The sequence below is a fragment of the Polynucleobacter sp. AM-7D1 genome (assembly GCF_018688455.1).
In the GTDB taxonomy this organism is placed as follows: Bacteria; Pseudomonadota; Gammaproteobacteria; order Burkholderiales; family Burkholderiaceae; genus Polynucleobacter.
Genome location: NZ_CP061319.1, coordinates 283,150 through 398,492 on the forward strand (window position 1 = coordinate 283,150; position 115,343 = coordinate 398,492).

Here is a 115,343-nt window from a genome sequence, read left to right on the forward strand (position 1 = left end):
ATTTCTGAGACGCTCGAGGCCGCGAGGAGTGGTGGTTGTAATAATTTGCTGTTATTTCATTGTGTTAGTAGTTATCCCGCACCAATAGAGCAGGCAAATATTAAGCAAATCTTAAATTTGAAAAAAATATTTGGCGTTTCCGTCGGCTTATCCGATCATACAATAGGAAATGCGGCGGCAATTTCAGCTGTCGCCTTAGGTGCTTGTGCAATAGAAAAACACTTTACTCTAAGTAGGAGTCACAAGGGACCTGATAGTGATTTTTCAATGGAGCCTGATGATTTAAGGGCATTGGTGCGCGATACTCGTGATGCATGGGCCTCTCTGGGGTGCGAGGGATTTGAAAGGCCAAGCTCTGAGGTTGGGAGCAAGGTATTTAAAAGATCAATATATTTTGTATCAGATCTTAAGGCTGGCGATAGGATTGGGGTAGGTGATATAAGGCGAATTCGTCCCGGATTTGGTCTTCCCCCTAAATATTTTGAGGAGCTAGTCGGAAAGACTTTGGTTAAAAATGTAAATCGCGGTCAGCCAGTTACTTGGGACTTGTTGAGTGAGCTTTAATTTGTGATTTATTTTCTAAATTTAATACTGAATGTTACAAAAGATTTTTTATATTGATCTGTTCTGCCGATGTACTAAAGACTTTAATAATTGCGGGGTTGGATTAGATTGGTCCCTAGAGAGGATATTTGCACAGTAAAAAATCGTGTCTGAATTCCATTCGTTTGCAATGGTGTTGGCACCAGAAGTTGTTTGTCAAGTTTATTCATCCTTGCCACATTGGGGCAACAAGTCGATCCCATACGATTTCAGTGGATCAACTATATCTTATGAATTATAAAATTATAATGATTATGAAGTGTGGAGGCATTATAATGCCACATTACAGGGTAATATTAAACTTAACTTATTTCAAAGAGAGGGTCGATTATTAATACATCCTTTTTGGAAATATTCTGCTTTAGGGCTTCTGATCTATTTACCAATTCAATAGGGGTACCTTTAAGTAAAAAATACTTTCTAAAACCTAGATTATAGATCGGCTGTATGCATATACAAAAAATCTTCATGAATATTAAATTTATAAAATCTAAATTAATAATTCGTTGGCTTATTGGGTATATTAAAGAAATATTTTTTTTTATTGCATTACTGAAAATTAAAAAAATTTTAAAAATAAAACCAATTTTAGAAAGCTATACAGTTAAAGTATTTTTACCGCTCATTGAATGCAATCACTACCAATTTAAGCATCTACTTTATTTAATGAAGGCCTTGGAGCTAAGGGGAGCGCAAATAAAAGTATTAATATGTGATGGCATGCTGACAGGTTGCGAAATAAAATCCATAAGAAACGTAGAAAATAAAAACCCTTGCCATACATGTAAGTTTAATAGAAAACATTTTTTACCAATGTTTAAATATGATTATATAAATTTGAGCGAGTTGATTGATGATAAGGATTTAAGTGAGATTGATGCGGAGACAAATGAAATAATGTCTCACTGGGATGGCAATCTTAATATAGATGATATGGGCATCAAAAGAGACGTTGAAGATTCGGTTTTAAGATACTACTATGGAGCCATACCCGAGAAAAATTCTGCGGTTAAGCAGGTGTGGTTCGCACACACAAGAACTGCTTTAGTTGCAAAAAAAGCTGCCCAAAAAATTGATGCAACATGGTGTCCCGATCAAGTTATATCAAACATGGCTGTTTATAGTGCTTGGGGACCTTTTTTTCGACACTTCAAGAGTTCAAACAGATTTAAGCTAATATCACTAACCCAATTTGATTTTAATTCTATTGTGATCAACATTTTTGAACTATTTCCAGCAAAAAAAAGATTTTTGGAATATTTAACAGAGAGAAGGGGTGTGCCGCTATCTGGGAAAGAGTGTGAATTGCTATACCAGTTTATTAATAACCGTAAAGATGGGGCATCTGAAATATTTAAAAAGGATAATTATTTTCTAAATAATGATTATCAAACTAACCTAATTAAAAAACTAAAAATAAATAAAATAAATAGAAATTTATTTATCTTTTCTAATGTTCATTGGGATGTGGGATTATCCAGTCGTGGAAATTTATTTAATGGAGTTATTGACTGGGTGTTGTCCACTATAGAAATTGTAAAAAATGAAACTAATACCCATATATATATTAAGCCACACCCAGCAGAGGCGTACGGTGGTACAGCTTCGGCTTTTGGGGTTGCCGATGCAATTAAGAAAAAATATCCTGAAGGTTTAAAAAACATCACATTGATAGATCCATCAATGAAAATTAATACCTATGAATTATTTCCTTATATCGACCTTGGGATTATTTTTAATGGTACATTGGGTCTGGAGATGGCATTGGATGATATTGAGGTTGTATCGGCTGGACTAACTTCTCACCAAGATCTTGGCTTTTGTCATGAGCCGAATACTCTAAAAGAGTATTCGGAGATACTTAAAGGCAATGGCGAACCATTGCATATTAATCGAGAGCAGTTAAAGCTATTTTCTTTCTTCTATTTTTTACGATGTTTATATCCATGGACTCTTACAAAAACTGTGTACGGTGATATCAACGGAGCTATACAATTTAAAACTTTGGATGAAATTGAACCTGGTCGTGATCGAAAATTGGACTATTTATGTGATTATTTGCTTGGGAAGAGTGCGGCCAATCTAGAGTCTTGGCCTGCTTAATTTTTTAATAAAGTACTGACAATCGAATTGCGAAAAATAAATTATGATTCTAAAAAAAATTCTCAGGAGATGCTCTCTTTTTTTTAATAAGGGGCTATCTATAGCTATCAAAAATTACCAGTATTTGGATGAAGATAGTAAATATCTTCATATTTTGGAGGCAATAAATTATGTGCGTGTGGCAGGTAATAACGGACAAATTATACCCGCTGTTTATTTTGAGTTTGGCTGCCACTCCGGTAGAACTTTTTCTTCCGCCATAAATGCTTTTAATTGTTTGGGCATGGTTCAGGCTGAAGCGTATGCATTTGACTCATTTGAGGGTTTGCCGCCAACAAGCAGCATTAATGATGGGATTTTTGAAAAGGGCAGCTTCTCTACTGATGTTAAAAATTTTAAAAATATTGTGAGAAAAAATACCGGTAAAATTCTTAATAACTCAAATATTATTAAAGGCTTTTATTCTGAAAGTCTAACTCAAAGCTTGCAATCTAAATTGCCCAAGGCCGGCATTGTTCATATTGATGTAGATTTATATACTTCCACTAAGGAAGTGTTATCTTTTGTGTACCCATTGTTGGTTAGTGGTACTGTCATCCTATTCGACGATTGGTACTGCTTTCCGCCAGATCAGAGCAAAGGTGAGATGGGTGCCTTTAACGAATTTTGCCTTGAAAATCCAAGATTCAAAGTAATTCCATGGAAGGCTTATTCTTCATTCGGCCAATCATTTTTTGTTGTGGCCATTTAACTTCCGCTTTTTTCTAATTAAAATAACTAAACCCCAACAAATCTAAATGCTAGATCAGTCAAGATCGACAATACCCGTATATTCGCCAATGATTGGTGATAATGAGTCTAAATATGTAAATGAGTGCCTTAGAACGGGGTGGATATCATCTAAGGGTAGCTTTGTTGCTCAGTTTGAGGAAGATTTTTCTAGCTTCCTAGGGGTAAAAAAATCTACTTCTGTTTCAAATGGAACGGTAGCATTGCATTTAGCGCTAAAAGTTTTGGGAATAGGCCCGGGAGACGAGGTGATAGTTCCAACTTTGACATATATAGCATCAATCAATGCAATCTCTTACGTTGGCGCTACCCCTATTTTTGTAGATTCGGAAAATGACACCTGGAACATTGATCCAAGCTTAATTTCTGAGAAAATTTCTAATAAAACCAAGGCGATATTATTAGTACATTTATATGGCGCTCCATGCAACATGAAGCCTATTATTAAAATCTGTCAAGATAAAAATTTATACCTCATTGAAGATGCGGCGGAGGCATTTGGTACCAGGCAGGATGGTAAATATGTTGGCTCATTTGGAGATATTGCAACTTTCAGTTTTTTTGGCAACAAAACTATAACGACAGGTGAGGGCGGCATGGTCGTCTCTAATCACATCCCCTTAATAGATCGCGCCGCTTTTTTAAAGAACCAAGCTGTTTCCCTCGATAGGGAGTATTGGCACGAAGAGATTGGCTTTAACTACAGAATGACAAATATTTGTGCTGCAATCGGGGTTGCTCAATTGGAGATGGCAAATAAAATAATAGAGAAAAAAATTGAGATTGCATCTTGGTATAGAGCTGAATTAAAGGGCTATCCAATTGAATTTCAAAAAGAAAGAAATGGAGATCAGCACTCATATTGGATGGTGTCAATTTTGGCAAGGAGTCAATCTGAGTGCAATGTCATTAGATCGTATCTTAAGGAGAGTGGCGTTGAAACGCGCCCTGTGTTTAATCTTGCAACATCAATGCCGGTGTTTAGGTCTGATGAATTATTTCCAGTGGCAAAAAAAATTAGCAGTTGCGGTATCAATCTTCCAAGTTTTCCCGCATTAACTAGCGAGCAAGTTAAATATATTTGCACCAAAGTTAAAGCAGCTATAGATTCTCAAGTCTCAGACCCCGCATGACTGGTAAAGAATTAAGCCCAAGAATTTTTGCTTGCCGAGAGGAGATTGTTAGCCGCCTCAAGTCAATTGCGAGTCAAATTGAGATTGATTACTGCGGAACGTCAATAGAAATGGTTTATTCGTCGACGGGCGCTTCGCAATTTGTTGTTGATTTGGCTAGGATGATTAATTTGCCGGTTAATTTACATCAAATACTCTATAGACCATATGTTCCCCCATCTGGCAATGGTGAAGTTCAACTTCTTTTGGATGTCACTCAACCGCTTGAAGGTAAGCATGTAATTTTAGTTGATGGAGTAATTATCAGTGGCAAAACCCCATTTTACGTGATGAGTCTTTTTAAGCAGCGTCAGCCCGCAAGCTTAGAGTTTTGTGTAGTTGGCTCAAAATTAAGTGAGCTCACAGTTGACCTAAATATTAAGTATCAATTGTTCGCATTTGGCGGTGAGTGGATTGAAGGCTATGGAATAGGTTCTGGGCCCAATAAATTAGCAGATTGCTTGCTAGATCTAAATTAGGGCCGAGAGATTATGGTTGAAGAAAGCACTTTCTTTGGGTGTCAGAATCTTAAGGGTATTAGATTGCTATTTTTGGGTCCTTATCCCCCGCCTTATGGAGGTATTGCATCTCACTTAAGGCTTTTAGCGCCATACTTGATGAAGTGCGGCGTCTCAGACTTGGAAGTGATCACATTTGGAAATCAAAATTCTAAAGAGATAATTGATGGTATTTCAATATATAGATACCGATTAAAAGGACAGTTTTGGAGGTTATTCCTACCGACGAACTTTAAATTACTTTTTCATGTTTATAAATCCCTCATTTTTAAAGGATTATCCAGATCACAATTAGTTCAGGAAATGATTAAGGCTGTACTAATTAACAAGGTTGTCAATACAAGGAAAATTAATGTCATTAGTGCTTATTTGGCTAATGCCAATTTGCAACTAATTCCATTGAATTCCTATTGGAATGGGCGCTTAGGAATCATGCTTTCAATATTTGGCGAAATATATGAAGCGCCGGAATTTTTTGATAAACACAAAGAGCTCATTAATGAGCTAATTCAAATTCCAGACTCATTAATGTCGTCTAGTCAATATTGTGCGCAAAGTTTGAGAAAGATTGGGATTACAAGAAATATTGAGCCAGTTTTTTATGGGGTGGAATTAAACTTTAAAGATTCCCCAGAAAAAAGAAAATTACTTAGGAATAAATACTCCCTAACGAGCGATGAGGTAGTAATATTTTTTATGGGGAGGATGCTTGAGGACATGGGGCTTGACGTTGTCGTTAGCACTGCGCCTGAATTGTTATTACACAGTCCAAATAGCCGATTTATTATTGCTGGTGCAACCGGAGATTTAACCGAAAGTGCTTATGCACTCGAGCAGAAGTTTCCAGACAGGGTTGAGGTTATGGAAAATATCTCATACTCTGATCAGCGTGAAATTTATGAATTGGCAGATGTGTTAGTGGCCCCCACCTATAATCAACGCGCTTGTATGGGCGTATCTATAAAGGAGGCCATGGCTGCTTCTCTCCCTGTAATCGCTGGGGCTGGCGGGGGAATTGCAGAAGCGGTTGTTGATGGCGAAACTGGTTATTTAATACCAATTGACAGTGATGGCAAAGTAAATAAACATATTTATATTGAGATGCTAAAAAAATTAATTGACGATGCCAATTTAAGGATTACCCTGGGAAGGTCTGGGAATAGAAGGGCTGTAGAGGTATTTTCAGTTGATCGAACAAATAAAAGAGTTGCGCAGATAATCTACGATGTTAGCTCTAGATTATGAAGAGACACATTGCACTGTACTATGCCTCAATTAATTTTGGGGTAATGCTAAGAGCTATAGTGAGCTTATTAAAAAAAATCACTACAAAAAAGAATGATTTGTACGCGCGATTAATTGACCTACTAGGGGGGCAATTTAAGCGCTACGATTGGTATTGTTTTGGAAATGCTAGAGGGGCCTTGGCTTTTATGCTCAGAACTGCGGGTATTGGCATTGGTGATGAGGTGATTATTTCTGCATATACTTGTTTAGCTGTGCCGACTGCAATTTTATCGACTGGTGCAACCCCAGTATATGTTGATATCAATATCGATAGTCTTAGTATTAATGTGGAAAAAATAAAGGATTCGGTCACGCCAAGCACTAGGGCTATTGTTGTGCAGCACACCCTGGGCAACATCTTTCCAGTCGCAGACTTAAAAAGCCAAAGCTGGTCCAAGGGAATTTTGATCATTGAAGATTGTGCATTATCTATTGGCAGTAGGATAAATGGCAGCTTGATTGGTCTTGAGGGGGATGCTGCAATTTTTTCTATGGAGTTATCAAAAACTCTTTCAACCGGTTGGGGTGGCTTACTTTTAATTTCAAATGCTGCATACGTTGATGTGGCCAAAAATTTGTATTCTCGACTACCATCGCAAAATACCTGGCACTCCTTGTTAGATTTTTTTCAAACAGCTGTATCCGGCATTTCATATCATCCTGCTTTCTTTCAGGCTTTTGGAAAATACGTCATTGGGTTCTTTTATAAGATTGGATTTTTTAGAAATTCAACGTCAATTGAAGAGTTGGCTGGGTTAATTCCAAATGGCTTTGTTTCACGGCTTGGTATAGCGCAGGTGGCATTGGCAGAGATTCAATGGCTTAAATTTAGTCTGATTACCAATGCGTGCGCTAAAAATTTTATAGAAATTGCGAGAGAGGCAAGGAGATTGGGATACAGGACGCATATCTACGAGAGCGATAATCAGTTCTGTGTATCTAACAGGGTATCTCTGATGGTGCAAAATCCAACTCAAATGCTGGAATACTTTAAGCGCCAAAGTATTGATTTGGGGAGATGGTTTGACGGACCGTTATCGCCATTACCAGTAGGATGGCCATTTAATTATGAGCCAGATAAATTCCCTTTTTCTCAAAAAGTTGCAAGGCACATCATTAATATTCCATCGCACTCCCGCTTGAGTATTGTGGACAGAAAAAAAATCATTAAAGTACTCAGGTCTTATACTTCAGAAAATCCTGATTCTATTTCGGTGTACTAACTTGTAAGTCCCCTCCCAGGAAAATTTATGTGTGGAATTGCTGGCGCATTATCTTTTAGCCAATCTGATTTTAGGTTGACCGAAGACTATTTGTTGAGGATGCGAGATTCAATGGCCCATCGTGGACCGGATGGATCGGGGGTGTGGTTAGCAAAAGATAAAAAAATTGGTCTGGCTCATCGAAGATTAGCGATTATAGATTTATCTGAGGCCGCCAATCAGCCAATGAGCAATAGCAATAATACTATTTGGATTGTTTTTAATGGCGAAATCTACAATCATTCTGATATTCGAGCAGAGCTTAATGAGCTAGGTAAATACAAGTGCAAGACGAAATATTCAGATACTGAGGTGATTATTCATGCCTATGAAGAGTGGGGAATTGATTGCGTATCAAAATTTCAAGGAATGTTTTCCATTGCATTGTGGGATTCTTTAAAAAAGGAATTATTTTTAATTAGAGATAGAGTGGGGGTAAAGCCGCTCTATTACAGCATTCATAACCAGAGAGTTGTTTTTGCTTCAGAAATAAAGGCATTGCTTGAGGACTCGCAACAAAAAAGAGAGGTTAATGAGGAGTCATTTTTTCACTACCTCTCCTTTCTGACTGTTCCAGCACCAAACACGCTATTCTCCGGCATCTCTAAATTGCCAGCTGGTAGTTGGATAAAGTTTAATGAGATTGGCGAGTTTGTAGAGCATAGGTATTGGGACGCATTGGATAATGTCTATGACACAAGCGGTTTATCTGAAGATCAAGTGGCTGAAATGCTTTTAGGTGAGCTCAAAAGATCTATAAAGCTCAGGATGGTTGGCGATGTTCCTGTGGGTGTATTTTTGTCGGGTGGGGTTGATTCGAGTGCCAATGCGGTTTTAAATTCTGAGTGCACCCTAGGCCCAATAGATACATTTTCAATTGGATACGAGGGTTCATACAAAAGCTATCAAAATGAGCTGCTATATGCAAAAAAAGTCGCCGTGCAAATTAATGCTCGTTATCATGAGAAATTATTAAGCGCCCAAGACTTGATTGAATTTCTTCCAATTATGGCAAGGCTCCAGGATGAGCCTTTGGCTGACCCTGTTTGTGTACCCGTCTACTATGTTTCTAAATTGGCTAGAGATTCTGGGGTTATAGTATGTCAAGTTGGGGAAGGAGCAGATGAGTTGTTCTGCGGATATCCGCACTGGAAATTCATGCTGTCGTTGCAAAAGTCTCTTGATCTATTACGACCGCTGCTACCTATAAACATCCTGTTAAAATTTTTTAAAGCCTTTGGCAAAGGTGATCGATGGTACTGTGAATATTTAGACAGATTCCGTCGCCAACTGCCTATTTTTTGGGGTGCTGAAGTCTTTAATGATGTTCAAAAAAAGAACCTGCTTTCTAGTCGGATGCTGAGTAAATATGGAGATTTAAATTCCTGGTCTGCCATAGAATCAATTTGGGTTAAATACATAAAGAAAACCCCAAGAGTTGATTCTCTTCAGTGGATGACTTATTTAGATTTAAATTTTCGTTTGCCTGAGCTTTTACTCATGAGAGTGGATAAGATGAGTATGGGCGCCTCAATCGAGGTTAGGGAACCCTTTCTAGATCACAAGTTAATTGAGTTAGCGCTTGGTATACCGCAGGATATTAAGATTAAAAATGGAGTGCTAAAGTCTATATTGAAGAAGTCTCTGAGAGGACTTTTACCAGATGAGATCTTGGATAGAAAAAAACAGGGTTTTGCTGCTCCAATTGATGAATGGATGGGCAATGAACTTGGTGATCTCGCGTGTCTTAAACTTAAAGATTTTTGTATTCAGAGTGACCTATTGAATTGGGAGGAAGTTGAAAAGCTTCTTAATAGCAATAAGCGAGCAAACGCATGGTCTTTACTAAATGTTGCTCAGTGGTGGGAAATTTATATTAAGCCTGGAAAAAATTATGTTAACTAAGTCAAAATCAATTAATAGCGATGTCAAAAAGTACTGGGAGATTACTCCATGTGGAACAGATAAATATATAACTGGTGATATTGACCCCCTTACGATAGATTGGTATGAGAGGGTTGAAAGCTACAGATACTCTATTGAGCCATTTATTCATTCTATAGCCCAGTTCACTAGGTATCGAGGAAAGCGCGTCCTAGAAATTGGTGTTGGTGCGGGGACTGATCATTTACAGTGGGCTAGGGCTAATACAGATCTTTATGGCGTGGATCTAACAGAGGCAGCAATTGAGGTTACAAGGAAGCGTTTGGAGCTTTATGACCTAACTTCAAATCTGCAAAAAATTGATGCTGAGACCCTCCCTTTTCCCGATGGATACTTTGATGCAGTTTATTCTTGGGGCGTTATTCACCACTCTAATGCCCCTGAATTAATAATAGGTGAAATATTTAGAGTTTTAAAAACTGATGGTGAGTTTATTGGGATGCTCTATCAACGGCCATCCCTTACCACTCTTCGAGTCTGGATTAAATTCGCTTTGCTAAAACTCAAACCTTGGAAGTCATTTAAAAACGTGTTGTATAACCATGTTGAGTCAATTGGTACAAAAGCATATACCGTAAGTGAGGTCGAAGGTTTATTTGAAAATTTTATAAATATTTCCATAACGCCACTATTGACGGCTGGAGACACTAATCGACTTCCGCAATGGTTGATATCATGTCTACCAAATTCTATTGGCTGGTTTTTAGGAATTAGAGCCACTAAAAAATCCAAATAACTACTGTGGCTAAATTTATCTTAAGGGTTCGGTTGTGAAGCAAATTTTAATTTCAAAAGGGCAGGCTATCCTGGAGGAGGTGCCAGCACCTCAAGCAGGGCCTGGAGAAATCCTTGTTAAAGTGGATACCTCTTGCTTATCAATAGGCACGGAGATGGGTAGTATTAAATCTAGCGGTATACCCATTTGGCGAAAGGCACTCAATAAACCAGAAAAAGCTGTTGCGACTCTGAAATTAGCAAGTTCTATAGGTGTTGCTAAGACATGGCAATTGATCAAGAGGACTCAAAGTGCGAGTAGCCCAACTGGGTATTCGGCGTCTGGAGTTGTAATGAGTGTGGGGAGAGGTATTTTAGATGTTACCCCTGGTGATAGAGTTGCTTGCGCAGGATCGCGATATGCGTATCATTCTGAATATATAAGAGTTCCAAGAAATCTTTGCGTAACTCTTCCAGATAAGGTGTCTCTAAGGGATGCTTCAACAGTGACACTAGGGGCTATTGCACTGCAAGGAATTAGGCGCTCCCAACCCCAACTTGGTGAAACATTCGTAGTAATTGGCTTGGGAATACTGGGTCAATTAACGGTACAGATATTGAAGGCAAATGGGTGTCGTGTAATAGCGATGGACGTAGATGCTGGAAGGGTAGAGTTAGCAAAAACTTTGGGAGCTAATGTTGGGATATGTGCCCTTGATTCCGAGGGTTTGGAAGAGGTTGCTATTCTAACTGATGGAGTTGGTGCAGATGGTGTAATTATTACGGCCGCTACAGAGTCAGATGATGTAGTTGCCAATGCATTCAAGGTCACTAGGAAAAAGGGGAGGGTTGTACTCGTAGGCGATGTTGGGTTGAATCTTAATCGAGATGATTTCTATAAAAAGGAAATCGATTTTTTAATTTCAACTTCTTATGGCCCTGGACGATACGATGCTAAATATGAGGAATTGGGGCTAGACTACCCGATAGGCTATGTTCGATGGACAGAAAATCGAAATATGGGGGAGTATATAAATCTAATTTCAGAGGGCAGAGTTAATATTACTCCGCTGATTACTAAGATTTATCCGTTTACAGATTCTGAGCATGCATATGCTAATTTGAACCTAGGTAGCCCACAAAAATTGCTGGTTTTACTGGAGTATCCAAAGGAAAGCGATTATTCCACAAGATTGGAGGAGGTTAAATCTCGGAGAAGCCAGACTGTTAGCCCAATTAATGTCGCTCTAATTGGGGCTGGATCATTTGCTAAATCTGCCCATTTGCCAAATTTAAACAAGCTCCCACAAAGGTTTACATTAAAAGCGATAGCGTCAAGGAATGGCCATATAGCTTCTAGTCTGGCAAAAGAGTTTGGCGCTAAGTATTCTTCAACTTCTTATGAGAATATCATTGCCGATGAGGAGGTAGACTCAGTAATTATCTCCACGAGACATAATTTACATGCTGAAATAGTAATTGCAGCACTTAAAAAAGGTAAAAATGTACTAGTCGAAAAACCGCTTGCAATAAATCAGGCTGAACTGGACCAGATTAAGAGTTTTTATGCTGAAGTTTCGCGAGAAGAGAAATTTCCAGTGATGATGACTGGTTACAATAGACGCCACTCAATATATGCAATAAAAATGCAAGAATTTTTGGATGGGCGAAAGAATCCATTCATAATAAATTATAGAATGAATGCGGGATACATTCCTGGGGAAAATTGGGTTCATGGAGATGAGGGCGGTGGCCGAAATCTTGGTGAGGCATGTCATGTATATGATTTATTTTTATTTCTATCAAGATCAAAGATGGTTGAGTGGAGTGCTCATTCAATATCGCCCAAGGGCAGCTTTTATCAAAGAAATGATAATTTCATTGCGACACTGAAATTCGCTGATGGTTCATTAGCTAATTTAATATATACCGCTATGGGCCACCCAGGACTACCTAAGGAGCAGGCTGAGATATATTGTGATGGCAAAGTTGCAGTTTTAAGTGACTACAGATCTTTTAATACATATGGTGGGAAAGACTTCTCATTTAAAACACCTTTGCAAGAAAAAGGGCTAAAAGAGGAGTTGATAGCCTTTGCAGATGCAATTGATGGCGGAATATCCCTATCGGATATTTGTATTCAAATAGAATCAGCGGAAATTGCATTAAATATTGAAAAGGCGATTCTTGGTGGGAATCAAAACTAAAGACACTATCAATATTTTTTTAAGTAGAAATAAACGTCGATGCAGATCCAATTTAAGTAGGTTGGGGGTAAGAATATTTGACGCAATATTTGGAAAATTTTATTTTCTAAATATTGAAAATAATTCAATAAACTTTGTACTTCAAAATCCTATTGACTTTAAGCTTTCAAAAGCGGATTGGGTAGTTGCAAATAAATACTTAAATCACTATTTTGATCTATTGGGCTCCGATTGGGTTCAAGTTTCTTATGGAATGAGTTGTGCGGGTTTTCTTGATGTACGCTACGATCCAGGTCCATTATTTAGTAAATCCTGGTTGGGCAAAGATGGGTTAAAAATTCGTAACATTCGCTCCCATATATCACCAAGATATATTCCGATTGATTGGCAGGTTGATTTTAAGTCTGGTTATCGATGGAGTGAGAACAAATGGTATAGAAATATTAGCTATGAAAAGTTGAAAGGGGTAGACATCAAAGTCCCTTGGGAGCTTTCCCGACTTCAGCATTTACCATTATTGGCCGCCACTTATGCAGATAAACGAGAGGATAAGTGGGCAATTGAAATTATTGATCAGACTTTAGATTGGATCTCAGCAAATCCGCCTAGATATGGCGTTAATTGGGCTTGCACAATGGATGTTTCAATTCGAGTGGTTAATATTCTGATTGCAATCGATATTTTAAGGTCTTCTGGATATAGACCTTCCATCGAAGTAGAAAAAATCCTCACTGCATCCATTTATTCTCATGCAAAGCATATTTCTGCAAACTTGGAGTGGTCGGAGGTAATGCGAGGCAACCACTACCTTGCAAATATAGCTGGATTACTTGTTACTTCAATATACCTTCCCAGTTCTGACGAGACAAATGCATGGATCATGTATTCAACCCAAGAAATCATGATTGAAATGGAAAGACAATTCTTACATGATGGCGGGCATTTTGAGGCGTCTACTTGTTACCATAGTTTTTGCATGGAAATGATTGCAGTGGCTATTTTATTTTCCGAATCCATACCCACTAAGAGACTGGAAATCATTTTTGATAGCGCCGAAGTTAGATTTTGGTCGGGTGCTGGATTAAGAAAAGATACATACATAAAACTCAAGTCAAATTATTATTTATCAGGAAGTATTTTTAGCAACGATTTTCATGATAAATTTTTAAGTGGAATTCATTTTATAGCTGATGTATTAAAGCCAAATGGCCATCTTCCTCAAATAGGTGATAACGATAGCGGAAGATTTATCGGGCTCTTGGGTAGCTATTTTTTGAAGGATTTTGAGGGTATATTAAGCCTTCATAAAAACTTTAATGGAGCATTGGGATGGATCGGTTTATTGTTGCCGATATTGCCAACACGGATTATTGATGCATTTACTTCATCTTATATTGATAAATCCTATGAAATTTTTGGAGCCTCCATTCTTCAAAATTGCCCCAAGAATCGTTACTCAATGGAATGGAATAATCCCCGTTTGAGTTTCATGCCTACATTTGATGGAGATAAGCCCACCTATTTTATTGATCGGTTTATAGAAAGATCGACGCATAAAGTCGCAAGTGAGCTTCTCATCGATGGAGCTGAATTCTTGAATGGGTTAGAGTTATATGCATATCAAGATTTTGGCTTGTATATATTTAAGTCGAAGCGCATATATTTATCTATACGTTGCGGTTATGCGAAGTGGGACTCTAGCGGTTGCCACGCACATGAAGATCAGCTTTCATTGGAGATAATGATAGATGGGAAAAGTATTTCAAGAGATCCCGGTACATATGTTTACACCCCTTCAAGACATCTTAGAAACTTATACCGATCCTCCGCAACTCATGTAGCACCATACACGCAGACCAAGAAAAGTCAGCTTTACTCTGGTGACTCTAATTCACCTCCTTTTTCACCACCTAGACATTATTTTGGTAAATGCATTAAGGTCTCTGAAAAATTTTTTTTTGGAATTTCTTCGGTGGATGGTGGTGAAGTAATGAGGAAAGTTGAGTTGTATGACGATCGATTGGCTGTGACTGATTACTATAGACTAGATGAATCATGGTATGCGCCTAATGAATCACTATTTTCACCGTTTGTGAATATTCCATTTAGCCCTGGTTACGGTCATCAATGAGCATATCTTTATTGATGGCTGTATACAACCCCATTGAATATGATGGTAGAGTAAAACGCTCGGCTAATGCCTTGGCTGAAATCTGTAATATCAAGGTCATATGCCCTGCACAGGATTTCTCTAGCGATTGCTTTAACCCGGATGCATTCGATGTGATGAGAGTTTTATCGCCAAAAATTAAAATTCAAGCATTAAAACAAATTTTTTTTTGGGTAAATTTTATTTTTCAGGCCATAAAATTAAGGCCAAGTATTATCTACGCGCATGATTACTATTTAATTTTTCCAGCATGGTTAGCTGCATTTATGACTAATGCGTATTTGGTGTACGATGCTCATGAATTGATCATACCAAATCAAGGTGAGAGAATATCTAAGCGAGATAACTTCTTTTATTTTCTTGAGAGTAGATTTATTAAATCAGCGGATCTAGTAATAGCAGCAAATCAAGAGCGTGCCAATATTATGGGGGAGCATTATGAATTGAAGAAAATCCCACTTGTAGTTAGAAATATTCCACCAATGCCAAAGCAAACATTAAGTGATAAATTAGTTTTTAGGCTTTATGAAAAGCTAGAACATGAGTATCAAGAAGATATTCATATTATATATATGGGGGATATCAACCTAGACCGTGGAATCGGCGATCTAATTAACTCGCTAAAATATTTGCCTATGAGATATAAGTGCATATTGATTGGTGGTGGGCCAAGTGAGAGTTTAATTAAGTTATCTCATAGTCAGGACATCATTGGTAAGCGCTTGAGATTACTTGGGCCAGTACCACATAATCATATCCCGGATTTATTAAGGCAAGGGGATATTGGATTTTTAAGCTATTCTATGGTCGGTAGGAATAATATATATTGCGCCCCAAATAAGATATATGAATATGCTCAATCTGGGCTTCCGATTATCTCAACTTCGCAGGAGCCAATAGTATCTATTCTAAGAAAATATAAGATTGGAGAGTTGTTACCTATTAAAGATAAAAATACCCCTCTAAAAATTGCTGAATATATCAAAAAAATATCATTTTCTAATGAATATAAACATGCAATTAGAAAATTCTTGCTTGATAATCCCCACAAATCTGAGATGGATAAATTAAAAGATGCAATTAACGGAGTGATAAATTGAGTATTGCAAAAAATATCTCTTTTCCAGAAAAATATTTAAGTAATGAATGGCTAATGAAATTTTTAGTATATTTTTCATTAATAGATATCACTATATTACCTTACTTTAAATATTTTATTGTTCCGTATAGTTTACCCCTTATTGTAGTCTCAAGCCTGATTATAATATTGAAATCTAAGAAAGATTATTATTATTATTTGTTTATAATAATTTTAGTTAGTGTTATTATAAGTTTATTAGCTTCACTAATTATATTTCCGTATAATCAGTATGCAACTAATAATGTTAAAAGAGCCTGCCAATTAATTACAACATTCGCCTATTTTTTCTCAGTAAAATGGATTTCAACTAAATTTAACATTAATTATAGGCTCCCACTTTATTTATATATTTTAATAATTGGAGTTTTAGCGCATCTATTTATCTTGGATCCAATTAGCACCTTGGAAATGATGAGGAATTTTTATGGCCCTCTTGTTACAGAGCAAGAAATTGTATTGGTTCACTATAGGTTTGCTTATCTTTTCTCTGACCCTAATACTTCATCATATTTTTTTCTGATAGCAGTAGCACCTGCTCTTATTGCATTAAAAGATAGACCAACTTGGTTTGTAATTTTATCCGCCCTTGGAATGATGATTATATTTATTGGCCAAAGCCGAGGAGCCATGCTAATTTTTCCAGTGATATTATTATTTACATACTTTTATAATGCTGGCAACTACAGTATTAATTACATTTTTCCAAGAATAGCCCCATTTTTTTTAATAATAGGATCAAGTATTGCTATATTCCTCCTTTATTTTTATCTTAATGCGGATAGTATAGTTTTGAAAAAAGCATATATTAGGCTATTGTCTAGCGATGGATCATACGCAAATGGAGGGCATCGTTTTAGCATATGGCTTCAAGGCATAGATTATTATCTACCTTTGCCATTTGGTCGGGGCTATTCGTTATATATGAATAATGAGTTATATTTTCCTCATTCTGATGTTATTGGTATCCTTTATCGATATGGTTTCATAGCGCTTTTTGCAATAATATTTTTTTTATTCAATAGATTTTCTGCATCTTTCACTTTATTTTTACCGGGATTCATGGCTTTCTTTATTAATTCTTTAGTGGATGAACAAAAAGTTTTTTCATTGTTTTTAATGCTACTTGCTTTTTATCTAAATGAACAAAAAAATAAGATGACTGTTAGCGCATGAAGAAGATTAAAGTCCTTGTTATTTTCGGGACTAGACCAGAGGCCGTTAAAATGGCGCCTCTTTGTATGGCGCTACGTAATGATGTTAGGTTTGAAACAAGGATATGTTTGACGGGGCAGCACCGAGAGATGCTGGATCAGGTCTTGGAAGTTTTTGAACTCAAAGGTGATTATGATTTAAAAGTAATGCGTCAAGGTCAAGATTTGTCGGAGTTAACATCGAATATACTTATTGGCTTAAAACCTATTATGGAAGGTTTTTCACCAGATATTTGCCTGGTCCATGGTGACACAACGACATCAATGGCCGCTTCATTAGCTTCATTCTATGCAAGAATACCAACTGGACACGTAGAAGCTGGCCTAAGAACCAAAGATCTCTTTTCGCCATGGCCAGAAGAGGGAAACAGGCGTGTAAACACTGCACTAAATGCGCTACACTTTGCGCCAACACTGGAGTCTTTTGATAATCTAGTGATTGAGGGTGTTAATCCAAGCTCAATTATATTGACGGGAAATACAGTAATTGATGCACTAAATATTGCTGTAATGAAGTTGCAAAGCAATCCAAGCCTTGTATTGGAGATGGCCAATAAATTTAGTTTCATTAAAAGTAGTCGGAAAATGTTACTGGTTACTGGCCATAGACGAGAAAATATTGGGGAGGGGCTGGATGGTGTGAGCAAAGCTTTATCAATAATAGCCAAAAGATATCCTTGCTTAGATATTGTTTATGCAATGCACATGAATCCTGCAGTTCAAATTTCCGTAAAAAAATATCTTGGCGAGCAGAAAAATGTTCATCTAATTGGCCCTCAAAACTATATGGCATTTATTTATTTGATGCAGAGTTCAACATTAATACTAACAGATTCTGGTGGCATACAAGAGGAGGCGCCTGCATTAGGTAAACCAGTTTTGGTATTTAGAGAGACTACCGAAAGGCCAGAGGCTGTTAGAGCTGGCTGTGCAAAATTGGTTGGACTCAGTGATCAAAATATTTTAAGAGAAGTGGAAAACCTAATTACTAATGAGCAGGAAAGAATACGAATGTCTCAGGTAAGTAATCCGTACGGAGATGGGTTTGCGTCTGCTAAAATACTCGAATCTTTAGTCAAGTATTTTGAAAAAATTCATCATAAGCAAGTCAACAGTAAATATCGAGAAGAGAATTTTTAAAAATAAATATTGAAACATCTTTGAGTGGCTTAAACCAATTTGCAAAAGTATTTAAATACTAAAGCTGTTTTAAAAGAAAATTTATGATTACAAAGAAAAAAATATGCGTAATTGGTCTTGGCTATATTGGATTACCAACAGCAGTAATGTTTGCATCAAAAGGGTGCAATGTTAGTGGTGTCGATATAAATAGTGAGGTGGTAAATCTAATTAATAGCGGAACACCACATATAGATGAGCCGGGACTAATTTTAGAATTAAATAATCAAATTAATTCAGGAAATTTAAAAGCCTTTGATCGCCCAATTGAATCAGATGTTTATATTATAGCGGTACCTACTCCCATAGGTAGTGATTTTAAGGCCGACCTTTCTTACGTAGATAAAGCAGTTGAATCAATCACGCCACTAATAAAGTTAGGAAATTTAATAATACTCGAATCAACTTCTCCAGTCGGTACGACCTTAAGAATAAGGGATGCTTTAGCTAAAAAAAGACCAGATTTAAAAATTTTAATTGAGGATAATTCCAATGCTGATATTAATATAGCGTATTGTCCTGAAAGAGTATTGCCGGGTAGGATTATGGAGGAATTATCTCTAAATGATAGGATAGTAGGCGGAATAACAAATGCATGTTCCAAAAAAGCTAAAGAACTCTATAAAATATTTGTGGACGGTGAGATTCACATAACAGACTCAAAGACAGCGGAGTTAGCAAAATTAACTGAAAATAGCTATAGAGATATAAATATTGCATTTGCAAATGAAATTTCAATGATATGTGATGACTTGAAAATTAATGTAACTGAGTTGATACGATTATCCAACAAGCATCCAAGAGTGAAAATTTTAGAACCAGGAGTAGGTGTTGGCGGGCACTGCATAGCAATTGATCCGTGGTTCATAGTTGAGTCAGACCCAACTCGTGCAAAAATAATAAAACTAGCAAGAGAAGTTAATCACAATAAAACTGAATGGGTATACAAAAAAATATTAAATGAAATAAATAATATTAAACCTAAAGTATTGAGGATAGGTATTATGGGACTAGCATTTAAGCCAAATGTAGCGGATCTAAGGGAAAGTCCAGCAATGGAAATTGCCTTAAAATTGGCCTTGAATACAGATGTAACAATTATATTGAGTGAACCCAACATAAATAAAATTCCGACTGAATTTGCTGGTTTAAATATTTATCTTGATAATAGAGAAAATGCATTTGAAGATGCCGATATCATTGTTGCACTTGTAAGGCACAAAGAATTTTTCTCAATGATAAAAAGGTATGAATATAAAAATATATTAGATTTCTGCGGGTTACTGATGTGATGGCGTATGAGAATTTAATTTTCTTCGCTCCAAATATTAATAGGGGAGGGGGTAAGTATATTTTTGACGACATAATTAATAGCGGGTCATATAAGAACTGCGTATTTATTGTGGATGCTAGAAATAAAATAAATACAGAAAAAATAAAAGAATCCAAATTAATTATTATTAAGCCCAAAATATTAAGTAGATTTTATTCAGAGTTTTTATTGTGGAAATTGTCTAAAAATTACAATCAGATTATTATCTTAGGAAACTTACCGCCATTATTAAATATAAAACGTAGGGTAGTTATATTTTTTCAAAATAGATTAATTCTGAATTCAGATTATCCACGAGAACGTAGTGCAAGAGGCGTTATAAAATCTTATGTTGAAACCAAATGGTTGCAATATTTTTCTAAGGATAATCATGAGTTCATTGTTCAAACAGAAACAATGAAAGAAGAGTTGCAAAAAAAAATTGGATGTAAAGCTCATATAGAAGTAATGGGGTTTAAAACTAATCGAATGGTAAATGGCTTTCAAAGAGAAAAAAATGATACTGGCGAGAAAACTTTCATTTACATTGCTTCAGGAGACTTGCATAAGAATCATAAAAATCTAATTGAGGCGTGGAAAATATTGGCTTCGAGGGGTATTAAATGCTGCCTAACACTGACTATTGATGAAGCTATTTACCCTGTAATTTCTAAATATATTAATGATACTAAAGAACAATATGATTTAGACATAAAAAATATGGGTAATATTAATGCAATGGAATTATCTCACCTATATAACACATCACAAGTGCTTATCTATCCCTCATTTGTGGAGTCACTAGGTTTGCCACTGCTGGAGGCCAGCGATTATGGACTAGAGATCTTAGCTCCAGAAGTTGATTATGTAAGGGACATCATAAATCCAACTCAAACGTTTGACCCGAGTTCTGCAAAGTCGATATCAAGAGCAGTAGAAAGATGTTTAGGTATACCTAATAAGCTTAATGAAATACATTCTACAAAAGAATTTTTGGATTATATAATTGAATAAACTAGAACTAATAAATATTTTATTAATTATACTATCAATATACTTAATTTATAAAAGTAATGTTATAAATTCATTGCTAGTTTTCGCTGGCTACTTTATTTTACATTATTTTTATCTATATATTCCAGTCATTCTTAGTTCTTATTCAATAGATGAAATATATCAAATGAGAATACTCGGATCTGGTATTGTATCCAAAGTACTTCAACTGATAATGATCGGAGTATTACTAGTAAAAATTGAGTTTCAGTTAGGTTGGAATAAAAAATCATCAAAATATTTTATATTAATCAATATTTTTATGCTGAGTGGTCTTATATATCAACACATTAATTTAGGAAGTTTAGATAGGTTGGCGATACAGTATTATTTAACTCTATGTCTATTTGTATGGATAGTCTTTATACCAAGTAGAATTAACAGCGGAGTAAATTTTAATTTAATTAATAAAGAGATTATTAAGAATTCAATAATATTTTTTTTGTTGATAGTAATTTGTTTAGGTATATATGAAGTTTGGATTGATAAGGCATGGGCACAGACACAAGTTGATGCCAATCATTATGTGTATAGAAGTAGTTCATTATTTTATAACCCAAACTTATTCTCATATTATTGTGTTTTAGCATACCTAGCAGTAATTTATTTTTCAGACAATAAAAGAAATATTGATAATAAAACAACTCTAATTGCTTTTGCTCTATTATTTGGTATTTTTATTTCAGGATCAAGGGGCGTATTTCTTTACTTCCTTGTTTCAATGGCTATAATTGCTATATTAAATAAAAAAATTAAATTATTATATTTTTATCCTTACGGCTTATACCTTATCACGTTATTGGCATCTATTGTCGTTGATAATAATTTTCCACTTAAGATAAATAGAAATAATATTTCTGAGAATTTTTACTATTTATCTAATAGGTTTGCCTATACCCCAATCGATATATTTACTTATCTCTTAAATACTTTACAAAATAATGAGGGGGTAAGTAATGTTACGGGGTATTTCTCCACAAACATCCTCAATAACTTGAGCACAAACTCTCCAACAACCATGAGCACAAATTCACAACTATCCATTGAGGGTAGGTTTTGCAGTGGATGTGATAACGGATGGATGATTTTATACAGAGACCTAGGATTATTTGGCCTAGTATCATTTTTAATTCTGTATTTATATATTTTTTTCAATATAATAAAATTAAAAGATATTAATAAAAATCTTAAACATATACTACTAAGCGCTATTTTATTTATTCTTATATTTGGTTCAGCAATGAGATTTCAAATATTAACTGTAGCAATGGTTACAGCAACATACATATGCTTGTTATTAATTATTAATCGAATCAAGTAGGTATTATGAAAAATGTTTTGGTATTAGGGGCTAACGGGCTAATTGGCTCAACTCTATATAGAGTGCTAAGAAAATCTAATGAGCTGAAAGCTTATGGAACCGTTAGACGAAATTCTATTTTTTTTCAAAACGATGATCATATTGAATCAGTAGATGCATTTGATATACAGTTAATTTATGATTTGCTAATTAAAAAGAATATTCACGTTATTGTTAATTGTATTGGATTAACTAAACACAAAGAATCGACGAATTCTATCTTCGAGTCTGGCTACTTAAATGCGGTATTTCCTCATAAGCTTGCATTTTGCGCACAAAAGAGTAATGCAAGACTGATCCACATTAGTTCAGATTGTGTTTTTTCTGGAAAAGATGGTAATTATGATGAGGGCTCAAAATGTGATGCGATAGACATTTATGGTATTACAAAATACCTTGGTGAGCCATCTGAAATTCAAGGCTTGACAATAAGAACCTCAACTATTGGTCACGAGTTAGCATCTAGTTATGGTTTATTAGACTGGTTTATAACTCAAAAGCGTTGTTCTGGGTACTCCAATGCATTATTTTCTGGAACCACAACTCTAGAACTAGCTAATAATATTAAAAGATTAATTCTTAAGCATCCAAATTTAAGCGGAATTTATAATATTGGTGGTGAAAAAATTTCTAAATTTGATTTACTAACTAAAATAAATACTATATATAAATTAGGTATAGATATTAAATTCGACGAAAGTCTTATTATAGATAGAAGTTATTCCTCTGATAAATATTATAAGGCTACAGGGTACACACAAGCTAATTGGGATGATTTAATTATTGATATGAAAGAAGAGTTTTTGGCTTCTAAGTTATGAAAAAACATGTATTTCCTCTATGTTTTTTGTTTAACTCTTTATCATTATCGGTATTAGTTATAACATTTGCATTTTCAGGTAACGATATATTTGCAGCTGAAATATCAGTTATGCAAGCGGCAATTTCCGGATTACTGTATGCATTTTCTTCTAACTCAAGGGTAACAATTCTATCTGGTAGCATAAATACCTTTAATAAGCTTCTTATGCTACGTATTTATATTTTAGTGCCCGTAGTTTGTGTATCGTATTTTTTAGTTGGAACTATAGGAGATTTTAGTTTCTTTCTATTTTATTTGATCTTAATTCGAAGATCTATGGAATGGATAGCTGATTTATTCTTATCTGAGATGGAGCGTGAATCTAGCTACTACAAGGGTATAATTTTTTTAGTAATCCAATCAGTATTATTAGGTATTGTAATTTTGTTAATTTATACTGGTGCAAATTATCGTTATTTAATGATAATATGGTGTATAAGCCCTGTCATAGTATTTTCTTGGATTAAATTTAAAAATTCATTTATTAATTTTTATTTACCTAAAAGTATATTTATAAATTATGATATAACCCATTTTGGATCTAGCATAGTAATTGGGCTAACACTTTTTATATTTAGGGTGTCAATTGTAACTACATTTGGCAAGGAATCTGCAGGTAATTTATTATCAGCATTTGCAATAGGTGGCTTATTGGGTGCAGTATTTGCCAGCTCCTATGCTCCATCTTTGGCTCTAAATGAGTTGGCTTCCGGCAAAAAATATTTTAATAAGAAACTACATCTAATCGTATTACCATTATTTCTATTGCTCGGCTCTTCTTTGGTTTTATTTTCTAACATTGGAACTTTTCCAATAATTAACAACTGGAAAGATAATCTATTTATAAGTGCATTGGGCTACTCATGTATAGCAAGTGTAGTAATGTATTATGCTCAAATAAATAGAAATAGGTTGCTTATAGTATCTAAAGATAATTCACTATTCGGAGCAGATGTACTTGTAAGTATATCTACAATATTCTCCATTAATCTCATGTTTTTAATCTTTGGCAATGGTGGTGGAGCAGCACTTTCATTAGTCCAATCAGTATTGATGTACGTATTTTATAAATCATCCACTTTAACAATAAATAAAAAGTATATATTCAGTTTTTATCCAATTTTATGTCTTATAGTACTTCCAATATTTTTTAAAGTTGAAATTTTAAGTCTAACAAGCACATACATTCAAAATACTAAATTTAATTATTTTCCAATATCATCCATTCTTATTATTTTCCTTCTTGCAGTGATTGGTAATTTTCAATACGCTAGAAAATCTTTTGTATGTATTGCAATTTATTTTGTAGCTATTTATCTCAGTTATTTTTTTGGAAGTTATGGGGTTAACGGTGATGGATTAAAATTATTAACTATCACTAAATATTTGCTACCGCCGTTGGCATTGGTACTTGGTGAGATTGTTGGTAATATAAGGGGGCCTAAGAATATTTCGAGTATTGATATATTTTTTTACTTTATTATAGTATTAATAATATTTTTAAATTTTATTTTTGATAATTTAACATTAATACTTTCATTGCAAGTATATTATATTTTATTATCAGCTTTTATTATTTTATTTATTGATCATTTTTTAAATTTATATAAATTTAAATTTATTATACTATTTTATGGAAGCATTAAAAAATTATATTTATATTTAGTATGGGCAATTTTTTTCTGTTTTTATTTAACTTATGTTCTATATGTTAATGAAGTTTATGATTTGAATTTTATATACCTTTTATTTGGAAGCGGTGTTATTAATACTGCTAATTATTATGCTAACTCAAATAACCTAATTCAAGATATTATCCTTAATTATGGAATTGCTCCCTCGATTCCTTTTGTTATACTTATAATATTCTCTGTAATCAACTCTATCAATAGCACAAGTAGGTACTACATATTAATAATTTTGCTATTCACAATTCATCTGTGTGTTTTTGAGAATTCTGGACCCTATAAGTTGTATGTTGGGATATTTTTATTCTATCTATGGGGTTACTATATTTCATCTTTTCCTCAATCTTCGCCTATCTCCTTAACCTTAAATTCAAATAAATAATCCACAAATGTCACTACAAGATAAACCCGATACCCTTCGAACAACACCATTCCGCGAAAAGCTTAGAGTTCGCTTTTTATCTAATCACTTGCGCCTTTTCAAGGATGTTGAAAAAACTCTCGACATAGGATGCGGCTGGGGTTTCTCATTAAAAATCAATCCTAATTTTTATTGTGTCGATGCTGATGTTAATTGCGTTGAATACCTTAAAAGCATAGGAGCAAAGGTATCTCTAGCCGATATTTCTAAACCGCTTCCGTTTCCCGATGGTAGCTTTGATAATGCTTTTACTCATGATGTTTTAGAGCATCTAGAGGAGGAGGAAATGCTGTCACTTTTTAGGGATGCTAGAAGAATTCTTAAGGCTGGCGGGGTTTTTATGAATATCGTCCCAAATCTAAAGGGCTATTTGGCTTACACAGATGTGGGTCATAAGCGATATGTAACACTAAAAGAAATTAAGAGTGCCGCTAATCAAACTGGTTTCGAGGTAATAGATCATTGGCACACCCCATTTCCAAGAATATTTTCCGAGCTTTTTAAGCACAATAAATTAGTTGTACGTTTAAGGGCTATTTGATTATGTTTGTAGGCAAAACCTTTTTAGTTACAGGTGGTACTGGATCTTTCGGGAGTACCTTTTTAAAAAAAATTCTAACTGAGGATGTGCAGGAGGTTAGAGTTTTCAGTAGGGACGAAAAAAAACAAGAGGAACTGCGTTTAAGTTTAAATACATCAAAGGTAAAGTTTTATATTGGGGATGTCAGAGATGGCGCCAGTATAGGTGACGCCATGTCTGGTGTTGATTATGTATTCCATGCTGCAGCATTAAAGCAAGTGCCCTCTTGTGAATTTTATCCAATTGAGGCAATGAAAACCAATGTTATCGGTACGGATAATGTAATTAATGCTGCTGTAAATTATGGGGTTAAGAAGGTAATAGTGTTGAGTACCGATAAAGCAGTGTATCCAATCAACGCGATGGGTATCACTAAGGCACTTGCTGAAAAAGTTATGGTTGCAAAATCATGCTTGCAACGAATGAGTAACACTATTGTTTGTGCAACACGATATGGTAATGTGATTGCATCTCGCGGTTCTGTTGTGCCTTTATTTATCTCTCAAATAAAAAGTGGACAAGAGCTCACGATTACTGATCCAAATATGACCAGATTCTTAATGACGCTTGATGAGTCTGTAGATCTGGTTTTGTATGCATTAAAGCATGGTGACCAAGGGGATATTTTTGTGCAAAAGTCACCATCAGCGAAGGTCTCCACAGTGGCTAGTGCGATCCAGGACATTTTAGGCATTCAGGTTGGAGTCCATACGATAGGAACAAGGCATGGCGAAAAATTATTTGAGACCCTAGTTTCCCGGGAAGAGATGGCCAGGGCAATTGATCTGGGTAAACATTTCAGAATACCCGCAGATAGTAGAGATCTCAACTATTCACAGTTCTATAGTGAAGGCGAAACGGCGATCTCAGAGTTGGATGACTACACGTCTCACAACACTAATATATTAGATGTCGATGGGGTAAAAGAGCTCCTATCTAAATTAGATATTGTTAGAGAGGCTATCAATGCTTAAAGTTATGACAATAGTTGGCACGAGACCAGAAATAATTAAGATGTCACGAGTAATTTCTGAGTTTGATAAATACACAGACCATGTGTTGGTGCATACGGGTCAGAATTATGATTATGAACTGAATGCTATTTTTTTTGAAGACTTAGGCATAAGAAGGCCAGACTTCTTTCTAGAAGCAAAGGGCGATTCTGCGGCCAAAGTAATTTCCCAAATCATAGAAAGATCCGATAATTTATTTGCTGAAATAAATCCAGATGCTGTAATGCTATATGGGGATACAAATTCTTGCCTGTCGGTAATTTCTGCAAAAAGAAGAAAAATTCCCGTATTTCACATGGAAGCTGGTAACCGATGCTTTGATGAAAGAGTCCCGGAGGAATTAAATAGAAAGGTTTTGGATCACCTCAGTGACATCAATTTAGTTTTGACGGAGCATGCCCGAAGATATTTAATATCCGAGGGGGTAAGACCTGAGAAGATATTTAAAACTGGTTCGCATATGCCTGAAGTTATTGACTTTTACAGGGAGAAAATTGCTAATTCAGATATTTTAAGCAGGTTAAATTTACAGGCTAATAATTATTTTGTGGTTAGCGCTCATCGGGAGGAAAACGTTGACTCCCCTAAAAATATGTTTGACTTTGTTGAAACTCTGAATTCTTTGGCTGAAGAATATAAGATGCCGGTAATAGTTTCAACTCATCCAAGAACAAAAAAACAATTAGATAGCATGGGGTTAATTAATTTAAGTCCCTTAATTCAGTTTTCTAAGCCGTTTGGTTTTTGTGACTACATTAAATTACAAATGGACTCCAGATGTGTTGTATCTGACAGCGGAACTATATCCGAGGAAGCTTCAATTCTAAATTTACCAGCAGTTACTATTCGCAATGCACATGAACGGCCAGAGGCTATAGATGTAGGCACCTTCATTTTGACAGGTCTAAAAAAAGAAAGAGTGCTTGAGTCGATCAAGGTTGTGTGCGAGCAGCATAATCAGATGAATAGATCCATCTTTCCAGTGCCTGATTATGCTGAAAGTAATGTATCGAAGAAGATATTAAGGATAGTGCTTGGTTACACCGATTATGTAAATAGAACGGTATGGAAGAAGGCCGACTAGGATGAAGATACTTTTTTGGATGCAGGTATTTGATCCAGAACCTCAAATAAAGGGAATTACTCTAGCCTCAAAAATCGTTCAAGCGGGTAACGAAGTTATAGTTATTACTGGATTTCCAAATTATCCTGGAGGTAAGATATATCCAGGCTATTCAATTAAGTTATATAGCATAGAGTACATCGAGGGAATCAAAGTTATAAGGGTCCCATTATTTCCTAGCCACAGCGGCTCCATAGTTGGAAGGCTTGTAAATTATCTTAGCTTTGGATTTTCATCCTTCATAGCAAGTTTTTTTATTCGTGATCTAGATTTAATATATGCCTGCGGGCCACCAGTTACGGTTGGAGTTGCGGCTGCACTTTCTGGGCTAATTAAAAAAATACCTGTGGTTTACGATATTCAGGATTTATGGCCGGACTCACTAAATTCTACGGAAATGTTTAAGAGCACTCTCGGCCTCAAGATTATAGGAAAGGTGTGTCAATTTCTCTACCAGCATGTAGCAATGCTTATTGTTCAGTCTCCAGGGATAAGGTTAAAGTTGATTGAGCGAGGGGTTCCTGAGGATAGGATTTCTTTGGTATACAACTGGTGCAATGAAAGCGCAATTCTAAATTACGAAATAAATTCAGTTGCAATAATGCCCAGTGCTAAAGGTATGGGTGCTAGCGAGCGCTTCTCGGTCCTATTTGCTGGAAATATCGGTAGAGCGCAGGATTTATATGCAATTATAAAGGCTGCACAAATATTGCAAAAAAGAAAGTATAAGGTTGATATATATCTCCTTGGTGAGGGTATTGAAAAGACTTCCTTAGAGCGTGAAGTTAAAAATAAGCGCATTGAAAATATTTTTTTTATACCAGCAGTTCCAATGTCGGATGTAAGTAAATACCTCAAAGCCGCTAATGTGTTGCTTGTACATTTGAAAGATAGCGAGTTATTTAGAGTTACAGTGCCTGCAAAAACTCAGGCATATCTCGCCACAGGAAAGCCGGTTCTTATGGCCGTTGCGGGGGATGGCGCAGAACTTATTTCAAAATCTGGCGGAGGTATTGTGGCCAAACCATCAGACCCAGATTCCATAGCTGATAGCATTATTTTGCTGCTTGAAAGTGGCGATCAGGAGTTGGTAAAAATGGGAAATTGTGGAAAGCAATACTATTGGGAGCATCTATCGCTTGAGCAGGGTTCAAAAAAATTTAATGCTCTCTTTAAGAAACTAGCTAAATGATATGGCGCTATTTTTATATAAAAATTACTTGCTATCTGTATTCATCATATCTATTTTGGGATATGCCTTATATAAATCAATAGCCATCAGGCGTAATTTTATTGCAAATCCGAATTTCAGAAGTTTGCATCAAATCCCAATCCCAACAGGAGCAGGGGTAGTTTTCTCCTCTATTTGTATCGCCTGTTTTTTTTTGGAATATACAATCGGTAATGTCGATAAAAGTCTGTACTTAATCTTACTTATAGGTGGAGTTTTTTCTATAATCATTGGTTTTGTAGATGATACTGTAGGTTTATCCCCATCTAAAAAGTTGCTTGCACAAATTTGCCTTTCTGGTTTGAGCATCTTCTGTCTTGATGGCGGCAGCATCCTTAACATCCCATACCTTCCAGCTTGGGTTAATGCAGTGATCTGTTGGATTGGCTTACTTTGGTTGATAAATCTATATAACTTTATAGATGGAATAGATGGGCTAGCTGCTGGCGGCGGCTTATTTTTCTGTGTAAGTGCGATGGTATTAATTTTTTTATCGCAATCTACTCAGGGTGAAATATTTCTTCCTCTCGCTTTGGTTGGGACATGCCTTGCTACTTTTCTAGTATTTAACTTTCCCAAAGCCAGCCTATTTATGGGGGATTCTGGCAGTATTTTTTTAGGATTCTTTTTTGGTGTAATTATTGTTTACACCGTTAATCATGGGGCGATTAGTTTATTCACATGGTTGATATTATTTGGGTATTTTGCAGGAGATACAACTCTAACAACCATAACAAGAATATTTATGGTCAAAAAATGGTACGGCGCCCACAGAAGTAACGCGTATCAAAATATTGCGCGAATTTCTGGTAGTCATGTAAAGGTGCTTTCCGGCGTACTTGCATACAAAATATTTTGGCTGTTTCCAATTGCGTTATTATCAATTTTTTATCCCGATTACAACTTTGTCCTTTTGTTGCTGGCCTATTTGCCTGTTGCTTTTTTTGTGTACTGCTATGGTCCTAGGCTTTCAAGTTCCTAATGAGAAATAAAAAAATCTTAGTCGTTTTGTGCGATTCAATTTCAATTGAGTTGGAAAATGCTCTAGTCTGCGGGAGGGAATTAAAGGAGTACCTCAGATTCGCATTCACATCAGAAAGTTTTCATAATAAATTTTTTTTTGAGCGAAGCTTAGATGCTAGCGACCTAAGTTCTAGTGGGGTGCTGCTGCTGCGAAGTGGTACATGCATTAATGAGTTTGATTTAAATCAGATTTATGAGCAAATTCATCCTCAGAGTTTCATTTTAAGAATTTCAGAATCTAGCCATATGATGCCTTCTTGGCGTGAAATTCCAGAAATTTTAGGGTTTTATGCTCCCCCTGGCGCGTTTTGTGACCCTAATGAACTTAGAGAATTTTGGAATGGAGGCGCCCTCAGGCTCCATGGCGCGTATAAAGAATTTTCTATATTCGATTATATTTTGGGCGAGCAAAATCTCTTGGAAAATTCATACCCTTCTTTTTTTATTGAGTCCATGACCTCAATCTCCGAGTTTGAAAGAAGGATATGGCGTTTGAAAGCTCGTCGGTATTCTTCTGTGGGAGTGAGAATATCTGATTTAAATACTACTTATATTAGCGGGGAATTGACTTGCGGTAGGGGGGTTGAAATTTCTCCAAACGTAACAATTGAAGGTTTTGTTAATCTGGAGGATGGGGTTAAAGTCGGTACAGGTTCAATTTTGCGTAATTGCAGCATTGGGTTCAACTCTTGTGTGAACCCCTACTCAATAGTTGAAAATTCTACTGTTGGTCGCAATAGTTTTATTGGTCCTTATGCACGAATTCGTCCAGAAAGCATAATTGGGGAAGCGGTACAGATTGGAAATTATGTGGAAATTAAAGAGTCAACCATAGGGAATGGATGCAGAATTAATCACCACAGTTTTATTGGTAATGCAGTGCTTGGTAGATCAGTAACTATTGGTGCCGGCACAATAACGTGCAACCATGACGGTCGGAGTATTCATCCGACGCATATAGGAGATAATTCATTTATTGGATCTGGTTGTAACTTAATTGCGCCGCTTGAAATTGGAGAGGCAGTTTTTGTTGGGGCGGGATCAACGATTACTTCGGATATTGATAATGAAGACGTTGTCATTGCAAGAAGTAGGCAGCTAACTATACGAAAGCATAACAGAGGCTTCAAAAGTGAATAACCTTAGGGTGGTCGTATGGGGATTGGGGCAACATTCCCTCAATAAGATTCTGCCAGCGCTTGTTGATACTCCGGGGTTGGAAATGTATGGGGTATGCTCAAGGAATAAAGACGTTGTTGCATCAACTGCCAATAAATTCAGATGTAAAGGTTGGCTAGATCCTAGAGTAATGCTTTTTGATGACAATATAGATGTTGTTTATCTTTCAACCCCAATTGGACTTCATTTCACGCATGGGAAAATGATATTACTTTCTGGTAAGCATCTATGGTGTGAAAAACCTCTAGTTAGCCGCCTTGAAGATGCTTGTACTCTGACGGATTTGGCGCTTGCAAAGAGTTTGAAAATTGCTGAGGGCTACATGTTTAAGTATCACCCGCATTTTCAGCAGTTTTTACAATTTTGCAAACAGGGTTACATCGGTCCAATTAGATCGGCAACCTTTAGGTTTGGTATACCCCCCCTTGCAAATCCTGGCTTTCGAACTGATCCAGCGCTCGGAGGCGGTGCATTTTTGGATGTAGGTTGTTACCCAGTAGCTGCAGCTTTAGAGGTTTTTGCGGGTACCCCTTATTCACTTCGCTATTCGGACATCACAATGAAGCAGGGCGTACCTGTAGATACATCGGGTAGGGCGGTAATAGAATTTTCTAATGGTGCAGAGGCCAACCTTGAGTGGGGTATTAATTGTTCATATCGAAATGAGATTGATGTTTGGGGGGAATTTGGCGGGATATACTCCGAGATGATTTTCTCTAAGCCCCCTGACTATCAACCTTATTTTATAATGTCAGATCAAAATGGCCGAAAAACGAAGGTTTTCTCTGTGGCTGAAAACCACTTTAAGATAATGCTTGAGCATTTCCGATGTCTTACTTTGGATGCTACAGGAGCAACTGATGAATTAGCCAAAATCAGAGATAGGGCTAAATTAATCGAATTGATTAAAGTCGCCGCTAGCGTTTAATTAGTCTTAATTGAAATATAAAAAGGAAATAGAAATGGAAAATTGGAAGAATGTAGTTTTGGATGAGCCAGGAATGTGGCCCACTGAAGGTTTGGTATCACTTGAGCCGGCACACGTTGATGCACGAGGCACAATTCAGTCCCTAGTTAATTTCCCAATGAAAAACTTATCATTGATTACTAGCAAGAAGGGGTCTGTGAGATCAAATCATTACCATGTAACGGATTGGCACTATATGTATGTTTTGGCCGGATCTTTTGATTATTTTTATCGGCCAACTGGGACTGATTCACAACCTTCAGTAATAAGAGTGAATGCTGGAGAGATGGTATTTACTCCCCCAATGGAAGATCATGCAACGGTATTTCTTGAGGATACAAGCTTATTGGCTATGAGTCGCAACCCACGGGATCAGGTTGCGTATGAGGCTGATGTTAGAAGAGTGGTGCTGGTTAATCCAGACAGTATTGCTTGAACATGGAAGATTTTTATCTTAAAACAACATGTAGGATGTGTTCAGGGGAGGGGTTGGAGAAGGTTATGTCACTTGCCCCAACACCCCCCGGAAATAATTTTTTAAGTACTGCAGAATTGGAGTTGTCGGAAGCCTCTTATCCCTTAGATTTGTATTTGTGTGGCGAATGTAAGCATTTGCAATTAGGCCACGTTGTTGATCCAAAAATACTCTATCAAAAAGATTATTTCTATGTGTCTGGAACGTCAAATACATTCATTAAGCACTTGCAGGATTATGCTGAAAGTTCAGTTAGAAAATTTAAGCTTGATTCCGAATCATTTGTGGTTGATATTGGGTCTAATGATGGCACCTGTCTACGAGCATTTAAGGGGGCTGGCGTAGGTCGTGTATTAGGTGTTGATCCAGCCAGTAAAATTGCTCAAAGGGCTACAGAAAGCGGAATACCTACGGTACCAGATTTTTTTTCGCACGAGTTAGCCGTGCAACTTAGCAAAGAGCATGGAAGGGCAAAGCTCATAACCTCGCATAATGCCTGCGCCCATATTGATAGGTTGGATGACGTTATTAAAGGGGTGCATCATTGGCTCTCAGATGATGGGGTATTTGTACTGGAGGTGGGATACCTGGTTGATGTATATCAAAATGCTTGGTTTGATACGATTTATCATGAGCATCTAGATTTTCACACTGTGCGCCCGTTTCAATATTTATTTAAACGACTTGGTATGGAGTTATTAAGTGTAGAGCGTATAGCGCCTCAAGGGGGGTCGATTAGAGTTTCAGCACAGAGGGTCGGTGGCCCTCGCACCCCTGATTCGTCTATAAATAACTTGATTCAATTAGAAGATAGCATCTACTTAGGCGAAGCTACGACCTTCAAAGATTTCAATCTTCGAATTAATGAAATCGGTAGTCAGTTAAGAGCGCTAATTCGTGATATCAAAGACGCCGGATCAACTATTGCTGCTTTTGGTGCTCCCACTAAGTCGACTACATTGTTAGCACATTTCCAAATTAACCCGAGAGACATAGATTTTATAGTTGACGATAATCCATTAAAGCAGGGTTTGTATTCACCATTGAAGCATATTCCAGTTCTCCACCCGGGAGAGATATATGCCCAAAAGCCGGATTACTTACTTATACTGGCTTGGAATTTTGCAGAATCTATTATGGCGAACCATAAGAAATATTCCGATTTAGGGGGTAAATTTATTGTGCCCATGCCAAACCCAAAGGTGATTGCTCAATGAAAAGACTTTTAGTTGTAGCTCCTCATCCTGATGATGAAACTTTGGGCGCTGGTGGCACAATAATTAAGCTTGCAAATGAAGGGTATGAAGTGGCCGTTCTGACGGTTTCTGGGCATTTGCCACCCCTTTATGATAGAGCTGATTATGAAGTAACTTTAGCTGAGGCAAAAAACGCTTTTTCAATGCTTGGCGTCTCCAAATCTTGGTTTTTAGAAATTCCTGCCACCATGATTGGTGATCAGCCTGTAGGTGTTTTAAATAGAAAAATCGTTCAAGTTATTAATGATTTTGAGCCTGAGATTGTTCTCTGCCCATTCCCTGATAGGCACATCGATCACCGAATTGTTTTTGAGAGTGTCATGGTTTCATGTAGGCCAGTGGGCTCGGGGCGATGCGTAAAAATGTTAGCAAGTTATGAAACTCTCTCAGAGACTCATTGGAATGCACCAAACATAGAAGCCAACTTTACCCCTAACTGGGTTGTTGACATCACAGATCAAATTGAAAAGAAGATTAGCGCTTTGAACTGTTATGAATCGCAAATTCCTCATTTCCCCGGCGCTCGATCTCTTGAGGCTGCAAAGTCTCTTGCAATGTTTCGTGGTACTCAGGCAGGTTTTTCATATGGCGAAGCTTTTCAAATTATCAGAAAATCTAGTTAATTTTTGAACCTGCTTTGGATAATTTAGTCAAACAATTTATGCTGCGGTGGCCTCGCTCTACAAAGAGGGGGGCTGTAGTCATATTGGATATATTGATTTGCATTTTCAGTACATGGATTTCATTTGGGTTGCGACTCGACCAGTGGGGATGGCTGGAGGGCAATAGGTATTGGGCTCTGATTGCTGCAATCGGATTTATGCTCCCCCTCTTTATGTTTTTTGGACTATACAGAACTATTTTTAGATACGTTGGGTTCTTTGTGCTTGAATCTATGGTTCGAGTTTTAGCGATCTACTTAGTTTTATATGTTGGTATCTTTACTATAGTTGGGGTTGAGGATATTCCTCGTTCTATTGGGGTTATACAGCCAATCATTTTAATTTTTTGTATCGGTATTGGTCGATATTTAATTCAGTTGTGGTTAGGTTCGGTTGACTATGTTGGGAGACCGCACAGCAAGCAGATTCCGGTTGCGATCATATATGGTGCAGGTTCGGCTGGCAGACAGTTGGCCTCGGCCTTGTCTCTTAGCGGGCAAATGTTGGTCAAGGGCTTTATAGATGATGACCGACAATTACAGGGCAACACGATTGATGGTATCAATGTGTATGGAAATGGTGACCTAAGTGGGTTGATATCAAGACAGGGGATTACTGATGTGCTCTTGGCAATCCCTTCAGCAAATCAGTCCCGCAGAAATCAAATTATTACCTCACTAGAAGGTTGTGGAGTTCGCGTACGGACTCTACCTGGTGTCATTGATTTAGTCTTTGGAAGGGTTCGCATATCAGATTTGCATGATCTAGATATGAATGATTTATTGGGGCGCCAAGTAGTTCCCCCTAATGTTAAGTTATTGGAAGCAAATATTCGCAATCAAGTCGTTCTAGTTACAGGTGCTGGCGGCTCTATTGGCAGTGAGTTATGCCGACAAATAATTAAATTTTTACCGAAATCAATAATTCTGGTTGAAAGTAGCGAGCACGCATTGTATGTAGTTTATGAAGAGCTTAAACATCTCACTCTCGATTTGGACATCAATTATCAGTTAGAGTCTACGGGCGCAGTGTCTGAGTTTCTCATTCCCCGATTAGCATCGGTTCGAGATGTAGACCTAGTCAATAAAATCTTTGATGAATTTAAGCCAAATACAGTGTTTCATGCGGCAGCTTATAAGCACGTTCCTCTTGTTGAGCAGAATGCTGCGGAGGGTATACGCAATAATGTGTTGGGTACCCAAATTTGTGCGCAAGCCGCGCTAGATACCGGTACTTCTTGTTTTATTTTAATTAGCACGGATAAAGCGGTAAGGCCTACTAATGTTATGGGGGCAAGCAAGCGAGTTGCTGAATTAGTTTTGCAAGCAATGTCAGAATTCGCCAGAAAGAATGGTTGTAAAACTAAATTCTCAATGGTACGGTTTGGTAATGTGCTTGGCTCTTCTGGTTCGGTAGCGCCACTTTTTTCAGCTCAAATTAAGGCTGGTGGCCCCATAACCCTTACCCACCCGGAAGTTACGAGATATTTTATGACCATTCCTGAGGCTGCTCAATTAGTTATTCAGGCAAGCGCCATGTCTACCGGGGGAGATGTTTTTGTTCTTGATATGGGGAAGCCTGTACGGATCTATGACTTGGCGGTAAAGATGATTTTTCTTTCTGGGCTCATGCTGAAAAACAAAGATAACATGCATGGGGATATTGAAATCCAAATAACTGGATTGCGTCCAGGTGAAAAACTGTATGAAGAACTTTTGATTGGTAATGACCCACAGCCAACAGACCACCCAAAAATTATGAAAGCCCATGAGGAGTTTTTATCGAAACATGATTTAGAGCTAGAGTTGGAGAGGCTTAATCGGGCTTTGAGTGTTGGAGACTCTTTTCTGATAAGAAAGTCGTTAAAGAGTCTAGTGCCTGGATACCAGCCAACATTGACTTAGTTGGCAGTAATGGAGCACATTGAATAATGGCCTTCATAATATAATTAAAAACCTCGCCAGGCCCTTTCATTAGTTACGGGACTAGACTTAGGAACAAATATTCAAAAAAAATAATCAAATGCAACACTCCTTGTAGCAGGGTGGTTCTGCCGATTGCTAACGTTAGTGCCCCAATAAAGAACGATAGATACATCAGGGTCATATTCAGACTACTGATGCCTAAGCTCAGCGGAAGATTAAAGAAGATAGCAAACGCAGCTACCGTTGGAATGGTCAGTCCAATACTGGCTAAAGCTGAACCAAGAGCTAAGTTCAAGCTGCTCTGTAAGCGATTAGCTCTTGCAGCTCTGACGGAAGCATAAGCTTCAGGCAACAGTACTAGCATCGCAATGGCGATACCGACTACTGTCTTTGGGGCTCCAGCGGCTTTGACGCCAGCTTCAATTGCGGGGCTCAACGCTTCTGCAAGTCCAACCACTACCGCCAGTGAGATCAGTAGAAGGAAAACACTCACACCGGTTTTGAGATTGCTGGGTTTCTCGGCATGGGTATCACTATTTATTTTTTGATCTTCTGCTTTAGGTAAGTAGTAGTCGCGATGGCTGACTGTCTGGAAAAAGATGAACGCGCCATATAAAGTAAAAGAAGCTACACCGGCAAAAGCAAGCTGAGTCTTCGTAAAGTCTGGGCCAGGTGTGCTGGTAGTGACCATTGGCATAACGAGAATAAAAGTTGCTAGAGCAGTCAATACCGCCAGAGCAGAATTTGTACCTTCATTGCGAAAAGACATCTCATGGTTTTTGAAGCCCCCCATAAAAATACAGAGACCAATAACTCCATTGACAACAATCATGACAGTAGCAAACACGGCATCACGAGCGATAAATTCGGAGCCTTCATGCCCAGCAAACATCATGGCAATGATGAGTGAAACCTCGATGATGGTGACGGCAATTGCTAAAACCAATGTTCCATATGGCTCACCGGTTTTATGGGCAATGATCTCAGCATGGTGAACAGCTGATAACACCGCCCCAATCAGGGTGATGCCCATTAGGGCGATGAACCAAGTTTGGTTAAGAAGATCTGACATAGGGATAATGGAGTGAAGGGGGTTAGGGGGTGAAAACTGTATTGCAAGGTGAGCCTAGGTAGGCGATACCCACAGTTTAAAGGTTTGCGCGGATATGAATACGAAGGTAATAGCCTTATTTGAACCTGGCGCCCGAGTTGCTCATTGGCGTAAGTTATCTGCATTTAGTCGCCTCTTCAGTAAATTGCCAAAGACAATGCCACTTATAAAGCACTAAGAATGCCCGTTTCTGAATTGGCTGAGTCCTACACATACTGGCTTGCATCTCGATTTCTAGTCTAAAACCCTGGGTTTGTTGATACAGTAGACCCTTTATTGCTATTAATTTCATCGAAAGCTTGCAAATGACCGATTTATCCCTGACTCAAATTAAAGAAATCCGCGCTGCGGTCCTTGGCGCCGCAGCCAAAGTCCCGAGAGCCTTAATTGGTATGGGCGTTCTTTTTATTGCTTTGGGAATGATTGGCATTGCTGGTCAGACATTATTTTCATTTGTCACGATTAATGTATTAGGCGCATTCTTGGTATTTGGTGGTGCTGTGCAATTTGCTCATGCTATCAAATCTAGTGGCTGGAAGAGTGTCGGCATTCAGGTGGTATTGGCTGTTTTGTATGTTGCTGCCGGTATCTACACTTGGGCCTTCCCGATTCCTGCATTAGAGGCAATTACCCTTTGGCTTGCTGCAATCTTTTTTGTAACTGGCATCTTGCGTTTGATCTCCGCATTTCAGCATCGTCATTTCCGCGAATGGTTCTGGTTAGCGCTATCCTCTGCGATTTCAATCTTAATGGGTGTTCTCATCATGAATGGCTACCCAGAGAGCAGCTTGTGGTTGCCTGGTTTGCTCATTGCAATTGAGCTGCTTTTGCAGGGCTGGTCATTGCTTTTCTTAGGTTTAGCAGCGCGTTCATTGACTAAGTAATGGTGAGGGATGTATTCATACATTAAAGCGTTATGGCAATGAAAAAAACTGATCTCTATAAGAACCTTGCGTTGACTACTGCTCAGCGTATGAAGAATGCCAAGAAGGTGCCTAAGCCTGGTGCAGCTGAGAGTGTTCCTAAGACTAAGAAGGAGCTTGCTGGCAGCAACCCTATGCTCGCGTCTTTAATGGGCAAGGCTAAATCTAAGTAGCTCTTAATCACTCTTGAAGCAAGCCTCTCCACTATTACTGATCGATCTACTTAAGGTCTTTGCGGCACTCGTCATCATCCTGCATCACCTTGCTAGCTATGGACAGATTGCAGTAGATGCGCGAGCATTCTTGCCGAGCCTCATGGGCTGGCTATTTGAGTATGGACGTTTTGCAGTGCAAATATTTTTGGTGATGGCAGGGTACTTGGCCACGCAATCACTAACCCGATTTGCAAATGAAAAATTTAGCAGTCAGAAATTACTGCGAGTCATCATCAATCGCTATCTTCGCTTGTTTGCACCATACGTCGCCGCTTTGATTTTTACCATTTTTTGCGCCTGGATTGCTCGTCACTGGGTAAATGACGAGTTCGTTGGCGAGCAAGAGACGCCGGGCCAATTTATGGCACACCTATTTTTTCTGCAGGGCATTTTGGGTCTGGACTCAATCTCTGCAGGCGCTTGGTATGCCGCGATTGACTGGCAGCTCTACTCGGTACTGGCCATATTGCTCATTTCTTTTTCTTCGTATCAAACCTTAATTTGGTTGCTCAGCATTGTTGCAGTGAGCTCTTTGCTGTACTTCAATCGCTCGGCGCAGTACGAGTCTTACTTCATTTATTTCTTGGGCTCTTACACCTTGGGAGTGTTGTCCTATCTTGCAAAGAACTATGCTGATCAAAAGATCAGAGTCTTGGCAAAACTGCTGATCATCATCATTGGTGTAGTCATTGCAATCTCTTCTTTGCAGGAGGTGTGGGGAAGAAATATATTGGCATGGTTTATAGCCTTACTTCTATTGATTTGGGGTGACGCTGGCTATCCTACTTTGCCTCAAGGTGGAATGAATGCCAAGAGAGTGTTCTTACAGGGAATTGCTTGGGCGAGCCCACGCTCTTACTGCGCTTTCTTAATCCACTTTGCATTTATCTTGTTGGTAAATACAATTTACATTGCCTCTGGAATGCATGCCCACAAGAGTGGTTTAATAGCAATTAGCCTCATGATTGGAGTTGTGGTGAGTAGCACCATTGCCGCTAACTACTTGTATCGCTGGGTAGAGATTCCTGCTACTAAGCTTAAGGTCTGAGCGCTAACTCAAATTCCCATATCCTTGAGGACGCGGAAGATTTCTCGATAAGCCTTAGGTGGCTTATTACTTTCTTTTTCTTTGCGCGCGTTGCGAATGAGGGTGCGCATATTCTGAATATCCATATCAGGGTATTGCTCAATCATTTTGGTGAAAGCTGCATCATCGGCGATCAGTCGATCGCGATAAGACTCTAAATAGTGGAGCTTGGCAGTCTCTGCTTTACTAACACCCTGAATTGCATCTAGACGGTTCTGAATGGCATCTAGCTCCTCTTCATCTAAAAAGCGCATCAGTTTGCCAAGGTATTGTTTATGGCGACGTATGGCTTCAAAACTTTTGATTTTGTTAGTTTCAGCAATCGCAGCTCTAATAGCCTCATCTAGCGGAATAGTCTTTAATGCATCGCTACTGAGTGCAGCTAAAACCTCCGCCAATTTCTGGCGCTCTGTCATTTGGCGCTTGAGCTCTGACTTGCTTGGACCATCATCAAGATCATCTTTCTTGGGGGTCCGGTTTTTTTCATTAACATGCATGGGGCTATTTTAGACGGGTAATGATGCTTGCCCACCAAATCCCATGGATAGTTTCGATAAATTTACGCCCCTTGCTTGCTTAGTGAATAATAGTCAATGAACCCCTAGTCAATCTCTAGCGGAAAATATGACCCAAATTCAGAAATACGACTTCATCATCATTGGCGCAGGTAGTGCGGGCTGCATGCTGGCTAAGCGCTTGACTGAGAATCCTGCCAAACGGGTGCTGTTGATAGAGGCTGGGTCGCATGACAACTACATTTGGATTCATATTCCGGTTGGTTACTTGTATTGCATCGACAACCCCCGTGCCGATTGGTGCCTTAAGACTGCTGCAGAAAAGGGCTTGAATGGTCGATCTTTGATTTACCCCCGCGGTAAAGTTCTGGGCGGATGCTCCTCGATTAACGGCATGATTTATATGCGCGGCCAAGAGGATGACTATGCCAATTGGGTCCGAGAGACCGGTGATGAAACATGGTCCTGGGAAAATGCTTTGCGTCGTTATAAGTCCTTTGAGGATTACCACGGCAATGCCAATCAATGGCACGGCAAGGGCGGCGAGTGGACAGTATCACGGCAACGTTTACGCTGGCCGATTATGGATATCTTTAAGCAAGCAGCTATTGAAGCAGGTATTCCGGCATCAGAGGATTTCAATCAAGGCGATAACTTTGGAGTGGGGTATTTTGATGTCAGTCAACGCCAAGGTTGGCGCTTAAATACTGCTAAAGCATTCTTGCGCGATGCAGCTAAACGACCCAATCTCACGGTGATTACCGAGGCCGTAGTCAATAAGCTCTTGATTGATCCGGTGAGCAAAAATTGCTTTGGGGTGCAATACCTCAAAGACGGTCAAACTCTTGAGGCGCATTGCCAATCTGCCGATGCTGGCAAGCAAGGTGAAGTGATTCTGAGTGCCGGCTCAATTGGAAGTGTGCAAATTTTAGAGCGCTCAGGTATTGGTGCAGCAACTCATCTCAATCGTTTAGGTATTGATGTGATTTCTGATTTGCCAGGCGTCGGCGAGAACTTGCAAGACCATTTGCAGTTACGCATGATCTATAAAGTCAGCGGAATTCAGACTCTCAATACCAAAGCAAACTCTTTGCTTGGTAAGTTATTAATCGGCATGGAGTACATGTTTAAGCGTAGCGGCCCGATGTCTATGGCACCATCTCAGCTAGGTGCTTTTGCCTACAGTTCTCGGGAGCATGCTTCACCTAATGTGGAGTATCACGTGCAACCCCTATCTTTAGAGAAGTTTGGCGAGGATCTCCATACCTTTGATGCTATTACGGCCAGTGTTTGTAATTTGCGTCCTACTTCGCGTGGTAGCGTGCATATTGATTCAAAGGACCCACAAGCACCACCAGTGATTGCTCCCAACTACTTATCTACCGATGCTGATCGCCAAGTGGCGATTGAGGTATTACGCCTTACTCGCAAGATTGTGGAGAGTCCCGCTTTAAGACCCTATATGCCTGAGGAGTACAAGCCGGGCAAAGAGTATCAATCGGACGAGGAACTGATTAAAGCTGCAGGTGATATTGGTACGACGATTTTTCATCCGGTGGGCACTTGCAAGATGGGGCGCGATGATGATTCTATGGCAGTGCTCGATTCCCAATTACGGGTGAGGGGTGTGCATAACTTGCGAGTAGTAGATGCTTCGGCAATGCCAACGATTACCTCAGGAAATACTGCAGCGCCAACCATGATGATTGCGCAGCGCGCAGCAGAATTGCTCTGTGGTGAGTAACTCGGTTAATAGAGTGCCCAATCGACTACCCCTGAGCCATCTTCTTTTGGCGCTAGCCATTGTGGCAATTTGGGGGACCAATTTTGTCGTGATCAAAAAATCACTGGATTCGTTCCCACCATTTTTGTTTGCGACACTGCGCTATGTTTTTGCCTTATTGCCCGCTATATTTTTTGTGAAGCGCCCCAAAGTCTCTTGGCTTAATTTAGCGCTGTATGGAATATTTATTGGGGTAGGGCAATTCGGTATTTTGTTTTATGCGATCAATGGCCACATCACTCCTGGCTTGGCTTCTCTAGTGGTGCAAACCCAAGTATTTTTCACGATTGGCTTTGCGATGATCTTTGCTAAAGAGCGGCTTTACTGGCATCAATCCATCTCCATTGGAATTGCGATGATCGGTCTCCTGGTGATTGTGAGTCATATTGATAGTCAAACCAGTTTGCTCGGAATAGGTTTAGTCATCTGTGCTGCTTGTGCTTGGGGGGCAGGCAATACTTTGAGTCGGCAAGCAGGCGCTATCAATATGTTTGCCTATGTTGTGTGGGCTAGTGCATTTTCTATTCCACCTCTGTTATTGCTGTCGCTGTATTTTGAGGGTGGATATTCCAGCTTGGTCTCCGCGATAGAGTTAGCGCCTTTAGGAGCTTGGGCAGGAGTCTTTTGGCAATCTTGGGCCAATACCTTATTTGGTTACGCCGCTTGGGCCTGGCTTTTATCTAAGCATCCAGCAGCTCTTGTAGCTCCAGCCCCATTGTTAGTTCCAATCTTTGGCATGGGGGCAACCGCTATTTTCTTGGGTGAGTCACTGCCTGGGTGGAAGTTCTTAGCAGCAGGTTTGGTGATAGTGGGCTACCTAGGCACCATTTATGGTTTATCGTTCACAAAACATTCCTCGAGGAAATCATGAAGATATTAATTGTGGGCGCGGGTGGTATTGGCGGCTATTACGGATCGAAGTTGATGTTGGCTGGTGCAGATGTCACCTACCTCCTACGTGAGAAACGCAAAGCACATATTCAAGAGCATGGGTTGGTAGTGGAGACGCCAAAAGGTAGTTATACGGTGCATCCTAAAACAGTGACCGCTCAAGAGCTAAAGCCGATCTATGACCTCATTATTTTGGCGCCCAAAGCCTTTGACCTAGAGGACTCATTGCAATCGATAGCTGGCGCATCGAGTCAGGGTCTCATCTTGCCTTTCCTTAACGGCTTAGCGCATATTGAGCAATTGGATCAGCGTTTTGGTCGCGAGCGTGTGATGGGCGGTATTGCTCATATAGCAGCAACGATTACCGATACAGGCGCAGTAAAGCAATTAACGGATTTGCATGTTCTGACCGTCGGTGCGCGCACACCAAGTCAAGAGGCTGCGGCAAAAGCATTTTATGAGTCGTGTCTGAAGACGGACTTTAATGCAGTCTATAGCGAAAATATTGAGCAAGCCCTGTGGGATAAGTGGACTTTCTTGAGCACCTTAGCGGGGATGACCACTTTGTGCAATGGCTCCATTGGTGAGATTGTTGCTACCCCTTATGGCGATGCACTGACTAAAACCATGTATGCACAGTGTTGTGCGATTGCAGATGCACATGGATTTGCGATTGCTGCTGACGTGCAAAGCAAATCGATTGAGATGCTCACCGCAGTTGGATCGCCAATGACGGCGTCCATGTTACGAGATTTAAATGCTGGCAATAAAACAGAGCATGGGCATATCTTGCTCGAGATGATTAATAAGGCGCAAGCTAAGCAATTGGATTGCGATTTAATCAAGATGGCATATACCCATATTGAAATAATCCAGCGCCGTAATACTTAATTAAGACACATGAGTATTTGCTAATGATCTTACGCATTCTGGGTATTACCCTGCCAATCTTCGCGATTGTGTTCGCAGGGTTCTTATATGCACGATATAGAAAACCCAATATGAGTGGTGCTAATCACACCCTCATTGATTTGGCATTGCCATGTTTTATTTTTATCTCATTATCAGCTAAGCCACTGGATTTCACAAGCGCTGGTTATTTGGTGTTAGCGGCAGTATTGATAGTCGTTTTTTCAGGCCTATTAGCTTTACCTCTGGCCAAATATTCCGGCACGGGAGCTAAAGCTTTATTGCCGTCCATCATGTTTACCAATGTTGGTCCGATTGGTATTCCGCTCACGGTCTTGGCATTTGGGCAAGATGGATTGGCACCATCAGTACTTCTCATGGTGCTCTCCAATATTTTGATTTTCTCGCTGGGCTCGGCAGTGATGACCGGCAAGATGGATGCCAAAAGCATTTACGCTAGTCCCTTGGTATGGTCTATGGGTCTGGGTCTGTGGTTTGGGCACTTTCAGATGACTTTGCCGGATTGGCTGGATACCTCGGTCACCATGGTCAGTACTATTTTGATTCCCTTGATGTTGATCTCGCTGGGCACCCGCCTGGCCGAAGGAAAAATTGAGCATGTTAAGGCTGGGGTCGTTGCAACCGCACTTTCCATTTTTTTGCGCCTGTTGGTTGCCTATTTAGTCATATGGACATTACCTTTGGAGTCCATTCAGAAGGGCGCGTTGATCATTTTTGCCGGCTTGCCCCCTGCGGTATTTAATTACATCTTGGCTGATCGCCATAATCAAGAGCCCCAAAAAGTAGCCTCAATTGTGATGGTGGGACACCTGCTGTCGGTGATCTATTTACCGCTGGTGATTTGGTTGGCAATTTATACCGGTACGCCCTAAGCACCAGCTGGGATTAAACCCATTATTAAAGTGGTTAAAGTAGATAAGGTAGCTTGAGGAGACCCCGTTAGCTAGCCCTTGAGCTAATCAGGTCCAGCAAACCCTTGAAGTAAAAGCCTTAGCCTGAAGGAGGGTTTTAGAGTGAATCATTTTCATGGAGAAATTAGCGTAAACCCCAATTGAGATGCTTGTAGGGAGGAATACGATCGTGTTGTTGTTATACCGATTAATAAAAGAAGAATTGGAGATATTCGATGTCTATTACTGCCAAAGATGCAGCCCCAGTAGTTGTTCAAGAAGAAAATACAAGTCAATCCCGTAGAAAGTTTTTCAGCAAAGCAGGTGCTGCTGCTGTAGCTGTTCCACTGGCTGGCTTCCCAATGATTTCTGTAGCTCAAGCTCCTGTTGTGTTGAAAATGCAAGGTGCTTGGGGTGCTAAAGACGTCTTCAATGAAATGGCTGAAGATTACGTCAAAAAAGTAAACGAAATGTCTGGCGGTAAGCTCAAGATTGATTACCTCGTTGGCGGCTCAGTAGTTAAGCCATTCGAAGTGACTGACGCGGTTAGTAAGGGTGTTCTAGACGGTGGCCACCAAGTTGCGGTTTACTGGTACGGTAAGTCTAAAGTAGCCTCATTGTTTGGCTCTGGCCCAATTACTGGTGCTAACGCTGAGCAGACTCTCGGTTGGATTCAGCGTGGCGGTGGCGATCAGCTCTATCAAGAGTTGCTCCAAAAGCTAAACCTGAACATCAAAGGTTTCTTTGCGTTCCCAATGCCAACTCAGCCATTAGGCTGGTTTAAAAAGACTCCACCAAAGAACGCTCAAGAGCTCGTGGGCTACAAGTATCGTACCGTAGGCCTTGCAGCTGACTTGATGCAAAGCATGGGTATGAAAGTAACTCAGTTGCCAGGTGGCGAGATTGTTCCAGCGATGGAGCGTGGTGTGATTGACGCATTTGAGTTCAACAACCCAACTTCTGACCGTCGTTTCGGCGCTCAAGACGTGGCAAAGAACTATGTGATGGGCTCATTCCACCAGGCGATGGAATTCTTTGAAATCATTTTCAACAAGACTAAGTACGATTCTTTGTCTGTTGAACACAAGGCGATTTTGAAGTATGCAGCTGAAGCAGCTTCATCTTCTAATACTTGGATGGCTCAGGATTACTACTCTAAAGACTTGCAAGAGCTCATTACTAAGGACAAGGTGAAAGTTACACGTACACCAAAATCCATTATGGATGCACAGCTCAAGGCTTGGGGTGAGTTGACACAGAAGTTAGAAGCCGAAGACCCATTCTTCAAGAAGTGTGCAGATTCTCAATTGGCCTGGGCTAAGCGCGTTGCTTATTATGGCTTCTTGAATGACGCAGACTACAAGGCAGCTTACGAGTATGTATTCAAAACTAAGCTTCCAGTATAAAATGCTGATCTAGTAATAAAGAAAGGCCGCTTTATTAGCGGCCTTTTTTGCAGTAACGAACAATACCTCTAATATTTATCAGTATTAGAGGTATTAGTACTAAAAACAGAAGCGCTAAAAGCGTACTGAGGAGAAAGCAATGCTGGGTTATATCAAGTGGGTTGATGGCCTCTCGAAATCCATAGGCCATGCCTTTGGATGGACGGTAGTCCTGCTAACCCTAGGAACCTGTTACGAAGTGTTTATGCGTTATGTGCTCAATAATCCAACGGATTGGGCATTTGACATGAGCTATATGTTCTATGGCGCATTATTCATGATGGCAGGACCATACACACTATCCAAGGCCGCCATGGTCCGAGGCGATTTTTTATATCGCACCTGGAAAGAGACTACACAAGCCAAGGTTGATCTTGCCTTGTATTTCTTGTTCTACTTCCCTGGCATTTTGGCGCTGATCATTATTGGCGGTCGCTATGGTTTTGATGCCATGATGATTCGTGAGGTCAGTGTGAATAGTCCGGTTGGAGTACCTGTTTGGCCACTCAAGATGATCATCTTCTTTGCAGGTTTAGGTCTATTTATGGCTGGAACCGCTGAAGTATGTCGTTGCCTCATCTGCATTAAAACTGGCAGCTGGCCTTTTAGAGATCAAGACGTACAAGAGCTTGAAGAAGTTCTTATCGAAACCCATTCAACTAAAGTGGAAAGCACATAATGAGTGATCCAGTCATCGCCCTCTTTATGTTGGGCTTGTTTATTGTTTTTATTTTCCTAGGATTCCCAATCGCCTTCACCTTGATGGCAATGGGTATTGGTTTTGGTTTTTACGCCTATTACGATCCAGTCCTTTCATTTTTAGATAACCGCATCTTCTATCTATTTGTGCAAAACACATTTAGTGTGATGAACAACGATGTCTTGATATCGATACCCCTATTCTTATTTATGGGTTACATCATCGAGCGGGCCAATATTTTGGATCGACTCTTTCTGAGCTTGCAAACTGCCTTAAGGCACGTACCTGGATCAATGGCAGTTGCCGCATTGATTACCTGTGCACTGTTTGCTACCGCTACCGGTATTGTGGGCGCAGTGGTGACCTTGATGGGCTTGCTGGCTTTGCCATCAATGCTGAAAGCGGGTTACGACCAAAAGTTGGCAGCGGGTGTTATCACTGCCGGCGGTACTTTAGGTATTTTGATTCCACCATCAATTATGTTGATTGTGTATGCCGCAACTGCTGGCGTATCCGTAGTTAAGCTCTACGCAGCTGCCATGATTCCTGGTTTCTTATTGGCAGGCTTGTATTTGGTATATGTCATTGTGCGTGTGGTGATTAATCCATCATTAGCGCCTAAGCCAAAAGATGTGGATAACGTCGGTTTTTGGGATGGCTTTAAGTTATTGGTAACTGCATTCTTCCCATTAGCTTTATTGATTTTGGCAGTTCTAGGCTCCATTTTGTTTGGCTTGGCAACCCCAAGCGAAGCGGCAGCAATGGGCGCTCTGGGCGGCACAATGTTGGCAGTAGCCTACAAGGCATTTACTTGGCAGCGTCTACGTGAGTCTGTTTATTTGACTGCGAAGACTTCAGCGATGGTGTGTTACTTGTTCGTAGGTTCATGGACATTCTCATCCGTGTTCTCTTACCTCGGTGGCGAGCACATCATCAAAGATTTCATGATGTCGATGGATTTGAATACTGTTCAGTTTCTCATCATTGCCCAGTTAATCATCTTCGTTTTAGGCTGGCCACTAGAGTGGAGCGAGATCATCATTATTTTCGTTCCGATCTTCTTGCCACTTTTGGCGCACTTTAATGTTGATCCATTGTTGTTTGGTATTTTGATCGCCGTGAACTTGCAAACCTCCTTCTTGACGCCGCCCATGGCTATGTCGGCCTACTACCTCAAAGGTGTGGCGCCGCCAGAGTTGGCTTTGTGGACGATTTTCAAGGGATGTTTCCCATTCTTGGGAATGGTCTTCCTGACCCTAGTACTTGTTTACGTACAGCCAGCATTGGTAAATTGGTTGCCAGATATGCTCTATAACAACGAAGACGTTTCTGCACCTTACGATCCAAATGATCCAAGTGCAGTGAACCCTGAATTCTTAATGAGTAAGTAAGACGAGATGAGTGACGCAGTCATTACCTTAAACCAGTTAGATGTCCCCAAAATTCGAGAGTTGATCTCGACTGGGTCATCTAGCTGTGTTGAGCTCACCGATTTGTTTTGTCAACAGGCAAAAGGAATTGATGAAAAAATTACTGCGCTTGCTTTTTTTCATCCCAAAGCCATTTTGCGACAAGCGGCTTTAGTTGATGATGGTCACGCACGTGGCTTAAATCATTCAGCCAGGCTTGAGGGCGTTCCGGTGGCACTCAGTGACAACATTGATTCCATTGATATGTTTTCCACTATTGGATCTCCTTTGCTGGAAGGGCGTCATCCGCGCTGGGATGCCTCTATTGTTAAACGCTTAAGAGATGATGGTGCTATTACTTTTTGCAAAGCCAAGGTTGCCGAATTCAATTTGGGTCAGGCGCCAGAAGTTTGCAATCCATTGGACCTCGAGCGACAAGTTGGATTAGCTGCTGGGGCCGCCGCTGCTTTAGTTGCTAGCGGTATCGTACCTGTTGCAGTGGGCACACAATCTCTAGGATCTATAGCCGAATCTGCTTCTTATTGTGGTGTAGTGGGCTTTAAGCCTAGCAGTAGCCTAATATCGCAATCGGGTCTCTTTCGTGCTTCAAAAACACTCGAGCAAGTTGGTATCTTTAGTAAGACTGTAGAAGATGCCGCTTTACTAGCTGAGATTGTCTTGGGCTCCGATGAGCAGGATCCGGATACTAAAGGCGTTCTTCCAAGACCGCTCTTGGCGGTTTGCAAAGAAGAGATTCCTTTTAAGCCGAATTTTGTTTTCTTGAAAACGCCAGATTGGCTTGATATGGAAGCTGAGGCAAAAGAAGCCATTGAGGCTTTGCTTGAAGAGCTTGCTGATCAAATCACCATCATTGATTTGCCTGAGTCTACGATTCAGTCAAAAGAGTGGCATGAGCTTATTGCGCAGGCGGAGTTTACCCAGGCTTTGGAAACACAAGAACGTCAAATCTCTAAAAAGCCTCCTAAGAGAATTGCTGACATGATTAAGGCGGGCTCGAAGATCACTGCTCAAGAATACCTCCGAGCGCTCAATGCTATTGAAATGGTGTCAAGTAGTTTTGATGAGTTCTTTGATCGCTTTGACTGTATTTTGACGCCTTCAAGCTTAGGCTTTGCACCATTAAAGTCTGAAGCAGCAAGAACTGGTAGTTTGGCAAATTCTCTTTGGGCGGTAACTGGTATGCCAACAATTAGCCTACCAATTTTGCAATCAGGCAATGGACTCCCATTGGGGGTTCAGTTGACTGGTAAACAATTCGACGACGCTCGTCTCTTAAGGACTGCGCGTTGGTTTTTAAATCACTTCAATCAATAACTGGAACTATTGACCATGAAAAAATTATTCCCACCTTTATTAGCATTAGGTTTATTGCTATTTTTCTTTTTAGCATACATCCTCAAACTCAAGCAGTTTGATTTATTGCTTCTACTCACTTTTGGTATTGGCCTGGCGGTATATGACTTCTATCTTTCATACAAAGATAGCAAAGACCAGCGTTAATCAGTTGTAAGTTCTTTTGCGTCAGTTCTCTTGCTGGAGGCGGATTAGCCTCCAGTCAGACGGTTCTTGTGATTTCTGATTTAGGGCTGTAGCAGCCCAATAGCCTCTCGAATGAGAAGCGCCCGATACGCCATGTAAGTGGCAACCAGTAAAAATCCCGATAAGAATAGTTTTGGTATTAGGGCGCCATCGCTCACTAATTCTGAATTTATTAGCCCTATCGCCACCGCTAAAAAGAATAGTGCGCCCAGCACCAAGATGACCCAATTCTCTGCACCTGTAACTTCTTGAGTTTGGTTGCGATACGCAAGCACTTGAAATACCGTATTTTTCTGATACCCCGAAACTATCACGCTATCGCCATCGCTAATATTCATTGGCGTAGAAAACTTTGCCTTAATAGCTTGCTCACCCAAGTGAAATCTTGAAGTATAAAAACGTTGGTAATACACAGAAGAATGATCGTGAGTTGGTTTTTCAGGATTAACGTATTCCAAGAGCTCATTACTTAGATTACTGACAGTCCCCGAAATGGCGCTCACTGAGCTAGTTAAAAAAGAACTTGGTTTAACTGTCATGAATAGGGTTCCCAGTAGCGCGAGGAAGATGATCAGAATAGAAGCTTTTGGCCGCTTCATTTATTTTAAGAAAACATCAAGATGCAGATTAAGCGCACCCTTAATTAATAAACTAATTGCAATCAATAGGGTAAAAATAGCAAAGATGAGTTGGACATTCGGGCCGCTCATTTTTTTGCCTAAGAGTTGTCCAAATAATAAGCCAACTAGCGCTGCTAGAGAGAAGGGTGCAGCAACGATGAGATTGAGGTTGCCGGAAGCGGCAGAGAAAATTGCGCCACCGCCAGTAACGATGGCAAGCACTCCAAGCGAGGTCGCTACGATGGACTTCACAGGTAGATCTGTATAACGTTTTAGCGCTGGAACAATAATGAACCCACCACCAACCCCCAATAAGCCAGATAAAAAACCTGCAAGACTTCCAGAAACCATTAGGGCGCGTGCGCAAGGTACTGTCCACTGCAGTTTTCCGATTGATGGATTCATTAAACAGGGGGGAGGTTTGCGATTGGGCTCAGGAATGCCTTTTAGTTCATTCCGGGCTTGACTCAATAATCGAATGGCAACGTACAAGAGAATCAAGCTAAACAAGATCTGCAAGGGCGCATTAGGAATTTGGGGTGCGACCCAAAGGCCCAATGGTGAAAGCGCCAAACCAAAAATCGCCATAAAACCAGCCGCTTTGTAGCGCAAGATCTTATTTCTGAGGCCTAGAATGGCCCCAATGCTAGAGGCAAGGGCTACAGCACACAGTGCTATAGGTGCCGCTTCAGCAATGGGTAATCCCAAAAAGAAGACTAAAAGCGGTACGGACAAGATGCCACCCCCAGCGCCGGTAAGGCCCATAAGGATGCCCACTAGGATGCCGAGTGCCGGGCTGATAAGAGTTGAGTAGTCCATTGCAATTTATTTTATATTAATATAGTATATAAATATATATTATATTTATTCGACAGGAAAATATCTTGAACGCGCAACACACACCAATCATTAAAGATTTTTTTGACCCAGAAACCTGGACTTATACCTATGTGGTTTATGAGGGTGAGGGCAGCCCTTGCGTCATCATTGATTCAGTCATGAACTATGACCCCAAATCAGGCAGAACTACTACCAAGTCTGCCGACGAGGTCATTGCCTTCGTGAAGGCGCACCAGCTGCAAGTAGCTTGGATTTTGGAGACCCATGCCCATGCAGACCATTTAACTGCTGCTCCTTACCTGCAAAGTCACCTAGGTGGCAAATTAGTTATTGGCGATCACATCACTAATGTACAGAAAGTATTTAAAGGCGTCTTCAATTTAGATGAGAACTTTAAGGTGGATGGCACTCAGTTTGATCAATTGCTCAAAGAGGGTGAGTCACTCCCTTTTGGAAACCTCTCTTTAAAAGCCCTTTTTGTACCAGGCCACACCCCAGCTTGTATGGCTTACGAAATCGGTGATGCGATCTTTGTAGGTGATACCTTATTTATGCCGGATGTTGGTACAGCCCGTTGTGATTTCCCAGGTGGTGATGCGAAGACGCTTTATCGCTCCATTCAGAAGATCTTGTCCTACTCTGGCGAGACAAAGCTGTACATGTGCCATGACTATCCACCAAATAACAGACCTGCGACAGGTGTCACTACTGTCGCTGATGAGAAGGCAAACAATATCCATGTGCATGATGGCGTGACTGAGGAGCAATTTGTGGCGATGCGAACTACACGAGATAAAACCTTAGATATGCCAACATTAATATTGCCTTCTATTCAGGTCAATATTCGAGCTGGTCATTTTCCTGAGGCAGATAGCAATGGGGTTGCTTATCTCAAAATTCCATTGAATGCACTCTGATTGGAATATGACGATGAATATGCCTATCTCCAAAGCAGAATTGAAAAAAATGCAGTCATCAGCGGATGATGCTTGCAAGCTGATGAAGGTCTTATCTAACCGAGATCGCATGATGCTCTTGTGCGAAATCGGCCAAGCAGAAAAATGCGTTAGTGAGCTAGAGACTGCTCTAGATTTACATCAACCCACACTCTCACAGCAGCTCACGGTGTTGCGTAAAGAAAAGCTGGTGAAAACACGTAGAGATGGTAAGCAAATTTACTACTCCCTATCAAGCCAAGTTGCTGTATCAGTTATGAGTTTGCTCTATAAGCACTACTGTAAAAAGTGATTGCGAAGAAGTATTTAATTATTTTTTAAAGGGAGTTCAATATGAAATGTAACGTCGGCGGTATCGATCGTATCTTAAGAATCGCAGTAGGCATTGTGTTAGTTGCGCTTGCAGCCAACGGTATCGTAGGTTGGTGGGGCTGGCTTGGACTAATTCCTTTAGCTACTGGAATTTTCCGTTTCTGCCCGGCTTATCCATTATTGGGAATGAATTCTTGTGGAACTTCATCTGAAGCAGATTCTTGCTGTAAGTAAGTCTTCCTTAGTTTGATAAAGGCGTATTGAGAAATAACACTCAATGCGCCTTATTGCCATCAAGTACTCTCATTTTTTAGTGTAAATACCGTGCAGCAAAAAGATTGCAAAGAACGCAGTACCAAGCATCCAGTGCGTTGTAATAACTGGATCTCGAATTTCTGCAGGGCCGTAGTAGAGCAGAGCCCCAGAAACTAATAAAGTAGTTAAAAAAGCTAATTGGCTTAAACCACTCCACACCTTCCTCTTAGACTTCAGGCCTGCCTTCAGGTGGGCGGGCAAAACCGAACCCAGAGCCATCGTGGCCATGATTGCTGTAATGCCATGCCACGCTAATACTGAGTGGGCACCCAATACATCACGTTGAATATGCAATTCATGACCAAGTAAATAGGCTATGCCGGTAAGTGAGCAGCTCAACATGGCAATGATTACAGAATGTCTTTGCCAGCCGGGCATTTTGCCAAGGCGACTAGTATTTTTCATGGGGTGAGCGTGTTGGGGACTTTGATGGCTTGTGCAGAAAAATGCCTCAAGCAGGGGTGCTGGGTATTTCCAGAAATACTCACTACTTTGGTTAAGGCATCTGCGTAGACACATTGATTTGCGATCACTGAGTAAGACTCTGAAAATTCAAGATACTCTTGATTGAGGGGATTGACCAGATAGCTTTTGTCATCAGTATCGCGCTTTGAAAAGTAGAGGCCGCTGGTTGCGATCGCACCCTTCCTGATGTTGCCAATGTGGATAAGTTCACAGGGATTCGCTGGATTACGAATATGAATGTCTTGACTGCAATCGCCAAAAACCCGCAAATCTCCGCCGGCATTCACTGATCCAGATTGGATGCCGCCAGTAAATAAGATCTCTGCCGCCCTATCCACAGCGTAGCCTTTAGCAATACCTCCAAGATCAAGACAGAGTGGGACCGTGGAGTACACCAAGTTTGGCTCAAGAAATAGGACATCTTCAATGCCTCCAAATGCATGAGCACCCAAGCAGACATGCTTAGGAAGTAGGCCTGCCTCTACTAAGAGGTGCCCAATCCCGCAATTAAATAGGCCATTTGAGAGTTGATAAATCTCTTTGGCAATCGAAAGCACCTCAGCAGTCCAGGAGTGGATTTGAAGAGGTTCTAAATATGAGCTGGCATTTATTTGAGAAAGCTCACTCTCTGGATTGTGAAAGCCCATCAAGGATTGCACTTGCTCAATAGCTAGGAAAGCTTCGTTTAGCACTTTCGAAGATTGCAACTCATCCTCAATTCTGATTTCTACGAAGGTGCCTAAAAGCGGCTTGCAGCGAATCATTTTGCTTTTGGAATTGAAGTTTGATGTTTTAAGGCGATGTCGTATAAGACGGTAACCCGCTTGACGCCATCCGTGAGATGTTTACAAGAAAGGGTGGCGCCGCCGATATTTTGAATATCTTTGTTCAGCTTAATAGGGTCTACTGCTGTTTTACCTACGAACTGTTTACGCCACTGGTCTTCTGCCACTTCGTAGCCATAGGATTCAACATACTCCAGAATCTCGATTCCAGTCACCGCTCCGGATGGGTTTAGTGCTACTGCATAGGTAATCATTTCATGTTTGCCAACCACCTCATCTACGATGAACCAGCTCCCATCGGATGCTTTCCAAATTCGATCGCCTTGAAAGGGGTGGCGAATACTTGAAGCAGAACGCATTTTGTCTTGTAATTCATCGGTGATGATGATGGGATTTTTCGCAAGAGACTTATTAGGAGCGAGTATCTTTTGCGCTTTCTCAATAGATACATAAATCTTGGCATGTGCAACTATTGGTATTGTTGCTGCAACAAGGCCAATGATGAGTAAGGGGTTGGGTTTCCAGTTCATGCTCTCTTCCTTAGTTCAAAGGAAATCCAACTTTGACAATGAATTCATTGACAGAGTGACTATCCCAAACTCGGGCGTTGGAGCATTCTGCTTCACCGCCACCCATGCAATTTCCACCCTTTAACTGATAGCGCCATGCACCGGTAACCCACCAGTCTTTTGCAGCGTAGTGCATGTTTGGTCCAACAAAGGTTGCACGCTGTACTTGATTTCGTAAATTCAATTCTGAGTAGTCATTATGAAAGCGCGCTTCAACACCGGCAGACCATTTGGGGGCAAATCGGTAACTAGCTCCTACAAGAAAATCGAGCATGGATTCAGGGACATTGCCATTCTCAATAAATTTCAAGCGTTCATTTGCTACGACCACGTTGCCTGCTAATACCAGTCGGTCATCAATGAAGTTCGATTGCAAGAGAAGGCGAGCCTCAATTTCATCTTTGTTTCTACCCCAGGTAGGTTCTAGATACAGTCCTACTCCAACGGGCGATGTCACTGGATTAGTGAGTCGATAAATGGCTTCTAAGGAGCCACCCTCAATGCCACTTTTTCTATAGGGGGTGGCAGGATCATGGCTTGATGGCACCCCATATCCACCTGTGCAACTTGCAACATCACCACAAGCCTCGGGGTTGGTGTAATTTTGATTTGCACTGGTGTAATAAGAGTTGATGTAGCCAGCGATTTGCAAATCATTAGTCAAGCCATATTCAAGTTCAGTTCGGGCGGTCCAGGCATCGTAGGTGCCAGCAGCTTGCTGTTTATTGAGCTGTAAGCGTTGCTCAAACTCGAGCTTTCCTTTTGGCTGGAGATCGAGGGTGTAAATCCATCCAAACGCCCCTTCGCCCGCATTGGCGAATGAGAAGTGCAAGGCGGTGGCTAATAGGATGCTGAAGGCTACGAGTCTTTTGATAGTCAGTTTCATGGTGATAGTAATTAGTGAATAAAAGTTATTGAGAATGATTCTCAATATACAGTAAATGAGAACAATTCTCAATTGAGAAAATGACCCTGTTTGGCTTGGTGTTGAGATTTGGCTGGGAACTTGCTGGGGCTTGTAAGATCAGGGCTATGGATTCAGAAGCCCTGGTGAAGCTAGTCACAATGAAGATGCCTTTTGGCAAGCATGCTGGTCGCGCGCTTGCGGACTTGCCTGGTAATTACTTGGCCTGGTTCGCTCGCGAAGGCTTCCCTCAGGGTGAGCTAGGTCAGTTGCTGGAGCTAATGCATACCCTGGATCACAATGGATTACGAGGCTTGTTGGCGCCTATTCAGCGGGCCCATGGGATTGCTCCCCGCACTCGGGAGCAATAGAGAGTTATTTTGAGTGCACTACAACTGCGACACGATTACGTTCGTAGCTCAAATTGGGTGAATCGGGTGGACTGCTTTGTGAAAGCATGACCCGCATTTGAGTTTTCGTTTCAATCTCTTGCTGCAGTTTGTAAGCTAGCTCTGCATTGCGGTCATATTGAATCTGTACGCTAGAAACCTTACCCAATTGAATGTTCGTTATGATTGCTGCTACCTTTTCAGGTGAGTATTGATCAAAAAAGACCGGATACCAGCCACCCAGCGCTTGTCTAGATTCAGTGACACCTTTATCAACCTGTGTAACAGGCTTACTTTCGCCGTTCTCTACAGGCAAATGAAAGTCGATACCAGTTTTCTGAATCAGTTCGGTATAAGAGATCGGTGGGCGCATTTGAGCATCATTGGTATTTTCAATCCAATAAGCCCACGCCAATTTTCTATGGGGGTCATAGACCAGTTTATAAAGATGGCTTGGAATGGTGACCTTGTTTTTACCAATGCTGCCAGCATGACCAATTGAGCCGGTAAAGACGTAGACATCTCCTTGCGCACGCTTGATATACATCCTGGTAGGCTCTTCAACCCGCTTTGCCCAGATACCTTGGTTATTTTGCCTAGCCTGCGGCATCATATTTGCTAGAGAAAATGACTGCGCCATCCCTCGTTCGCGTGTCATGTCACCAGCCGGTACGTTGTGCCCACGGTCGTAGCCGCTACCGCGATAGTCGGATAGTAGGGCGCGTTCATTCAAAGGCAGTCTAGCTTCTTCATAAAACTGATTGGTTCGGCGGGGGCGAGGAGCCTGAAGCTGCTCACCATTTAACCTTTCCACGGTGTAGATAGGCTTTTTATCCAAAGGTGAGTAGTAGATTGCAAAATCATCAAAGCAAAGGTCGCGTCCTTCCTGAGAAGTGCTGGGTATTTGCTGGACTGGGAAAAGGTCTTTGCACTGATCGAACAGGGCAAATGCACTGAATGGCAGCCAAAGCGAGCTCAATAAGAAAAGTTTGACTAGGAAATTCATTGCATGTCAGTGTAATGAGAGTCGCCATCCGGCAGCTAAAGAATTGCGCCTATCGAGCGGGTAAGTTAGCTGTAGAGCAAATCTTTATCAGGGTTTATGTTCTGAATTTCAATTATGAATAGGGTTGTAAAGTTTGAAGACCGATAGATTTGTAGGTTGAAGCTATAAGTTCTACAACACTACCGGTAGCAAATATAGGCGCTAAAAATACTAGATGTACGGTTTTTTGACCCTGGCAGAAGTTGAAAAATAGTAAAAAAGTTGGATTTTCGGCACTTTTTTATGATATGAAATAAGTACCCACTAACTTCTATAAATCATTGAATTTAAACAATAAAATATCAAAAATAAGGACTTCCCCGGGGGGTAAGTTTATTTCAAGACCTATAAGTTATTGAAACATCATTCTTTATTCTTGACTTGATATAAGAACCTTCTTAGGATGGCACATGTTTTTAACTTATTGCATTGCAACATAAATCAGATGTTTGATTTTTTAGTGTGCTGCAAGACCATGAATGATTAAATGTTTGTCTGCCGATTCGAGTGACTTGCAACTAGCCCAGCCCCTAGGCGCTAAGGCTATGAAGTTCTTCTCTTACGCACTCTCACCCGTGTATCGGGTGCTAAATGGCTTATTGATCGTGACAGTGTTCATGATCGTGGGGCTCTGGCTCTCCGGCAATGGCACCCAAGCGGGTGCATTCGATATGGCTCGCATCTTGGTTCCAGATGAAGCTCGCCAGATGGTTTGGCAAAACGGCTTTGGGATGCTCGATCAATATCAAGAAGAGACTCCAAAGGCACTGGACGATAAAGAAATCACCAGCGTGATCTACGACAAGGCTTCAGCTGGCCCTAGTAGCAGCCTGACAAGCGCTAGGCATCAAAAAGTAGCTCTTCTAGTGCCATCAGTAGCCCACGCGCAGGTAAAACCAATCTCTCACTTGTCGGATCGCATCCCAGCATCAAAAATAGATCCACAGGCGCTAGATTCCAAATTAATGACATCGATTCAAAATCAACGCGCAGTAGCTGACTTCTTCGAGAAAAAGTACAAGCTCGACCGCGCCAAGATTGAAGAGTATGTATCTAATACTGTATTGATTGCAAAAGAAGTCAATATTGATCCAGTCCTATTACTCGCCGTAATCTCAGTGGAGTCTAACTTCAACCCACTCAGTAAAAGTCATGCTGGCGCTGAGGGCTTGATGCAGGTGATGACTTCTATTCACCAAGATAAATATGCCTTGTATGGCGGGGTTAGTGAAGCAGTTAAGCCAGAGGTGAATATTCGAATAGGCGCCTACATCCTGAAGTATTTGATAGCGACCAGTGGCTCATTACGTAATGGCTTGAAATACTATGTTGGTGCGGCAAATGCAGAAAATGACGGCGGCTACACCGATAAAGTGATGGCGGAGAGAAATCGTTTGATTAGTTTGTGCCAGCCAACGTCGCAAAGTAAATTAACTTTGAATGGTAAAGATTTACGTTCATAGGCACTTCATTTTCTTTGAAAAAATAAAGGCCACTCAGTTCAATGAGTGGCCTTATTACTTGCAGATGCAGCTTTCGAATTAACTGACTCCGTGTAGCTCCACATCAAATACCAGCGTTGCATTTGGGGGAATCACACCACCAGCACCGCGTGGCCCATAACCCATTTCTGAAGGGATGATGAGGGTGCGTTTACCGCCGATTTTCATGCCTTGAACACCCTGGTCCCAGCCCTTAATGACATGGCCAGCACCTAAAGGAAAGCTGAATAATTGGCCGCGATCAAGGGAACTATCAAACTTCTGCCCTTTGTGATCTGGTGCATTCTCATCAAATAACCAGCCGGTGTAATGTACGTCCACATCATTCCCGGCAACGGCTTCCGCGCCATCACCAACAACAGTATCTATTTTTTGGAGTTCGCTCACGTTTTTCTTCCTCTTTGGCTGAAATTGAGGGGCTAGTATATTCTGAGCGTAATCTTTTTGTTCGAGCACAATCACATGACACACTTCTGGCCTCATTCCGCATATCAAACCCTGACGGTAGGCTCGGACAATCAATTGCTGGTTACGGATGATTTTTTGCGCACTTACTTATTGCGCCCAGAGTTAAATCTCGTTCCTGAATCCTGCGATGCAGAGCGAAGTCTGCATCAACGTTTAAGCGAGAACCCACGTGCAGTGATTTCTGATCAAGAAATTGCCGCAATGGCTGATCCTGATATACAGGTGAACTATCAAGTTTGGTTGAGATATCGAGCCAAATTATTGGCGGCTAGCTCTTTAGAAAACTTTTATATGAGTTTATTTAAGGGTGAAGGTGTAGATGTTCCACCGCTATTTATTGCTCAGCTGGCGCAAATATTTATTCACCATATCTTGGGTCAAGATTGCCATCCTTTAGATGCTCGCATGGGCGAGATTTTCTTTCGGACTCAGAAGATCACTGTGCTAGAAGACGGCGTTGTAATGGGTGCAGATGATGAGGTGGTTACTCGCAATGCACAGGCAGGGGAGACTGGCAATATTCTAGATCTCCTGAAGAGTAAGTCGATGTCTATGCGCTCGATCGACTTAGATGTACTGCATGAAGAAAATGCTGATCTCTATTGGGAGAAATCCGAGGACCATGACTTTGCGGTTCAACTGAATTTTGGGCAGCCACCTATTAATCACTTTTGTCGCGTGCTTGAAAAATGGATACAACATTTTTTAGGTGCTCAGGTACGCATTACCCCAATGCAGCAAATCACTGACCCAAAGTGGTCTTGGCATGTTGGCCTTGATGCTGCTGCAAGCGATATCCTCAATAAGCTGTATAAAAAAGAGCCCGTAGATGCGGATGAGCTTGAGAGAGTGATCTGTTTATTTCGCCTCGACTTTATCGATGAGACTGCGGTGACCCAATCGCAGGCTGGAAAACCAGTCTATATGGCTATTGCTATGAATGATGAAAAGCAACTCAAACTGAAACCGCAAAACCTGCTCTTCAATTTGCCCTTAGCTAAAGCTTCCTAGTTTCTTGCGATTGGCGCTAAGCCAAATCAAAGCACCTGCTGTGACGGCAACTGGAAGTAGTGAGCCCCAGTTCAAAATATTCCAGCCCTGCGAGGTAATGAGTGCGCCAGAGCCGAAAGAAGTAAAGGCCATGGTGCCAAATACAAAGAAGTTAATTGCCGCCTGAGCTTTGTCACGCTCTTCGGGGCGGTAAGCCGTCATCGCCAATGAGGTCGAGCCAGTAAATAAAAAGTTCCAACCTACGCCTAATAAAAATAACGCAATTAAGAATTGATGTAAGTCGGTACCAGATAGTGCGATTGCTATGCACAAGAGATTGAGGATGACCCCAACGCCCATGATTTTGAGGGTACCAAAGCGCTGAATCAATGAGCCAGTAAAAAACCCGGGCGCAAACATCCCGATTACGTGCCACTCTAAAACCAGAGCAGTATCAGAGAAGGGTAGACCGCAAATTTGCATAGCGAGCGGAGTAGCTGCCATCAGGAGGTTCATGACGCCATAACCTAAGGAAGCACCAATCACCGCAACCATAAAGACTGGCTGCATCAGAATAGTCTTTAGATCTCTGCCATCGGACAGGGAGTGCCGCGTCTTGAATTCTTCTGGAAAGTGGATGAATTGCATCACGATGATGCCAACCAAGCCAGCTATCGAAAGCGTGAGATAGGCGCCTAAAAATGCAGTATCAAAGAAATCCTTGGTCCATGACGCAAGATTAGGCCCAATGACAGCACCCAGGATTCCGCCGGCTAGCACCCAAGAGACCGCTTTATCTCTCTGGCTGACAACGGTCAGCTCAGCAGCAGCAAACCGATAGAGTTGCCCATTAGCGCTGTAATAGCCTGCAATAAAGGTGCCCAGCACTAAGAGCCAGAAATTCTTAGAAATGGCGGCATAGGCGCAAAGAAGGGCTGATAAGACTGCTACCAATAGGCCCAACTGAAAAGAAATCTTCCGACCAAAGTAATTTTGAGTTTTGGCTACGATTGAGGTTGAGAAGGCTCCACCAACAACATAGCCCATGACGGGTAGGGTAGCCATCCAGGCGACGGGGCTTAGACTCAGGCCAACTAGGCCATTAATGGCAATAAAGGTCACATTATTGGTCAAAAACAAGCCCTGGCAGAGAATCAACAGTACGAGGTTTTTGTTGAGTAGAGGGTGCTTATTGGTCATACGCCACAGTTTACGATCTATGCGCGTATTGGGTTGGCTCGGTGGATTCCCTTAAATTGCCCGACTTCAGTCAATTTGGTGCCCAAATCCCCTTAAATAGCCGGGTTCGATGATTTAAAATAGATGTCTCGGTCCAGTGCGTGAAATATCACCCAAGATAGCCAAAAGCGCCTGAAGTGTTGCGCATGGAACGCGAGAGTGGTTCGGTATAAGGCCGAGCCCTAATATTTATCCATATCGAGGAAACATCAATGGCTTCAGAGAAATCAAAGATCATTTACACGCTGACAGACGAAGCGCCATTATTGGCGACCTGTGCATTTTTACCAATCATTCGTACTTTTACAGCGCCAGCTGGGGTGCAGGTTGTAGAAAGCGACATTTCTGTTGCGGCACGTATCTTGGCAGAGTTCTCTGATTGCTTAACTGCTGAGCAGAAAGTGCCTGATAACTTAGCTGAGCTGGGTCGTATGACTTTATTGCCGGATACCAACATCATCAAGCTGCCGAATATCAGTGCCTCAGTGCCTCAGTTGCTCGCAGCTATCAAGGAATTGCAATCTAAGGGTTACAAGATCCCTGATTTTCCAGAAGATCCTAAGGATGACGCTGAAAAAGCAATTCGTACTCGTTACTCTAAGTGTTTGGGTAGTGCAGTAAACCCAGTATTGCGCGAAGGTAACTCTGATCGTCGCGCACCAAATGCGGTCAAACGTTATGCCCGCAAGAATCCACACTCCATGGGTGAGTGGAGTCAGGCTTCCCGTACGCACGTATCTCACATGCATGGTGGCGATTTCTACGCAGGTGAGAAGTCAATGACTATGACTAAGGCATGTGATGTGAAGATGGATTTGGTTACAAAGAGTGGCAAGACCATCGTTCTCAAGCCAAAAGTCTCTTTACTTGCTGGTGAAATTATTGACAGTATGTATATGAGTAAGAAAGCGCTCTGCGAGTTCTACGAAAAAGAAATTGAAGATGCTTACAAGACTGGCATGATGTTGTCCTTGCACGTGAAGGCAACCATGATGAAGGTATCGCACCCGATCGTGTTTGGTCATGCTGTAAAGATTTTCTACAAAGATGCATTTGCAAAGCACGGCAAGTTGTTTGAAGAGTTAGGCGTTAATCCAAACAATGGTATGAGCAGCTTGTATGACAAGATTAAAACTTTGCCAGAATCTAAGCGCGAAGAAATCATTCAAGACCTGCACGCTTGCCATGAGCACCGCCCAGCTTTGGCGATGGTGGATTCTGCTAAAGGCATTACCAACCTCCATTCACCAAGCGATGTGATCGTGGACGCATCGATGCCAGCGATGATTCGTGTTGGTGGCAAGATGTGGGGCGCGGATGGTCGTTTGCATGACACTAAGGCAGTTATCCCGGAAAGTACTTTCGCCCGTATCTACCAAGAGATGATTAACTTTTGTAAGACTCACGGTAATTTTGATCCAAAAACCATGGGCACAGTGCCAAATGTGGGCTTGATGGCTCAGCAGGCAGAAGAGTACGGCTCACACGACAAGACCTTTGAGATTGCTGAAGCTGGTGTTGCCCGCATTGTTGCGGATGACGGCACAGTCTTGCTCGAGCAGAATGTGGAAGAGGGCGATATCTGGCGTATGTGTCAGGTGAAGGATGCGCCGATTCGTGACTGGGTTAAGTTGGCGGTAAACCGTGCGCGTTTATCAAATACTCCAGCAGTATTCTGGTTAGACGAGTACCGTCCACATGAAGCCGAGTTGATCAAGAAGGTTCAAACCTATCTCAAAGATTACGACTTAACTGGCGTAGATATACAGATCATGTCTCAGACTCGCGCAATGCGCTATACATTAGAGCGCATCATTCGCGGTAAAGATACGATTTCAGTGACAGGTAATATTTTGCGTGACTACCTCACTGACTTGTTCCCAATTATGGAGCTTGGCACTAGTGCCAAGATGTTGTCTATTGTGCCTTTGATGGCAGGTGGCGGCCTCTTTGAAACTGGTGCAGGTGGTTCTGCTCCTAAGCACGTTCAACAATTGGTTGAAGAGAATCATTTGCGTTGGGATTCTTTGGGCGAGTTCTTAGCCTTGGCTGTTTCTTTGGAGGATATTGGCGATAAGACCAATAATCCAAAAGTGAAGATTTTGGCTCGCACTCTAGATGAAGCAACTGGTACATTGCTAGACAACAATAAGTCACCATCACCACGCACTGGTGAGTTGGATAACCGCGGTAGCCAGTTCTACTTGGCAATGTACTGGGCTCAAGCCTTAGCTGCGCAAACCGAAGATAAAGAATTGCAAGCCCACTTTGCTCCGATTGCAAAAGCCTTGACTGAGAACGAGCAAAAGATTATTGACGAGCTCAAAGCGGTACAAGGTAAGCCAGCGGATATTGGCGGCTACTTCATGCCTGATCAAGCCAAGTTCAAAGCAGTCATGTGCCCAAGCACAACATTGAATGATATCTTGAAGAAAGCAGCTGTAGCTTAAGCTTGTTGCACTTCAGTAGTTGCAGTTAGCGATATGAAAAAGGCAAACCAGTAGGTTTGCCTTTTTTCTTGCCCTTAGATCTTCTTTTAGATCCTTACGCCTATCGCTGCACTGATTATCCTAGGCATTCAGATACTGATCTTCTTGATAGGTGCTCACCCATTGCGGCCTATAAATTAACAACATAGCCAGCAACATACCGGAGAGCGAGCCCTCCATAAATGACAGGATGAGTAAGCCTAAAAACCAGCCTACCGGATCATTGCTAGCAAATGAGGTGATATTGAATGCTTGTTGTAACCCGTATATCAACACGCCGGTTGCAAAGGTACTTAGAAAAGCTGCCAAATAACCATGCCCCAAAATCAGAATAAATAAATGTTTGGGTAGTAGTCGATCAACCGCCTTGATGACGCAGTAAGCAAAGATTGCAGGAATGACGCTCACCATGACATAGTGTTGAGTGGACTCTACCAAGTCACCGCTGACGCTTAAGACCCCAACTAGGGCTACGAAAAAGAGGAGTGTGATTGCACTCCAGAAGCCAAATAAAGCGACTAGTAATGAAGCTCCAAAAAAGTGGAAGGATAGATCGATTAAGTTATCGAGGTTGCTATTGGGTAGGTGGGCGCGAATATTCCAGGCTACAGCTAGCAGAAGAATACAGACCAAAAAGAGGTTGCGAAGACGGGGTTGAAGAAGAACCCCTTGGCGACTTTGATACACGCCTAATAGGAAAATGGCACATGCCACTAGGATCCAGGTCATACTGCTCTTTCAGGGTAAATAAATTCTTATTTGAACTCCATATGAGCTGGTCAGATATTGGATGAAACCCTATTATCCAGCACAGTTCTGAGCAATAAATTGCCAACCGTAGGAGAATGAGCCTTATTCACCATGCAGTTTGACATCTATCAAAGAGATATTGATATGTATACAAATGACCAAAAGCAACTTTCTTTAGAAATCACCCCCAAGGCAGTTTTTGATGGACGCCGTGATTTGATTAAAAGCGCTGCTGCCGGAGCTTTTGGGTTGGCTCTTGCGCCCTGGTTCTCACGCGAGGCTCTTGCAAGCACCCCACAAAAATTAATCGCAACACCAAATCCAAGCCTTTCGGTGAAGGAAGACACTACTGGCTATCAATATGTGACGGGCTACAACAACTTTTACGAGTTTGGTACCGAGAAATCGGATCCTGCTGCCAATGCGGGCTCCCTGCAGACTCGTCCATGGACTGTCACGATTGAAGGTTTAGTTAAAAAACCAGTCACTTTGGATATTGATGCTCTTCTAAAACTTGCTCCAATGGAAGAGCGTGTTTATCGGATGCGCTGTGTTGAGGGTTGGTCGATGGTGATTCCTTGGGATGGTTACTCGCTCTCTAAATTACTGAATTATGTTCAGCCTTTGGGCTCAGCAAAGTTTGTTGAGTTTATTTCACTGGCTGATCGCAAACAAATGCCTGGTTTAAGGAGTCAAATCATTGATTGGCCCTATCGGGAAGGCTTGCGTTTAGATGAGGCAATGAACCCATTGACGCTGTTGACATTTGGTTTGTATGGTGAAGTGTTACCCAAGCAAAATGGCGCTCCGGTTCGCATTGTTGTACCCTGGAAATATGGCTTTAAGAGTGCTAAATCGATTGTCAAAATTCGTTTGACTGAAGAAATGCCTAAGACCAGTTGGAGTCAATTTGATGCACGAGAGTATGGCTTTTATTCCAACGTCAATCCTTTAGTGGATCATCCTCGTTGGAGTCAAGCAACTGAGCGTCGAATTGGCGATTTTAAAGCGGCCTTTGCACCTAAAATGAAAACACAAATGTTTAATGGTTATGGTGATCAAGTTGCTAGCATGTATACCGGCATGGACTTGAAGAAATTCTACTAATTGATCTGAGATAGTTGGTGTTCATGAAGGTATTTGTTTTTCTGCTGGCACTATTGCCCTTAGGGCGACTTATTTGGCTGGGCTTTAATGATGGCTTGGGTGCTAATCCAGTTGAGTTCATTACCCGCTCGACAGGTACGTGGGCATTAGTCTTCTTGTGTTTAACCTTGGCGATGACGCCATTGCGTTTGCTAACGAATGCAGCAGCATGGATTCGGTATCGCAGAATGTTGGGCCTATTTAGTTTTTTCTATGGCTGTCTGCATTTTGGGATTTGGCTTTGGCTCGATCAAGACTTTGATTTAGTAGAAATGATCAAGGATGTGGTGAAGCGACCATTCATCACCATGGGCTTTATTAGTTTTGTGCTATTGATTCCGCTAGCGCTGACATCCACCCATTGGGCTCAAAGAAAATTAGGCCGCCGGTGGACTCAACTGCATCGACTGATTTATTTCATTGCTTGTACTGTGATCCTTCACTATTGGTGGCATAAAGCAGGTAAGAATGATCTTGATACCGTAACAATTTATGCGATCGTTTTGATATTGCTGTTATCTTGTAGGATTCCTTATATTCGCAAGTTCCTAGGCAAGAAATTCACCACTTAATATCAAATCTCCCATGACTCTGTTTCTAAATCTTCGCGTTTCGATCGTTTCCATTTTGGGCTTTCTGATGATCTGTCTTGGGTCTGTCCAGGCTAGTGCTCAGCAAGCTGATCAGACTGTAAAGACCATAGCCACTCTCGATGTGCCTCGCTATCTCGGCACTTGGTACGAGATTGCGAAGTTTCCAAATTGGTTTCAGAAGAAATGTGTTTCTAATACCAAGGCTGTATATTCCCCCAAACCCGATGGCAATCTTCAGGTACTGAATAGCTGCAAAACTGCAAGTGGAGAGACTTCAGAAGCGGAGGGTTTAGCCCGCCAAATTGGTTCGAAGGATTCGCCAAAGTTAGAGGTGCGTTTTGCTCCTGAGTGGCTTTCATTTCTACCTATGGTCTGGGGTGATTACTGGGTGATTGATTTGGATGCTCAATATCAGGTGGCTGCTGTAAGTGATCCGAGAAGAGAATACCTCTGGGTTTTGTCTAGAACACCTCAAATCGATCCGAAAGTCTATGCTGATTTGTTGCAGCGCTTAAAGCAACAACAATTTGATATTCAAAAGCTCGAACTCACTTCCCAGAAAAATTAAGGTGTCTGAAAAGCGAATTGGCAATTATTTGCTCCCGCTCGGAATTGAAATCTTCGAGCGTGGTTGGTTATCAGCCAATAATATTTTTTTATTTGGTGAAGATGATGTTTCCTTAGTTGATAGCGGTTACTGCACGCATCAGCAAATGACGGTGGATTTGGTTTCTAATGCACTCAAGCGGCACAACTTAAGTGGCCTCAATAAATTAGTTAATACACATCTGCACTCAGATCATTGTGGTGGCAATGCGGCACTATCAAAAGAGTTTGATTGTAATATCTGGATACCAGAAGCTGAGGTAAGCGCTGTGCAAGATTGGGATGAAGATTTACTCAGCTTTGCGCAATTGGGGCAAGATTGCCCGCGCTTTACTCACTGCGATCAACTCGTAGCTGGCAAAGAGATTAACTTGGGTCCTTATCGCTGGCAGATTCTTGCGGCTCCTGGTCATGACAATCATTCAATCATGCTCTATCAAGAGCAACATCAAATCTTGATCTCTGCCGATGCCCTTTGGGAAGAAGGTTTTGGAGTCATCTTCCCTGAGCTCTGGGGTGAGGGTGGCTTTGAAGGGGTGGCGCAGACATTAGAGCTAATTGAAGAGCTTCCAGTTGCCTTGGTGATTCCGGGGCACGGAAAACCGTTTACAGATGTAAAGAAGTCAATCGCTACCGCAAAATCTCGGCTTGACTATCTTTCAGGTGATGCTGATCGTAATGCTCGTCACGGTGCCAAGGTGCTGCTCAAGTACAAATTGTTGGAGTGGCGAAGTAAAGAGATGTCAGCAGTCAAGAGCTGGATTGCAGGTACGCCATTACTGCAGAGTATTCGTAAACAAATGAATCTCTGTAGTGAGGATTTTGAAGACTGGTTGATGCAGGCTTTAGTGAAATCGAAGGCAGCGGCAATTGAGAGTGATCGTTTAATGAATCTTGACTGAAGTGCCGCTCAGAAATTAAACCTTAGAAATTAAACGATAGCTTTCCGTAAAAAGACCAGTCGTAAACAGAGTAGCTTTCTACTACTTGTTTGCTGGCTCCCACTGCAAACAAGAAATGTTTATTGAGGCGATGGGTCACCATGGCATCGAGTGGAACAAACCAGCCACCACCCCCACCTGTATTCCAGACGATTCCGTTTTCATCCCAAAGCCGGATTTGAGTATTTGGAAAGATATTAAATCCAAGCGTTGGAAAAATATTGAGATTACGGGCTAGGGGCGGCTGATTGGGATTATTGGCCAATGAATTGCCTTTGCTATCAAAGCCATACATATATCGTAGAAGCGGTGAAAAGTCGGATAGGCGCGAGCTATTATCTTTGGTGGGTACATACACCGTGCCGATCTGGGGACCAACTGCCCACTGCCCATTATTACCAAACGGAAAAATCACTCGACCTCCCAATGTGCCTTCCCAATTTTTCAAAATACTAGGGTGATTTCCCCAGACGGTCAGCATAGTATTGCCAGCGTTGTAAGTGCCAGATGATTGTTCTGAAAGGGTAGGTCCATAAGTTGAAACGTAGGAGGTATCGAGTCGCATAGTGCCTCGCCAGCGATCAAACTGGAGGGGTTGGTAATAGCGCAACTTCAAGGTATCACTCTGAGTTTGCTCTCCAAAGGCGTTGTGGTAGCCCCAAAATTCAAGTACCCGCTGACTTGAGTACTGGTCAGATGCTTTTTCTAGGTTAAGAAAGCCCCCTGAGAACTTGCTTTCATCAGCCAAAACCCCTCCCATTAATCCCAGCAGAATCAATGAAGTCAGGGTGTGGGTGAAAATCCGCAACAATGCCATATACGCAGTAATATAAATGAATCAGTCAATTACAAAAAATAAGTAGGAAATTATGGAACATACCGTTTTGGTAACTGGCGCTACTGCTGGTTTTGGAGAGGCAGCTGCGAGGCGTTTTCTGGCTCATGGTCATAAAGTAATTGCTGCAGGCAGAAGGGTAGATCGCTTGGAAGCTTTGAAAGCATCCCTTCCTATAGAGCAGCAAAAAAAATTACTCACCTTGGCTGTGGATGTTTGTGACAGCGAACAGGTTGATGGTCTAGCCGCAACATTGCCGGCAGACTTTGCTGCGGTAACAGTATTGGTGAATAACGCTGGATTGGCTTTAGGTTTGGAGCCAGCGCATCAAGCCTTTCTCTCAGACTGGGATCGAATGATTGATACCAATATTAAGGGGCTGGTGCATATGACGCGTGCTTTCTTGCCTGGAATGGTGGAGCGTAAATGTGGCCACATCATCAATCTAGGCTCGGTAGCTGCAAGCTATCCCTACCCGGGCGGCAATGTATATGGTGGAACTAAAGCATTTGTGCAGCAATTTAGTTTGAACCTGAGGGCGGACTTAGTGGGTACGCCAGTCCGTGTTACCTGTGTTGAGCCTGGGATGAGTTCAGGCACAGAGTTTTCAAATGTGCGCTTTAAGGGTGATGATGATAAAGCGGGCAAGGTCTACAGCGGTGTTAAGGCATTGAGTGCGGATGATGTGGCAGAGGCAATTTACTGGTCTACTAACTTACCAAGCCATATGAATATTAATTTGGTAGAGATCATGCCAGTACAGCAGGCTTTTAATGCTTTCAGTGTTCACCGCGATGAGTTTTAAAGCAATCTAGACTGTAGCTTTCCATTTGTAAAACTTGGGATAGACGCGCATTACTACTGGTCCGTCAAAGTCCCAAGACTTACAAGTTCCCAAATATAGTGGCGGCTTGTTGTCATCCGGATCAAAGAGGGCTCCAGGAATCGATTGAAAGGCAGCAGTAGCGATACTGCTGAGTAGCTCTCGTAGGTGTGTGCAGCCCTTAATTCCTCCAAGATGTTCATTAATAGTTTTGCGCCAACCTTTGCCAAGACGCGCACCAATCAGCGCATCCATTGGAGGGATTACTTGAGGACATTCTGGATGGGGATGGCTATCCATGGACACCTCGATTGCTAGGATTACTAATTCCGTGTTCACAGTAATGCGAACCCACATGTCATGAAATGCTTGGCCTGGCTCCCAGGTTTTCCCGCCAGTAGTGAAGGGATGAAATTTAAAGTCTCGTAGATGGGCCTCTATGTCCCACAAGCCATCCTCTCGGGCATAGCCTTGGAAAGTAATTTCACGGGTATGGAGTGGATTTCTGTTTGCTGGGGTTGATAGCATGGCGGCAATAAGTAAGAGGCTAGGAGACGTTATGCATCCATCATAACGGCTACATATCATGGTCGCGAAGTCAGCCTACTTTGTAGTATTCTCGGCATGACATGGCAAAACCAATTTCTCTCGAAAAAATATTATTTAGCCAAGGATTTGGCACAAGGCGCTATTGCAGCGATTTAGTCTATGCCGACCTAGTGAAAGTTAATGGTGTTTTGGCGGAAGATCCAGAGGATCGTATTGCGACTGAGGGTTTGATGCTGAACGTGGAAGGCAAAGATTGGGAGTTTCATGAAAAAGCCTACATCGCCTTTAATAAGCCCCCAAACTATGAGTGCTCTCATAAAACTACACATCACCCCAGCGTCTACAGTTTGTTACCAAAGCCATTTGTAGAGCGAGGATTACAGTGTGTCGGCCGCTTAGACTTTGATACTACTGGCCTTATTTTGATTTCGGATGATGGCCAGTTTATTCATAAGATGACTACGCCAAAGAAAAATATTGGCAAGGTCTATGAGATTACTACCCCTGAGCCTATTACTCAAAAGCAGATGGATCACTTGTTAAGTGGCGTTGTGCTGGATGATGACCCAAAACCCTGTTTTGCGACGGATTGCAAACAGCTTAGTGAAAATGTTTTGGCTATGACTATAGTTGAGGGCCGCTACCATCAGGTCAAACGAATGATGGCTGCTGTAGGTAATCATGTTGCTAAGCTGCATCGTACTGAAATCGGACAATACCGTATGCCTGCCGATTTGAATGAAGGTGAGTGGCGTTGGCTTTATCCAGAAGATTTACAGAAGCTATCTAAGAGTGTGGATGCCCCCATTGTCTAAACCTAAACTCCTTGCAAAGGATTTTGACTTTGCAAAAGTAGTGCCCGATTGGCAGCTTAATTTAGCTACTCAAGAGCTAGAGCGAGTATTTGTATTTCGGGATTTCAAGGCGGCATTTGAGTTTATGACTCTAAGTGCTAATAAGGCGGAGGAGTTAGATCATCATCCAGATTGGTCTAACTCTTGGAACCGAGTATCAGTGCGCTTAAGCACACATTCAATGAAAGCCTTGACTGAACTCGATATCGCCATGGCAAGCGCCATGGATCGATATGCTTTACAAGTCCAGGCTTAGTTCTATTTACTGAACTTCCTCGTCTTCTTCATCTTCAGAGCTAATGCTCATGAGAATGGTTGCCAATAGACCATAAACAACCTCAGTGGCGATCATGCCATCTTCATCGAGCTCATCAATCAGGTCGTTTAGACAATCTTCAGTTGGCTCATTTAAGAGTGTCATGGCGCATTCGCACCCATAGTCAAAATCTTCATCGTTTTGGGTTTGAGTGTCGTTCGTCATAAGAATCCTTTAAGTGATGCTGAAGAATAGCAAATAAAGTCTCGCTAGCCCAGCGCTATTCTTTCAGTAGAGCAAGAGCTTCTTTGAAGGCTGGATTTTGAGCGCTCTTTAGCCACTCAAATCCCAGCATTTCTCCAGTAATCAGTCTGGCTCCAGCAGTACTCAGTCGATCAAGAGCGATTTGTTTATCGAGTGCTCGGCGTGAGCCAACCCCATCCACTACTATGGATACGTCATAACCCTCATCGATTAATTTCAGTGCGGTTTGCATTAAGCACACATGGGCCTCGCATCCCATCAGAATGCATTGCTGGCGATTGGTGGGAATGGCTGCTGTGAGGCCATCTGCGCAGGCATTGAAATGCCCTTTGCTAATGGTTTGGCTACAAAAAGATTTAATGGATTCAATATTGCTTCCAAGGCTCTTTGGGCTTTGCTCTGTGCCAATGATTGGAATCCCGAGAAGTTGGGCAATTTTGGCGCTACGAATACATTGATCTAGCACCGACTCACCTTGATCAATTGCGGGCATGAGACGACCCTGTAAATCAATCAGGATGAGGATGGATGACTCTGAATGAATTTGATTGGATGTTCTCATGATTATTGGGCTCACAGTAGAAGGCTGACAGTTTTAAAGTCGGGATCATCATCAAGCTTGGTAACTTCAAAACCTAACTCAGAAACCAGGTGCAACATTTTTAAGTTCTTACTCAAGACATATCCAAGCATTTCTTGTAATTGATTTTCTTTTGCATATGTGATTAGGTCAAGCATCAAATGCGTACCTATTCCATGTGCCGCATAGATATCACTTACGCTCAGAGAGAACTCGCAAACATTGTTATTGGGTGGGGTAACATAACGTGAAATACCAATAATCTCTGCATCACCTTTTTTATTTGTAATGACTGCGACTAGAGCCATTTCTTTTGCGTAGTCTAATTGCAAAATATCATCCAGAAAGGCGTCTGGAAGCTTGGAGATTGCATGGGCAAATCTTAAGTAACGACTTTCTGGTGAGAGATGGCTGAATAGCTCAATAATTCGATCTCGGTCATCTGAATGGATGGGGCGAATTAGATAGTGTTCGCCACTATCAAGGGTATAAGTCTTGCTGGGAAATGAGGTTGCTGTCTTCATAAACTGGAGGTAGTCGAGACTCGATTCTTCAGGATACCTTTTTATGCAAGAAACTACAGTCTTTTAGCCCTAAAATAAGACTCCCCCTATCTCACATGGCAATTCCCTCATGATTTCCTTGGCTCAGGCCTTTAATGACCACTCTGCAGCCTTTTTTGTATTGGCTGCTATCAGCGTCATCATTGTGGGCATCTCTAAAAGTGGCTTTGGTGCGGGCTTGGGAGTGTTGTCATTGCCGTTAATGGCAAGTCAGTCGAGCATCCATGAAGCCTTGGCTATCTTATTGCCCCTGTTAATTGCGATTGATTTGGTAGGCTTGAGGAGATTTTTGAAAAATGCCGATTGGCGAATCTTAAAGTTAGTTCTTCTACCTGCTGCATTTGGCATGCTGTTGGGCTACCTCTTTTTCTCTGTCATTACCCCCAAAATTCTTTCGCTCTCGATTGGTATCTTTACTTTACTTTTTTTAATTCAGAGTTTAGTGATGTCACGCTTGAATTTGCAGGAAGCTAAACCATTTCCTTTGCTTGGAAGATTGATGGGGGGAGTTTCCGGATTCACTTCATTTATTGCCCACATCGGTGGCCCTCCCATCACAATCTATATGCTGAGAGAAAAAGTCGCACCTATGGTGTACACCTCAACCTTGGGCATTTTTTTCACGGTGATTAATTTTGGTAAGTTACTACCGTATGCTCATCTCGATTTACTCAATTTCAATCAATTAGCCACTTCAATCCTACTGTTGCCTTTGGTTCCAGTAGGTGTCTATTTAGGATTTTATTTAGCCGAAAAGATTTCGGCTAAGTGGTACTACATCGTCGTCCAATTTTTCCTATTGGTGGCAAGCATTAAATTAATCGCTGATGGCTTACTTGCATAAGTCAAAACAAGAAAGGTTTATGAATAATCCTATACAAGTCAAAGTGATTCTGCCGATTGGGCTTGCTTTCATTTTTGCGATCCCAATGACTGCAATCGCACAAACTTTTTCACCTTATACCCCTGCGCAAATACAAGAGTTTAATAATCAAGCCATAGCACCGATGGAGACTCCTGCGGGCCCGGTGTATCTAGAGAAGCCACCGGTAAGTCAGAAGCCGAGCGTGCCATTTGATTCTCGCTATATCAAAAATCCAGATGGCGAAGAGCAGGCAGAAGCACAGGGGGCCGAGTCAGCCGCTCCGTTTGAGCCAATCCCGACTACCTTTACTTTTTAGTAAAGCCTGGCTGTTAAGATTACCTTTATATTTTAGAAAAGAGTTCTTTATGAAACTGCATCCCATCCGTTTGTTTATCAGTGCTGTAATGGCATTAGGTTTTGCCTCGGCCGCATATTCTCAAAACGCATTACCGATTAATGCTGCTGCCTCCGTTAATGGGGTGATCATCTCTAACGATGCTGTTGAGCAAGGGATCCAGGCTGCCTTATCTCAAGGTCAAAAGGATTCTCCAGAACTTCGCAAGGCAGTTTTGGGAAAGATGATTGAGATTTCTCTTCTTTCCCAGCAGGCTGAGAAAGATGGTCTTGCTAATTCTGACAGAGCTAATAGTCAACTGGCCCTCATTCGTCAAAATTACTTAGCCGACTTAGAGTTATCTACTTATATTTCTAAAAATCCAGTGACTGATGCCGATGTGCAGGCAGAGTACAACCGTGAGATAGCTTCATTAGGCCCTCAAGGAATGATTATTGAATATAAGGTCAGTGATATTGCTGTTGCTACTGAAGCTGATGCACAAGCTGCCCTAGCTAGAATTAAAAAAGGCGAGTCTTTCGATAAAGTAGCTAAGAGTGTTTCACTCGCACCTAATAAAGTTCAAGGCGGGGCTGTAGGCTGGGTACAAGCCGGTCAGACCTTGCCACAAATTGCTAGTGTTCTCGTAACACTCACTAAAGGTCAGGTTTCACCTGCGCCAATTCAGATGCCACAAGGCTGGTATTTAATTAAATTAGAAGATAAAAAGTCCAGTAAGCCGCCAACTTTTGAGCAAGCTAAAGCAGCTATTCGCAATGGCTTAATGCAGAAGAAGCAATTTGAGTTCTTGTCCCAACTGCGTCAGGGAGCAAATATTGTCGTACGCTAAATTAAAGCTAAGCCATTAAAAAGGGCGCCTCAGGGCGCTCTTTTGTATTTCTACCGTCTCTCTAGTGGTATTTCTCTATCTCCATACCAGTCATTCGGGAGTAGATTAAATCATCACCGATTAAATAAGGGGTCATAAATGAGCAAGAATCCATTTGATTTAGGCGCGATGGCAAATCAGGCCAAAGGCATGAAGGCTGCCCAAGCGGTTGGCCAGGCAGCGCTAACTAGCGCTCAGGAAATTGCTCAGTTAAATCAGAGGGCGGCTCAAGAGCTTTCTACTCGATTGCAAGCTAAAGTTGCCGAGCTGATGAAAACACAAGACCCTAAAGCGGCATTCGACTATGTCCACGCCGAAGTCTTGCAAGACGCTGCAAAAGAAGTGGCCGACTATCAGGCCCAACTTTTTCAAGCTCTCGCTAGTGGAAATAAAGAGCTAGCAAAAATTGCCGAATCAATGATTAAAGACTCTCAGCATGACTTAATTCATTTTGTGAATGAAGCTACTCAAAATGCTCCGGCAGGAACTGAGCCATACACTTCTGTATTTAAAACCTCATTTAATAACGCACTTCAGAATTTTGAGTTGATCCGCGCAGCAATGGCGGATTCATTTGTGGGTTTTGAGAAGAGTGTGGAAAATATGAGTCAGTTTTCAGCTGCGCAGAATAATGCTGCAAAACAAAATCCGAAAAAGAAATCAAGTTAAACAATTTACATGACTAGTTTGGCAATCATGGCATACAGAGGGATGCCTAGAATAATATTGAATGGGAATGTGATTCCTAGTGACATTCCCATGTAAAGGCCTGGATTCACTTCAGGTAATGCATGCCGCAAAACTGCGGGCACGGCAATGTAAGAGGCGCTGGATGCAAGAACCATCAGCAGGATGGTATTTCCTAAAGGTAGTCCAATGAGCTTGCAAAGTCCTAATGCGATCAGTGCGTGCGAAAGCGGTGAGCCAATCGCATAGAGCAGAGTGATGGGGGGTTTGCCACGTAAGCCTTTAATATTACGAGCTGCCATGAGCCCCATATCTAGGAGGAAAAAGGCGAGCATTCCCTTGAATAAATCAATCGAGAATGGTGCCATTAGCTTCTGACCGGCATCGCCACTTACCAAGCCAACTGCCATCGACCCTAATAGTAGAAGTTGTGCGCCATCAGTAAAGGATTCATGCAGTATTTTTGAGAGGCCAGATTGTTGCTGGCTAGATTGGGGCTGGCTTGCCTGAGCAGATCGCGCCTTATTTGCCAAAACAATTGCAAAGATGACTGCTGGGGACTCCATAAGTGCCATGGCTGCCGCCATATGACCGCCATAACTAATATCAAATTGATCCAAATATTGGGTGGCCGTAATAAATGTGACGGCGCTGACGGATCCATAGGTAGCGGCAACTGCTGCAGCATCAAATGCATTTAATTTGGCTCTCAGAATCTGATAACCGATGATGGGAATTAGGATGGCTAGGAATATGGCAAGACCAAGAGAAAGTGCAATCTCTGCTGTAAACCCAGACTTATGTAGAGCGAAGCCTCCCTTGAGACCTAGCGCCATTAATAAGTAGAGCGATAGAAATCGAGCAATCGGCTGAGGAATTTCTAGGTTTGATTTAATGAACCCAGCAAATGCGCCAAATATAAAAAATAGAATTGCTGGATCTAAAAAATTTGCCATAGACTAACGCTTAATAATTGCCTCTACTAGTGGGTGCTGAATTTTCTTTTCTGATCGAATGGCGTAAAAATACTCGTAGATATCTTCACACTTGCCAATCATTTCAATATGGTAGGTTTCTTTTAAATCCTTTTTGATGCTTTCTCCGGCTGGGAAGACTCCTAAGCCACTAGCAGCAAAGGTTTTTAGTAGGGCGCTATCCTCAAACTCCCCGGCAATGTTTGGGTTAATGCTATTTTGTACGAACCATTGATCGATGAGGTGTCTTACCTTTGAGTGCGAGGTTGGTAATAGGATGGGCAGATCATTAAGGCACGCAGGAAAAGATTTTTTGGATTGCTTGAGAAGCTTCTTGGGGCCAAACCAGGCAATCGATGACTTCATGAGCTCTTCGCTGTAGACATGCAGATTTTTATTGATCGGTGCGGGTCTATCGGCAAGCACAATGTCTAACCTATGTAGGGCAAGGTCAGCCAAGAGGTCTTCAAATTCTCCTTCATGCGCAATCAGTTGCACATCATTTTTTTCAAGGATAGGTTCCAGCAGTTGTTTGGTCACCAGCTTCGGAAGGCCATCGGATACACCAACTGTTATTTTTATTTTTTTAGAGCTTGCTGCTTCTCTTACTGCTTCTGGAAGCCTCTCTCCCAAAAGAAAAATTTGATCGGCAATTTCTAGTGCCGCAAAGCCAGACTCGGTTAGTGCTATCCCTCGGCCTGCTGGTTTAAATAATAGGTAGCCAAGAGATTTTTCTAATTCGTGTACTTGGGCGCTGATTGTCTGAATGGCAATATTGAGGCGCTCAGCAGCCTTAGACATGCTCCCCTCCTTGGCCACAACCCAGAAGTAATACAAATGACGGTAGCTATAAATCATACTTATTATCAGTTTTTTACGAAATTATAATCAATATATCTCTGCTTTTAGTTAAGTACAAATCCACCTACATTAACCCTAGAAAAACCTATGGAATTCATGGGAAATTAAATTAGGAGACAAAAGTGGAATTATTTAGTCCGGAATTTTTCTCGGCATTGTTGGCAATTATTGTGATTGACTTGGTGCTTGCGGGAGATAACGCTATTGTGATTGCAATGGCTGCACGTAACCTCCCAGTTCACCTTCAGAAAAAAGCGATCTTGTGGGGTGCTATCGGTGCTATTGCTGTCAGAAGCGCCATGACTCTTGTGGTTGTGTATCTACTGAAGATTCCAGGATTGATGCTAATAGGTGGGCTGCTATTAGTTTGGATTGCTTATCGTTTACTGTGCCCGTCTCAAGATAAAGATGAGCATGGCCATGCCTCTACTACCTTCTGGGGTGCAATGAAAACTATTGTGATTGCAGATGCCATTATGGGGCTAGATAATGTTCTCGCAGTAGCAGGTGCATCACACGGCAGTTATGTACTCGTTGTGCTTGGGTTGTTAATTAGCATCCCCATCGTGATCTGGGGTTCCACACAAATACTCAAATTAGTTGAGCGCTTCCCTTCAGTCATTTACTTGGGTGCTGGAGTGCTGGCTTGGACTGCTGCCAAGATGATCATTTCTGAGCCGATGTCGAAAAATTGGCTTTCATCCCAGAACCCAGCCATGGAGTACGTTATTCAAGTAGTTGTTGTATTTGGCGTCTTAATTAGTGGCTACATAGCTAGTAGACGAGCACTGGATAGTAGGCTTTCCCCGCCTATGACCAGCCACAATTAGCTAAATTTCGGCAAGGGGCAAGATGAATAAGCTGAGGTGTTGTCCCCCAAGTTGAATAAGCTAGTAACTCAGTCCTCTTTTTGCCCTCAAGTTGAGGGCATTTTTATTGATGATTAATATTCAGTTAAATACTGAAATAAAGTCAATTTAATTCATATTTATAAGGAATTAAATCTGATCTATTCTGAACTTGTTTTTAACAGAGGAAACATTAATGAATCTGATTTTGGAAAATAAAGAAGAGGTAGAGCCAGAATTTAAAGTCTTTACAGAGAATAGGGTTAAGTTTTCCCTTAAACGACTTGTTTGGATGGTGCGGAAGATTAAGATTCGATATTCTGCTGTTTCGCCTGGCAAGGCTTCTTGCAATCAAAACTGCCTGATTAGCCTGGAGACATTCGATCACCGGCAAATTGAGGTGAGTATGACTGCAAGAGATAGGCGGACGGCACTTGAGATGTGTCTTAAGAGGACATATAAGCTGATTCAGAAGGCGCTTCATAAAAGTCAGCAATATGGACGATTCTCTAAAACTGTCTATATATGAGCTAGTTAGATCTAATTAGATCGATTTATCCTAGGTGTGATCTAATTAGAGTTGTACATGTGGGGAGTAGCCTGCTCAGTCATCTGAGTCCTATATATCGTCAATTCGGCCTTTCGGCCCGGTATATGGGTGAATTAACTTCAAGGCAAGACCATTTAATTTTTTATAAATGGTTATATTTTGAACTTACAACCCCAATCTTGGATTTACCCACCAAAAATAACACCCAAATCCCTGATTTGGGGAATTTCTCGTCTTTTAGCTTTTATGGCACCGGATAATCAAAGATCTTACTTTTTCTCTAAAATTGCGTTAATGAATGTTTTAAGAGCTTTGTTGACAGTAGCTGCTTGCATTTTGTTTGTAGGCGGGGTCAGTGCACAAACTCAAAAGCCTCTGACGCTAAATGAGTTGATTGGTATTGCCTTAGAGTCGAGCCCTCAAGTATTGGCGGCTCGGGATCAATCTAAAGCGATCAAGGGGCAACTCTCTTCTGCTCGTGCAATTCCAAATCCCGATTTTGAGCTTAATACCGGACAACAAAGATCGGTATCCGGACCCTTGACTACCGGCAATGTGTCTTCCTGGTCAGTTACCCAGCCGCTGGATATGCCCTACACCCGATATCCTCGTGTGAATGCAGCTGAGGCTAACTTACGAGCGGCCGAAGCAACTCGTATTGCCTTTGAAATTGAAATGATCTCCCGAGTGCAACAGCGTTTTTATGAGTTGATGCGTCGTGATGCTGAGTTAAAAGCGGCTGAAGAAGATTTGGGATTGACTAAACAAATTCGCGATCGTATGCAAATTCGTTATGACGTTGGTGAGACTGCTCGATTTGAATTAATTCGTGCACAAACAGAATTTCTAAATGCACAAATTAATACTGAATCTAGTAAGCTCAGAGTTGAGCAGGCTAAGGGTCAACTGAGGCAGGTAGTTGGGCATAACTTGCCGGTAGATTATGAGGTTGTTTCTCAATCCCTCAAGATGGAGCCTTTACCCACCTTACCAATTTTGCTGAGTGAGTTGCATGCGCAGAGTCCCGAGTTGCAGCGGGCAAAAGCAGAGGTTGAGGCGACTGAATCCAAGCTAAGCTTTGAGCAGAACTCTCGCCTACCTAAGCTATCCATCAAGGCGCAGCAATATAACGACCCTAACTTCACTGACCGTCTGTATGGCTTGGTGGTGAGCATTCCTATTTGGGATTTCAAGGGTGGCCAAATTGCGGAGGCAGAAGCCAATGCATCTAAGGCTAAGAATCAACTGAATGCCCAAAGCCAGAGCTTAGAACAGCAGTTGGAGACGGCATACAAGCTTTATCAGATGACTAGTTATCAGGTAAAAATTCTGGATCAAGATGTCGTGCAGCTAGCATCCAGTGCGCGTCGGATTGCAGAAGTTTCTTACCGTTACGGTGAGCGCGGCATGCTGGAGTATTTAGATGCACAAAGAACATTTAGAGTGGCTCGTAATGATTTGATCAAGGCTCGCTTTGATTTGGCCTCAGTCGTTACCGAGATTCAGCGTTTAAGAGCAACCCCGGAGTGGATTGCAAAAATTGAGAGTGGAATGCAATGAAGCAAGAGTTCACGGAAATCACGGCTAAGTTAAAGGAGTTTTACTCCCGCTATATGGCAATTGCAAAAGTCTATGCGCAGGAATGGCTTGCTATTGTCATTAAAGCTCAAAATGATTTGTATGTGCTGACCCATGCGTGGTTTAGTACTCACTTGCCTCGTGTGGCTCAGCAATACGATAAAGCGCCCCCTTGGACGCAAAAAGGGCTTTTTTATCTTCCTTGGTTTTGCCTATTTCTGATCATCCTGAATTACTTCAACGTCTTTGATCGCAGTCCGACTATTAAGTCTGTGCAAGACCCCAATGTGGTGATCGTGAATGATGACCTGCGCAACATGATTACTGAGGGTGAGACTTACACCGGCTCCTTTGTTGAAGAGTTACGCGCTTCTGGTCGAGTAGATTTTAATGAGATGTTTTTATCTCGTATCGGTGCAAACGTAACAGGTCGCGTGTCAGAGATTCTTGCTATTCCAGGTCAAAAGGTGAAGCAGGGTGATATTTTGGCCAAAATTACCTCTACTGAATTAACGCAATCCCAACTATCTTTCCTGAAGGCCAAGAGCGCAAGTCAGTTGGCTGACCAGGCTGCAAACCGAGCTAGGATTTTGTATAAAGAGGATGTGATCGCTTTGGCTGAGTTGCAAAAGCGGGAGGCTGAGGCTAGTAGTGCCAAAGCGGAATATCGTGCGGCAAATGACCAACTGCGTGTTCAAGGTATGGATCAGCCTAGTATTGATCGCTTAGCAAAGTCCGGTGTGATTGAGTCAACAAACAATGTGATCGCTAGTATTCCGGGTGAAATTGTGGAGAGAAAGATCAATAAAGGGCAAGTGGTGCAGCCTGCTGATGCTTTATTTACGGTGGCTGATTTGAATACCCTATGGGCAGTCTCTGAGATTCCTGAAAGTAATTCCTATTTGATTCACAAAGGTCAGAAGGTCAACTTAATCATTCCTGCTTTGCGTAATGCAGAGATTGAGGGTGTGGTTGCTCACGTGGACTCTATTGTTAACCCGCAAACACGTACAGTTGTTGTGCGAATGGAAGTGCCTAACAAAGATGGTTTGATTAAGCCTGGAATGTTAGCAACCATGATGATTGAGAGTCAGCCGACTGAAAAACTGCTAGTGCCTACTAGTGCAGTCATTCGTGAAGATAACAAAGACTATGTATTCATTAAAGAAGATGATGATCTTTATCGCATGATAGCTGTGAAGCTTGGACCTGAAGGCAAAGGATATCGTCCGGTGATCTCAGGTCTTAAGGAGGGTCAAAATATTGCAGTGAATGGCGCCTTCCATCTGAATGCTGAGCGTAAAAGACAGTTGAGTGGTGGTTAAGCTGCATGATTGAGAAAATTGTCCGCCTCTCCCTGCAGCAACGACTCTTAGTCGCCATTATTGCCCTAGTATTAATGGTGGCAGGCCTGCTAGCAACTAAGCGCCTGTCAGTAGATGCATTTCCGGATGTCACCAATGTGCAAGTGCAGATTGCGTCTGAAGCTCCGGGCCGTTCTCCAGAAGAAGTAGAGCGCTTCGTCACGGTTCCTATTGAATTGGCGATGACTGGCCTGCCGGGCCTTACCGAGATGCGATCCCTCAATCGTAATGGGATTTCCGTGATTACCTTGGTATTTACGGATAAGACAGAGCTCTACTTTGCAAGGCAGTTAGTTACTGAGCGCTTGATTGAAGTAGCGTCCAGAATGCCTGTTGGCATTACGCCTGTTTTAGCGCCTCCTTCAACAGGTTTAGGTGAAATCTATCAATACACTCTAGATCATCCTTCTGATGGTGACCGAGAGCTCACGGTAGATGAGCTAGAAGAACGCCGGACTATTCAAGATTGGATTGTGCGTCCGATGTTACGTTCAATCCCTGGGGTAGCCGAAATTAATACTCAAGGTGGATATGCGCGCGAATATCAAGTGCTAGTTAATCCAGAGCGCTTGCGTCACTACCAAGTGAGTTTGCGCGAAGTATATGAAGCCCTTGCTAGAAACAATGCCAATTCTGGTGGTGGACAGCTGCCAACCTATGCAGAGCGTTACCTGATTCGAGGTATCGGATTAATTACCAAGCCAGAAGATATTGGAAAAATTATTCTGAAAGAGGTTAAAGGTATTCCGGTATACGTGAAGAACGTAGCTGAAGTCACGATTGGCAGTGAAGTGAGGCAAGGTTCTGCGATTAAGAATGGTTACACCGAAAGCGTAGCAGGCATCATGCAGATGATCCGTGGTGGTAATGCGCGTGAGGTAGTAAATCGCATTAAGTTAAAAGTAGCTGAAATTAACGAAGGCAAACTATTGCCCGATGGTTTACAGATTGTGCCTTTTTATGATCGCACCGACTTAGTCAATGCAGCCAGGTTTAACGTGGCCAAGGTATTGATTGAAGGTGTGGTCTTGGTCATCATCTTGCTCTTCTTATTCTTGGGAGATGTACGTTCTTCCTTAATTGTGGTGGCTACATTAATTTTGACGCCGCTACTGACATTCTTGGTGATGAATCGTTATGGCATCTCCGCTAACTTGATGTCGTTAGGTGGTCTCGCAATTGCGATTGGCATCATGGTGGATGGTTCGGTAGTGGTTGTCGAAAATACTTTTGCCAAGTTAGGTGAGCGACTCAAGACGGGTGAATCGAAGAACCGGATCATTTTGGAAGCAGCCTCTGAAGTAGGTACCCCAGTCCTATTCGGTGTGGGCATCATTATTTTGGTATTTATGCCACTACTCTCTCTTGAGGGGATGGAGGGCAAGATGTTTGCCCCTATGGCCATCACGATTGCAATAGCACTAGCGATTTCTTTGATCCTGTCATTTACCTTATCTCCAGCACTCTGTTCATATATTTTGAAGGGCGGTAGTGAGGATGACACGAAGCTGGTTGCCCGTCTTCGTGCGCCATATGATCGTTGGCTGCATTGGAGTCTTGCCAATCCGAAGGTAGTTGTTAAGAGATCCTTGATGGCTTTAGCAGCGAGTTTGGTTGGCTTTGTGCTCTTGGGTAAGGCATTTATTCCAGTGATGCAAGAGGGTTCGATTACCCCAGTGATTGTGCGTGCGCCAAATATCTCTTTGGATGAGTCGGTGAAGTTGGAGTTTGAAGCTCTCAAAAGAATCATGACCATTCCTGATGTCAAGATGGTGGTTTCTCGTCTTGGGAGGGGGGAGTCACCAGCGGATCCAGGTCAGCCTAATGAATCTGATCCAATCGTCACCTTAAAACCTTTAGGTGAGCGCAGCCTTACTCAGGAAGAAATCGCTCAACAAATTCGTGATAAGTTAAAAACACTGCCTGGTATTGAATTGGCGATTTCACAGCCGATTGCTGCACGTGTCGATGAAATGGTTTCAGGTGTGAGATCGCAAGTAGCGATTAAGATTTTTGGGGATGATTTATTGACCTTGCAAAAGCTAGGAGCGCAAATCAGCCAAATCTTAACTAAGATGAAGGGCAGCAATGACTTGCGAATAGAGCAAGTCTCGGGACAAAATTATCTCAATATCAAAATTGATCGAGATGCCATTGCTCGTTACGGGATCAATGTGTCGGACGTCAATGAGGTGATTGAAACAGCAATTGGTGGTAAGCAGGCTAGCATCGTCTATGAAGGTGAGAGACGTTTCCCACTCATGTTGCGCTATCCCGCTCCTTATCGGGACAAGGTCGATGCTATCGAAAACATTATTTTGCATTCACCTGATGGCGCTCAAGTTCTCATGCGTGACTTAGCGGAAATTTCCTTAGTGGACGGTCCAGCGCAAATTTCCCGTGAGGCAGGTAAACGTCGTTTAGTCGTTGGTGTCAACGTCGATGGTCGCGATCTAGGTGGATTTGTGAAGGAAGCTCAAAGCTTAATTGCTAAGCAGGTGGAGTTGCCAGAGGGTTACACCCTGGAGTGGGGTGGCCAGTTTGAAAACATGGAACGCGCTATGGCTCGTTTGATGATCATTATTCCGTTGACCATTCTGGCAATCTTCTTCTTGCTTTTCATGCTATTTAAATCCATACGATTAGCAGCTTTGATTATTTTGGTCTTGCCTTTTGAGTCAATCGGCGGTGTAGTTGGTCTATTTATAGCTGGTGAGTATTTATCTGTGCCTGCGGCAGTAGGATTTATTAATTTATGGGGTATCGCCGTTCTAAATGGCGTGGTGTTGATCTCATTTATTAAGCAATTGCGTGAAGATGGCTACTCTATGGAGGATGCCTTGCTGCATGGATGTGGCCATCGCTTTAGGCCGGTCATGATGACTGCTTCAGTCGCGATGCTGGCTTTGGTACCAATGCTGTTTTCAGGCGGCCCCGGCTCTGAGGTTACAAGACCGCTAGCCGCAGTAGTCATCGCTGGTCTGATTACATCAACTGCATTAACATTATTAGTACTCCCCGTCTTATATAGATGGTTTGAAGATAAAGAGGTGGAAGCATGATGGAAGTGAAGGCGGTTATTCGCCCTAATAAATTAGCGGCCCTCAGAACAGCATTGCTGGAGACTCCAGGATTTCCGGGTATGACTGTATCGAAGGTTGAAGGTTGCAGTGCCCCGAACCGTACCAGTAAATTTAATATTAAAGAAGAGTTAACCGATTATTCTGCCAAGGTAAAAATTGAAATCGTTTGTAATGATGAAATTGCGCCAGTTTTCATGGACCGCATCGTGACTATTTGCCAAACGGGTCAGGTGGGCGATGGTGTAGTGTGGTGTACAGAAGTACCCAAGGCATTCTTTATCTCTAAGACCTCAGTCTAGGCAAACCTGTAAATTCTTCGGTATGATGAATCGAGCAATTTTATTAATGATTGCCAATCATCTTGGAGACTGCTTTGAAAAATATTATCGATCGCATTGATCATATTGTCCTAACTGTTACAGATATTGAGCGCACTACACAGTGGTATGAAAAAGCTTTAGGGTTTGAGCGAGAGTTTTTTACTGGACCAGAAGGTCAGCCCCGTTATTCATTGCGCTTTGGGCAATTAAAAATTAATCTTCAAGATAAAGACACAGAAACGCCTACAAAAGCCAAAGTTCATACGATTGGTTCTGGTGATTTTTGCCTGATTTCAGCGATCCCTTTGGATGACTTCATTTTTCATCTTCAGAGTAATGGCGTTGCCATTGATGTTGGCCCAGTACCTAGACGTGGCGCTCTTGGACCGATTCGTTCTGTCTACTTGCGTGACCCAGACAATAACCTTGTTGAGGTTGCTGAATACGTTTAATGCCAAACTAGATCTTATGCGTCTAGCTGGCGCGCAAGATCTAGAAAGTCTTTTGCGTGATAGTTAGTAAATTGCTCCACATGGAGATCATTTCGAAGATGATTTTTGCCAAACTCCATTGGACGTTCAATAAAAGCCGTTTGTAGACCACAGGCATGGGCAGCTTCTAAATCATCTTTATGCGCTGCAACCAGCATGACCTCTTCCGGTCGAATGTTAAAGGTCTCCGCCACCCCTAGATAAGTTTCTGGATCCGGCTTGTAGTGGCGGAATACCTCGGCGGAAAGAATGAGGTCCCAGGGTAGCCCGGCGTTTTTAGCCATGTTGGCCAATAAGCCCAGGTTTCCGTTGGAAAGAGTCACGATTGTGAACTGGCTTTTCAGTTTGTGTAGACCTTCGACAGCCTCTGACCAAGGAGTAAGGCGGTGCCAGATGAGATTGAGGTCTTGTAATTGCGCTTCAGATAAGGAATTGATTTTGAAGGTCTTGAGAACATCATCTAGGATCATGCGGTGCAGATCATCAATCTTGGTCCAAGGAAGTTCTCCGGAGCGAACACGAGCCATAGCTGGCCTATAACCTTGCCGCCAAGCTGTTGCAAAGGCATCGGGATCAACTGGCAGCCCGAGTCGAGTGACCTCGGCTGCGATGGATCCATGCCAGTCAACTACTGTGCCAAACACATCAAATGCAAGAACTTTTGGTTTTGTATTCATGGGTAGATTATTCATTAGCTTGAAAAAAATTGCTGGAGATTATTCTGCTGGAATCTTACTCTGAGCCCTGTATTTGATGTGAAGTCATACAAGTCATACATTGCAAAGAATTGCTAGAATGACACAGACCCTAAAAGGGCGCCAGATCAAACAAGGACACAGTCATGGGCAGTATTTCTCAGTGGGAGCAATTGAATATTGAATTAACGGCTGCCTTAGGTAGCTCTGTTCATTTTGATACAGCCCATCAAGCGGTTTATGCCTCAGAGGCATCCAACTATCGCCAAATTCCGATCGGGGTTGTTACTCCTAAAAATACTGAAGAGTTTGTAAAAGGTATTGAGATCTGCCATCGCAATAAAGCACCAGTCCTCATGCGCGGTGCTGGTACCTCCATGAATGGTCAGACTGTGAACAATGCGGTCGTATTTGATATTTCAAAGTACTGCAACCATATTCTTAGCTTAGATCCAAATGCTGGTAATGCTATTGTTGAGCCGGGCGTAATCTGCGATTCGCTGCGTGATGCTGCTGAGATACATGGCCTCACTTTTGCGCCAGATCCTTCGACGCACAGTCGTTGCACTTTGGGGGGTATGGTTGCCAACAACTCTTGCGGAGCCCACTCCGTGATGGCGGGTAAGACACTCGAAAATACCGAAGCATTAGAGATTCTGACCTATGACGGTGAACGCTTTTGGGTTGGCCCAACTTCTGATCAAGAGTTGCAAGACATTATTGCTGCCGGTGGACGTAAAGGCCAAATCTATCAAGACTTACTAGCTTTGCGTGAGCGCTATGCGGATTTGATTCGGGCGCGCTTTCCAAATATTAAGCGACGTGTTTCTGGCTATAACTTAGATCAATTGCTGCCCGAGAATGGTTTTAACGTCGCACGTGCTTTGGTTGGTACTGAGGGGACTTGCGCACTGACTCTGGCCGCAAAAGTGCGCTTGGTAAAGAGCCCAGCAAAACGGGTAGTTCTCGTTTTGGGTTTTGATGATATTTATGTAGCGGGTGACGCCGTACCTGAATACCAATCCTTCAACCCTATTGCGATTGAAGGTTTAGATTACAAAATTATCCGCGGTTTACAAGAGCGTAATTTAGCTAAAGCGGAGATTGATTTGCTTCCCCCTGGCAACGCTTGGGTAGTTGTGGAGTTCGGAGATGACACTATCGAAGGTGCTATTGCTCAGGCTCAAAAAGCGGAAGAATATTTCAAGACAAGAACGAAGGGTCCAAAGCCATCTACATGGTTAGAGCCTGACCCGCTAGTGCAGAAACGTATTTGGTCAATTCGGGAAAATGGTGCCTCAGCTACTCACTTATCGATCGACCCAAATTCTCCTGATCCAGTTGTTGGCTGGGAAGATGCCGCAGTTGATCCAGCGCGTTTGGGTGAGTACCTTCGCGCTTTCCAGAAACTAGTAGATTCTTATGAATATCAGACTTCGCTCTATGGTCACTTTGGCGACGGATGTATTCATGCGCGCATTACTTTTAACTTACGCTCTGCAGAGGGCGTTGCTAAATTTAGATCCTTCATTCGGGATGCGGCGACCTTAGTTGTTGAGTTTGGTGGCTCACTCACTGGCGAGCATGGTGATGGCCAAGCCAGAGCAGAATTCCTCCCCATCATGTTTGGCGAAGAATTAATGGGTGCGATGCATGAGTTCAAACGCATCTGGGATCCGCAGAACAAACTCAATCCGGGGAAAGTGGTTCATCCCTATCGCGTAGATGAAAACCTGCGTATGGGCCCAGAGTACAAGGTAGTCAATATCAAAACGCGTTTAAATTTCTTGAGCCAAGAGGGCAATGGATTCCAGAGAGCAGTTGAGCGTTGTGTTGGTATGGGTAAATGTCGTAGCGAAAAAATCGGCACGATGTGTCCAAGCTATCGCGCTACTAAGGAAGAACGCTTTTCTACTCGTGGACGCTCACGCTTATTCTGGGAAATGCTCCAGGGTGAAGTGATTAAAGATGGCTGGAAGAGCGAAGAGCTCAAAGAAGCTTTGGATACTTGCCTCTCATGCAAGGGTTGCAAGAGCGATTGCCCAGCACACGTTGATATGGCCTCATACAAAGCGGAGTTCTTATCCCATTATCACGAGACCAATAGCAGACCTCGTCAGGCTTTGACCATGGGTCGTATTGGTGATTGGGCGCCCCTTGCCAGCAAGTTCTCCTGGTTGATGAATGGTGTTATGCAGACGCCAGTGCTTTCTAGTATTGCTAAGTGGGTTGGTGGCGTAGCGCAAGAGCGTAGCCTGCCGAAGTTTGCAAATCAATCTTTCAGAAAGCAATTCAAGTCAACAAGGCATGCAGGTGTAGGTCAGAAGAAAGTCATTCTCTGGGTAGATACTTTCTGCGAGCACTTTCATCCTGAGGTTGCAAATGCAGCGGTTGAGGTGCTGGCACATGCGGGCTTTGAGGCAACACTGCCAAAGACGCCTCTATGCTGCGGCCGACCTTTGTATGACTTTGGTTATCTAGATCTAGCTAAGCAAAAGCTCGATAAGATTTTGGATGCGATCGGTAGTGAAATTCAATCAAATCCAAGTGCGCCGATTGCAGTGGTAGGTCTTGAGCCGGGCTGTATGTCGGTATTTAAGGATGAGCTATTAAAGTTCTTTCCGAACGATCCAAGGGCGAAACTCTTGGCATCGAGTACCTACCTACTGGGAGATTTTCTGCACGAGCAGGGCTACACGCCACCACCCTTAGATTGCAACATCTTGGTTCACTCGCATTGTCATCAGAAGTCTTTATTTGGCACCAAAGGTGATGTAGCTCTATTGGCCGCCTTGGGTGCCAAGGCTAATTACATTGATAGCGGTTGCTGCGGCATGGCGGGTTCATTTGGATTTAATCCAGAGCATGTTGAAATATCCAAAGCAGTGGGTGAGTTAGTATTGCTGCCCGCCATTCGAGCTACTGATCTAGAAACTATCATTCTGACCAATGGCTTTAGTTGCCGAGAGCAGATTGAACAAGAAACCGGTCGCAAGGTAAAGCATCTAGCTGAGTTACTGCAAATGGCGCACCAAGCTCAAGTAGAAAGCGTGTAATACAAATTCCCTTGCAGTAAGAAAGGTTCATAATGTGATTAAAGCCCTCTTTAGATTGCGAGTAATCAATTGGATAAGTTAAATCTGCAAGCCTCTTATTTAAGTAGCTCTACCCATAGAGGGGATGCTACTTTGCATGATCGAAAAATAGCCCCTAGTACTGCCTCTACTCGAGCCCATCCAATTCCCTCTGCGTTAAAAGTTGAGCAGTCTGGACCAGCAGTTACTATTGAAATTAGCGGTAATACCCCCGATCCCCTTAAATTGATCCCAATGAGCGCTGATCGACAAATCGGTGCATATATTCGAAATACAAAGTTGCTATAAGCCTCCTCAAGTTGATAGCGGCACTCTCTAATTTGGTTTGAACATCGCTCAGAGCTCGTAGATCCATGATAAATAAGTTAGCCTTAACTAACTTATTTATCGACCCTCGCTACAAATGAGGGCGTCCGAATAGGATCTTTCTAAATAAAGCTAGAATAGATCCCCGCCCAAACAGATGAGGGGGATAAAGCACTACGGTGTGGATGCCCAAAGGAAACCCAATGAGTTTGTTCAAGAAAAGTTCACAGTCCATTAAGTTCTTACAGCCAACAATGGAGTCCTTTGAGACCATCATTGGGCCGGCTACCGAGGTTCATGGCAGGCTAGTCGCTAATGAGAGTCTACGAATTGATGGTCGGGTTATCGGCAATATCGAAGCGCGCCAAGGTAAGAGTGTCAGTATTGCCTTGGGTCGTACGGGTGTTGTGCAGGGTGATATTTTTGCATTTAGGGTTCTCGTTGCCGGCAAGGTAGAAGGAAATATCTATGCTACTGAGCGCGTTGAGTTGCATGAAGGTGCGGAAGTTCGGGGCGATATTACATATGGTCAACTCGGAATTGAGCATGGTGCAAAATTAAATGGTCTGATGATCTCCAGAAATGGTGAGGAACCAGAGGGTGCCACTGATTCTGCTGCAATTTTTCAAGCCAATTGGAGCAAAATTAAAAGCCAATAATTTTTGGCGCGTATGATTTTCACCTATTAACGCATTAACAAGGATAGTAGCTCATGGGATTATTTGACTTGATTAAAGGCGGGTCTTTGCAGATGAGTCAAAGGCAGTTCGACCAGTGCGTTTTTGATCACTATCGGGAGCGATTTAAATATGATAGTTTTCAAAGTTTCTGGCATGCAACTGTTTCAAATCCGGACGGTAGCGTTGGGCGCTTAGTTGATCGCCTGTATGCATGTGAGGATGGCTTTCCAAAAGATAGTCTTTTGCATGCGCAGTTAGCAGAAGCCTCTTTAATCATTGAAAAACATTGGTTCAATACCTACGGTATTAGTCCAGAGTCCTTAAGTATTTTTTCAAACATCTGCACCCAGGCGCAACAGGCCCTTGAGGAGCAATTAAGTTCTGAGGCAGTTCAGCCTATTGAGATCGATCCTGAGTTGAGGGTTGATGGCTGTCAAAAATCTCTGAACACGTATGAGCAAAATCTGGCTCAAATGGGTCTGCCAAAGTTTGATGATTTAACCAAGATCCACTACTTTATGGTGGATATGAATGAAACCCTATCGGCCCCATTTAAATACAGCGGTAGTGTTTTAAAGGTTTTAGAGCAGGATTCCTATATGCAAAATGACGATGTTAGCTGGGGGCGATGGACTCTGTTTCGTGACGCCACTGGCTATACCGATATTTGGATTGTGCGCATAGAATCTGGAAAAGCTGAGGTAGTAAAAATGATTTCTAAGGTAGATGCAGATGCCTACAGCTTAGATGAATCTCCTCGGGGAATTCAATATGACCTAGAAATTTTTAAGGCAATAGATAAGACACGTATTACCGCTTTTGATAATTCTGAATTTAATGATCCGCCGCCGCCGTATTTCCAAATGCTGTCGATGATGGATGTCATGGGCGATAAACCCGGCAGCAATATCTAGATAAAAAAATACCCCAATTAAGAGGTATTTTTTTAAGCGTCTAAGACTTACTCATCATCACTCGAGTTTGAGCTTGAATAGTCTTGAGTAGAAGAGCTTGAGTAGCTTGTAGAGGGTGGAGTCGCATCAATTACTCTCAATTCACCACTGAGCTTGGCGCCTTTTTCTACGCTCATTTCAGCGTATTGGGTGAGTCCAGTAATTTTTGCGCTAGAGCGAACATTCAGGTGATTGGTCACATGGAGACCTTGAGTCACTTCACCGCGAATTTCAACCACTTCAGCATTGATGCGACCATTAACAATTCCGGAAGTATCAACAAGTACTTCTTTGGTATTGAGTTCGCCTTCAACTAGACCTGCAACAACTGCCATTTCTGGTACTTCAAAGGTGCCCTTGACAATAACGCCCTCACCAACAAAAAGGGAGCCTTTTGGATTGTTATCGGTCATAGTAAGTTTCCTGAGGTAATAAATATGGATTCATCATATAGCAATTAATGAAGTTTTTGGGCTTCAGCGCTACTGGCTTGCCCTACATTGGGGCCGGTTTTTTCCCGGTGGTAGGGGTGGATAGCTCTGAAAACTGCTCTTTCAACTCTTTCAGCGAGTTAATTTTGCTTTCAATATGGGGGAGTTGTTTTTGAAGAGCCTGCAGATTCTCACGATAGTGAGCCTCAATCTCATCCATTTCCTTGCGCGTAATGACGCCCCCCATTTCCTTGGTCATTTCAGGGCTAAATCGAATAGCCACCCTAAACCCGAGGAAGTGAATGCCAATGCCAAAAAGGATGAATGCGCTAAAGGATAAAAAGGCGATTTTGATCACCGTTCTACCGGTTATCTTGATTTGCTTCATGGTCGATGTCGACCCGGAAATCCAGATGAGCTGCATTTTTTGCTATTAATCCTCTATTTTCTTGGGGTATTACCCTTAATTGAGGGTGATTTTAACATTTTGGATCAATTTTGAAGGGTTTTTTGAGGCTAAATTGCTTACTATCAATTGACCAATTTGCTAATATCTAAACATAAATAAAACAATATGGAGATAGGATCACCCAATCTTTACTCCTGCTTGTATTTTTGCGGCGAAGTAAATTGAGGAAAATGGCATGTCGCCAGTAAAAAATAACCCCCTGCCAGATGTCATTGGATCTCAGCTAAAAGCAGCTAGGGAGGCTCGAAAACTCGAGCGCGTGGAGTTGGCGAACCTATGTTGTCTTTCTGCCAAAATGATTTTGGAGTTGGAGGAAGGCGGCATGAGTTCCTTCTACAGCTTCCCCTTGAAGATCAATGCAGCAAAACGGGTGGGTAGTTTTCTGAATCTCACTGAGTCTGATTATTTGTCATTTCCGCAGCCCATTGCAGAGGCTGTTGAGAGTCTTGAGGGTGTAGCGCCTGAAGCGGAGCGCTTGGATAGTACTGAAGTAGCTCCCGCAGAGATAAGTCCTACATCTGCGCAAGACGAGGTTCTTGCTGGATCACGCGATCCAGCCATCACCGAGCGATTAGAGTGGCAGGAGCTGTTAACGGAAAAAGTGGGTGGAGATGTTTCTGGTCCAGAGGCTGGCGGTCGCTTTAAGCTTTCCTTTAAGCCGGTACTTTTTCTTTCCCTGGGCTTAGCTATTGCTGGGCTATTGTTTGGCTTAAACACCAAATATGACTTGGTATATCAAGTTGCAGCTCTCATGGAGACTAAACCTACGCCCCCTCCAGCCGTTCCCGTAGAGGAAGCGCCTAAAGAAGCTGCTGAAGAAAGTAAAGCTCAAGTTCAGCCTGACCCAGCATTGAACCAGGAAGTGAAGCCCGCCGAGGCGGTGGTAGCAACAGGCCAGTGCCCATATAAGCAAAATGGGCAATTATTGAGCTATCAATCGCCCAATCCGTCAAAGGCTGGCGATACCGTGAATCTCAAAACCTTAATTAAGCAGACTGTTTGCTTTGTTGATGGGGCGGGCAAGCAGTTAGTGATGGCAATGGAGGCAAATACTGCCCTTGCCTTTAAAGGTGTTGCGCCATTCACCGTTTTGGCTCAAGATTTGGATGATGTTGAAATGTATTTTCAGGGGTGGAGGGTTCGCTTACCTGCCGCTGGGACTAAGCAAGTGCAGTTGCTCGAAGTGAACTAATGGCCCACTATCCTGTGCGCTAATTTTTTGAGGTATTGAGAAATGTTCGAATTTTCAAAAAAAGGCCCGATGGCCGATACACAGTTGACTTATGCCAGCATGGTTGGCAGTGGATCTACTGTAAAGGGTAATTTCACACACCGTGGAAATATGTTGCTCTCTGGACATCTTGTTGGAGACATCCATCAGGATGAGGAGTCCTCAGGATCCACGGATGGGTACACCGCTGTAGTTGGTAAATCGGGGTTTCTAGAGGGCAATATCCACAGTGCCCACGCGATTATTATCGGCCGCATTGAGGGTTCAGTTTACGCAAAGGGTCGTGTTGAAATTTATCCTGGTGCAATCGTCAATGGTGATGTGACTTACTCGCAAATTAACGTTCATCCAGACGCTAAAGTGAATGGCAATTTAAAGTGCCTATTGTCAGATCTGACAGATCACTTGATCGATGAGCAGGGTAGTGATGAGTCTCTCAATAATGTGTTGCCAATGACTAAGGCAGATGGCTACTAAGTAGTCATGATTTAAATGACAGAGTTTAGAAATAAAGCCCCTTGGTACGGATTGCTAATTTTTATCGTACTGGTGGTTGTCAGTGCCATAGTTCACACCTACTACTTTAGAGACCTGCCTAAGTGCCGTGATGAGAATATCCAAATCTTGCTTAATAAAGAGTTGCGAAATAACGAGCAACTTCTGAATAATTCACAAACCTTAGCATTTGGGCAATTCCAAGAAAAATCTCACAATGCAGTTCAAAGGGATTGCAGTGCAGAGCTTCTGACAAATGCTGGGACTTATTTGATTTTGTACAGAGTCATTAATAACTCTGGCGAACAATCCTTCTTTCAGCGCCTCTTTGCTCCAGTCGATTACTCAATATCGCTTGAGTCTGTGATGGCAATAAAACAGTAATTGCTGAATTCAGAGTAAAAATTTGCCAACAATGTAAAGCATCAGTCCGGAAATCAATAGATATCCGAAACCTTTTGCGAGGGCCTTTTCTACACCCTTTTGAACAATGCGATTCTGAATACCTTCGTCTGCCACAATATTTTTGATGTTCCAAAGATCTTTTCTGATGACATTGAGGCTTTCATCGGACTTGCGATCTCTTTGCTGAAGATTGGCGCTAATCTCGGCTAAGTGAGTATTGATTGCCTGCAGCTCTTTAATTGCGTCATCTAAATTGCCCATAGATACCCCGAAATAATGTTTTAGCTAATAGCTCGATCTGTAAATCTCAGAGATATTTAGCTGATAAACATAGATTATTGCAAATCTTGACTGGGTCTTGCCATTTGGTGGAAATCCCAGGGATTTGCTTTATAGTGATGCTAGGTCGACATTGCAGATTAAATCGAACGCTTTGCCACTTCAATATGACACGCAGTATGGATATCAAACCGCAAATGATCGTAAATCAAATTGGGCTATTAGCCAAAAAAATTGCCAAAGTTTTGATTTATGCATTTATTGCTTTAGTACTGCTTTATATTGCCTTTAAGGCTTGGGAATACCAGGCTGAGTCTGATCAGCAGCAGGCCGTTAAAGTGTCGCAAACTCAACAAAGCGAAAAGTTTGCTAACGGCAGTCAATATGTCGCAACCTACTCCCCTTTGCTTGTGGGTAGCTCATCACTGAGTTTTGTTCAGCGCCCCAACAATGAGCCCCTTTTTAAGTATTTGTTAGGGGCTAGTTATCCAAATTTTATTACCGCGCTTGAAGATAGCGCATCCCTAGTTTATGTGGGACCACAAATCCTGGGTACAGGATGTCAAAAATTGGGCTGCGCTGTAGCGCAAGCAGCATTAGTGATTGATCCAAGCAAGGGCCGTATTTATGCTGCCCTGATTGAAGGTGGCAAAGTAAGCTACTTTGGTTTAACTGAGGGACAGGCGGTGCCACCTGCATTTGAGAAATGGGCCAGCACTCAGATCGTGGAGCTTGCAAAGTGAACCAATTCTTCTGCCGTATGAAGCCACTCACCTATCTTGCACTTGCCTGCACATTGATTTCTTTTGTTGGCGGAGCATCAGCAAAAGCGCCTGCAGATACTGGTCATGCCAAAACTTCAGAGTCTAAGGGGGCAAGTAAATCTGCCAACGATAAAGATATCGTCCTGGGAAAGAATTCTGAGAGCACGCTGTATTTACTAGCAGGTTGGGGTAAAGCAGAGGGCCCTTATATTTGGTACACAGTCTCTGCACACTTTAATAAAGATCAACTTGCTCCTGACGGGAAAGCGTTTAATTTATTCAGCGCTAGCGGCGCCCTAGATTGCAAGGAAAATAATTCCTTTTATTACCGCACTTCTTACATGTTCTTTGATGCTAAGTCGGGGGCGCTCAATGAAGTATTTTTTGAGAAAAGTAAATCAAATCCAATACGAATTGATTCAGGGAGTATTGAAGCTGATGTTAAAAACATTGTCTGTAAATAATTTCTCGACTTAGAGAAGTTTGAGATGGCTTTCTTCAAAACTACCGCAGCATCGATGCCTAAGGGCCCAGAAAAATCGCCTCACCTAAATTTGGATTTAAGGCTAGATCTTATCGCTTCTAACCCACAATTCGCTGCCGAGCAACTCAAGAGTACCTTGGCAAACTTACAACAAGTTTTGCAGGCGACAAATCGAGAGGCGGTGACCGCTTACCTTGCTCAGGATTCCAGCTTATCTCCTTTTCAGCGCCGCCTACTTTCTGACTTACTAGGTGAGGGTGGGAAAGCTATCTCTGGTAATCGGGATGAGTTAACTGGCTTATTGACTCGATCAAGTCTATTGGATTTATTCTCCCCAGAATCCCATGGAGTTAGTGCTAGGTCGAGCTTAGCCATCTGCTTTATTGATCTAGATGGCTTTAAGGTAATCAATGATCAGCACGGTCATGTGATCGGAGATCAAGTATTGCTAGCGATCAGCCAACGCATCCAGGCAGCGATCCGACCGACTGACATGGCCGTTCGCTGGGGTGGGGATGAATTTATTGTTGTATTTGAGGGTGTGAGCACGCCTGATGTGGTGATGCAACTGGCGACCCGACTGCTGGGAATTATTAGCGAGCCACTGCAATTAAATCTGGATAATCCGATGCGATTATTTTTAGGTGCCAGTATCGGCGTTGCGATCCGGACTGATGAAAAACTATCAATGAGCGACTTAGTGAACCAGGCTGATCAGGCAATGTATCAAGCGAAAAAGTCTGGGCAAAACAGTATTCAGATTTTTTCTTGAGTACTAAGCTTTGCGAAGGTGCACTGCCGGTATGCGAAGAGCTTCACGGTATTTCGCAACAGTTCTTCTGGCAATAACGTAGCCCTGATCACTCAGTAACTTGGCGATGTTGGTATCAGAGATCGGTTTAGTTGAGGGCTCATTTTCTACAATTTGCTTGATCAAAGCTTGAACTGCTGTTGAAGAAATTGCGCCACCTTTTTCTGAGCTGAGCTGACTGCTGAAAAAGTATTTGAATTCATAAATTCCGAGTGGACATGAAAGATACTTTTGAGTCGTCACGCGCGAGATGGTGGACTCATGCATATTGAGGCTTTCAGCAATTTCTCGCAGCACGAGTGGACGCATACCAACTGCACCCATGGAAAAGAATTTTTGCTGGCGCGCAACGATCTCTTGAGCAACCTTCAGAATTGTTTCCTCGCGCTGCGCAATGTTTTTTACCATCCAGCTAGCCTCGAGCATCTTTTGCTTTAAAGCACCGTCGGCTTTCTTCTGACCATTTTCTTTCAGGATTCTGGCGTATTCACTATTGAGTGAAATGCGAGGTTTCGCATTAGGATTCGATTCGACTACCCATTGACCATTCTTTGCTTTGACAGCGACATCAGGCAAAACCCATTGATCATGTTCACGCTCAAATTGGGCACCAGGATTATGTTGCAAGCTACGAATACACTCAACTGCTTTGAGGACTTCTGCTTGGGACTTGCCGCAAGCCTGTTTTATTTTGAGCCAGTCTTTAGACCCCACTTTATTTAAATGGGTGTTGACAATCAGTTTGGCAAGTTGCCAGTCATCCGCATTGCCCTGTTGCTCATCTAGAATGCGATCAATTTGTAAAGAAAGGCACTCTGCAAGATTGCGCGCACCAACTCCTGGGGGGTCAAGGAGCTTGAGTTGATTGAGTCCACGCTCCAAAAGTTCTGCAGAGTTCAGGTCTTGCTCTTGGAGTAGAGCTCCAATCTCTGCGTTGATGGTCTCTATATCGTCTATCAAATAACCCCTCTCATCAAGACATCCGGCTAAGTACGTCAGAATCGACTGTTCTTGAGGGGGAATATGAAGTAAATGAATTTGCTCTTCTAAGTGTTCAAGAAGGGTTTGTTGATGGGCAACTCTTTCATAGCGTTCCACCCAGTCTTCATCATCTTGGCTTGACTGGCTGGTATTGGACCAATTGTTCTGTGGAGCTTCGATTCGTTCGTTTGATTGACTGAGATTGGACTCAATTTCAGGATTGGGCTCAAACTCCAAGAGGGGGTTGTCTTCTGCAGCCTTGGCTAATTCTTGCTCCAGCTCATTATTGGAAAGTTGGAGTAATTTGATGGCCTGCTGTAGTTGCGGGGTGAGGCTAACCTGAGTATTCAGGCGGTTATTCAGTGAAATGGCCATATTGCTATCTACTGAAGTCCATTGGGTAAGGTAATGCGGACGCGCCCTTGGGATTGGGTAGTGCTAATCCTCAATTGCAGTGAATACAGTTCCGAGTACATAATGCCATTCTAACCATAAATTTTGTATAAATATCTATATAAATTAAAGGCTTAAGCGTCATATATTGGCGCATTTCAAATGGTGGGATGAAAATTGTCTAATCGAAGCGGTCTATTTAGCCGTATTAAAATCACCAGAGAATAAAAGAGACATTTCACATTATGGAAAATCCAGTCATTACCGAGCATCGCATTCGTGGCGAGCGTTTCTATACGATTGAAAAGAGTAGCAAAATTGCGTTTTATACGACCAATATTGCTGCTGCACGCTATTGGGTAAAGCATGTCATTGATGGAGAGTCTATCCCTTTGCCAGCTGAAGAGGGTGGTCTGGAGACTTCTCGATCCTAATTAGGGTTTTAGTATTGACAGAGTTGGCCTTGCCCAATAACTGATCACTGCAACTTGTTCTAAGTTGGGGTGCTTTTACCCCTTAGATATCCGTATAATTGCCAATTTAGATGGTTTTCACCATGGGCAAGCCTTTTTCGATCAATCTCGCCGTACTAGTTCTCTCCAGTTTTTTTGGGGTGAGCTTGGCGTACGCGCAGGCAAATGACGATTTGGTTACGGTGCTTGATGGTAAGCATTACACCATTGCTTACTACAAAAGTTCTATCAAGTTATTGCCGCCTGACTGGAAAAAAGTTTGGATCATTACAAATCGAAAATCGAGTGATGGACAGTCGCGAGTGGCGTCAGTTCGTCGCAACATCCTTTTTAACTGCGTGCGCAATACCTACTCCACCCTGGCAACTGTCAATTACGCAGAGCCCATGGCAGGAGGCAAGCCAATGCTACAAACTGGTTCTGGTTTCGAGTTAAATGATGAGCCAGTTCCCGAGGAAAGTCCTTTAGCAATTGTGCAGAGTCAAGTTTGTGCGCCTTAATTTAATCTCATGAAATTTAATATATTCCCTCCTGAAGCGCTGAAAAGCATTGAACCTAAGTTTCATGTTGAGCCACGTGCTATTGCTAAAACAATTGAGCGCGAGCTTCAAAAAAAGCCACTGGCTGGCTTATATACGCTTGATGGATCGGCAAGGGAGTTGCCTGTTTCATTGTTGGATATTGCGCAAGGCTTATTGGTGATGAAGCCTGAGATCAAGCCTGAAGGTGGTTTGACCAGTTTAGTTGGCGGTCAAAGGCTGGTTGTGCTGTGTGGTGACACAGGCAAGATGCAATTTTTAGCAAACAATCTCAAGCTAACTGAAGACGGCAATCTCACATGCCCTTTGCCGACTGATTTAATTTTGATTCAGCGTAGAAAAGAATTCCGCACCTTAGGTCCCGGTGATGAAGACTTAAGCTTTGTTCTTTGCTTAGGTGCCGGTCAAGAATTACTAACGAAGGTAATTGATATTTCTGATCATGGAATATTGTTAGATATTCGTTTGGGCGCAACTGAAGTAGAGGTTGGCCGATATTGGCACTCTGGTTATTTTGAGCGCTTGAAATCACGCTCTACTACGATTGATCTTGTGATCAAGAATGTGCGTCCGGGAGCGGCAATGGATCGTATTCGTGCGGGCTGCGAACTATATGAACCCAATAGGATGGTTCTGAAGGAGTTTGAAAGTACGCGCAGTGCTATCGAGAATGCTAGGGTCCAAGGCCGCCTCAATCGATGGTATCTAGGAGCATCCTGGCATGAATAATTTCGCTCTATGTGATCACCTAATATCCGAATGAATTGACTATGAGCCTATTTGCCAACTTCACTACCGGAAAACTCATCATGATCATCAGTGCGCTGATGTTCATTGTGTTGCTGTATTTCTTTATTAGAGATTTTTATGGCAAGGTTGTTGAGGATGTAAAGACCAATGGAATTGGTCCTGAGCCAATTGAGCCAGTCATGGTCGCAAGCCTTCAAAAAACGCATCAGCTTGAAGAGGTCATTAATCAAAAAATTGCCAATATGAAGCTGGACCTCATGGCAGAACGTTTGCGTATTACTTCAACCGCTGAAGTCTTAAAAAACCTGGCTGTTGAGCGACACCTTCCAGAGACCTTGTATCAGATTTATTTTGAGACTCGTGCGTTTCCTAAAAAGAGTCTTGAGGCCCAACAAACAGATCTAGAGTGGCATGCACAGGCTGGCATTACCGATCTCAAAGTGGATCCTTTGCCTTTAGATGATGGCACTGTCATTCATTTCACCTTACATAACTACCCTTATACGCTGACCGCGATTAATCATCGGTTTGCCAGAACTTACTACGTGGAGTTGACACTGCGTGATGTAGATGATGTCAGATTGTTTGTAGTGCGCGTGAAGGCAAATGAAACAACAGGGCGCGATATTTTGGAGACTGCCATCATTGAGATGAAGTCAGGTGATTGGATTGATGATATTGCTAGTTGCCGCCTGTTGATGGATAAGCGTAAGACTGAGGTTCAGTTAATGGCTGAGCATCGCGAAGTGGAGATGCTAAAACAACGTTTTGTTTTAAATCATTCGGGTAATAAATTCAGCGCAAGCAAAACTGACTCTGGTCGTAAGAAAGGCTAGAGATCATCTTGTTTTCACTCCGACTCCCTCGCTCGCAGCGCAATATTTATTTTTGGTTCTTAGCTTTCTCAGGCTTTTTAGTTGCCGTCTCTTTAATGACGCTATTAGGTGCTGCCAGTGAATTATCAAGTGCTTCGATTGAGCTAAAAAACCTGAAGGTAGCGGGTCCAAATCTTGAGGATTTTGTTAATACGCAAAATATTGACTTTAGATTAAATGCCAAAAATACCCAACGTAGATTGAAGCCTACTGATATCCCAAAGCTCGTAGATGATGCGATCATACCCGTGGGCTTGGATGAGGCCGTTACAAGGGCCTTCCAATTCTTTGCTGAGTTTGAAAATAAGCGTTTCCAACCGATTTTGACAGTCACCCTGCCAGTGATTGAATCAGTTGAACCTGGCTCGCCCGCTGATTTGGCTGGAATTAAAGCTGGGGACCTTGTATTGAATGTGAACTCAGTCAAAGTGGAATCGGTCATGGGTTTTTATCTGGCCTTAAATGAGAAGCCATCCACGGAGATGGCACTCAAGCTGTTAAGGCACAAAAAAGACAATGTATCGGTGGTTTTACGTCTGATTGGTAAAGGTCCAATTAATGATAGTAATTGTGGACTCAAATTTTCAACACCACCTGATGCTGTGTATATAACTGAGCAAGAAACCAAGCGTCAAGCTGAGCAATATCGTCGCGATATGCTTCCTAGCATTCCGGTAGATTGGCGTCCTGAAGCTGCAAATAATCTCATGCAAACGGCTAAGCGCCTCAATCTCATTGCTAAAAGCGTGATTGACCCCTCTGGCGCTAATCCTGCAAAAATTCAGTCTAAGGATGTACTGGTTTGGCAGCACAAAAAGTTCCTAGAAAATGTGGATACGTATTTTTCTCTCAGAAGAAAAATTGAGAGCAGAAGTAGCTCCCATTTAATGGGTATGGGCGATGCAGTCGTTGGCTTTGTATCTAGCTTGTTTATTTTTGCGATCGCATTAGGATTATTCTGGTATCAGCGTCGAGTAACTGGTAAAAAATCATGACCAATCTTGAAAATCCAGAATATTGGCTTGGAATGCGCATCAATGGCGAACGATATGTGTTGCCAGCAAGCTCAGTACTGTCAGTTTTTTTACACCCCGAGGCCGAGCAATCCTTAAAGGATTTAAGAATCAGTGGCGTAGTGGTTCATGAGGGTGCGCCAGTTTATTTGCGCAATCATTTTCAGGTGCTACGGTTTAATCGTCGATCAGAAAATATTGCCGATTGGCAGCAGGTGCTCAAGCCGGGATCTGCACCTTGGATCGTTGTATTAAAGGATGGTCTTAATAAGGGTCTTGGCTTTAGGGTGAATAATATTTCCGGACCTTTTCATGCATCAGTTTTAAGTGATTCATTATTTGTGCATCACAATGGGATCGATCACCTTTTGGTGGAGGCTTCCTAGAGCCGGGTGACTGGTCTCATTCATTAGCTAGAAAAAATATATGAGCAAAAAATATAAAAACCATATCTTTCAGCGAGCGACGATGCCTTGGCGTTGGTTAGCAATTGTCTCGTTTGTGATTGCGCTAGTCACTAGCGTTAGTGCATTTATTACGGCGCGTGATTGGGTTTCTGATGGGAAGTATTTGCAGTCAATTGATATTGAGCAGATTGAGGTTCTCCGTCTTATCCCGGCATTAAAAGTGCTGCAATCTCAGATGAGCAGTGCTGTTGGTCTAGAGCCCAGCTTTTTTAATAATCTTAAAAAATCAGATGGCCTCTTTAAATCCATTACAGACGATGTCAAGCTGCCTGTAGATGCTCCAGCAACTGATTCTGGATCGGCCAAAAGTTCTGCTATGAATTCGGCAAGTCCAGCGCAGAGTGCGGACACTTCTAAGTTGGCTACCCTCTCTGATAATCCTGCACTGGCCTTTTTCCAAAAGTTAGATGCCAAAATTATGAAGGTGATCTTCGGTAAGCCTGATAAATACGCTCATCTTGCTGAAGAAAAGCTTGATACATCCGAAGCTCAAGCAGCTGATGCAAAGTCATCTAAAGTTGCCAGCGTGCAAGACGTGCTACTGGGGGCAAAAAAGACTGAGCAAGCAATTGGCGCGGTTTTAGCGCAAGAAAAAAGTCTGGCTGGATTGGGGATTCTTGCAAAATCAGCAGAAGCCTTGTTGTCGCCAAAAGGCGTTTTAGACCTGGATAAGATCTCTAGCGATTCTCCAGCAAAAAAATATGCAGAAAGTCTGAATGCCTTCCTTAAGGCGAATGATGCTTGGCAGAAAAATATCACTGATGCGGCTAGTACCTCCGAGCTTCAAAAAGCTTTAGGCACGGTAATCGATCAAAAAGTATTACTTGAAATTGAGTTGGGTAAAAAAGTCTCTGGAAAATCACCTCCTAAGTTGAGTGAGGTGATGACCAAGGTTCATCAAACTCCTTGGCACACAAAGTTGCCTCAAGAAAGTGCTTTAGCGATCAAGCTTTATGCAACGGGCATGACAACGATTCGTGATTTTGCTTCGAGTCATGAAGCATTGAGAGTGGTAGCTCAGCAAAATTCTCATGATTTAGGATTCTTCGACTTTAAAACTGCCGGCGGATTTTTGGGGCTGACTATTGTGTCCGTTGCTGGCATATTGGGTTTTGCTATTGGTGGCTTCATGTTCTTCCGAAATACCAACTTAAATGCCCTTGATTTACAGCGCACTTCAAAAGTGGCTTCTGCCGCCGATCAGCTCTTAAGTTCAATCGACTTGGGCTTTGCTAATGCTCCAAGTATGAAGGCGATGGACCCTCCTAAGAATGAGCCGCAGCCCGTTGCTCCTCAGCGCACACCACAGCCAGCTGCAGACGCGACCTCACCTGAATTGAAAACAGTGGTGAATGTCATTTCTGAACTGAGTGGGGATTTGAAGCAGAAGATTAGTGATATTGAGCGTCGCTTCAAGTTACTCACTCAATTAAGCAATAAGCTACGACATTCCGTGAACACCTTGCAAGACAAGGCTGCGCAAATACGTCCTGCCGCCTCTGGTGAGGATGAGCAAGCCTATTCAGGCTCTACTGAGAGAGCAAGCAGAGTTGGGCCTCTAGATCAGTTACAAGATGCATTCTTTGCCTTGAAACAGCAGGGCGTCCGATTGTATTTGGCCATCTTAGATAACCACTCCAGTAAACAACTGGCTGTAGAGACTGAGCAACTCAATTTATTGGTTGATCGTGTTGAGGCAACTGTTTCAAAAATGAGAGGTTCTCTTGCTATAGCTTTAGAACAGGCGGCTGCTACTGAGCAATTCGCACCAGAAATTTCTCTAGAGGCAATTGAGCTTTTGGGCATGGACGCCAAACAAGTGATACGTGATCTCGATAGTTGGGAAGAAGAGTTTGATGGCTTAGGTCAAGAGTTCTCAGATTTGAAGCGTCAAGCGAAAACTTAATACGGTTAACTAGAGATAAAGCACACATCCCATGTCTGAAGAAAAACCGCTATTTTTAATTGACGTTGATCGGGCAATTGAGGGCTTAGTATCCTCGGTGCCTGCCAATGGCGGTGCTGGTTCAGCTAGGCTTGAGTCTTCTGTAATGTATTGCGTTGATTTGGCCAATGCCCTTGATGGCGCTGGTCTAGATGCATTAAGTGCATTTGCAAGTGAGTTATCTGAGAGTTTTACAGCCAATAGCTCCCAAGCATTTTTATTGATCCCAGATTTAGTTGCGCTGGTCAACGCAGAAGCCTCGCATATTCACAGTTCTAGTGAGTCTGGCGCCTTGGTGAGCGTTGAGCAACTAAACCAGGCTAAGACTGTATTCGAGCAGAAGTTGGCTCAACTAAAAGCGGGCACTCCAGTCTCTAAAGAACCTATCTCGCTACTAGTGTCTGTCGCCGAAACTATTGAACCAGTGATTGAGTTGGAAGCTCAGCCGATAGCTCAGCCAATGGCACCCATTCTCGAAGATGAGTATGTGGATGAATTTCCAAATCAAGAGTTTGCTTCCGATCTTAAAGAGGGTTTGCGCGCTCCTGAAAAAAGTCCTGAGCCTCAAGTTCAAACTCATAGCCCGCAAGCTCGAGTTGAGTCTGATGCACCTAGTGATCGAGAGATTGAATTAAATCGTACGCTTGATCGCACGATTAGTGAATTGAAGAATCTTTTTGCACCTCGGCAAGAGTCCCCGCCAGTGCTGATACCAGAGCCAAAGCCCAAAGCGTTTTCGATCCCTGAAGGCTTATCTCAGCCAATCGATCGTGCAAGTGCTTTTGAGTATTCCAGTAATTCACGTTCTTTGGATAAGCACTATGTTTTGGATCGATCAACGAATTTAAATCGATTACAAAAAGCCCGCAGCTTAGCTGGTAAAGGGAATGGTTGGAGTGGAGTCGAGCTCGACTTTGTATTAAGCAAAGAGCAGGATGAATTGATTCGTGTAGGACAACAATCTTTGCGACATATTTTTGACAACTTAACTGATGAGTTGTTGATTGATGAAGTCTATGCAGACGCAGATGTTGCGCAGCAGTTATTAACTATCCTGAGTATTTTGCCGCCATGCCCAAGCATTTTTGCTGTTCAGCAAGAGCTCATGATTTTTATCGATTTAGACCACATTTCTTTATCTCAAGAGCATTTGTTGGCGGTTGGCAGCATGATGGCTGAAATCGGCGGCTCTTTGGAGGTTCATCACGAGGGTGTTCGTCTCTCCTGCCCATCCAGTCTATTAAGAATGCCGATGGCCTATTTTTCACGTCATGGAGAGTATTTTGCGGTATCCGCGATCCAGTATTTGGGCGAAGAGCAGTTAGATAAGCTTGCTAGTTCAAAAGTAGACTCTTTGGGCGAAATCATTCATCCTGCTAGGAAGATTGCCGTACGGGCAGGTTTGGAAACGTATTGGATCTATGTTCACGAGTTTATGGGTGTTGAGAATATGAATATCCACCAAAACATTCCTGCGGCATTAGAGCGGCCTCATTGGTTGGCTGGTGTAGCTTTGGACGGTGCAAATACTGTCTATTCTTGGGTTGCCTTGGATCGGTACGTCAGATAATGCGCTTGCTCGGCTTTGCTCTATTCGCCTACCTAGTTCAATTTCTTGTGGCTTTTAGCGTTCAGGCTGCCTTGCCTCCCGATGTAGAGGCGTCCATGAAGCGCTTCATTCAAAAAAGTCCTAGTGTGAACGGTCTCCGTGTTGAGGTGCAACTGATGGAGCCAAACCAGGTGATTCCGGCCTGTTTAGGGGGTTCTATTGAGATATTGACCCCTCCTGGCGTTCGGCTCTGGGGTAGAAGTACCTTGCAATTACGTTGTGCCAAGGCCTCTTGGATGGTCAATGTGCCTGTCAATATCCATGCTTATGGGGATTACGTTGTGGCTAGCCGCTACCTTGGTTTTGGCCAAAAGATCGAAAATGGTGATATTCGGGTGATTGAAGGGGATTTAACCACCTTGCCTGATGATGTCTTGAGGACTCCCCGAGCTGCCTACGAAAAGGTATTAAGTCGCTCGCTACAAATGGGGTCACCAATTGGGCTAAACGATTTAAAGGAATCATCCGTAATAAAGGTAGGAGATCCTGTTTTGATCCAATTGGTGGGTAAGGGATTTCAGGTATCGGGAGAAGGAACTGCCCAAACCGCCGGAATGATAGGTGATATGGTGCGTGTGCGCCTGATGGACGGTCAGGTCTTGCAAGGTAAGGTTTTAAGGCCAGGCGTGATCGGGGTTAATGTAGAGTGAGCGTTGCTTCACTTTATGCGGTAAAGTTGTGAAACAAGGCGGTATTTAGTAGTAATTAGCAGTAAAATTTCGCTGTAACGCAGTACTTAGGAGAATGAGATGAAGATTAATGAGAATGCACCACTGATTCCACCAAATTCAGGAGTGGCTAAACCCACGCCAGGCTCAAACTCGGCTGCTGTAAATAACACTGCTGCTAAAGCTAATGCTGATGTAGTTTCTGGCCCAGCTGTTAATTTAGATATCAGCCTGACTGCAAAGTTGGCTGAAGTTCAAAATGATTCCAAGGCAAGTAAAGCAAGCGACGAAGCTTTGATTGAAAAGTTGCGCGCTAAAGTTGCTGCTGGTGAATTTGAGATTGATTACAAGAAAATCTCTCAAGCGATGCTCAAAGATGTCGTTGCCGCAATTGGTCAAAAGCCCAATCGCGCATAACTGACTTCTAGCTAGTTTTCGTAACACCCCCAAAAAACCATGTCCGTTACAGCTCCATCAATGTCATTTGATGGGCTGCATTCTTTTCTTCAGAAGATTGATGTAGCTGTAAGAGATCTGCGAACTGCCCTAGAGGCAAACGATATGGATCGACTGCCCAATGCTCTTGAGTTGACTAATGCAGCCTTAGAGTCCATTAATGGCTATCCTGGTGGAGTAGAAAAGCTCCGCGGGGATATCAATGAGTTCCCTGAGGGGCAAAAAGAGCGTTTATTAAGCTTACTCAATGAAACCTCTACCAATCATCAAATTAATGGCGATTTAATACGCCTCGCAATGCAGCGTAGTGCGGCAATGCAATCTTTTATTGCTCAACAAGCCCCAGGTGCCACCTATGGCAGCGATGGCGGTGTACCTGGATCAGTGGGTGGAGTTCTATCCCGTAAGGTTTAGGCCTTTCTGCTCCCATTTAGCCCCTCTGGGTGAATATCAGGACTACAGATATTTGTATAATTGAAGCTTACCCAAGCTTCAAGTTTGAGTCAGCTTTTCTCATTTTTAAATTGAAGAATGCACTCATGGCGGGAACGGGCAATTACAAATTCCAGCGATGCCATTCAACATTTACCAACCCGATGCCGGTCAGATTGATCCTAAATATAATTTGGACAGTCGATTTTTGTATAAAAATCTCGAGAAATTTTTCTCTCCGGGGCCGGTTTCTGCGATCTTCAATACCAAGTCATCACAATTGCTGCCTGTCAGTGTAGATAGTCTAGAAGCCAAAACGGGTTTCAAATTCAAGGTAGAGGAGGCGCCCAAAAATGGGGTGCATTCCTTCCTGATGGATCCATGCATTTTTGTTGCTGGCTTAGATGTTGGTAAGTTGCAATTTTCAATGCAGGGGCTGCGATCCTTAGATAGCGGATTGCTAGCATGTGACATTCCCAGGGAAGTAGCTCTAATTCAGCGTCGAGAAGATTTTAGGGTTCCGGCCCCACCTGATAGAGCATTTAAGGCCTTAATTTATTTCAGTGTTGGCAAGGAGATGATCGCAGATATTGTGGATATTTCCGATAAGGGTATTCAGTTTGATATTCGTCTTGGGGCTACGGAACTAGAGGTCGGAAAAGTTTGGAGTGGTTGCACCTTGGAGAGATTGCAAGCTCGCACCGCTAAGTTCGATCTCATTATTCGGAGCATTAGACCAAGTTTGCTGGAGGAGTCACGAGTCCGAGTGGGTTGTGAGCTTTACGAGCCAACCCGCTTAAATGAAAATGAATTTGTGAGCACCAGGACGGCCATTCAGAGCTCTAGGGTAAACAGACGCATTAATTACTGGTATCAGGAAGCTTCCTGGTGCTAATGTTGATGCCCCAATGTGGCGCAAGAAGAATTCATCGATAATTACTTATTCAATAAAATTAATGCCTTACTAGGAGTTAGAAATCATGGGTTACGGAGCAATTGAACTAGGTCAATTGAATATGCAAAAAGGCAAGTTTGATGTTGCCTTTGATATTTTGTACGACTGTGCGGTCAATGATCAGAACGATGACGCTGTTTTCTTAATGACCAAAATGGTGTTTGATGGCAATCTCTCGCCGGAGCATATTGAGAAATTCTACGAACTCCAAAATGGTCACACCAGTCTAGGTAATGGTTATGCCCTGTTTAATGTGGGGCTGATGCACGAACGTGGTCTTGGAAAAGTTGCTCAGAACTATAAAATTGCAGTTGATTACTATCAAAAAGCCATCAAAGAGGATGTTAAGGATGCTTACTGTAATTTGGGCAATATCCTGGCGCTGGGCCTGGGAATGGATCAAGGTGTGCCGCGAGATATAAATAATGGAATCAAGTTTTTAGCAAGGGGCGCTGAAGAGGGTAGTCGTCAATGTGCTTATACCTTGGGCTCGCTCTATGGCAAAGGTGAATTTATTCCGCAGGATCTTAAAAAAGCCTTTTACTACCTCTCCTTAGCAGCGCTTCAAGGTCATGATCAAGCAAAGCGGGTGCTGCATATTTTTGTTCATAGCCACAAGGAAGACTACGATGCAGAGATGTCGGCTGCTGAGTTACAGTTCGGTAAGATTGAGAATATGCGGCAGCTATATAAATGCCTATAAGCTAATTTAGCTTTGAAAATAAAACCTCAAATGCCTACAGCTTTTGAGGCTTTTTCTTTTTGTGCTCAAACTGAAATCAAGCTTCATGTTCTAAAATAGAGCCATCACTTAATCGATTGGTGTTTTATGCAGTTTGATAATTCTCGTTTAGATATCGCTACCTTAAATCTGAGGAAGGGTAGGTATGATGCTGCGTTCGAGATTTTTTATGACCTAGCGACAATCGATTTAGATCAAGAAGCGCAGTTTGCCTTAACCAAGATGTGTTTTGATGGCCATCTTGATCCAGAGCAGATTAATAAACTATTTACTTGGGTAAATTCCAATAGCAGTTTAGGTAATGGCTATGCCCACTTCAATGTGGGTCTCATGCATGAGCGCGGTATGGGAGAAATCAAGCAAGACTATAAGACTGCCATTGAGTATTACGAGAAGGCTATCAAGGAAGAGGTGCATGATGCCTACTGCAATCTTGGAAATATCTATGCTTTAGGTCTAGGTGAAGAGCAAGGTGTTCCTAGGGATGTTCGCAAGGGTATTGCATATTTGGCCAAAGGCGCTGAAGAGGGGAGTCGTCAGTCTGCCTATACCTTGGGCTGTTTATATGAAAAAGGGGAATACATTCCCCAAGATCATAAAAAGGCTTGCTATTACTTGGTGCTAGCAACTCTCCAAAAACATGATCAAGCCCATCGAGTGCTCATTATGTTTCAACATGCCAACAAAGGTAATTACGATAAAGAATTTGATGCTGCGGAAGCGCAGTTTGGAAAAATTCAGAACATGCGCACGCTATATAGGTCTCTGTAACTGAGACCGAGGTTATGCGGTGCTAGTGATTAGACTTTCAGTTTGGCTCTAATCCGAATCATTCCCTGGGTATGGATTTGGCTAATACGGCCAGGGGTGATATTCATGACTTGGGCAATTTCTCGATAAGACAAGTCTTCCTGGTAATGCAGTGCAAATACCAGTTTTTCATTTTCAGGCAATCCTTCAAGAATAGTTGCTATGCGATCTGCCAATTGGCTCATCGCAACTGCTCTCATCGGGTCCGAATCATCGGCATCAGAAGGTAGTAAATCATCTGATAAATCATCGAGTGGCATCAAGTGCACCATATTAGCCATGATGGCATGGTAGGCCTCAATGGTGATTTCTGCGCTACTGGCAATTTCTTTTTCAGATGGGTGGCGGCCTAAGTTTTGCTCAAGCTTGCGGGTGACTTTTTCAAGCCCTACGAGTTCATCCCGCTGATTACGCGGAAGAATGTCATTTTTACGGCAGGAGTCATAGATAGCCCCACGAATACGAGTTCTCGCATAAGCTTCAAAAGCTAAGTTAGCCTGAGGCTCGTAGCGGGTTAGGGCATCGAGGAGGCCAGTTAGACCTTCTTGGATAAGATCATCTACTTCCACATTAGGCGGCAGTCTTGAGCAAATTTGATGAGCAATCCGCTTGACTAGCGGTAAGTGCTCTTCAATGGCTTGATTGATATCAATTGACTGGGAATAAGTGGATGGCTTCAATCACAACTCGTTTATTGGGAATGCTTAATTTTATGCGACTTAGCTCGTAATCTTTGCGGAAATCGCCTTAAAGAATCCCATGGGCATCACAAATTCATGTGTCTCGCCTTTGCTGACTGGGTTCCAAGTCAAATCATCAGGGTCTAGCTCAACGCGTTCGGCAGTTAAAGCTTTGATCCATCCAATGAAATCTAAGGGCTGCTCCAGTGCAGAAACGGATGCGTTGTGGAGTTTTTCAAAGGCCTGGGCACCAGCAGCTTCATCTTCACCGCCCACAATCAATACTGAGAGCGGCTCATCAATTTGCAAAATTGCCATTTGACGAATCATCACCATGGCTTTTTTGAGGGAATCTTGATCGCTTGCGGTTACTAATATACGTTTGATATTACTACCGTAGTAGGCAACGATATTTGCTTGAGGATCAATCGTCGGAAAAACGATGTAGTCGATATCAATTTCATGATTAACTAAGCGTTGATCCAGCTGAGGATATTTAGCAAAACGGTGGGCGATCTCTGGGCGCAATTTAACGCTCGTGGCATACCAAAAATTCTCTTCAATGGCTTTAATGCTTCTTGCCAAATTGATGGAGCTGGTAAACACTTGTCCTAAGTCATAGCGGACTGGGTATAGAAACCCTGACATTGTTTTGCGATCTGATAAAGCAATCTCATCAATCAGAAGTACCCTGTGACCTAATTGCTTAATGCTATGCGCTGTGCCATGACCCAAATGAATAGTGGAGTCTGGATCGAGCGTACTGGCAATACAAATGACTCTCGATAACTCAGCGCCAAAAATATTGCGTAAACCCGCAGCTTGATCCACGCTGCCTGTAGTTGTTGTACTCATTGATTGACTTTGCGAATCCAGTCACCCAGGTGGTCTGAAAGAAGAGCGGGTACTTGTTCATCAGTAATCGAGAAGGTTTCTGAGAAAGCACGCATCGCCATCGCACGATGACTCAAGTAATTAATATCGGGCTGACTGAGATCTTCGGGAACACGTTGACCATTGGAGACAAACATGACTGATAAATCATGACGAATCACACTATCAATCACTGGTGCAAGATGGGCTGCCTCATCAATCTTGGTGATAATGACAGAATCCAGTTTTTCACCATTGGCATTTTGCATAGCCTGGTTGTGCAAGCTAATCACTTCTTCTTGAGTACGCAGATCGGTAGTAGAGCTCATAACTAAAATGCGACGTGCCTTGTTGGAGCCATGCTCTAGTAATTGAGATTGCTCAACCATCAGCGTATCGCGTTGGCTCACACCGGCGGTATCTAGCAGGACAATCTTGCGATTAGAGAAGTCCTTAATCTTTGCAGCTAAATCTTCGCTATCTCGTACAGCAGTGACTGAAAGCCCCAAGATTTTTGCAAATGTTTTGAGTTGCTCTTGGGCGCCAATACGATAGGTATCGGTTGTGAGAAGGGCGACTTGATTGCGGCCATAGCGCAATACACAACGCGCAGCAATTTTGGCAACAGTGGTTGTTTTGCCTACCCCGGTAGGTCCAATAAAGGCAAAGACGCCGCCGCGATCAAAGATGTCAAAGGCATGCGATGTCTTGATCATGCATTTCACTTGTTCACGAGCATTTTTTAGCAATGCAGGCAAGCTCAAGTCCTGAGGCAGGTTGCGTGCAATCTCGGCGCATAGCTTGGGAGAGAATCCACTATTGAGAAGGTGTTTCACGATCTCGGTAACGTGGGTATTTTCCTGTTGGATATTTCCCCAGAAATTACCGGCAACATGCGATTGCAGTAAATACTTAACTTCACTGATCTCAGAAAGCAACTTTTCTACTTTAGGCGAACTGCCTGATTCGAATATATTGGAGACTGCTGGGGCGGCAGGCACTGCAGGTGCAGCGGCCGCAGCAGGCGTATTTGCTTTTTGTAATCCAGCTTCTGAGATGCGATGCGCCTGAGCCGCATTGAGAGCTGAAACTCTAGCCGCATTGAGGGCGGCAACATCTTGCGCTGCTTTTGCATTGGCAGCAGCAGAGGCATTAAATATCGCGTCATTATTAGACGGGTTGATCACGCTGCTATCACTGCGCTGAATACGTTCAGCATTATTAAAGGAAGTTGGTAAAAATGCTTCTGCACCAGGAGCTCTGACAGAGCGACCCGCTCTAGCTGGGTTGCGTCTTAAGCTGCCCGCCGGGATTTCGCCATACGGTTTTGGCGCGGGGGCTTGGGCGCGACGCGCAATGGCGTTCTCAAACTTGTCTGACAGACCAGATTGAGCCATCGATCTTTCTGAAAAAGGGCTGGCTTCACTGCTGAGAGTATCGAGCGATTCAGAACGTGTGGATAGATTGGCTAAATCTTGTGAAGTAATGGCAATGATTTCTACGCCTTGGTCGGTGTCTTTAGTGGAGAGCACCATAGCGTCAGAACCCAATTCTGTACGAATCAGCTTTAACGCATCAGCGGTATTGGCTGCAATAAATTTTTGGGGGCCCATGCTTAAACTCCGGAGTAGATCTCTTTAATAGTGATTTTAGGGGTTTTTGCCCGTTTGGGAACAAAGAACCTTGAAGAAAGCCAGATTGGAGGTTGGTGGTAGCTCACTTAATGCCAATACCACCGCCTGAGGGCAGACCCTGCGAGCAATTCTGGAGATGGTGGTTCTGGTCCGTGTGCCACTGACAATGACTGGCGGCAGGTTTTGGTTCTCCATCTCTTGAACACCCCTGATAACCTCTTCCCCAAACATACGGGCTAAAGAGGGTTCAATCAGTCCATCCGGAGCAATGGCCCCAGCACCAATCGACTGCTCAATGAGGCGCTCAAACTCTGGCTGAATTCCCAATACTTGATAGTTATTGCCATCACCTAAGACATCTTGAACGATCGTGCGACGCAGTGCATAACGAATATGCGGCAGGATCTCTAAAGGATCATTGAGTTTGCCTGCGTATTCACTGGAGATTTCCAAAATGGTGCGCAGATCTTTGATAGGAACATTTTCTTCAAGCAGTAATTGCAAGATGCGCTGCAGCTGCGCCACAGTAACAATTTTTGGTATGACATCCTCAACCAATTTGGGGTAACTCATTTTGAAGTGATCAAGTAGGTCTTGGGTTTCTTGGCGACCTAATAGCTCGGCAGCATGCTGATGAATGAGGTGATCTAAATGCGTAGTGATGACAACTGCAGGTTCAACGACGGTATAGCCTTTAGCAATAGCTTCATCGCGCATGGAGCGCTCAATCCAAACGGCAGGCATACCAAAGGTTGGATCTTTCACTTCGATGCCCGGAATTTTATCGGTACCACTTTGTTGAATCGCTAGTAGACGATCTGGCAAGCACTGTCCTCGTCCAATCTCAGCACCGTAAAGTAAAATGCGATAGGTCTCAGCACTCAGTTGCAAGTTGTCTCTAATATGTACAGATGGAATTAAAAATCCTACTTGAGTAACGAATTTGCGACGAATGGCTTTAATGCGTTTAATGAGATCACTCTCATCACCTTTGTCTACTAATGGAATGAGGCGATACGCTAATTCAAGGCAGAGTGGCTCAACGATCGGAACGTCTTTCCACTCTAGTTCCTCGTTAACAACTGGCTGAGCCAAGGCTACTTTGGCTGCTGCAGCCTCTCTCTTAATGCGTTGGTGGGTTAAGTAAGCAAGACCACCAAAGAGAGCAGCAAAGCCTAAGAAGATGACATGGGGCATGCCAGGCAGGATGCCCAAGATGCCGAGTACTCCAGCCACAACGCCCAGTGCATTACTGTTCGCTTCAAACTGCTTGGAGACCTGACCGGAAAAATCATCCTCGGTGGCAACGCGAGTAACCAAGATACCGGCCGCAGTAGAAATCACCAATGCTGGAATTTGCGCTACCAGTCCATCACCAATTGTCAGTGATGCAAAAGTGGACAGTGCCTTGCCAAAGTCCATGCCATGTTGCAGGACGCCAATCATCACACCACCGATGAGATTGATCACCAAAATCATGATGCCGGCCATCGCATCGCCACGCACGAACTTAGAGGCACCGTCCATGGAACCAAAGAAGTCTGCTTCTTGCGCTACATCCGCGCGTCGCGATTTTGCTTCTTCTTGCTGAATAAGACCAGCATTGAGATCAGCGTCAATCGCCATCTGTTTACCAGGCATGGAGTCCAAAGCAAAGCGAGCAGAAACTTCTGCTACACGGCCGGAACCTTTGGTGATCACCACAAAGTTAATGATCGTGATCACAATAAAGATCACAATACCCACTGCAAAGTTGCCGCCAATCAAGAAAACACCAAAGGCCTCAATTACCTTACCGGCAGCATCCGTTCCTTTGTAACCGTCCATCAACACAATACGAGTCGAAGCGACGTTAAGGGATAAACGTAGCAGGGTGGTTAAAAGCAGAACTGTTGGGAAGGCAACGAAATCTTTAAAACTCTTGATATTGATCGCTGTAAATAGAACGATGATGGACAGCGCAATATTGAAGGTAAAAAGCACATCGAGAATAATGGCTGGCAAGGGCACCAGCATCATGATCAGTACTAAAAGTACCAAAATCGGGATGGCGCCTTGTGCCGATGGGCTCGGCAACTTTGAGGTGTCAAAACCCAAGATTTTCATGCGATAGGTCTATTGCCTGATAAATGATTAAAAATTGCCAAAAACTGCACTAAATCAGTAGGCGCTAACCTATATATAGTGTTTAGCACCCCAATAGACCCTAAATATACTGTATTTCAGGGGAAAAAACATCAAAAATGGCAATAATTGCCGCACTTTTAGACAAAAATTGCCACCAGTAACAAAAGTGGGATTAAGGGCTCAATTTAACGGTTTTTACACCCCTATCCTCGTCAATCAAACCCGATTTTTTGCCTGAAATCTAAAGTAATTTAGTTTTTTAGCCGTTTAGTCCGAAGAGAAACCTTTTTTGGGAAGGTTTTGTCCAAATTAAAGGCTTTTCAGTGGCGATATCTTCAACCAGTTCAGCAACGAATGCATCGATTGATGTAGCGAGCATCGTCTCGCAGTTGATGTCTGCTGAAAGCAAGCCGATAGACAGAATTGACGCCAAAATTGCTAC

Annotated in this window: 119 protein-coding genes (2 of these 119 only partly in view); 91 read left to right on the forward strand and 28 right to left on the reverse strand. The window is 42.4% G+C overall.

The genetic code is table 11. The features are described 5' to 3' along the window. The 30 genes from pseI to GQ359_RS01690 form a co-directional block, all read left to right on the forward strand. Positions 1-564: the 3' portion of a pseudaminic acid synthase gene (gene pseI, locus GQ359_RS01545; RefSeq protein ID WP_215387203.1), read on the forward strand. It extends 483 nt beyond the left edge of the window; only the last 564 of its 1,047 coding nucleotides appear in the window; its start codon lies beyond the left edge, outside the window; it ends in the stop codon at positions 562-564. A 507-nt stretch (positions 565-1,071) separates the two neighbouring features. Continuing rightward, positions 1,072-2,706 carry a hypothetical protein gene (locus tag GQ359_RS01550; protein WP_215387204.1) on the forward strand — a complete coding sequence of 545 codons (1,635 nt, stop codon included), beginning with the start codon at positions 1,072-1,074 and terminating at the stop codon, positions 2,704-2,706. Between the two features lie 43 nt (positions 2,707-2,749). Next, entirely contained in the window at positions 2,750-3,457 is a 708-nt protein-coding gene (locus tag GQ359_RS01555; protein WP_215387205.1) for a TylF/MycF/NovP-related O-methyltransferase, read from the forward strand. An 88-nt stretch (positions 3,458-3,545) separates the two neighbouring features. Continuing rightward, on the forward strand, positions 3,546-4,628 hold the full coding sequence (locus GQ359_RS01560; protein WP_251367899.1) for a DegT/DnrJ/EryC1/StrS aminotransferase family protein: 1,083 nt from the start codon (positions 3,546-3,548) through the stop codon (positions 4,626-4,628). Further along, positions 4,625-5,146, forward strand: a complete 522-nt coding sequence (locus tag GQ359_RS01565; RefSeq protein ID WP_215387207.1) for a phosphoribosyltransferase family protein — start codon at positions 4,625-4,627, stop codon at positions 5,144-5,146. The genes GQ359_RS01560 and GQ359_RS01565 overlap by 4 nt, the downstream gene beginning before the upstream one ends. 12 nt (positions 5,147-5,158) lie before the next feature. Further along, the gene (locus tag GQ359_RS01570; protein WP_215387208.1) at positions 5,159-6,430 is read left to right on the forward strand and encodes a glycosyltransferase family 4 protein; all 1,272 of its coding nucleotides are present in this window, start codon (positions 5,159-5,161) and stop codon (positions 6,428-6,430) included. Positions 6,431-6,489: 59 nt separating this feature from the next. Further along, complete coding sequence (locus GQ359_RS01575; RefSeq protein WP_215387209.1) at positions 6,490-7,695, forward strand: DegT/DnrJ/EryC1/StrS family aminotransferase; 1,206 nt, start codon at positions 6,490-6,492, stop codon at positions 7,693-7,695. A gap of 27 nt (positions 7,696-7,722) precedes the next feature. Next, positions 7,723-9,639: an asparagine synthase (glutamine-hydrolyzing) gene (gene asnB / locus GQ359_RS01580; RefSeq protein WP_215387210.1), complete on the forward strand. Its 1,917-nt coding sequence runs from the start codon at positions 7,723-7,725 to the stop codon at positions 9,637-9,639. Further along, positions 9,629-10,414 carry a class I SAM-dependent methyltransferase gene (locus GQ359_RS01585; protein ID WP_215387211.1) on the forward strand — a complete coding sequence of 262 codons (786 nt, stop codon included), beginning with the start codon at positions 9,629-9,631 and terminating at the stop codon, positions 10,412-10,414. The genes asnB and GQ359_RS01585 overlap by 11 nt, the downstream gene beginning before the upstream one ends. A gap of 34 nt (positions 10,415-10,448) precedes the next feature. Then, positions 10,449-12,599 carry a bi-domain-containing oxidoreductase gene (locus GQ359_RS01590; RefSeq protein ID WP_215387212.1) on the forward strand — a complete coding sequence of 717 codons (2,151 nt, stop codon included), beginning with the start codon at positions 10,449-10,451 and terminating at the stop codon, positions 12,597-12,599. Further along, positions 12,583-14,730 (forward strand): heparinase II/III family protein, encoded by a 2,148-nt coding sequence (locus GQ359_RS01595; protein ID WP_215387213.1) that lies wholly within the window; start codon positions 12,583-12,585, stop codon positions 14,728-14,730. The genes GQ359_RS01590 and GQ359_RS01595 overlap by 17 nt, the downstream gene beginning before the upstream one ends. After that, a complete protein-coding gene (locus GQ359_RS01600) occupies positions 14,727-15,869 on the forward strand; it encodes a glycosyltransferase (RefSeq protein WP_215387214.1) in 1,143 nt (380 codons plus the stop codon). The genes GQ359_RS01595 and GQ359_RS01600 overlap by 4 nt, the downstream gene beginning before the upstream one ends. Continuing rightward, entirely contained in the window at positions 15,866-17,083 is a 1,218-nt protein-coding gene (locus GQ359_RS01605) for an O-antigen ligase family protein (RefSeq protein ID WP_215387215.1), read from the forward strand. Before GQ359_RS01600 ends, GQ359_RS01605 begins: the two co-directional genes overlap by 4 nt. Further along, positions 17,080-18,261 carry a non-hydrolyzing UDP-N-acetylglucosamine 2-epimerase gene (gene wecB / locus GQ359_RS01610; RefSeq protein ID WP_215387216.1) on the forward strand — a complete coding sequence of 394 codons (1,182 nt, stop codon included), beginning with the start codon at positions 17,080-17,082 and terminating at the stop codon, positions 18,259-18,261. The genes GQ359_RS01605 and wecB (GQ359_RS01610) overlap by 4 nt, the downstream gene beginning before the upstream one ends. An 83-nt stretch (positions 18,262-18,344) precedes the next feature. Continuing rightward, a complete protein-coding gene (gene wecC / locus GQ359_RS01615) occupies positions 18,345-19,592 on the forward strand; it encodes a UDP-N-acetyl-D-mannosamine dehydrogenase (RefSeq protein ID WP_215387217.1) in 1,248 nt (415 codons plus the stop codon). Next, positions 19,592-20,626 carry a glycosyltransferase gene (locus GQ359_RS01620; RefSeq protein ID WP_215387218.1) on the forward strand — a complete coding sequence of 345 codons (1,035 nt, stop codon included), beginning with the start codon at positions 19,592-19,594 and terminating at the stop codon, positions 20,624-20,626. Before wecC ends, GQ359_RS01620 begins: the two co-directional genes overlap by 1 nt. Further along, entirely contained in the window at positions 20,619-21,986 is a 1,368-nt protein-coding gene (locus GQ359_RS01625; protein ID WP_215387219.1) for an O-antigen polymerase, read from the forward strand. Before GQ359_RS01620 ends, GQ359_RS01625 begins: the two co-directional genes overlap by 8 nt. 5 nt (positions 21,987-21,991) lie before the next feature. Beyond that, positions 21,992-22,846, forward strand: coding sequence for an SDR family oxidoreductase (locus tag GQ359_RS01630; protein WP_215387220.1), 855 nt, complete (start codon positions 21,992-21,994; stop codon positions 22,844-22,846). Beyond that, positions 22,843-24,957, forward strand: coding sequence for a hypothetical protein (locus tag GQ359_RS01635; RefSeq protein WP_215387221.1), 2,115 nt, complete (start codon positions 22,843-22,845; stop codon positions 24,955-24,957). The genes GQ359_RS01630 and GQ359_RS01635 overlap by 4 nt, the downstream gene beginning before the upstream one ends. Positions 24,958-24,964: 7 nt before the next feature. Further along, a complete protein-coding gene (locus tag GQ359_RS01640; protein WP_215387222.1) occupies positions 24,965-25,537 on the forward strand; it encodes a class I SAM-dependent methyltransferase in 573 nt (190 codons plus the stop codon). A gap of 2 nt (positions 25,538-25,539) precedes the next feature. Further along, on the forward strand, positions 25,540-26,550 hold the full coding sequence (locus GQ359_RS01645) for a polysaccharide biosynthesis protein (protein WP_215387223.1): 1,011 nt from the start codon (positions 25,540-25,542) through the stop codon (positions 26,548-26,550). Next, positions 26,543-27,673, forward strand: a complete 1,131-nt coding sequence (gene wecB / locus GQ359_RS01650) for a non-hydrolyzing UDP-N-acetylglucosamine 2-epimerase (protein WP_215387224.1) — start codon at positions 26,543-26,545, stop codon at positions 27,671-27,673. The genes GQ359_RS01645 and wecB (GQ359_RS01650) overlap by 8 nt, the downstream gene beginning before the upstream one ends. A 1-nt stretch (position 27,674) precedes the next feature. Then, the gene (locus tag GQ359_RS01655; RefSeq protein WP_215387225.1) at positions 27,675-28,904 is read left to right on the forward strand and encodes a glycosyltransferase family 4 protein; all 1,230 of its coding nucleotides are present in this window, start codon (positions 27,675-27,677) and stop codon (positions 28,902-28,904) included. A 1-nt stretch (position 28,905) separates the two neighbouring features. Beyond that, positions 28,906-29,925, forward strand: coding sequence for a hypothetical protein (locus GQ359_RS01660; protein WP_215387226.1), 1,020 nt, complete (start codon positions 28,906-28,908; stop codon positions 29,923-29,925). After that, positions 29,925-31,106, forward strand: coding sequence for a DapH/DapD/GlmU-related protein (locus tag GQ359_RS01665; RefSeq protein ID WP_215387227.1), 1,182 nt, complete (start codon positions 29,925-29,927; stop codon positions 31,104-31,106). The genes GQ359_RS01660 and GQ359_RS01665 overlap by 1 nt, the downstream gene beginning before the upstream one ends. Continuing rightward, entirely contained in the window at positions 31,099-32,073 is a 975-nt protein-coding gene (locus GQ359_RS01670) for a Gfo/Idh/MocA family protein (RefSeq protein ID WP_215387228.1), read from the forward strand. The genes GQ359_RS01665 and GQ359_RS01670 overlap by 8 nt, the downstream gene beginning before the upstream one ends. 34 nt (positions 32,074-32,107) lie before the next feature. Further along, entirely contained in the window at positions 32,108-32,548 is a 441-nt protein-coding gene (locus GQ359_RS01675; protein WP_215387229.1) for a hypothetical protein, read from the forward strand. 35 nt (positions 32,549-32,583) lie between these two features. Beyond that, on the forward strand, positions 32,584-33,804 hold the full coding sequence (locus GQ359_RS01680) for a class I SAM-dependent methyltransferase (protein WP_256442539.1): 1,221 nt from the start codon (positions 32,584-32,586) through the stop codon (positions 33,802-33,804). Next, a complete protein-coding gene (locus tag GQ359_RS01685) occupies positions 33,801-34,466 on the forward strand; it encodes a PIG-L deacetylase family protein (RefSeq protein ID WP_256442530.1) in 666 nt (221 codons plus the stop codon). The genes GQ359_RS01680 and GQ359_RS01685 overlap by 4 nt, the downstream gene beginning before the upstream one ends. 83 nt (positions 34,467-34,549) lie before the next feature. Next, positions 34,550-36,409, forward strand: coding sequence for a nucleoside-diphosphate sugar epimerase/dehydratase (locus GQ359_RS01690; RefSeq protein WP_251367900.1), 1,860 nt, complete (start codon positions 34,550-34,552; stop codon positions 36,407-36,409). Positions 36,410-36,482: 73 nt separating this feature from the next. Here the strand turns inward: GQ359_RS01690 and GQ359_RS01695 are convergent, their stop codons facing one another. Next, a complete protein-coding gene (locus tag GQ359_RS01695) occupies positions 36,483-37,502 on the reverse strand; it encodes a calcium:proton antiporter (protein ID WP_215387232.1) in 1,020 nt (339 codons plus the stop codon). Positions 37,503-37,846: 344 nt separating this feature from the next. Between GQ359_RS01695 and GQ359_RS01700 the strand changes: the two genes are divergently transcribed. From GQ359_RS01700 to GQ359_RS01710, 3 genes are read left to right on the forward strand one after another with little or no spacing between them, the layout of a single operon-like run. After that, positions 37,847-38,425, forward strand: coding sequence for an HdeD family acid-resistance protein (locus tag GQ359_RS01700; RefSeq protein WP_215387233.1), 579 nt, complete (start codon positions 37,847-37,849; stop codon positions 38,423-38,425). A gap of 32 nt (positions 38,426-38,457) precedes the next feature. Further along, complete coding sequence (locus tag GQ359_RS01705; RefSeq protein WP_215387234.1) at positions 38,458-38,637, forward strand: hypothetical protein; 180 nt, start codon at positions 38,458-38,460, stop codon at positions 38,635-38,637. A gap of 13 nt (positions 38,638-38,650) precedes the next feature. Beyond that, positions 38,651-39,727, forward strand: coding sequence for an acyltransferase (locus GQ359_RS01710; RefSeq protein WP_215387235.1), 1,077 nt, complete (start codon positions 38,651-38,653; stop codon positions 39,725-39,727). Positions 39,728-39,735: 8 nt separating this feature from the next. Here the strand turns inward: GQ359_RS01710 and yjgA are convergent, their stop codons facing one another. Continuing rightward, positions 39,736-40,263, reverse strand: coding sequence for a ribosome biogenesis factor YjgA (yjgA, locus tag GQ359_RS01715; protein WP_215387236.1), 528 nt, complete (start codon positions 40,261-40,263; stop codon positions 39,736-39,738). Between the two features lie 136 nt (positions 40,264-40,399). Here yjgA and GQ359_RS01720 point away from each other — a divergent pair, with 136 nt between their 5' ends. The 9 genes from GQ359_RS01720 to GQ359_RS01760 all read left to right on the forward strand — a co-directional run bounded on the left by GQ359_RS01720 (position 40,400) and on the right by GQ359_RS01760 (position 49,850). Beyond that, entirely contained in the window at positions 40,400-42,025 is a 1,626-nt protein-coding gene (locus GQ359_RS01720; protein ID WP_215387852.1) for a GMC family oxidoreductase, read from the forward strand. A gap of 13 nt (positions 42,026-42,038) precedes the next feature. Beyond that, a complete protein-coding gene (locus tag GQ359_RS01725; protein WP_215387853.1) occupies positions 42,039-42,935 on the forward strand; it encodes an EamA family transporter in 897 nt (298 codons plus the stop codon). Continuing rightward, positions 42,932-43,846 (forward strand): ketopantoate reductase family protein, encoded by a 915-nt coding sequence (locus GQ359_RS01730; protein ID WP_215387237.1) that lies wholly within the window; start codon positions 42,932-42,934, stop codon positions 43,844-43,846. Before GQ359_RS01725 ends, GQ359_RS01730 begins: the two co-directional genes overlap by 4 nt. Positions 43,847-43,869: 23 nt before the next feature. Beyond that, entirely contained in the window at positions 43,870-44,757 is an 888-nt protein-coding gene (locus GQ359_RS01735; RefSeq protein ID WP_215387238.1) for an AEC family transporter, read from the forward strand. 254 nt (positions 44,758-45,011) lie between these two features. Continuing rightward, the gene (locus GQ359_RS01740) at positions 45,012-46,181 is read left to right on the forward strand and encodes a TRAP transporter substrate-binding protein (protein WP_215387239.1); all 1,170 of its coding nucleotides are present in this window, start codon (positions 45,012-45,014) and stop codon (positions 46,179-46,181) included. A gap of 139 nt (positions 46,182-46,320) precedes the next feature. Further along, entirely contained in the window at positions 46,321-46,899 is a 579-nt protein-coding gene (locus tag GQ359_RS01745; RefSeq protein ID WP_215387240.1) for a TRAP transporter small permease subunit, read from the forward strand. Further along, positions 46,899-48,311, forward strand: coding sequence for a TRAP transporter large permease subunit (locus tag GQ359_RS01750; protein ID WP_251367902.1), 1,413 nt, complete (start codon positions 46,899-46,901; stop codon positions 48,309-48,311). Before GQ359_RS01745 ends, GQ359_RS01750 begins: the two co-directional genes overlap by 1 nt. A gap of 6 nt (positions 48,312-48,317) precedes the next feature. After that, positions 48,318-49,664 (forward strand): amidase, encoded by a 1,347-nt coding sequence (locus GQ359_RS01755; RefSeq protein WP_215387241.1) that lies wholly within the window; start codon positions 48,318-48,320, stop codon positions 49,662-49,664. A gap of 15 nt (positions 49,665-49,679) precedes the next feature. Continuing rightward, the gene (locus GQ359_RS01760; protein WP_215387242.1) at positions 49,680-49,850 is read left to right on the forward strand and encodes a hypothetical protein; all 171 of its coding nucleotides are present in this window, start codon (positions 49,680-49,682) and stop codon (positions 49,848-49,850) included. Between the two features lie 80 nt (positions 49,851-49,930). Here the strand turns inward: GQ359_RS01760 and GQ359_RS01765 are convergent, their stop codons facing one another. Next, on the reverse strand, positions 49,931-50,428 hold the full coding sequence (locus GQ359_RS01765; RefSeq protein ID WP_215387243.1) for a hypothetical protein: 498 nt from the start codon (positions 50,426-50,428) through the stop codon (positions 49,931-49,933). Between the two features lie 60 nt (positions 50,429-50,488). Further along, positions 50,489-51,328 (reverse strand): sulfite exporter TauE/SafE family protein, encoded by an 840-nt coding sequence (locus tag GQ359_RS01770; protein ID WP_215387244.1) that lies wholly within the window; start codon positions 51,326-51,328, stop codon positions 50,489-50,491. A gap of 65 nt (positions 51,329-51,393) precedes the next feature. Here GQ359_RS01770 and GQ359_RS01775 point away from each other — a divergent pair, with 65 nt between their 5' ends. The 3 genes from GQ359_RS01775 to GQ359_RS01785 are packed head-to-tail and all read left to right on the forward strand — an operon-like array spanning position 51,394 to position 52,851. After that, complete coding sequence (locus GQ359_RS01775; RefSeq protein ID WP_215387245.1) at positions 51,394-52,266, forward strand: MBL fold metallo-hydrolase; 873 nt, start codon at positions 51,394-51,396, stop codon at positions 52,264-52,266. Positions 52,267-52,279: 13 nt separating this feature from the next. Beyond that, positions 52,280-52,597 carry a metalloregulator ArsR/SmtB family transcription factor gene (locus GQ359_RS01780; RefSeq protein WP_371822450.1) on the forward strand — a complete coding sequence of 106 codons (318 nt, stop codon included), beginning with the start codon at positions 52,280-52,282 and terminating at the stop codon, positions 52,595-52,597. 41 nt (positions 52,598-52,638) lie between these two features. Then, complete coding sequence (locus tag GQ359_RS01785; protein WP_215387246.1) at positions 52,639-52,851, forward strand: DUF2892 domain-containing protein; 213 nt, start codon at positions 52,639-52,641, stop codon at positions 52,849-52,851. 69 nt (positions 52,852-52,920) lie between these two features. On the opposite strand, the gene GQ359_RS01790 is transcribed toward GQ359_RS01785, so the two are convergent. Genes GQ359_RS01790 through GQ359_RS01805 form a run of 4 tightly spaced genes read right to left on the reverse strand, consistent with a single transcriptional unit; the run spans position 52,921 to position 55,637 of the window. Further along, entirely contained in the window at positions 52,921-53,337 is a 417-nt protein-coding gene (locus tag GQ359_RS01790; protein ID WP_215387247.1) for a hypothetical protein, read from the reverse strand. Next, the gene (locus GQ359_RS01795) at positions 53,334-54,161 is read right to left on the reverse strand and encodes an FAD:protein FMN transferase (protein WP_215387248.1); all 828 of its coding nucleotides are present in this window, start codon (positions 54,159-54,161) and stop codon (positions 53,334-53,336) included. The genes GQ359_RS01790 and GQ359_RS01795 overlap by 4 nt, the downstream gene beginning before the upstream one ends. Continuing rightward, entirely contained in the window at positions 54,158-54,712 is a 555-nt protein-coding gene (locus tag GQ359_RS01800) for an FMN-binding protein (protein WP_215387249.1), read from the reverse strand. The genes GQ359_RS01795 and GQ359_RS01800 overlap by 4 nt, the downstream gene beginning before the upstream one ends. Positions 54,713-54,722: 10 nt before the next feature. Continuing rightward, positions 54,723-55,637 carry a DUF6662 family protein gene (locus tag GQ359_RS01805; protein WP_215387250.1) on the reverse strand — a complete coding sequence of 305 codons (915 nt, stop codon included), beginning with the start codon at positions 55,635-55,637 and terminating at the stop codon, positions 54,723-54,725. Positions 55,638-55,783: 146 nt separating this feature from the next. On the opposite strand from GQ359_RS01805, the gene GQ359_RS01810 reads away from it, so the two are divergent. Then, a complete protein-coding gene (locus tag GQ359_RS01810; RefSeq protein ID WP_215387251.1) occupies positions 55,784-56,026 on the forward strand; it encodes a DUF3820 family protein in 243 nt (80 codons plus the stop codon). Positions 56,027-56,030: 4 nt separating this feature from the next. On the opposite strand, the gene GQ359_RS01815 is transcribed toward GQ359_RS01810, so the two are convergent. Then, positions 56,031-57,050: a DNA/RNA non-specific endonuclease gene (locus tag GQ359_RS01815; RefSeq protein WP_215387252.1), complete on the reverse strand. Its 1,020-nt coding sequence runs from the start codon at positions 57,048-57,050 to the stop codon at positions 56,031-56,033. A 518-nt stretch (positions 57,051-57,568) separates the two neighbouring features. Between GQ359_RS01815 and GQ359_RS01820 the strand changes: the two genes are divergently transcribed. After that, positions 57,569-58,552 (forward strand): transglycosylase SLT domain-containing protein, encoded by a 984-nt coding sequence (locus GQ359_RS01820; protein WP_215387253.1) that lies wholly within the window; start codon positions 57,569-57,571, stop codon positions 58,550-58,552. Between the two features lie 78 nt (positions 58,553-58,630). Here the strand turns inward: GQ359_RS01820 and GQ359_RS01825 are convergent, their stop codons facing one another. Continuing rightward, positions 58,631-58,978, reverse strand: coding sequence for an FKBP-type peptidyl-prolyl cis-trans isomerase (locus GQ359_RS01825; RefSeq protein WP_215302647.1), 348 nt, complete (start codon positions 58,976-58,978; stop codon positions 58,631-58,633). A 75-nt stretch (positions 58,979-59,053) separates the two neighbouring features. On the opposite strand from GQ359_RS01825, the gene GQ359_RS01830 reads away from it, so the two are divergent. Next, the gene (locus GQ359_RS01830; protein WP_215387254.1) at positions 59,054-60,070 is read left to right on the forward strand and encodes a DUF6352 family protein; all 1,017 of its coding nucleotides are present in this window, start codon (positions 59,054-59,056) and stop codon (positions 60,068-60,070) included. On the opposite strand, the gene GQ359_RS01835 is transcribed toward GQ359_RS01830, so the two are convergent. After that, complete coding sequence (locus GQ359_RS01835) at positions 60,053-61,249, reverse strand: MFS transporter (protein ID WP_215387255.1); 1,197 nt, start codon at positions 61,247-61,249, stop codon at positions 60,053-60,055. The genes GQ359_RS01830 and GQ359_RS01835 overlap by 18 nt on opposite strands. A 251-nt stretch (positions 61,250-61,500) precedes the next feature. On the opposite strand from GQ359_RS01835, the gene GQ359_RS01840 reads away from it, so the two are divergent. Then, entirely contained in the window at positions 61,501-63,738 is a 2,238-nt protein-coding gene (locus GQ359_RS01840) for an NADP-dependent isocitrate dehydrogenase (RefSeq protein ID WP_215387256.1), read from the forward strand. Positions 63,739-63,858: 120 nt separating this feature from the next. On the opposite strand, the gene GQ359_RS01845 is transcribed toward GQ359_RS01840, so the two are convergent. Beyond that, on the reverse strand, positions 63,859-64,506 hold the full coding sequence (locus GQ359_RS01845; RefSeq protein WP_215387257.1) for an energy-coupling factor ABC transporter permease: 648 nt from the start codon (positions 64,504-64,506) through the stop codon (positions 63,859-63,861). A 165-nt stretch (positions 64,507-64,671) separates the two neighbouring features. Between GQ359_RS01845 and msrP the strand changes: the two genes are divergently transcribed. The 4 genes from msrP to GQ359_RS01865 are packed head-to-tail and all read left to right on the forward strand — an operon-like array spanning position 64,672 to position 67,774. Then, positions 64,672-65,634: a protein-methionine-sulfoxide reductase catalytic subunit MsrP gene (msrP, locus tag GQ359_RS01850; RefSeq protein WP_215387856.1), complete on the forward strand. Its 963-nt coding sequence runs from the start codon at positions 64,672-64,674 to the stop codon at positions 65,632-65,634. 23 nt (positions 65,635-65,657) lie between these two features. Beyond that, the gene (locus GQ359_RS01855) at positions 65,658-66,245 is read left to right on the forward strand and encodes a sulfite oxidase heme-binding subunit YedZ (protein WP_215387258.1); all 588 of its coding nucleotides are present in this window, start codon (positions 65,658-65,660) and stop codon (positions 66,243-66,245) included. Between the two features lie 13 nt (positions 66,246-66,258). Then, positions 66,259-66,834 carry a lipocalin family protein gene (locus GQ359_RS01860; protein WP_215387259.1) on the forward strand — a complete coding sequence of 192 codons (576 nt, stop codon included), beginning with the start codon at positions 66,259-66,261 and terminating at the stop codon, positions 66,832-66,834. A 1-nt stretch (position 66,835) separates the two neighbouring features. Continuing rightward, on the forward strand, positions 66,836-67,774 hold the full coding sequence (locus GQ359_RS01865; RefSeq protein ID WP_251367903.1) for an MBL fold metallo-hydrolase: 939 nt from the start codon (positions 66,836-66,838) through the stop codon (positions 67,772-67,774). 22 nt (positions 67,775-67,796) lie between these two features. Here the strand turns inward: GQ359_RS01865 and GQ359_RS01870 are convergent, their stop codons facing one another. Further along, positions 67,797-68,630: a hypothetical protein gene (locus GQ359_RS01870; protein WP_251367904.1), complete on the reverse strand. Its 834-nt coding sequence runs from the start codon at positions 68,628-68,630 to the stop codon at positions 67,797-67,799. A gap of 52 nt (positions 68,631-68,682) precedes the next feature. Between GQ359_RS01870 and GQ359_RS01875 the strand changes: the two genes are divergently transcribed. Beyond that, positions 68,683-69,453, forward strand: coding sequence for an SDR family oxidoreductase (locus tag GQ359_RS01875; protein WP_215387260.1), 771 nt, complete (start codon positions 68,683-68,685; stop codon positions 69,451-69,453). Between the two features lie 6 nt (positions 69,454-69,459). On the opposite strand, the gene GQ359_RS01880 is transcribed toward GQ359_RS01875, so the two are convergent. Continuing rightward, complete coding sequence (locus GQ359_RS01880) at positions 69,460-69,999, reverse strand: DUF2889 domain-containing protein (RefSeq protein WP_215387261.1); 540 nt, start codon at positions 69,997-69,999, stop codon at positions 69,460-69,462. 101 nt (positions 70,000-70,100) lie between these two features. Between GQ359_RS01880 and GQ359_RS01885 the strand changes: the two genes are divergently transcribed. Next, a complete protein-coding gene (locus tag GQ359_RS01885) occupies positions 70,101-70,835 on the forward strand; it encodes a pseudouridine synthase (protein WP_215387262.1) in 735 nt (244 codons plus the stop codon). Then, positions 70,828-71,130, forward strand: coding sequence for a 4a-hydroxytetrahydrobiopterin dehydratase (locus tag GQ359_RS01890; protein WP_215387263.1), 303 nt, complete (start codon positions 70,828-70,830; stop codon positions 71,128-71,130). The genes GQ359_RS01885 and GQ359_RS01890 overlap by 8 nt, the downstream gene beginning before the upstream one ends. Before the next feature lie 6 nt (positions 71,131-71,136). Here the strand turns inward: GQ359_RS01890 and GQ359_RS01895 are convergent, their stop codons facing one another. The 3 genes from GQ359_RS01895 to GQ359_RS01905 are packed head-to-tail and all read right to left on the reverse strand — an operon-like array spanning position 71,137 to position 72,498. Beyond that, positions 71,137-71,355, reverse strand: coding sequence for a hypothetical protein (locus GQ359_RS01895; RefSeq protein ID WP_215387264.1), 219 nt, complete (start codon positions 71,353-71,355; stop codon positions 71,137-71,139). 55 nt (positions 71,356-71,410) lie between these two features. Then, positions 71,411-71,956, reverse strand: a complete 546-nt coding sequence (locus GQ359_RS01900; RefSeq protein ID WP_215387265.1) for an isochorismatase family protein — start codon at positions 71,954-71,956, stop codon at positions 71,411-71,413. An 11-nt stretch (positions 71,957-71,967) separates the two neighbouring features. After that, positions 71,968-72,498: a GNAT family N-acetyltransferase gene (locus tag GQ359_RS01905; RefSeq protein WP_215387266.1), complete on the reverse strand. Its 531-nt coding sequence runs from the start codon at positions 72,496-72,498 to the stop codon at positions 71,968-71,970. A gap of 109 nt (positions 72,499-72,607) precedes the next feature. Here GQ359_RS01905 and GQ359_RS01910 point away from each other — a divergent pair, with 109 nt between their 5' ends. From GQ359_RS01910 to GQ359_RS01925, 4 genes are all read left to right on the forward strand, one after another. Beyond that, entirely contained in the window at positions 72,608-73,381 is a 774-nt protein-coding gene (locus tag GQ359_RS01910) for a sulfite exporter TauE/SafE family protein (RefSeq protein WP_215387267.1), read from the forward strand. A gap of 19 nt (positions 73,382-73,400) precedes the next feature. Continuing rightward, positions 73,401-73,718 (forward strand): hypothetical protein, encoded by a 318-nt coding sequence (locus tag GQ359_RS01915; RefSeq protein ID WP_215387268.1) that lies wholly within the window; start codon positions 73,401-73,403, stop codon positions 73,716-73,718. 49 nt (positions 73,719-73,767) lie between these two features. Further along, positions 73,768-74,586, forward strand: coding sequence for a peptidylprolyl isomerase (locus GQ359_RS01920; protein WP_215387269.1), 819 nt, complete (start codon positions 73,768-73,770; stop codon positions 74,584-74,586). Positions 74,587-74,724: 138 nt separating this feature from the next. Continuing rightward, complete coding sequence (locus GQ359_RS01925) at positions 74,725-75,294, forward strand: phasin family protein (protein ID WP_215387270.1); 570 nt, start codon at positions 74,725-74,727, stop codon at positions 75,292-75,294. Positions 75,295-75,299: 5 nt separating this feature from the next. Here GQ359_RS01925 and GQ359_RS01930 read toward each other — a convergent pair whose 3' ends face one another. Together GQ359_RS01930 and GQ359_RS01935 are read right to left on the reverse strand one after the other, a co-directional pair. Further along, positions 75,300-76,268 carry a sodium-dependent bicarbonate transport family permease gene (locus GQ359_RS01930; protein WP_215387271.1) on the reverse strand — a complete coding sequence of 323 codons (969 nt, stop codon included), beginning with the start codon at positions 76,266-76,268 and terminating at the stop codon, positions 75,300-75,302. A 3-nt stretch (positions 76,269-76,271) separates the two neighbouring features. Continuing rightward, on the reverse strand, positions 76,272-77,144 hold the full coding sequence (locus GQ359_RS01935; protein WP_371822451.1) for a LysR family transcriptional regulator: 873 nt from the start codon (positions 77,142-77,144) through the stop codon (positions 76,272-76,274). Positions 77,145-77,269: 125 nt separating this feature from the next. Between GQ359_RS01935 and GQ359_RS01940 the strand changes: the two genes are divergently transcribed. The 6 genes from GQ359_RS01940 (at position 77,270) to GQ359_RS01965 (ending at position 85,342) form a co-directional block, all read left to right on the forward strand. Further along, positions 77,270-77,977, forward strand: coding sequence for a TerC family protein (locus tag GQ359_RS01940; protein WP_215387272.1), 708 nt, complete (start codon positions 77,270-77,272; stop codon positions 77,975-77,977). Positions 77,978-78,839: 862 nt separating this feature from the next. Further along, the gene (locus GQ359_RS01945; protein WP_215387273.1) at positions 78,840-80,105 is read left to right on the forward strand and encodes a TolC family protein; all 1,266 of its coding nucleotides are present in this window, start codon (positions 78,840-78,842) and stop codon (positions 80,103-80,105) included. Next, positions 80,102-81,448 (forward strand): efflux RND transporter periplasmic adaptor subunit, encoded by a 1,347-nt coding sequence (locus GQ359_RS01950; RefSeq protein WP_215387274.1) that lies wholly within the window; start codon positions 80,102-80,104, stop codon positions 81,446-81,448. The genes GQ359_RS01945 and GQ359_RS01950 overlap by 4 nt, the downstream gene beginning before the upstream one ends. A gap of 5 nt (positions 81,449-81,453) precedes the next feature. Next, the gene (locus GQ359_RS01955; protein ID WP_215387275.1) at positions 81,454-84,549 is read left to right on the forward strand and encodes an efflux RND transporter permease subunit; all 3,096 of its coding nucleotides are present in this window, start codon (positions 81,454-81,456) and stop codon (positions 84,547-84,549) included. After that, on the forward strand, positions 84,546-84,869 hold the full coding sequence (locus GQ359_RS01960) for a P-II family nitrogen regulator (protein ID WP_215302691.1): 324 nt from the start codon (positions 84,546-84,548) through the stop codon (positions 84,867-84,869). The genes GQ359_RS01955 and GQ359_RS01960 overlap by 4 nt, the downstream gene beginning before the upstream one ends. A gap of 74 nt (positions 84,870-84,943) precedes the next feature. Next, positions 84,944-85,342, forward strand: coding sequence for a VOC family protein (locus GQ359_RS01965; RefSeq protein WP_215387276.1), 399 nt, complete (start codon positions 84,944-84,946; stop codon positions 85,340-85,342). A gap of 14 nt (positions 85,343-85,356) precedes the next feature. On the opposite strand, the gene GQ359_RS01970 is transcribed toward GQ359_RS01965, so the two are convergent. Then, positions 85,357-86,058 carry a haloacid dehalogenase type II gene (locus tag GQ359_RS01970; RefSeq protein WP_251367905.1) on the reverse strand — a complete coding sequence of 234 codons (702 nt, stop codon included), beginning with the start codon at positions 86,056-86,058 and terminating at the stop codon, positions 85,357-85,359. Positions 86,059-86,222: 164 nt separating this feature from the next. Between GQ359_RS01970 and GQ359_RS01975 the strand changes: the two genes are divergently transcribed. The 4 genes from GQ359_RS01975 to GQ359_RS01990 all read left to right on the forward strand — a co-directional run bounded on the left by GQ359_RS01975 (position 86,223) and on the right by GQ359_RS01990 (position 91,071). Beyond that, positions 86,223-89,132 (forward strand): FAD-binding and (Fe-S)-binding domain-containing protein, encoded by a 2,910-nt coding sequence (locus tag GQ359_RS01975; RefSeq protein WP_215387278.1) that lies wholly within the window; start codon positions 86,223-86,225, stop codon positions 89,130-89,132. Positions 89,133-89,201: 69 nt separating this feature from the next. After that, a complete protein-coding gene (locus GQ359_RS01980; RefSeq protein WP_215387279.1) occupies positions 89,202-89,459 on the forward strand; it encodes a hypothetical protein in 258 nt (85 codons plus the stop codon). Between the two features lie 221 nt (positions 89,460-89,680). Further along, positions 89,681-90,136, forward strand: coding sequence for a polymer-forming cytoskeletal protein (locus tag GQ359_RS01985; protein ID WP_215387280.1), 456 nt, complete (start codon positions 89,681-89,683; stop codon positions 90,134-90,136). Between the two features lie 53 nt (positions 90,137-90,189). Then, positions 90,190-91,071, forward strand: coding sequence for a hypothetical protein (locus GQ359_RS01990; RefSeq protein WP_215387281.1), 882 nt, complete (start codon positions 90,190-90,192; stop codon positions 91,069-91,071). 47 nt (positions 91,072-91,118) lie between these two features. Here the strand turns inward: GQ359_RS01990 and GQ359_RS01995 are convergent, their stop codons facing one another. Next, positions 91,119-91,523 carry a polymer-forming cytoskeletal protein gene (locus GQ359_RS01995; RefSeq protein WP_215302705.1) on the reverse strand — a complete coding sequence of 135 codons (405 nt, stop codon included), beginning with the start codon at positions 91,521-91,523 and terminating at the stop codon, positions 91,119-91,121. 82 nt (positions 91,524-91,605) lie between these two features. Then, positions 91,606-91,965, reverse strand: coding sequence for a hypothetical protein (locus tag GQ359_RS02000; protein WP_215387282.1), 360 nt, complete (start codon positions 91,963-91,965; stop codon positions 91,606-91,608). Positions 91,966-92,185: 220 nt separating this feature from the next. On the opposite strand from GQ359_RS02000, the gene GQ359_RS02005 reads away from it, so the two are divergent. Genes GQ359_RS02005 through GQ359_RS02015 form a run of 3 tightly spaced genes read left to right on the forward strand, consistent with a single transcriptional unit; the run spans position 92,186 to position 94,120 of the window. Then, positions 92,186-93,202: a helix-turn-helix domain-containing protein gene (locus GQ359_RS02005; RefSeq protein WP_215387283.1), complete on the forward strand. Its 1,017-nt coding sequence runs from the start codon at positions 92,186-92,188 to the stop codon at positions 93,200-93,202. 42 nt (positions 93,203-93,244) lie between these two features. Continuing rightward, positions 93,245-93,718 (forward strand): polymer-forming cytoskeletal protein, encoded by a 474-nt coding sequence (locus tag GQ359_RS02010; protein WP_215387284.1) that lies wholly within the window; start codon positions 93,245-93,247, stop codon positions 93,716-93,718. A gap of 15 nt (positions 93,719-93,733) precedes the next feature. After that, complete coding sequence (locus GQ359_RS02015) at positions 93,734-94,120, forward strand: hypothetical protein (protein ID WP_215387285.1); 387 nt, start codon at positions 93,734-93,736, stop codon at positions 94,118-94,120. Positions 94,121-94,129: 9 nt separating this feature from the next. Here the strand turns inward: GQ359_RS02015 and GQ359_RS02020 are convergent, their stop codons facing one another. Then, positions 94,130-94,402, reverse strand: a complete 273-nt coding sequence (locus GQ359_RS02020; protein WP_215302714.1) for a hypothetical protein — start codon at positions 94,400-94,402, stop codon at positions 94,130-94,132. Positions 94,403-94,587: 185 nt separating this feature from the next. On the opposite strand from GQ359_RS02020, the gene GQ359_RS02025 reads away from it, so the two are divergent. From GQ359_RS02025 to GQ359_RS02035, 3 genes are read left to right on the forward strand one after another with little or no spacing between them, the layout of a single operon-like run. Next, positions 94,588-95,163 (forward strand): hypothetical protein, encoded by a 576-nt coding sequence (locus tag GQ359_RS02025; RefSeq protein WP_215387286.1) that lies wholly within the window; start codon positions 94,588-94,590, stop codon positions 95,161-95,163. Then, on the forward strand, positions 95,160-95,648 hold the full coding sequence (locus GQ359_RS02030; protein WP_215387287.1) for a hypothetical protein: 489 nt from the start codon (positions 95,160-95,162) through the stop codon (positions 95,646-95,648). Before GQ359_RS02025 ends, GQ359_RS02030 begins: the two co-directional genes overlap by 4 nt. A gap of 24 nt (positions 95,649-95,672) precedes the next feature. Next, entirely contained in the window at positions 95,673-96,440 is a 768-nt protein-coding gene (locus GQ359_RS02035; protein WP_215387288.1) for a GGDEF domain-containing protein, read from the forward strand. A gap of 3 nt (positions 96,441-96,443) precedes the next feature. Here GQ359_RS02035 and rpoN read toward each other — a convergent pair whose 3' ends face one another. After that, positions 96,444-97,835, reverse strand: coding sequence for an RNA polymerase factor sigma-54 (rpoN, locus tag GQ359_RS02040; protein ID WP_215387289.1), 1,392 nt, complete (start codon positions 97,833-97,835; stop codon positions 96,444-96,446). Between the two features lie 263 nt (positions 97,836-98,098). Here rpoN and GQ359_RS02045 point away from each other — a divergent pair, with 263 nt between their 5' ends. The 14 genes from GQ359_RS02045 to GQ359_RS02110 all read left to right on the forward strand — a co-directional run bounded on the left by GQ359_RS02045 (position 98,099) and on the right by GQ359_RS02110 (position 109,548). Further along, positions 98,099-98,287 carry a hypothetical protein gene (locus GQ359_RS02045; RefSeq protein ID WP_215387290.1) on the forward strand — a complete coding sequence of 63 codons (189 nt, stop codon included), beginning with the start codon at positions 98,099-98,101 and terminating at the stop codon, positions 98,285-98,287. Between the two features lie 122 nt (positions 98,288-98,409). After that, positions 98,410-98,826 carry a surface-adhesin E family protein gene (locus GQ359_RS02050; RefSeq protein ID WP_215387291.1) on the forward strand — a complete coding sequence of 139 codons (417 nt, stop codon included), beginning with the start codon at positions 98,410-98,412 and terminating at the stop codon, positions 98,824-98,826. A gap of 9 nt (positions 98,827-98,835) precedes the next feature. Beyond that, positions 98,836-99,594: a hypothetical protein gene (locus GQ359_RS02055; protein ID WP_215387292.1), complete on the forward strand. Its 759-nt coding sequence runs from the start codon at positions 98,836-98,838 to the stop codon at positions 99,592-99,594. A gap of 41 nt (positions 99,595-99,635) precedes the next feature. Beyond that, on the forward strand, positions 99,636-100,451 hold the full coding sequence (locus tag GQ359_RS02060) for a hypothetical protein (RefSeq protein ID WP_215387293.1): 816 nt from the start codon (positions 99,636-99,638) through the stop codon (positions 100,449-100,451). 8 nt (positions 100,452-100,459) lie between these two features. Further along, positions 100,460-101,485, forward strand: a complete 1,026-nt coding sequence (locus GQ359_RS02065) for a PDZ domain-containing protein (protein WP_215387294.1) — start codon at positions 100,460-100,462, stop codon at positions 101,483-101,485. After that, positions 101,482-101,889, forward strand: coding sequence for a hypothetical protein (locus tag GQ359_RS02070; protein ID WP_215387295.1), 408 nt, complete (start codon positions 101,482-101,484; stop codon positions 101,887-101,889). The genes GQ359_RS02065 and GQ359_RS02070 overlap by 4 nt, the downstream gene beginning before the upstream one ends. Positions 101,890-101,929: 40 nt before the next feature. Next, on the forward strand, positions 101,930-103,876 hold the full coding sequence (locus tag GQ359_RS02075; protein ID WP_215387296.1) for a hypothetical protein: 1,947 nt from the start codon (positions 101,930-101,932) through the stop codon (positions 103,874-103,876). A gap of 31 nt (positions 103,877-103,907) precedes the next feature. Next, positions 103,908-105,485, forward strand: a complete 1,578-nt coding sequence (locus tag GQ359_RS02080; protein ID WP_215387297.1) for a hypothetical protein — start codon at positions 103,908-103,910, stop codon at positions 105,483-105,485. Beyond that, the gene (gene flgA, locus GQ359_RS02085) at positions 105,485-106,174 is read left to right on the forward strand and encodes a flagellar basal body P-ring formation chaperone FlgA (RefSeq protein WP_215387298.1); all 690 of its coding nucleotides are present in this window, start codon (positions 105,485-105,487) and stop codon (positions 106,172-106,174) included. Before GQ359_RS02080 ends, flgA begins: the two co-directional genes overlap by 1 nt. Before the next feature lie 99 nt (positions 106,175-106,273). Then, positions 106,274-106,609 carry a flagellar biosynthesis anti-sigma factor FlgM gene (gene flgM, locus GQ359_RS02090; protein WP_215302740.1) on the forward strand — a complete coding sequence of 112 codons (336 nt, stop codon included), beginning with the start codon at positions 106,274-106,276 and terminating at the stop codon, positions 106,607-106,609. A 39-nt stretch (positions 106,610-106,648) separates the two neighbouring features. Further along, on the forward strand, positions 106,649-107,062 hold the full coding sequence (locus GQ359_RS02095) for a hypothetical protein (protein WP_215387299.1): 414 nt from the start codon (positions 106,649-106,651) through the stop codon (positions 107,060-107,062). A gap of 157 nt (positions 107,063-107,219) precedes the next feature. Next, positions 107,220-107,975, forward strand: a complete 756-nt coding sequence (locus tag GQ359_RS02100; protein WP_215387300.1) for a hypothetical protein — start codon at positions 107,220-107,222, stop codon at positions 107,973-107,975. 85 nt (positions 107,976-108,060) lie between these two features. Continuing rightward, the gene (locus tag GQ359_RS02105) at positions 108,061-108,738 is read left to right on the forward strand and encodes a tetratricopeptide repeat protein (RefSeq protein ID WP_215387301.1); all 678 of its coding nucleotides are present in this window, start codon (positions 108,061-108,063) and stop codon (positions 108,736-108,738) included. Positions 108,739-108,864: 126 nt separating this feature from the next. After that, the gene (locus GQ359_RS02110; protein ID WP_215302747.1) at positions 108,865-109,548 is read left to right on the forward strand and encodes a tetratricopeptide repeat protein; all 684 of its coding nucleotides are present in this window, start codon (positions 108,865-108,867) and stop codon (positions 109,546-109,548) included. A gap of 29 nt (positions 109,549-109,577) precedes the next feature. On the opposite strand, the gene GQ359_RS02115 is transcribed toward GQ359_RS02110, so the two are convergent. The 4 genes from GQ359_RS02115 to flhA are packed head-to-tail and all read right to left on the reverse strand — an operon-like array spanning position 109,578 to position 114,880. Then, positions 109,578-110,267: a FliA/WhiG family RNA polymerase sigma factor gene (locus tag GQ359_RS02115; RefSeq protein WP_215302749.1), complete on the reverse strand. Its 690-nt coding sequence runs from the start codon at positions 110,265-110,267 to the stop codon at positions 109,578-109,580. 39 nt (positions 110,268-110,306) lie between these two features. Next, positions 110,307-111,122: a hypothetical protein gene (locus GQ359_RS02120; RefSeq protein WP_215302751.1), complete on the reverse strand. Its 816-nt coding sequence runs from the start codon at positions 111,120-111,122 to the stop codon at positions 110,307-110,309. Beyond that, positions 111,119-112,753: a flagellar biosynthesis protein FlhF gene (flhF, locus tag GQ359_RS02125; RefSeq protein WP_215387302.1), complete on the reverse strand. Its 1,635-nt coding sequence runs from the start codon at positions 112,751-112,753 to the stop codon at positions 111,119-111,121. Before flhF ends, GQ359_RS02120 begins: the two co-directional genes overlap by 4 nt. Before the next feature lie 36 nt (positions 112,754-112,789). Continuing rightward, the gene (gene flhA, locus GQ359_RS02130; protein ID WP_215387303.1) at positions 112,790-114,880 is read right to left on the reverse strand and encodes a flagellar biosynthesis protein FlhA; all 2,091 of its coding nucleotides are present in this window, start codon (positions 114,878-114,880) and stop codon (positions 112,790-112,792) included. A 344-nt stretch (positions 114,881-115,224) separates the two neighbouring features. Between flhA and fliD the strand changes: the two genes are divergently transcribed. Next, positions 115,225-115,343: the start of a flagellar filament capping protein FliD gene (gene fliD / locus GQ359_RS02135; protein ID WP_215387304.1), read on the forward strand. Its footprint extends 4,345 nt past the window's final position; the window shows 119 of its 4,464 coding nt (coding positions 1-119); its start codon is at positions 115,225-115,227; its stop codon lies beyond the right edge, outside the window.

Coding starts and splice junctions, on each gene's coding strand:
- GQ359_RS01570 (WP_215387208.1), top strand. CDS start 5,159: ATGGTTGAAGAAAGCACTTTCTTTGGGTGTCAGAATCTTAAGGGTATT.
- GQ359_RS01900 (WP_215387265.1), bottom strand. CDS start 71,956: ATGAGAACATCCAATCAAATTCATTCAGAGTCATCCATCCTCATCCTG.
- GQ359_RS01935 (WP_371822451.1), bottom strand. CDS start 77,144: ATGATTTATAGCTACCGTCATTTGTATTACTTCTGGGTTGTGGCCAAG.
- GQ359_RS01855 (WP_215387258.1), top strand. CDS start 65,658: ATGAAGGTATTTGTTTTTCTGCTGGCACTATTGCCCTTAGGGCGACTT.
- yjgA (WP_215387236.1), bottom strand. CDS start 40,263: ATGCATGTTAATGAAAAAAACCGGACCCCCAAGAAAGATGATCTTGAT.
- GQ359_RS01750 (WP_251367902.1), top strand. CDS start 46,899: ATGAGTGATCCAGTCATCGCCCTCTTTATGTTGGGCTTGTTTATTGTT.
- GQ359_RS01860 (WP_215387259.1), top strand. CDS start 66,259: ATGACTCTGTTTCTAAATCTTCGCGTTTCGATCGTTTCCATTTTGGGC.
- GQ359_RS01830 (WP_215387254.1), top strand. CDS start 59,054: ATGACACACTTCTGGCCTCATTCCGCATATCAAACCCTGACGGTAGGC.
- GQ359_RS02095 (WP_215387299.1), top strand. CDS start 106,649: ATGTCCGTTACAGCTCCATCAATGTCATTTGATGGGCTGCATTCTTTT.
- GQ359_RS01815 (WP_215387252.1), bottom strand. CDS start 57,050: ATGAATTTCCTAGTCAAACTTTTCTTATTGAGCTCGCTTTGGCTGCCA.
- GQ359_RS02010 (WP_215387284.1), top strand. CDS start 93,245: ATGTTCGAATTTTCAAAAAAAGGCCCGATGGCCGATACACAGTTGACT.
- GQ359_RS01810 (WP_215387251.1), top strand. CDS start 55,784: ATGGATTCAGAAGCCCTGGTGAAGCTAGTCACAATGAAGATGCCTTTT.
- GQ359_RS01845 (WP_215387257.1), bottom strand. CDS start 64,506: ATGACCTGGATCCTAGTGGCATGTGCCATTTTCCTATTAGGCGTGTAT.
- GQ359_RS01630 (WP_215387220.1), top strand. CDS start 21,992: ATGAAAAATGTTTTGGTATTAGGGGCTAACGGGCTAATTGGCTCAACT.
- GQ359_RS02000 (WP_215387282.1), bottom strand. CDS start 91,965: ATGCAGCTCATCTGGATTTCCGGGTCGACATCGACCATGAAGCAAATC.
- GQ359_RS01975 (WP_215387278.1), top strand. CDS start 86,223: ATGGGCAGTATTTCTCAGTGGGAGCAATTGAATATTGAATTAACGGCT.
- GQ359_RS01800 (WP_215387249.1), bottom strand. CDS start 54,712: ATGAACTGGAAACCCAACCCCTTACTCATCATTGGCCTTGTTGCAGCA.
- GQ359_RS01920 (WP_215387269.1), top strand. CDS start 73,768: ATGAAACTGCATCCCATCCGTTTGTTTATCAGTGCTGTAATGGCATTA.
- GQ359_RS02100 (WP_215387300.1), top strand. CDS start 107,220: ATGCCATTCAACATTTACCAACCCGATGCCGGTCAGATTGATCCTAAA.
- GQ359_RS01600 (WP_215387214.1), top strand. CDS start 14,727: ATGAGCATATCTTTATTGATGGCTGTATACAACCCCATTGAATATGAT.
- GQ359_RS01560 (WP_251367899.1), top strand. CDS start 3,546: ATGATTGGTGATAATGAGTCTAAATATGTAAATGAGTGCCTTAGAACG.
- GQ359_RS01765 (WP_215387243.1), bottom strand. CDS start 50,428: ATGACAGTTAAACCAAGTTCTTTTTTAACTAGCTCAGTGAGCGCCATT.
- GQ359_RS01875 (WP_215387260.1), top strand. CDS start 68,683: ATGGAACATACCGTTTTGGTAACTGGCGCTACTGCTGGTTTTGGAGAG.
- GQ359_RS02070 (WP_215387295.1), top strand. CDS start 101,482: ATGACCAATCTTGAAAATCCAGAATATTGGCTTGGAATGCGCATCAAT.
- GQ359_RS01735 (WP_215387238.1), top strand. CDS start 43,870: ATGATCTTACGCATTCTGGGTATTACCCTGCCAATCTTCGCGATTGTG.
- GQ359_RS01785 (WP_215387246.1), top strand. CDS start 52,639: ATGAAATGTAACGTCGGCGGTATCGATCGTATCTTAAGAATCGCAGTA.
- GQ359_RS01695 (WP_215387232.1), bottom strand. CDS start 37,502: ATGTCAGATCTTCTTAACCAAACTTGGTTCATCGCCCTAATGGGCATC.
- rpoN (WP_215387289.1), bottom strand. CDS start 97,835: ATGGCCATTTCACTGAATAACCGCCTGAATACTCAGGTTAGCCTCACC.
- GQ359_RS01550 (WP_215387204.1), top strand. CDS start 1,072: ATGAATATTAAATTTATAAAATCTAAATTAATAATTCGTTGGCTTATT.
- GQ359_RS01790 (WP_215387247.1), bottom strand. CDS start 53,337: ATGAAAAATACTAGTCGCCTTGGCAAAATGCCCGGCTGGCAAAGACAT.
- GQ359_RS01745 (WP_215387240.1), top strand. CDS start 46,321: ATGCTGGGTTATATCAAGTGGGTTGATGGCCTCTCGAAATCCATAGGC.
- GQ359_RS02080 (WP_215387297.1), top strand. CDS start 103,908: ATGTCTGAAGAAAAACCGCTATTTTTAATTGACGTTGATCGGGCAATT.
- GQ359_RS02025 (WP_215387286.1), top strand. CDS start 94,588: ATGACACGCAGTATGGATATCAAACCGCAAATGATCGTAAATCAAATT.
- GQ359_RS02020 (WP_215302714.1), bottom strand. CDS start 94,402: ATGGGCAATTTAGATGACGCAATTAAAGAGCTGCAGGCAATCAATACT.
- GQ359_RS01635 (WP_215387221.1), top strand. CDS start 22,843: ATGAAAAAACATGTATTTCCTCTATGTTTTTTGTTTAACTCTTTATCA.
- asnB (WP_215387210.1), top strand. CDS start 7,723: ATGTGTGGAATTGCTGGCGCATTATCTTTTAGCCAATCTGATTTTAGG.
- GQ359_RS01930 (WP_215387271.1), bottom strand. CDS start 76,268: ATGGCAAATTTTTTAGATCCAGCAATTCTATTTTTTATATTTGGCGCA.
- flgM (WP_215302740.1), top strand. CDS start 106,274: ATGAAGATTAATGAGAATGCACCACTGATTCCACCAAATTCAGGAGTG.
- GQ359_RS02075 (WP_215387296.1), top strand. CDS start 101,930: ATGAGCAAAAAATATAAAAACCATATCTTTCAGCGAGCGACGATGCCT.
- GQ359_RS01740 (WP_215387239.1), top strand. CDS start 45,012: ATGTCTATTACTGCCAAAGATGCAGCCCCAGTAGTTGTTCAAGAAGAA.
- GQ359_RS01990 (WP_215387281.1), top strand. CDS start 90,190: ATGGGATTATTTGACTTGATTAAAGGCGGGTCTTTGCAGATGAGTCAA.
- GQ359_RS01555 (WP_215387205.1), top strand. CDS start 2,750: ATGATTCTAAAAAAAATTCTCAGGAGATGCTCTCTTTTTTTTAATAAG.
- GQ359_RS01565 (WP_215387207.1), top strand. CDS start 4,625: ATGACTGGTAAAGAATTAAGCCCAAGAATTTTTGCTTGCCGAGAGGAG.
- GQ359_RS01895 (WP_215387264.1), bottom strand. CDS start 71,355: ATGACGAACGACACTCAAACCCAAAACGATGAAGATTTTGACTATGGG.
- wecB (WP_215387224.1), top strand. CDS start 26,543: ATGCTTAAAGTTATGACAATAGTTGGCACGAGACCAGAAATAATTAAG.
- GQ359_RS02060 (WP_215387293.1), top strand. CDS start 99,636: ATGAGCCTATTTGCCAACTTCACTACCGGAAAACTCATCATGATCATC.
- GQ359_RS01680 (WP_256442539.1), top strand. CDS start 32,584: ATGTGTTCAGGGGAGGGGTTGGAGAAGGTTATGTCACTTGCCCCAACA.
- GQ359_RS01880 (WP_215387261.1), bottom strand. CDS start 69,999: ATGCTATCAACCCCAGCAAACAGAAATCCACTCCATACCCGTGAAATT.
- GQ359_RS01820 (WP_215387253.1), top strand. CDS start 57,569: ATGATTAAATGTTTGTCTGCCGATTCGAGTGACTTGCAACTAGCCCAG.
- GQ359_RS01945 (WP_215387273.1), top strand. CDS start 78,840: ATGAATGTTTTAAGAGCTTTGTTGACAGTAGCTGCTTGCATTTTGTTT.
- GQ359_RS01675 (WP_215387229.1), top strand. CDS start 32,108: ATGGAAAATTGGAAGAATGTAGTTTTGGATGAGCCAGGAATGTGGCCC.
- GQ359_RS01985 (WP_215387280.1), top strand. CDS start 89,681: ATGAGTTTGTTCAAGAAAAGTTCACAGTCCATTAAGTTCTTACAGCCA.
- wecB (WP_215387216.1), top strand. CDS start 17,080: ATGAAGAAGATTAAAGTCCTTGTTATTTTCGGGACTAGACCAGAGGCC.
- GQ359_RS01970 (WP_251367905.1), bottom strand. CDS start 86,058: ATGAATACAAAACCAAAAGTTCTTGCATTTGATGTGTTTGGCACAGTA.
- GQ359_RS01835 (WP_215387255.1), bottom strand. CDS start 61,249: ATGACCAATAAGCACCCTCTACTCAACAAAAACCTCGTACTGTTGATT.
- GQ359_RS02120 (WP_215302751.1), bottom strand. CDS start 111,122: ATGAGTACAACAACTACAGGCAGCGTGGATCAAGCTGCGGGTTTACGC.
- GQ359_RS01665 (WP_215387227.1), top strand. CDS start 29,925: ATGAGAAATAAAAAAATCTTAGTCGTTTTGTGCGATTCAATTTCAATT.
- msrP (WP_215387856.1), top strand. CDS start 64,672: ATGTATACAAATGACCAAAAGCAACTTTCTTTAGAAATCACCCCCAAG.
- flhF (WP_215387302.1), bottom strand. CDS start 112,753: ATGGGCCCCCAAAAATTTATTGCAGCCAATACCGCTGATGCGTTAAAG.
- GQ359_RS01780 (WP_371822450.1), top strand. CDS start 52,280: ATGAATATGCCTATCTCCAAAGCAGAATTGAAAAAAATGCAGTCATCA.
- GQ359_RS01905 (WP_215387266.1), bottom strand. CDS start 72,498: ATGAAGACAGCAACCTCATTTCCCAGCAAGACTTATACCCTTGATAGT.
- GQ359_RS02015 (WP_215387285.1), top strand. CDS start 93,734: ATGACAGAGTTTAGAAATAAAGCCCCTTGGTACGGATTGCTAATTTTT.
- GQ359_RS01915 (WP_215387268.1), top strand. CDS start 73,401: ATGAATAATCCTATACAAGTCAAAGTGATTCTGCCGATTGGGCTTGCT.
- GQ359_RS01620 (WP_215387218.1), top strand. CDS start 19,592: ATGGCGTATGAGAATTTAATTTTCTTCGCTCCAAATATTAATAGGGGA.
- GQ359_RS01760 (WP_215387242.1), top strand. CDS start 49,680: ATGAAAAAATTATTCCCACCTTTATTAGCATTAGGTTTATTGCTATTT.
- GQ359_RS01885 (WP_215387262.1), top strand. CDS start 70,101: ATGGCAAAACCAATTTCTCTCGAAAAAATATTATTTAGCCAAGGATTT.
- GQ359_RS01955 (WP_215387275.1), top strand. CDS start 81,454: ATGATTGAGAAAATTGTCCGCCTCTCCCTGCAGCAACGACTCTTAGTC.
- GQ359_RS01660 (WP_215387226.1), top strand. CDS start 28,906: ATGGCGCTATTTTTATATAAAAATTACTTGCTATCTGTATTCATCATA.
- GQ359_RS01925 (WP_215387270.1), top strand. CDS start 74,725: ATGAGCAAGAATCCATTTGATTTAGGCGCGATGGCAAATCAGGCCAAA.
- GQ359_RS01795 (WP_215387248.1), bottom strand. CDS start 54,161: ATGATTCGCTGCAAGCCGCTTTTAGGCACCTTCGTAGAAATCAGAATT.
- GQ359_RS01770 (WP_215387244.1), bottom strand. CDS start 51,328: ATGGACTACTCAACTCTTATCAGCCCGGCACTCGGCATCCTAGTGGGC.
- GQ359_RS02050 (WP_215387291.1), top strand. CDS start 98,410: ATGGGCAAGCCTTTTTCGATCAATCTCGCCGTACTAGTTCTCTCCAGT.
- GQ359_RS02035 (WP_215387288.1), top strand. CDS start 95,673: ATGGCTTTCTTCAAAACTACCGCAGCATCGATGCCTAAGGGCCCAGAA.
- GQ359_RS02105 (WP_215387301.1), top strand. CDS start 108,061: ATGGGTTACGGAGCAATTGAACTAGGTCAATTGAATATGCAAAAAGGC.
- GQ359_RS02005 (WP_215387283.1), top strand. CDS start 92,186: ATGTCGCCAGTAAAAAATAACCCCCTGCCAGATGTCATTGGATCTCAG.
- GQ359_RS01910 (WP_215387267.1), top strand. CDS start 72,608: ATGATTTCCTTGGCTCAGGCCTTTAATGACCACTCTGCAGCCTTTTTT.
- GQ359_RS01655 (WP_215387225.1), top strand. CDS start 27,675: ATGAAGATACTTTTTTGGATGCAGGTATTTGATCCAGAACCTCAAATA.
- flhA (WP_215387303.1), bottom strand. CDS start 114,880: ATGAAAATCTTGGGTTTTGACACCTCAAAGTTGCCGAGCCCATCGGCA.
- GQ359_RS01640 (WP_215387222.1), top strand. CDS start 24,965: ATGTCACTACAAGATAAACCCGATACCCTTCGAACAACACCATTCCGC.
- GQ359_RS01950 (WP_215387274.1), top strand. CDS start 80,102: ATGAAGCAAGAGTTCACGGAAATCACGGCTAAGTTAAAGGAGTTTTAC.
- GQ359_RS01805 (WP_215387250.1), bottom strand. CDS start 55,637: ATGAAACTGACTATCAAAAGACTCGTAGCCTTCAGCATCCTATTAGCC.
- GQ359_RS02045 (WP_215387290.1), top strand. CDS start 98,099: ATGGAAAATCCAGTCATTACCGAGCATCGCATTCGTGGCGAGCGTTTC.
- GQ359_RS01705 (WP_215387234.1), top strand. CDS start 38,458: ATGGCAATGAAAAAAACTGATCTCTATAAGAACCTTGCGTTGACTACT.
- GQ359_RS01840 (WP_215387256.1), top strand. CDS start 61,501: ATGGCTTCAGAGAAATCAAAGATCATTTACACGCTGACAGACGAAGCG.
- GQ359_RS02110 (WP_215302747.1), top strand. CDS start 108,865: ATGCAGTTTGATAATTCTCGTTTAGATATCGCTACCTTAAATCTGAGG.
- GQ359_RS01870 (WP_251367904.1), bottom strand. CDS start 68,630: ATGGCATTGTTGCGGATTTTCACCCACACCCTGACTTCATTGATTCTG.
- wecC (WP_215387217.1), top strand. CDS start 18,345: ATGATTACAAAGAAAAAAATATGCGTAATTGGTCTTGGCTATATTGGA.
- GQ359_RS01700 (WP_215387233.1), top strand. CDS start 37,847: ATGACCGATTTATCCCTGACTCAAATTAAAGAAATCCGCGCTGCGGTC.
- GQ359_RS02055 (WP_215387292.1), top strand. CDS start 98,836: ATGAAATTTAATATATTCCCTCCTGAAGCGCTGAAAAGCATTGAACCT.
- flgA (WP_215387298.1), top strand. CDS start 105,485: ATGCGCTTGCTCGGCTTTGCTCTATTCGCCTACCTAGTTCAATTTCTT.
- GQ359_RS01645 (WP_215387223.1), top strand. CDS start 25,540: ATGTTTGTAGGCAAAACCTTTTTAGTTACAGGTGGTACTGGATCTTTC.
- GQ359_RS01960 (WP_215302691.1), top strand. CDS start 84,546: ATGATGGAAGTGAAGGCGGTTATTCGCCCTAATAAATTAGCGGCCCTC.
- GQ359_RS01730 (WP_215387237.1), top strand. CDS start 42,932: ATGAAGATATTAATTGTGGGCGCGGGTGGTATTGGCGGCTATTACGGA.
- GQ359_RS01995 (WP_215302705.1), bottom strand. CDS start 91,523: ATGACCGATAACAATCCAAAAGGCTCCCTTTTTGTTGGTGAGGGCGTT.
- GQ359_RS01585 (WP_215387211.1), top strand. CDS start 9,629: ATGTTAACTAAGTCAAAATCAATTAATAGCGATGTCAAAAAGTACTGG.
- GQ359_RS01755 (WP_215387241.1), top strand. CDS start 48,318: ATGAGTGACGCAGTCATTACCTTAAACCAGTTAGATGTCCCCAAAATT.
- GQ359_RS01685 (WP_256442530.1), top strand. CDS start 33,801: ATGAAAAGACTTTTAGTTGTAGCTCCTCATCCTGATGATGAAACTTTG.